The following is a 115,343-nucleotide window of genomic DNA, read 5'->3' as shown; positions in this document are numbered from 1 at the left end:
AGGCGGCGGCCGTTTTCGACAAACCGCTCGTATTGGGCGATATCTCCCGCCTCACCGATCTCGAAGGAATCGATCGCGACAATCTTCTCCTGGGCGCCGCAAATTCTCCTGAATAGAAAATAGGACCGCCCGTAGTAGACGCCGATCTCTGCCACCGCTCCCCCGAGACCTGCCGACGCCTGGCTCCGCAGCAGAGACAGAAAAACGAGTGCATCCGGCGGATCTATATAGCCTTCGATCGCCTGAAGATCATGAAAGATGAATTTCCGAAGCGGAGGATCCATTTGAAATGGCTTTCCAAGTCATCGTTGAATTCAATTCAAACAAATAGTCCTACTGTCGACGACAGAACAAGCATTTCTGACTTATATAGCAAAAATATCGTAGACACCTTTTGAGGAACGGTGAAACTCTCAAAACGAGAGACAGTATGTTCGGAGAATATTGCCGCGATTCCGCTGACGTGTCTTCGCAGGTGAGTCGTATGACTTGGGCACATTAAAAAATGGAAATTTGCTAATCGCGTTGGCGATAAGGTGGCACTAATGCGGGGAGGCTGCTGTTTCCTTCTTTTTATCGCCATCTCCTTCCCCTAATTCTTTTCCGTCAAATACAGAAATAGAAGGTGGTGCATGGCAGGTGAAACGATTCTGGTCGTCGGCGGAGCCGGATATATCGGCTCGCATACGTGTCTCGATCTCGCAAACAAGGGCTTCAAGCCGGTGGTTTTCGACAACTTCTCAAACGGACATCGCGAGTTCGTCAAATGGGGAGTAGCCGAAGAGGGGGATATCAGGGACCGCGCCCGACTGGACGAGGTCCTGGCGAAGCATAAGCCGTCGGCGATTCTCCACTTTGCGGCTCTGATCGAAGTCGGCGAATCGGTGAAAGAGCCGGTGGCATTCTATGAAAACAACGTCATCGGCACCCTGACACTGCTGGCAGCGGCACAAGACGCGGGGATCAAGGCATTCGTCTTTTCATCCACATGCGCGACATACGGCCTGCCTCAGAGCGTTCCGCTGGACGAAACACACAGGCAGGTCCCCATCAACCCCTACGGACGGACCAAATATATCGTCGAACAGGCGCTGTCCGACTACGACAGGTATACGGGTTTTCGCTCAGTCGTTCTGCGGTACTTCAACGCCGCAGGCGCGGATTTCGAGGGCCGGATCGGGGAGTGGCATAAGCCGGAAACCCACGCCATCCCACTCGCCATCGATGCCGCGCTCGGTCGACGCGAAGGTTTCAAGGTCTTCGGAAGCGACTACGAGACACGCGACGGAACGTGCGTGCGCGACTATATCCATGTCCTGGATCTCGCCGACGCCCATGTCCGCGCCGTCGAGTATCTGCTGAGAGGAGGGGACTCCGTCGCCCTCAATCTCGGAACGGGCACGGGCACGACAGTCAAAGAGCTGCTTTCGACCATCGAACAGGTGTCTTCAAAACCCTTCCCGGTCGAATATGTCGGTCGCCGCGAAGGTGATTCGCACACCCTCGTCGCGAACAACGACAAGGCACGCGAGATCCTTGGCTGGGTACCGCAGCACGACCTGTCGGCGATTATAAGCTCGGCGTGGAACTGGCACGCCAAATCCAACCAACATTGAACGGACATCTATGAGCGGCAAGCCGAATATTCTCCTGATCACCGCGGACCAATGGCGCGGTGATTGCCTTTCATCGATGGGTCATCCCTGCGTGAAGACGCCGAACGTCGATGCGCTCGCTGCGGAAGGCACGTTGTTTACCCGCCATTTTGCGGGTGCCGCCCCGTGCTCTCCGGCACGCGCAACGCTCTACACCGGCCTCTACCAGATGAACCACCGCGTCTGCCGCAACGGGTCGCCGTTGGATGCGCGTTTCGACAACCTTGCTCTGGCGGCAAGGCGGGCAGGCTATGAGCCGACGCTGTTTGGCTACACGGATACCGCCCCGGATCCACGCGGTCTCGATGCCCACGATCCGCATCTGACGACCTATGAGGGACTTCTCCCCGGCTTCACTGCACGGCAGCTGCTGCCGGAACATGAAAAGCAATGGTTGTCGTGGCTGCGCTCACGCGGGCACGAGAGTGCAACGAGCCGCGATATCCATGTTCCCGGAGGCGCGACGCCCGGAGAGATTTCGAGCGCACCGACTGCCTATTCCAAGGACGAAACCCAGACTGCGTTCCTCGCCGGCGAATTCATCCGCTGGCTCGGGGAGCAGGATAGCCCGTGGTTTGCGCACGTGTCCTTCCTGCGTCCGCATCCTCCGTTTTCGGCGCCGGCGCCGTACAACGACATGTTCGCCGCCGGCGATGGACCGGAGTTCGCACGGGCAGCCACGCCCGATGCCGAGGAACGGTCGCATCCCTATCTGTCTTATGCCATGCCGAGAGCCGGGCAGGGCAGTTTCATCTACGGAGCAACCGGCGCGGTCGGCGATTGGAACGCACAGGAAGTCGCCAAGATCCGGGCGATCTACTACGGCATGATCGCGGAAGTGGATGCTCAGTTGGGACGGATCTGGCAAGCCCTGAAGGACGCCGGCGCCTGGGAAAACACGATGGTCGTTTTCACGTCCGACCATGCCGAGATGGCAGGCGACCACTGGACGTTTGGCAAGGGCGGCTTCTTCGACGGCAGCTACCACATCCCGCTGGTTATTCGCGATCCCCGCTCGACAGCGATTGGAACGAAGATAGAGCATTTCACCAGCGCGGCCGATATCTTCCCAACGCTCTCCGATCGCCTCGGCATTGAGCCGACGAACGGCCTCGACGGCCAGTCCCTGCTTCCCTTCACCGACGGCATCAACGTCGAGAACTGGCGCGAAGCCGCCTTCTGGGAGTTCGACTTCCGCGACATCGAACATCAACAGGCGGAAAACCATTTAGGGCTGCGCTCAAGCGAATGCAACCTAGCGGTCATGCGCGACGAACAGTTCAAGTACGTGCATTTCACCGCCCTTCCGCCGCTGCTCTTCGATTTGCGCAAGGACCCGATGGAGCTCAACAATATCGCTGCAGATCCGGCCCATGCATCGACGCGCCTTGCCTACGCCGAGAAACTGTTGTCGCTACGCGCGCGTCATCTTGATCAAACGCTTGCCTATACCGAACTGACCGAAGGAGGGCCTGTCAGACGCCGGCCCTAGAAAATCAGGCGAAACGACCGAGGTAGTCCATCTTCCCGACGGACACGCCTTGATTGCGCAGGATCGCGTGAGCCATCGAGACATGGAAGTAGAAATTCGGCAACGCGAAGGTCGCCAGATATTCGTCGCCGCGGAATATCACCTTGTTGCCGCCCGGGGCGATGACAACTTCACGCGACTCCGTTCCATCGAGCGCGTCGGGCGCAATGGTCGCAAGGTAAGCCTCGGTCTTGGCCAGACGCCTGCGCAACTCGGGAATCGTCGTCTCGTTGTCCTCGAACTTCGGTGCATCGACACCTGTGAGACGCGAGATCGCAAGCTTTGCGCTGTCCGTCGCCCGTTGATATTGTCCGGAGAACGGAAGCATGTCCGGGCTCAGGCGCGCTGCGACCAGATCGGAAGGGGCCAAGCCCTTTTCGCCGGCAAACGTCTCGGCCTTGTCGAGATATCCGCCCAGCGTGGCCAAGCCGCGCTGGAACAGGGGAACGGTCAGGCGATACATCGAAATAGGCATAAGTCTCTCCATCGAAGGCGGCCGACCAGCCACCATTGTCGTGTGATCATATAGTCAGCTCCGATGTCGTTTTCATCCCGCCAACCGTCCATCTCAAAGAGAAAACTTTATTAGAAAAGGGGTGGCGTATTTCGCCAACTTTTCTATTCTGCGCTCTTGGTACGCCTGCCCGGGCAAACAGGAACATACATGCAATTCGTATTCGACGGCCACAATGACGTTCTTCTCCGGCTTTGGACACACGAGCAGCAAGGCGAGGATCCAGTCGCTGAGTTTTCCAACGGAATAGCTTCGGGCCACATCGATGGCCCTCGCGCCAAGGCGGGCGGGCTGGTGGGCGGGCTCTGCGCAATCTATGTGCCGTCGGGCGACCTCGTTTTCGCCGATCCCGATAAGAACGGCCATTACGTCACGCCATTTGCCGCTCCGCTCGAGCCCTTGCCTTCCTTGAAGGTCGCGACCGAGATGGCTGCCATCGCGCTGCGCCTGGATTGTGCAGGGGCCTGGCGTCTGTGCCGCACTGTCAAGGATATCAGGCAAGCCATGCATGACGGCGTGTTTGCCGCCGTGATGCATATGGAGGGATGCGAGGCGATCGGCGCCGATCTGGCCGCGCTCGAAGTTTTCTATGCCGCCGGTCTGCGATCCCTCGGCCCGGTCTGGAGCCGCCACAATATCTTTGGCCACGGCGTGCCGTTCGCCTTCCCCATGTCTCCGGACACGGCACCTGGGCTCACGGCAGCCGGCTTCGAACTTGTCCGGGAGTGCAACCGCCTCGGTATCATGATCGACCTCGCTCACATCACCGAGAAGGGCTTCTGGGATGTCGCGAAGACCACGGATCAGCCGCTCGTCGCCAGCCACTCCAACGCCCACGCGCTGACGCCGGTCGCTCGCAATTTGACAGACATGCAGCTGGACGCCGTCAAGGAAAGCCGCGGCCTCGTTGGTGTGAATTACGCCACTGCAATGCTGCGCCGGGATGGGCGCTCGGACGGCGATACGCCCATCAGCGATATGATCCGCCACATCGATTACTTGGTAGAGCGCATCGGCATCGATTGCGTGGCTCTCGGCTCGGATTTCGACGGAGCGACGATCCCAGACGAAATCGGGGATGCGGCCGGCAATCAGAGGCTGATTGCCGCACTCCAGCGTGCTGGATATGGGCCGCGCGATCTTGAAAAGCTGGCCAGCGGGAACTGGCTGCGAATCCTCGCTTCGGCGTGGAGGGAAGAGGACGTCTGACGTTGTGTTTTGCAGTCTAACTGAAAAAAAGGGGAATAAAATCGTGAGAATGAACAAGCTGAATTGCCGTTTCCGCCTGCTTTCCGCAGGTGCCGCGCTCTCCATCCTGATGATGGCCTCACCGGCCGCCTTCGCTGAGACGCCCAAGGACACCCTGGTCGAAGGCTTTGCAATCGACGACATCATCACGATGGATCCGGGGGAGGCGTTCGAGCTGTCGACCGCAGAAGTCACCAGCAACACCTATAGTCTTCTTGTTCGCCTCGACATGGACGATACCTCGAAGGTCAAGGGCGATCTCGCCGACAGCTGGACTGTGTCCGACGATGGCCTGACCTATACCTTCAAACTGAAGTCCGGTCTGAAGTTCGCCTCCGGCAACCCGATCACGGCAGAAGATGTGGCCTGGTCGTTCGAGCGTGCCGTCAAGCTCGACAAGAGCCCGGCCTTCATCATCACCCAGTTCGGGATCAACGGCGACAACGTTGCCGAAAAAGCCAAGGCAACCGACGAAAGCACTTTCGTCTTCACGGTCGACAAACCCTACGCACCGAGCTTCGTGTTGAACTGCCTCACCGCGACGGTTGCCTCGGTTGTCGACAAGAAGCTGGTTCTGGATCACGTCAAGCCGGTCACGCCCAGCGCCGACTACAAATACGACAATGATTTCGGCAACGAGTGGCTGAAGACGGGATATGCCGGTTCCGGCACCTTCAAGCTCCGCGAATGGCGCGCGAACGAAGTCGTCGTGCTGGAGCGCAACGACAACTATTACGGCGAGAAGGCCAAGCTCAATCGCGTCATCTATCGTTATATGAAGGAAAGTTCCGCCCAGCGTCTGGCGCTTGAATCCGGCGACATCGATATCGCCCGCAACCTCGAGCCGAACGATCTTGATGCGGTCGCGAAGAATGCCGATCTCGCCCAGGAAAGCGCGCCCAAGGGCACCGTCTACTACGTCAGCCTCAACTCGAAGAACGAGAACCTGAAAAAGCCGGAAGTCCAGGAAGCATTCAAGTATCTGGTCGATTATGATGCGATCGGCGCAACGCTCATCAAGGGCATCGGCGATATTCATCAGAGCTTCCTGCCGAAGGGCCAGCTCGGCGCTCTCAACGACAACCCGTACAAGCTGGATGTCGCCAAGGCCAAGGAACTCCTGGCGAAGGCCGGCCTCAAGGACGGCTTCTCCGTGACGATGGATGTTCGTAACACGCAGCCGGTTACCGGCATTGCGGAATCGATGCAGCAGTCGCTCGCTCAGGCAGGCGTCAAGATGGAGATTATTCCCGGCGACGGCAAGCAGACGCTCACGAAGTATCGTGCCCGCACCCACGACATGTACATCGGCCAGTGGGGCTCGGATTACTTCGACCCGAACTCCAATGCCGACACCTTTACGACGAACCCCGACAACTCGGACGCCGGCACCGTGAAGACCCTGGCATGGCGCAACACCTGGGAGGCCCCGGAACTCGACAAGGAGACGAAGGCCGCCTTGCTCGAGCGTGACGGCGCCAAGCGTGCAGCGATGTATGAGGATATCCAGAGGAAATTCCTCGCCAACAGCCCCTTCGTGGTCATCTTCCAGCAGACGGAAGTTGCCGGCTATCGGAAGGCTCTGAGTGGGTTCAAGCTGGGACCGAGCTTCGACACGAACTACGTCGGCCCGATCGGCAAGGAATGATCCGGCAGGATTGATCCATTGAGCATCGTCGAAACAAAGACGGAAGCACGGCCGAAACCCGGTCGTGCTCTTCCTTTTGCCAACGCGGTCGGGCGATTCCTTGTTGCCGCCGTGACCACGTATCTCGGCCTTCTGGCCGTGACATTCTTCATCGGCCGGGTTGTGCCGATCGATCCGGTTCTCGCCATCCTCGGCGACCGGGCGCCAGCCCACGTCGTCGAGCGCGTCCGCCGAGAACTCGGTTTCGACCTGCCGCTTTACCAGCAATTCTACATCTATCTCCGAAGCATCCTTTCCGGTGATTTTGGCACCTCGGTGCTGACCACCAACCCTGTGATGACCGATATCAGGCGCGTTTTCCCTGCAACGATCGAGCTTGCGACCCTCGGAACGATCATCGGTTCGGTTATCGGCGTGCCGCTCGGCGTCCTCGCCGCTGTCAAGCGCGGCAGCTTCGCTGATCAGATCGTGCGCGTCATCGGCCTCATCGGCTATTCCGTCCCCATTTTCTGGTTGGCGCTGATCTCGCTTGTCATCTTCTACGCCAAGCTGCGGTGGGTGGCCTTCCCGGGACGGATCGATATCGTCTTCGAATACACCTTTACGCCCATAACCGGGTTCTATCTCTTCGATAGCGCGGTGCAGGGGCAATGGGACGTATTCTATGACGTCTTCCGGCACATCATCTTGCCGGCATCGTTGCTCGGCTATTTCTCGCTTGCCTACATCAGCCGAATGACGCGCAGCTTCATGCTCAACGAGCTCAGCCAGGAATATGTCGTAGCCGCACGTGCCAAGGGCCTGTCGGAAACAAGAGTGATCTGGGGTCACGCGCTGCGCAATGCTGCAGTGCCGCTCGTGACGGTCATTGCGTTGTCCTATGCAGGCTTGCTGGAAGGCTCGGTTCTGACGGAAACGGTCTTCTCCTGGCCCGGCATCGGTCTCTACATCACCAATTCGCTGCAGAACGCAGACATGAACGCCGTGCTCGGTGGCACGATCGTGATCGGCACGGTCTTCATCGGCATCAATCTTCTGTCCGATCTTCTCTATCGGTCCCTCGATCCCAGGACGCGAAGCCGATGACCGCACCCGCCAAGCAAGCCCCGTCCTTGAGCCGCCGCGCATGGCTGCTCTCCGATCGACCGCAATCGCGTACGCAGGCCCGCCTCGGGCGCGCTTACGTCACCTGGCGCCAGTTCACCGCAAACCGCCTTGCAGTCCTCGGCCTTCTGATCATCGTCGCATTGCTTCTCATCGCGGCATTCGCGGATGTGCTCGCGACGCATTCTCCTGTCATCGGCGACCTCAAGAACGCTCGTCTGCTGCCGCCAGGCACTGACGGCTTCCTGCTTGGCACGGACGATCAGGGCCGCGACATCTATTCCCGGCTGATCTATGGCTCACGCCTCACGCTGATGGTGGTGGTGCTCGTTGCCGTCATTTCCGCACCGATCGGCCTGCTTGTCGGCACGGTATCGGGCTATGCGGGCGGTTGGGTCGATGCCGTCTTGATGCGCATAACGGATATTTTCCTCGCCTTCCCAAAGCTCGTGCTGGCGCTTGCCTTCGTGGCGGCACTTGGCCCGGGCATCCAGAACGCCATTATCGCAATCGCCATCACGTCCTGGCCGCCCTACGCGCGCATTGCACGTGCCGAAACCCTGACCGTCCGACGCTCCGACTACATCTCGGCGGTCAGACTGATGGGAGCCTCGCCGCTTCGCATCGTCGTCCGCCACGTGATGCCGCTCTGCATCTCCTCGCTGATCGTTCGCGTGACGCTCGACATGGCAGGCATCATTCTGACGGCGGCCGGCCTCGGTTTCCTCGGCCTCGGAGCACAGCCACCACTTCCCGAATGGGGTGCCATGATCGCCTCGGGGCGCCGCTTTATCCTCGATCAGTGGTGGGTTGCCGCCATGCCGGGTATCGCGATCCTGATCGTCAGCCTCGGCTTCAATCTGCTCGGCGACGGGCTGCGCGACGCGCTTGACCCGAAGGAGAGTGGGCAGTGACTTCTCTTCTCACCGTCAAAAACCTCAGGGTCAGCTACCCCACGCGCTCCGGCGTGATCGAAGCCGTGCGCGGCGTCTCCTTTACACTCGGCAAAGAGCGCCTCGGGATCGTCGGCGAATCCGGCTCTGGAAAATCCCAGACTGGCCGTGCGATCATGGGGCTCACATCTGGGCATGGCGTCGTGACGGCCGATACGCTCGAGTTCAACGGAATGGACCTCCTGACGGCATCGGCAAAGCAGCGGCGCCAACTGCGCGGCAAGCGTATCGCCATGGTCCTACAGGATCCGAAATACTCGCTCGATCCCGTTATGAGCATCGGTCGCCAGATCTGCGAAACGCTGCGCACGCATGAGAAAGTTGGCAAGGCCGAAGCCCGCGACCGGGCTATCGCGATGCTGGAGGCAGTACAGATCCGCGATCCGCAGCGCGTTTTCGATCTCTATCCGCACGAGGTTTCCGGCGGCATGGGGCAGCGAGCCATGATCGCAATGATGTTGATTGCCGATCCGGAGCTGCTGATCGCCGACGAGCCGACATCGGCGCTGGACGTCACGGTCCAGCTCGACGTTCTCCGCATCATGGACCGCCTGGTATCCGAGCGGGGTATGGGATTGATTTTCGTTTCGCACGACCTCCGCCTCGTCTCCTCCTTCTGCGACCGCGTCATCGTCATGTATGCCGGAAAGGTCGTGGAGGAACTCAAGGCCTCCGATCTCAAGAATGCACAACATCCTTATACACAGGGGCTCCTGAACTGCATGCCGCAGATTGGCGAAGACAGGCATCCGCTGCCCGTCATGGATCGAAAGCCGGAGTGGGCTCTATGAGCGCAGCTCTTTCCATCGACAACCTCAGTGTGGTCTACGACCATTTTTATGCTTTGAAAGACGTAAGTGTAGAGATCGGGACCGGAGAATCGTTCGGACTTGTCGGCGAATCCGGCTCAGGAAAATCGACGCTGTTGCGCGCGGTGGCCGGTCTCGCGCCGGTCAAGAGTGGGACTATCAGAATACACGGCGAGCCGCTGGTTGGTTCGCGACGAAGCAAGGATTTCTACCGGCACGTGCAGATGGTCTTTCAAGACCCATACGGTTCGCTGCACCCCCGACAGACGATCGATCGCCTGCTGCTTGAACCCCTGGCGATCCACAGCATCGGCGACAGCGAAACGCGCATCGCCCGCGCGCTGGACGAAGTTGGCCTCGGCAACGGCTTCCGTTTTCGCTATCCGCATCAGCTTTCTGGGGGGCAACGCCAGCGCGTCGCCATCGCCCGCGCCCTGATTGTCGAGCCGTCCATCCTTCTGCTCGATGAGCCGACGTCGGCGTTGGATGCGTCCGTGCAGGCCGAGGTGCTGAACCTGCTGGAAGACGTGCGACGCGATCGAAAGCTGACATTTGTAATGGTCAGCCACGATCTGGGCGTGATCACCCATATGTGCGAGCGGCTCGCCGTTATGCGCAATGGCGCCGTCGTGGAACGACTGACCGCGTCACAGCTCTCGCAAGCCGCCGTTTGTGAGGACTACACGAAAAATTTGATGATCGCGAGCAAGGGCTTCGTGAAAGCCTGAAAGCCTGTGTTTTCAAGTGATTGAAATCGCTGGCTCGCGACGCTGCGTTAATAATAACGGTCCGTTAAAACACGACCATTCGACTAGACTATTGACAGCTGCCTTCCTTCTGTCATGATCTCGTTAACGACTGTTAGTTTTCGTGATCATGGAGATGAGGCATGTTCTTTCTCGGCGGCATGACCATGGGATACCTCGCACCCCCGGCCAAGACCGAAAAGGCTGCGAACGAAACCTCCATACCGGCTGAACGCGACCGTCGGATGATTGAGGCACCCAATACGCCCCATCTGGAAAACGCTGTAGAGCGCTCCCTGATATGGGCCTGGCGCACCCTCTGCTAGCTCTGTCGGATCCGGACGGATTTTCTCATCCAGCAATATCCGTTGGAATTTTATCTCTACCAATCAGATAGACATTATAAGAAAATGCGCTCCGATAACGAGCGATAAAAAACACGGAGGCAGCACATGGCAGACTTGGGTATTTCGCATACTCATGTGAACCAGTACGGTTCCGAGCGCTCAAAGAAACCCGCGACAACGCGCAGCAAGGTTCACCTTGTATTGAATGCGGCACTCGTGACGGTGGCGTTTGCATTCCTGGCAGCTTTTGTCTGCGGGATTATAGGCTAAGGAGCCGACGACAGTCGGCCGCGCTACCAGCAGCCGCTTTATCGAATTGAAAATAACCTCGTTTCGCCCGCGGCGGAACCAATAGCGCGAACCATCGTTATTCCTGTCATAAAACGACCAGGGAGATGGAAATGCTCTATTATGCACTCGTATTTCTTGTTGTGGCGCTGATCGCAGGCGTTCTGGGATTTGGCGGCATTGCAGGAGCGTCGGCGTCAATTGCTCAGGTACTGTTCTTCTTGTTCCTGGTGCTGTTCGTCGTATCGCTTGTGGCGCGCTTTCTGCGCCGAGCCTGAAAGAGCTAGCATCGGCCAGATCCGGCGTCCGAAAGGCGCCGGATTTTTCATGTCGAAGCACCACACAGACGATTGTTGGCACTCGACCGGTCTCCTTCGGTGAAACCTCTTGACTTGAATTATTGCAATAGTGTCCAACTTTCCGAATTGGCTCTGCGGGGGGAGAAACACCACTCAGCCAAACCCTCTTGCGCAGCCGCTCGAAAGTTCGCGTCTAAATCGTTTCGTATTGTCTGTCGATTTGACGTCGCCAGCATGTACGGTCGCTCTTGATAAAGCGCGGCGCGTTCATGCGGCAGTCATATTTGGCAGTGCAAAAGGCAACCCCAATTACCATAACTTCGTTTGGATCCAGAACCGAACCCATGTCTATTTCAAGCACGTCTCCGAGCCCGTCCCGCGAGTCCGAAACGAAGCAGATCGATCATAACGATTCGATCCGTTCGGCCTACATGTCCATCGAAGACATCAAGGCGATGGGTGCATCAGTTGCCAGTGGCGGGGTGGCTTTGCTGCCGGCTTTTGCTCCTTTCGATTTTTTCGCGCGGCACAAGGAGAACGAAAAGGAGATCCTGCGTGTCTATCGAACGACCGCAGCGGACGTGGAATCCGGTGAGACAATCACGCCGGCCGCCGAATGGCTCCTCGACAACCACTATATTGTCGAGGAGGCGATTCAGGAAATCCGACGCGACTTCCCCACGCGCTTTTATCGCGAATTGCCAACGATCAAGGTTGACGGCACGCAGATTCCGCGAACGCTTGCACTCGCCTGGCTCTATGTCGCACACACGCACAGCACCATCTCGCAGGAAAGCCTGACGGCACTCGTCGAAGGCTTCCAGGAACACGAGACGCTGCGGATTGGCGAACTCTGGGCACTGCCGTCCCTGGTACGCTACGTGCTGGTCGAAAATCTTCGCCGCATCTCAATCCGCGTCGAACGCAGCCGCCGCATGCGACGCCGCGCCAATGAAGCCGCCGATGAACTTGTTCGGCTGACCGATCCGGCAAAGGCCGCCGAGTTTCTGAGAACCCTGGAGCCGCTTGCGGAAGACAACACCTTTTCGACGCAGTTCCTCTACCGGATGCGCGATGGATCGCAGGCCTCCAGCCTCGCCATCGCGTGGCTGGACGAGCGATTGGGGGCACTAGGTCGTGACACTGAAGAGACGACGATGGCCGAGCACAGCCGTCTGTCGTCCGGCAACGTCACGATGGGCAACATCATCCGCAGCCTTCGCGAGATCGACGATACGGAATGGGCGGTCTGGGTCGAGCAGGTTAGCCATGTCGACAGGCTGCTTTGGGAGCACTCCGACTACGGCATCCTCGATTCCGGCTCGCGCAACAAGTATCGCAAGCAGATCGAGAAACTCGCCAAGCGTTCGACGATGACCGAAATGGAAATCGCGCAGCTTGCCCTCGACATGACCGAAGAAGCACGGGCTTCCGGTGAGGAGCAGCCCCACGAACCCAACGTTGGGGGATTCCTCACGGGAATGCAGAGGCCGAAGCTTGAGGCACGGTCCAACTACAGCCCAACGTTGACCCAGCATTTCGTCCGCACAGTCCGCAAGTTCAACTGGCTGTCCATCGCGGTGCCGGTCCTTCTGCTGACCGTCCTTGCCATGTTTGTCGTCGGTCGCTTCATGGCGAACGCCGGCATGGGACCGGCGGAAATCATCCTGCTGCTGGTGATGTTCTCGCTGCCCGCATCCGAAGGCGCCACCGGACTATTCAATACGGTCCTGTCGTTCTTCGTCACGCCGGCACGGTTGGTTGGTTACGAATTCAAGGAAGGAATTCCGGAAGACGCCCGCACCCTGCTGGTCGTTCCCTGCCTGATTTCGAATCGCGATAGTGTCGATGAACTGGTCCGCAACCTCGAAGTCCACTATCTCGCAAACCCGCGCGGCGAAATCTACTTTGCGCTGCTCAGCGACTGGCCCGATAGCCAGGTGGAAGAGACGCCCGCCGACCTCGAGGTCCTGGACTACGCCCGCCGCGAAGTCGCAAACCTCTCGGCGCGCTATGCCTATGACGGCAAGACCCGCTTCTACCTTCTCCATCGCCGCCGGCTGTACAATCCAGCCGAAGGCGCGTGGATGGGCTGGGAGCGCAAGCGCGGCAAACTGCACGAATTGAACCTGCTGCTGCGTGGCGATCGAGACACGACCTATCTGCCGGGCGCAAACGTCGTCCCGGCCGATGTGCAGTATGTCATGACCCTCGATGCCGACACCCGCCTGATGCGCGATACCGTCACGAAACTTGTCGGAAAACTCTACCATCCGATCAACCGCCCGGTCATCAATTCGGAAAGCGGCCGCGTCGAAAGCGGCTACGGCGTATTGCAGCCACGCGTGACGCCGTCGCTGACGACCGGTAAGGATGCTTCCGTCTTCCAGCGCGTGTTTTCCATCAATCGCGGCCTCGATCCCTATGTCTTCACCGTATCCGACGTCTATCAGGATCTCGCCGGGGAGGGGACATTCACGGGGAAGGGCCTTTATCACGTCGATGCCTTCGAAACGTCTCTTAAGGGTCGCATCGACGAAAACTCGGTTCTCAGCCACGACCTTCTCGAAGGCTCCATGGCGCGCTGCGCGCTTGTCACGGATCTCGAGCTTGTCGAGGATTTTCCCACCCGCTACGAAGTCGAGACCTCGCGTCAGCATCGCTGGGCGCGCGGCGACTGGCAGCTTCTGCCCTACATGTTCAAGGCAAAGTACGGCGTCACAGCCCTTGGCCGCTGGAAGATGTTCGACAACCTGCGCCGGTCGCTGACGCCGATCGCCTGGTTTTTCGCCTCCGTTCTCGGCTGGTATTTCATGGACCCGCTCGGCGCCCTAATCTGGCAGATTCTGTTGATTTTCTGCCTGTTCGTCGCTCCGACCCTGTCGCTCATCAACGGCATCATTCCGCGCACCAGCGATATCGTGGCGCGCGCTCATCTCTACACCGTGTGGTCCGACATTCGCGCAGCCAACGCGCAAGTTGCTCTTAGGATCGTCTTTATCGCTGACTCCGCCTGCATGATGGCCGATGCGATCAGTCGTTCTCTCTATCGTCTCTTCGTCAGCCACAAGTTGATGCTGCAGTGGCGCACCGCTGCAAGCGTTCAGGCCGGCAGACAGGGCACGATAATGTCCTACTACAAGGCCATGTGGCATGCGCCCGTGTTGGCACTGCTGGCTCTCGGCTTTGCGGTGCTTTCCGGCGACAAGGCCTTCCTGGTTGGCATTCCCTTTACCATCCTGTGGATTCTCTCCCCGCTCGTCGCCTACTACGTCAGCCAATCGGCGGAGACGGAAGACCGGCTGGAAGTCGCCGAGTCCGTTTCGAACGAGCTCCGCAAGATCGCCCGCCGGACATGGCGCTATTTCGAGACGTTCACCACCGCCGAGCAGAACTTCCTGCCGCCGGATAACGTCCAGGAAACACCCCATGTCATCGTCGCGGCCCGTACCTCACCGACGAATATCGGCGTGTACCTGCTATCCGTAGTGTCCGGCCGACAGTTCGGCTGGTTCTCGTTCGAAGAGACCATCGAACGGCTGGAGCAGACGATCGCCACGATCGACAAGATGGAGAAATTCCGCGGCCATCTGTTCAACTGGTACCATACCGATACGCTACAGACTCTCGGACCGCGCTATGTATCTGCCGTCGACAGCGGCAATCTCGCCGGTCACCTGATCGCGATTTCGTCTGCCTGCCGCAACTGGGCGGAAGCACCTTCGGCGCACATGCAGGGCAACCTCGACGGCGTCGGCGACACTGCCGGCATTCTTGCTGAAGTGCTTGCCGAACTGCCCGACGATCGCAAGACCGTGCGCCCGCTGCGCCGCCGCCTGGAAGAGCGCATCATCGGCTTCCAGAACGCCCTGGCTGCGGTCAAGCGGGAGCACGAGTTCGCCTCGATCCGCATCATCAACCTCTCGGTTCTTGCTCGCGATATTCAGAAACTTGCGGCCAACCTCGATCACGAGGTGAAGTCGACGCTGAGTGGCGAAGTGACCCGCTGGGCGGAATCGTTGGTGAAGGTCTGCGAAGCCCACATCTCCGACAGCACGTTCGACCTCTCCAACATCGATCCTCTGCGTCCCCGACTGATCGCGCTTCGCGACAAGGCACGCGATCTCGCCTTCTCGATGGACTTCGGCTTCTTGTTCAGACCTGAGCGCCGCCTGCTGTCGATCGGCTATCGCGTGGAAAGCGGCGAACTCGATCAGGCCTGCTACGACCTTCTCGCCTCAGAATGCCGCCTCACGAGCCTTTTCGGCATCGCCAAGGGCGACCTGCCCACGGAACACTGGTATCGCCTCGGCCGCCAGGTCGTGCCGGTAGGCTCGCGCGGAGCGCTGGTGTCCTGGTCCGGATCGATGTTCGAATACCTGATGCCCCCTCTTGTCATGCAGGAGCGCGGCGGCGGCATCCTCAACCAGACCAACAACCTGGTCGTCGTGGAGCAGATGAACTACGCCCGCAAGCTGGGCATCCCGTGGGGTATCTCGGAAGCTGCGTTCAACGCTCGCGACCACAACCTAAACTATCAGTACACCAACTTCGGCGTTCCGACCCTCGGCCTCAAGCGCGGCCTAGGCCACAACGCCGTCATCGCGCCTTACGCATCGATCCTCGCGAGCCAGTACAATCCGCCGGCGGCAATTGAAAACCTTGAGCGCCTGCGCAAGCTCGGAGCGCTTGGCAAGTTCGGCTTCCACGATGCCGTCGACTTCACGCCGACGCGCGTGCCGGAAGGCAAGACCTGCGCGGTGGTGTACAACTACTATGCCCACCATCACGGCATGTCGATCGCCGCCGTCGCCAACGTCGCGTTCAACGGCCACCTGCGCGAACTCTTCCATTCCGATCCTGTGATCGAAGCGGCCGAGCTGCTGCTGCAGGAAAAAGCACCGCGCGACATCCCCGTCATGAGCGGCAAGCACGAGTCCGACACGCCCGCCAGCATTCAGGATGACCTCCTGCGGCCGGAGCTCCGCAAGATCTACGACCCGGCGTCGCGTGATCGCGAACTCGTGTTCCTGTCCAATGGACACTATTCGATGATGCTGACGGCAACCGGCGCCGGCTATTCGCGCTGGAACAGCCTCTCCGTTTCGCGCTGGAAGGCCGATCCCACCGAGGATCGCTGGGGAAACTTCATCTTCCTGCGCGATACGGCAACGAACGAATGGTGGTCGACGACGGCGGAGCCGAAGAACATCGAGGGCGAGCGTGTCAAGGTTCTCTTTGCGGATGAAAAAGCCGAGTTCACCAAAACCGTGGGCGATCTCACCAGCGAGGTCGAATGCATCGTCGCAACCGAGCACGATGCCGAAGGCCGCCGCCTCACGCTGCTCAACACCGGCACCGAAGACCGTTTTATCGAGGTGACCTCCTATCTGGAGCCGGTACTTGCATCCGATGATACCGACAACGCGCATCCCGCTTTCGCCCGCATGTTCGTGAAAACGGAAATCGGCAAGCGCGGCGACGTCATTCGCGTCGAGCGCAACAAGCGCGATCCGAACGAACCGAATATGGCAGTCGCCCACCTGATCGTGGACAACGCCGGCACCACACGTCATACGGAGTTCGAGACTGATCGGCGCAAGTTCCTCGGTCGCGGCCGCAGCCTTGCCAATGCCGCTGCTTTCGATGCCGGCGCCACGCTTTCCGGCACGGACGGATTCACCCTCGACCCGGTGCTGTCGCTTCGGCGCACCGTGCGTGTTCCCGCCGGCAAGAAGGTCAGCGTTATCTTCTGGACAATCGCTGCACCAAGCCGAAACGAGGTCGATAAGGCAGTTGAACGCTATCGTCACGCCGACGCATTCAACCACGAACTCGTCCAGGCCTGGACGCGTACGCAGGTTCAGATGCGCCATGTGGGCGTCACGTCGCAGCAAGCAGCGGCGTTCCAGCATCTCGGTCGCCACCTGGTCTACCCCGATATGTATCTGCGTGCGGACGGGGCGGCGGTGCAGGCCGGCATGCAATCCCAATCGTCTCTCTGGCCGCTGGCGATATCGGGCGACTTCCCGATCTTCACGCTGCGCATCAACGACGACATGGACCTCGACATTGCTCGCGAAGCACTGCTTGCGCAGGAATACCTGCGTTCGCGCGGCGTGACGGCGGATCTCGTCATCATGAACGAGCGGGCGTCCTCCTACGCACAGGACATGCAGCATGCAGTCGACCAGATGGCAGAGAACGTGCGCCGCCTGGGTCAGGCCGATGGCTTGCGCCAGCATATCTTCACGGTCCGCAAGGATTTGATGGAGGAGGCCACCTATCATGCCCTGATCGCCGCATCGCGCGCCACCTTCCACGCAAAGAACGGCAAGATCATCGATCAGATCAGCCGAGCAGCCGCGCTCTTTGCGCCCACGAAGGAAGAGCAATTAGAGCTGGAACATGCAGACAGCGCGAAGATCCGTGCCAAGCGCGTAGTCCCCGCCCCTGCTCCGACTGCCCCGACGCTAGTGATCGAGGAGGAGGGCGACCTCAACTTCTGGAACGGTATCGGCGGCTTCTCCGGCGACGGACGCGAGTATGTCGTGCGCATTCCGGGCGGTCATTGCACACCGCAGCCGTGGATCAACGTAATCTCGAACGAAAAATTCGGGTTTCACGTCTCCGCCGAAGGTGCAGGTTTCACCTGGAGCACGAATTCTCGCGATTATCAGCTGACGCCGTGGTCGAACGACGCCGTGATCAACCGTCCGGGCGAAGCGATCTACGTGGTCGATCGCGAGAGCGGCACCGTCATGGCGCCGTTCGCGGCCCTTTCTCGCCAAACCGATATCCGGTTTGAGGCGCGGCACGGCTTGGGCTATTCGGTCTTCTCGAGCGTCCAGAACGATGTGGCCCTCGAGCTGACGCAGACGGTCGACCGTGAACGGCCGGTGAAGCTGCAACGATTGCGGCTGCGCAACACCGGACCGAAGCCCCGCAAGCTTCGCCTGTACGGTTACCTCGAGTGGATTCTCGGCAACAATGCGCAGAAGACGGGCCCGTTCATCCTCTCGGAGTTCGACGACCAGACCGGTGCGCTGTTCGCCAGCAACAACTACAGCATTGACTACTCCGGTCGGGTCGCTTTCTTCGCGGCCAGCGAGACGCTGTCGAGCTTCACGGCAAGCCGCCGGGAGTTCATCGGCAAAACAGGCACGATCGCATCGCCGGTAGCCTTGAATGCGGCAGCCAAACTGTCCGGCACTACCGAGCTGGATGGCGACCCGGCGGCGGCGCTGGCGATCGATATCGAGATCGCGGCTGGCGAGGAACGCGACGTGTTCCTCTACCTCGGGGACACTGCGACGAAGGAAGAAGCGCGCGCGCTAATCGGGGATATCAGAAAGACCCCGTTCGACGACGTTGTGCAGGCAAACCGAACCTTCTGGCAGGGTTTCACCGGCAAGGTGCAAATTTCCACGCCGGATCAAGGTATGAACAACCTGATCAACACCTGGCTTCCCTATCAGAGCCTCGGTTGCCGCATCATGGCGCGCACCGCGTTCTATCAGGCAAGCGGCGCCTTTGGCTTCCGTGACCAGTTGCAGGACACGCTGGCCTTCGTCCTGCATGAGCCGTCGATTGCCCGCCTGCAGATCCTGAATGCCGCATCGCGCCAGTTCCGCGAGGGCGATGTTCAACACTGGTGGCTGCCCGGAACAGGTGCAGGCGTTCGTACACTGATCTCGGACGACGTTGTGTGGCTCGCCTATGCCGTACATCACTACTGCACGGTCACAGGCGACAAGAGCGTGCTGGACGAGCAACTGGCCTTCGTCGAAGGGCCGGCGCTTCTCGAGGGGCAACATGACTCGTTCTACCGGCCGGAAGTGTCGGAGGACAAGGTCAGTGTCTACGAACATGCCGCCATGGCGCTGGATCTGGCGATCGTACGCAAGGGTGCCAACGGTCTGCCGCTCTTCCTGGGCGGCGACTGGAACGACGGCATGAACCGTGTCGGAATCGGCGGCAAGGGCACCAGTGTCTGGCTCGGCTGGTTCCTCGCGGGCGCCCTGCGCTCGTTCACTGCCTACGCCGAGGAGCGCGGGGACACTGCCCGCGTCGAACGGTGGTCGAAACACCTCGGTGAATTGAAAGCGGCTCTCGAAACCGCGGCCTGGGACGGCTCTTATTATCGTCGAGGAACATTCGACGACGGCAGCCTGCTTGGCTCGAAGGAAAGCCTCGAATGCCAGATCGACTCGATTGCGCAGTCCTGGAGCGTCCTCTCCGGCGAGGGCGATCCCACCCACTCCGCAAAGGCGATGGACTCGGTGCTGGAGAAGCTCGTCGACCGGGAGGCGCGGATCATCCGGCTGTTCACGCCGCCGTTTGCCAACTCTGCCAAGGATCCGGGATACATCAGGGCCTATCCTCCCGGTGTTCGTGAAAACGGCGGCCAGTACACCCATGCCGCAACCTGGGTCGTCATGGCGCTTGCGGAGCTGAACCGTGGCGACGATGCGATGCGCTGCTTCGATCTGCTGAACCCGATCAGCCACGCCCGCGACCAGAAATCGGCGGAACGCTACCGGGTGGAGCCGTATATCATCGCCGCGGACGTCTATGGCGAGGGCGCGTTGACCGGCCGCGGCGGCTGGACCTGGTATACAGGGTCGGCCGGATGGCTCTACCGCGCAGCCGTTGAGGGCATCCTTGGCATTCGCCTGAAAAACGGACGCCTCCATGTCCGTCCGGCGCTTCCGGGCAGTTGGGAAGGGTTCTCGGCAGAGATCGAGCATACAGGTGCCAAATACCTCATTTCGGTCTCAAAATCGTCCCATCCCAGAGGTTACGATCTCACGATAAACGGACGCGAAGTCACCGATCCCGATGAGGGATATCCGGTCGGATAACAGCACTTTTCCACGCTAACCATCCGGCGATTCGTTGCGGCCAAAGGGGAAACCTTTTGGCCGTAACTGCGTTTGCAAATCGGAAGCAGGAGAAGTCAATGCCAGCAACGCCCGAGAAAACCTTCGGCGCCGGACGTAGTTTTGTGACCGCGGCGGCATCGAAGCGCGACACACGATTGGACGTCTTACGCGGACTGGCGTTGATCACGATCTTCATCAATCACGTACCAGGGCAGATATTCGAGAACTTGACGACCAAGAACTTCGGCTTCTCGGATGCGGCCGAGGCCTTCGTGCTGATCTCCGGTATCGCCGTGGGTCTCGCATACGGCTCGCGTTTTGAGCCCGGTCAATGGTTGCAAACCGCGAAGAAGGCATCAAAGCGCGCCTTCACCCTCTACCTTGCCCATATGATCACAACATTTATGACACTCGCCCTGTTCCTCACCGGCGCATGGGTCTTCCATAGACCGGGACTGTTGTGCGAGATCAACATTCTCGCGGTATTGACCAATCTGAAGGCCGGAATTCCCTCGCTGCTGCTTCTTGGGCACCAGATCGGCTACAACAATATTCTGCCGATGTATGGCGCGCTGATGCTGATGGTGCCGATCATTCTGTTCCTCAACGCGAGGAGCCCGCTTCTCGCCTTGACCGTGTCGGGTTCGGTGTGGCTGCTTGCAGGCGTCTTCGAAATTGCGCCTCACAACATGCTGATCGAGGGGTATTGGTTCCTCAACCCGCTGTCCTGGCAGTTTCTTTTCACGATCGGCATCGTGGGGATGACGCATGTGCGTCGTGGGGGAAGGCTGCCGCAACACCCCGCTCTCATGATACTGGCGACATCCTATGTCCTGCTCTCCTTCGTCTGGGTTGTTGGTCAGCTGTGGGAGTTCGGAGACACTCTCGCCTCGCTCGGTATGCCGCCCGTGCTGACAGGATTCGACAAGACATTTTTGTCGCTGCCGCGGCTGTTGCACGTCCTTTCGCTCACATACATCGTTCTCAACATCGGAGCACTCTCGCGACTGCTGCGGCGCCCGGCAGACCATCCCTTGGTCATCCTCGGCCGCCATTCGCTCAATATCTTCGTCGCGGGCACGATCCTGGCGATGATCGGCCAGGTTATGCTCTACATCAACAATCGCGATCAGATCGTCGGTCCGATCTTTGTTGTGCTGGGCATCGCCGTGCAGTTTGCATACGCCTATCACCTGGAGCGCAAGCGCAAACTCGGAATCCCCGGTCGGCGCCAGCTCGTGCCGGCTTCGATGCAGACGGTGCCCGTGCGCGTCGATCGCTCACGCGGCATGGACCGGAAATGAACTGGTGATGGGGGCATCGCACCGACCTATGTCGGTGGACGTCAAAAGCAAAAACCTTGACTCCTGTGGAAAACCTTTTATGAGCAGCGTTGGAAAAGGAATATCCATGGTTCGAGATGAACACGCCATTGCTGTACGCAATGACCGGGCACAGGGTGCCGGGATGGATATTGCCGTTCCGGTTTCTTCCAAAACCAAGGCCAAAACGACGACGAAAACCGTCTGACGTCTCTGGCCTGCCGCTCTCTCCCCGGCCTGGCTGGGGACAGGAAGCCGCGATCGCATCGCGCCTTCCCCCCTCACCGGACAAGAGGAGAGATGAGAAAGAGAGCTTGAGAAATGGGTTTTAAAGTTGCAGTTGCGGGAGCGACCGGAAATGTGGGCCGTGAAATGCTCAACATCCTCTCCGAACGCGGTTTCCCGGCAGATGAAGTCGTAGCGCTCGCCTCCGCACGCTCGCAGGGGACAGAGGTCTCCTTCGGCGACAAGACGCTGAAGGTCGTCAACCTCGAAAACTACGATTTTTCCGACACCGATATCTGCCTGATGTCGGCCGGGGGCGAGATTTCAAAGAAGTGGTCACCGAAGATCGGTGCGCAGGGTTGCGTCGTCATCGATAATTCTTCCGCATGGCGCTACGATCAGGACGTTCCTTTGATCGTGCCGGAAGTGAACCCCGACGCCATTACCCAGTTCTCCAAGCGCAACATCATTGCCAATCCGAATTGCTCGACGGCTCAGCTCGTCGTGGCGTTGAAGCCGCTGCACGACTTCGCCAAGATCAAGCGGGTTGTCGTCTCGACCTATCAGTCCGTTTCCGGCGCAGGCAAGGATGGCATGGACGAGCTCTTCAACCAGACGCGTGCGGTCTTCGTCGCCGATCCGATCGAAAACAAGAAGTTCACGAAGCGCATCGCCTTCAACGTCATCCCGCATATCGATAGCTTCATGGAAGATGGCTACACGAAGGAAGAATGGAAGGTTCTGGCGGAAACCAAGAAGATGCTGGACCCGAAGATCAAGGTCACCTGCACGGCCGTGCGCGTACCGGTCTTCATCGGTCATTCGGAATCGGTCAACATCGAGTTCGAGAACGAGATCACCGCAGACCAGGCACGCGATATCCTGCGCGAAGCACCCGGTTGCCTCGTCATCGACAAGCATGAGAACGGCGGCTATATCACGCCTTATGAATCCGCAGGCGAAGATGCGACCTTCATTTCGCGAATTCGCGAAGACGCAACGGTCGAGAACGGCCTCAACATTTGGGTTGTCTCGGACAACCTGCGCAAGGGTGCAGCACTCAATGCGATCCAGATCGCCGAGTTGCTCATCAATCGCGGCCTGTTGAAGCCGCGCAAGCAGGCTGCCTGAACCAATTCTTAACCATGGCTTGTTAAGCCCGCTTGCAAAGCGCTGGCTTATTCCGGGCGCGGGTTGCCAATTTGGCGTCCCGCGCTTGTCAAAAGGACAAGCGTGACAATATCGCCGATAACGGGTTTCAACCCGGTTCAAGGCTAGGTAGATCGGGATCGGGGTATCTCATGCGCATGACACGATATTTGCTGGCGGCAGCTGCGGCGGCTTCCATCCTTCACGCAGTCCCTGCAGCGGCTCAGGGAGCTCAATGCGGCAACACAGGTGCCGGCTTCGATGCCTGGGTCGATTCATTCAAGCAGCAGGCGGCGGCAAGTGGCGTAAGCAGTTCGGTGCTCGATCGCGCCTTTGCAAACGTCAGCTACAATCGGCCGACGATTGCCGCCGACCGCGGCCAGAAGAGCTTCAAGCTGTCTTTCGACGCGTTCATGCAGAAGCGCGGAGGTGCAGCCATTATCTCGCGCGGTAGGAATATGAAGCGTGCCAATGCCGCGCTTTTTGCCTCTATCGAACGCAAATACGGCGTTCCCGCCGGGCCACTGATCGCGATCTGGGGCATGGAAACGGGCTTTGGAAGCTACATGGGCAATCAGCATACGCTGTCGGCCGTATCGACGCTTGCCTATGACTGCCGCCGATCCGACTATTTCACCGATCAGCTATATGCCGCCCTGCAGCTGGTTTCGGAAGGCTACCTCAATCCGCAGGCACGCGGCGCTGCGCATGGCGAAATCGGCCAGACGCAGTTTCTGCCTCGCAACGTCGTTCGCTTTGGTGCCGACGGCGATGGCGACGGTCGCGTCGACATGGTTGGGTCGCGTGCCGATGCGCTTGCTTCTACCGCAAACTTTCTCAGGGGTCACGGTTGGCAGCCAGGCGCTGGCTACCAGCCCGGCGAGCCGAACTTTGCAGCCATTGCCGGCTGGAACGCCGCGACTGTTTACCAGCAGGCCATCGCCTATATCGGTCAGCAGATCGACGCAAACTGAAGCGGAAATCACCTACTCTGATAGCGCCGGCGGAAACGCCGGCGTTTTGCGTTGCCGAGAGCGTTTTTGCCCTGCTTAGATCTCCGGGCGAATGAAATCGCGCGTCTCGGCATCCATCACCCAGAGCTCGCCTGTCGATATATCGAACCATGAACCATGAAGGTGGATCTTGCCGGCGTCTTCCAGCGCCTTGATGTCGGGAAATGTCCTGAGATTGTCGATGGAGTTCCGGATTGAAACCCGCTCGAGGGCTGTCTGTCGCTCGGCCGGCGTCATGACATCGTTGCTCTGGATCTGTTCGGCGGCAGGTCTGACCAGCGACATCCAGCGGCCAATGAAATCTCCCGGCGAGAGCGGTTCGGCATTGGGATCGAGCGCGGCACGAATACCACCGCAGCGACCGTGTCCCATGACGACGATATCCGAGACCTTCAACACCTGAACGGCAAACTCCAGCGCCGCGGAGGTCGAATGGAAATGCCCATCCGGCTCATAAGGCGGCACCATATTGGCAACGTTTCGGATAACGAAGAGCTCGCCCGGCCCGGCATCGAAAATGAGTTCGGGCGCCGCACGCGAATCGGAACAGGCAATGACGAGAGTACCCGGACTCTGGCCGTTTTCTGCCAGCGTCCTGTATCGATCCCGGGCGTCGGCATAACGCCCGTTCATGAAGTTGCGATAACCGTCCAGAAGGGAATTTGGAAAACGCTGCATGATCTTCGATTACAGCGTGAGCCGCACAAGATCAACTATCGCACTGCAGAATGAATGGGCAACCAGGCTAGTTTCTGCGCCTTTGCGCCGGGTGCATAAGGCGTCGCATCTGCACCATCGCCATCGGCGTTGAGAGACTCGACGCATCGCTTGCCAGCGTCAATTCATCGCTGCCTCGTTTGACCGCCCGAACAAGCACCTCATAGACGCTGGCGGTGGAAAGCTGCAGCGCCTTTTCATCCTCCATGCCGGAGAGGAGGCGCGAGAGGAACAGCGCTGCCAGCAGGTCGCCAAGGCCATTCGGCGGATTGTCGATGACCCGATGTTCGGCAAGCAGCGCGTGTCTCCCGGACAGATAAAGATTGCCAGTGCCACCAGCCATCATCGGCACGGCAGACGTCACCAGCATCCGAGATGGACCGAGTGAGAGGGCTGCATCCATAATCGCGGTGTTGCTGTCCAAAGGCGCCCCGGCAAGCCACGATAGCTCATAGCGGTTCGGCGTCGCAAGCGATGCCAAAGGTATCAGATGATCGCGGATCGCCTCGGCAGTCGCCTCAGGAACGTAGAGGCCGCCGAGATCGCCCATGACGGGATCGCAGACATAGAAGAGTTCGGGATTCTGCCCCCGCAGCGCCGTCACCAAGCGGCTCACGGAACGCGCCTGTGCGGCATTGCCGAAATAACCCGAAAGAACGGCCTTCACTTCACCGATCCATGGCGCACGGATGAGATCGTCGATGGCGGCATCGAAATCGGCCTCGGCGAAAGTTAGGCGCGTCGAGCGGCCATGGCCCGGATGCCACGGCAACACAACAGTGGGCAGCGCCCAGACCTGATGCCCTAGCGTTTCCAGCGCAAACACGGCCGCACGGTTTCCGACCGACCCTCGCACCACATGGCTCGATATGACAATCACTGTCCCAGCTGCGTTTTGCGGCATGATGTTCCGATCCAATTGTATCTCGCGTTGATCATCCTTTTGCTGCTCGGCTGTCAACTGTTCTTCATGGGGACATGCGCAGAGTTCCAGCGAGAACGATCGGTCGTCAAGTTGGGACCAGGATTTTCAAATTCGATGCCAAAACGACTTAAAAACGCACGAAAACTACCTTCCGGGACCGTCTTTTAGCGATTTTTATGACGAATCTTCTGCTAACCTGCCGGAAAGCAAGCGAATGAGGGAACATCTGCAATGGCTGCTCGAAATAATCCGAGACGTGAAAAACAGATCGAAAGTGCGAGCAAGATTGCGGCGGCGACTGGTGAGAGCTACCTCGATCCCGAAATTCTGTTCGGACGCGCAAGCGGCGACGACTTGGAACTCTATTCAACTGAGATGCTTGCCCTTTCGGCTGTCCATTGCGCCAACGAGCTTGCCGCCTGGACGGGCAAGACGCCGCGCGTGAGCATAGAGACGGTGGCCAACGTCGAGCCGAGCGGCGTAGCCGTCTCGATCCTCTCCGTGACCGACCACAACATGCCGTTCCTCTACGAATCTGTCATGGGAGAGGTCACGAGCAGCTATCGCGACGTCTATATGGCAGTTCATCCCATCCTCGTGATGCCCGAAGGAAAGTCGCCTGAGCTCTACACGGCGGATTTGCCGAGCGAACCGGGAAACAGGGTCAGCCATATCCAGCTGCACCTGGCACCGCTGACAGCAGCGCAATCAGCCGACCTGATCAGGCGCGTTGACATCGTTCTTGAACAGGTTCGGCTGGCAGTTTCCGACTGGAGACCGATGCTCGAAAAGCTCGGCACGGCCATCGACGAGTTGTCCTCTCGCAATGCCGGCCGGCGAAAGGCAGAACGGGACGAGGCGATCGCCTTTCTGACCTGGCTTCGCGACGCCAATTTCACATTCCTTGGAATGCGCGAGTATGTCTACTCGGGCAAAAGTTCAGGCGCCAAGGTCGAGCGCGACAAAGGCGCCGGGCTCGGCATCCTCTCCAACCCGGATGTGCTGGTTCTCCGCACCGGCAAGGACGCCGTGACGACGACACCGGAAATCCTTGCGTTCCTCGATGGTCCCGAGTTCCTGATCGTCACCAAAGCCAACGTCAAGTCGGTAGTCCATCGTCGGGCCTATATGGATTACATCGGCGTGAAGCGCTTCGACGCTGATGGCAACGTGACCGGCGAGCTTCGTATCGTCGGTCTCTTTACCTCAACCGCCTATACCTCGTTGGCAAGCGACGTGCCTCTCCTTCGCTCGAAGATTGAGAAGGTCAAAGAGCACTTCGGCTTTGATCCAATGAGCCATTCTGGCCGCATGTTGGACAATACGCTGGAATCCTACCCCCGGGACGACCTGTTTCAGATCGATACGACGTTGCTCGCAAGCTTCGCCGAGCAGATCAACGATCTCACTGACAGGCCGCGGGTGCGGGTCCTTCCGCGCATCGATCACTTCGATCGGTTCGTATCCGTTATCGCTTACGTTCCGCGCGAAGAATACGACTCCATCGTGCGCGAGAAGATCGGCACCTATCTGAAGACCGTCTATGATGGCCGTGTGTCGGCATATTATCCGGCCTTTCCGGAAGGCAGCGTCGCACGCGTCCACTTCATCATCGGTCGGTCCGGAGGGAAGACACCGCGCGTGCCCCAGGCACGGCTCGAAGAGGCGATCCGCGCTATCACCGCCCGGTGGGACGACCGCTTTGAAGCGCTCGCCGGACCAAAGGCGCCGCGGATCACGGTCAGTCACGCCTTTCAGGACCTTTTCACGCCCGAGGAGACCTTTGGCGATCTCGACGACATTTCGGCCTGCGCCGCCGGGGAGAAGATCCGCATTGCCTTCTATACGCGCAGCAAGGACGATCAGCAGCTGCTCTGCCTCAAGATCTTTCATGCGGCCGACCAGCTTGCACTCTCCCGCCGCGTCCCGTTGCTGGAGAATCTCGGCTTCAACGTCATCAGCGAGGGGACCTTCGACATCGATGTGACGCTGGCGGACGGCTCCGAAAAGCTGGTCGTTCTGCACGACATGGAACTCGAGGCGCGGGGTGGCGCCACGGTCGATCTCGAACGCCACGCCGCTGCCCTGGAAGAAGGTTTCCTGTCCGCTTTCGGCGGTGTCATCGACAACGACAATTTCAATCGCCTGATCATTTCGGCGGGGCTGTCCGCGCGCGAGACAAGCGTTCTGCGCGCTTATGCCCGCTACCTCCGGCAGGCGGGAATCGCCTACTCGCAAGACTACATCGCCACCACTCTGGATAAATATCCGGGGATCGCTGCGATGATCTTCCGCCTGTTCCATGATGGACTGGATCCAAAACTGGCAGAAAAGGCCCGTATCAAGAAGGTCGCAGAGCTTCACGACAAGATCGAGACGGCTCTTTCGGATGTTCCAAGCCTTGACGATGACAAAATCCTGCGCCGATACGTCAACGTCGTTGATGCAACCCTGAGGACCAACTATTTCCAGCGAAACGCGGACGGCACACCAAAGGCGATGCTCGCCTTCAAGCTCGATCCGAACATGATCGACGGTCTTCCTGCCCCTCGGCCGTTTCGCGAGATGTTTGTCTATGGCGCGGAGGTAGAGGGTGTTCATCTGCGCTTCGGCAGGGTCGCGCGCGGCGGCCTGCGCTGGTCCGATCGTGCCGAAGACTACCGCACCGAGGTGCTCGGATTGGTCAAAGCCCAGCAGGTGAAGAATGCGGTGATCGTCCCGGTTGGCGCCAAAGGCGGCTTTTACCCGAAGAAGCTTCCCATCGGCGGCAATCGCGACGAGGTCTTCAATGCGGGCCGCGAAGCCTACAAGACCTATATCCGGACGCTCCTGTCGATCACCGACAACATCTCCGGCGCAGATATCGTGCCACCTGAAAATACCGTGCGTCACGACGGCGATGATCCCTATTTCGTCGTTGCGGCGGACAAGGGAACGGCCACCTTCTCGGATACGGCGAACGCGCTGGCGCAGGAAGCCGGCTTCTGGCTCGACGACGCTTTCGCGTCCGGCGGCTCGGCGGGATACGATCACAAGAAAATGGGCATCACTGCCCGCGGCGCGTGGGAGACGGTAAAGCGGCATTTCCGCGAGATGGACATCGATATCCAGACGACGCCCTTCGCCGTCGCAGGTGTCGGCGACATGTCAGGCGATGTTTTCGGCAATGGCATGCTGTTGTCCCCGGCAATCAGGCTCCTGGCAGCGTTCGATCACCGCGACATCTTCATCGATCCTGATCCGGACATCGCGAAAACGCTCGCAGAACGGCGGCGCCTCTTCAACCTCCCGCGCTCGAGTTGGCAGGATTTCGACAAGAGCGTCCTCTCGAAGGGTGCTATGATCATCTCGCGAGCCGTAAAGTCGGTGACCCTGACACCGGAGGCAGCGGCTGCAATCGGCATCGACAAGACCGTTGCGACACCCTTTGAAGTCATGACGGCGATCCTGAAGAGCCCAGTGGATCTGTTGTGGTTCGGGGGCATCGGCACCTATGTGAAGGCTCCCTCCGAGACTGACGCCGACGTCGGAGACCGCGCCAACGATCCGATACGCATCAGCGCGGATGACGTTCGCGCCAAGGTGATCGGCGAGGGCGCAAACCTCGGCGTGACCCAAAGAGGCAGGATCGCCTATGGCTTGAAAGGAGGGCGCTGTAACTCGGACGCGATCGACAATTCCGCCGGCGTGAATACGTCGGACGTGGAGGTGAACATCAAGATCGCGCTTGCGGCTGCCATGCATGGCGGCCGTTTGACTCGGGCGAAACGTGATCAGCTCCTGTCTTCGATGACCGACGAGGTGGCTGCGCTTGTCTTGCGCAACAACTACCTGCAGTCCCTGGCAATATCGCTCACGGAACGCAAGGGAACGAGAAACGGTCTGGAACTCGCCCGGTTTATGAATGTTCTTGAAACCAGCAAGCAGCTCAATCGCAAGGTCGAGATGCTGCCCGACGACACCACGATGGCCGAGCGCTATGCCGCGAACAGGCCGTTGACGCGACCTGAGATCGGCGTGCTTCTCTCCTACGCCAAGATCGTTCTCTTCGATGCTTTGGTCGCAAGCGACTTGCCTGACGACCCGTATTTCGCGACAACGCTCTCGCAGTATTTCCCTGCAAGGATGCGCAAGACAAACGCGTCCGACATCACGGGACACCGGCTGAAACGCGAAATTGTTGCCACCGTCCTGGCCAACGAAGCGATCAACCGCGGCGGGCCGGGCTTTACCGTCAGCATGATGGACGCAACTGCCGCGTCTGCACCGGAAGTCGTTCGGGCCGCGATCATCGCCCGCGACGGCTTTGACCTCGGGCGGCTCTGGGCGGAAACCGACGCGCTGGATGGCAAGATTTCCGGGCAGATGCAAAACCGGATCTATGAGGAACTCAGCCATATATTCACCGTTCTGACCCGGCTTCTGCTGAAGATGCAGATGGCGAAGGGCGACATCGCCGAAACCATTGAGCGGTTGCGTATTGCTCTCAGGAAGCTCCAGCCGATATTTGCCAGCCAGGCGGTGCCGGAACTCGAAGCGCGACAGAGCGAGTATCGCAACGCGGGTGTGCCTGAGAAGCTTGCGGCTGAAATCTCGCATCTGCTCGGCTTTGCTTTGGTGCCTGAAATCATGCAGATCGCCGAGCGCACCGGCGAACCGCTGGTTCGCGCCGCCGAGAGCTACTTCGCTGTCAGCCAGACGTTCCGCGTCGGCAGGCTTCTTGCGGCCGGGGGCCGTATTGTCACCTCCGACCACTACGAGAGCCTCGCGCTGGCGCGCAGCCTCGATCAGATCGCCAGCGCGCGGCGCGATATCGTCACGTCCGCACTGTCCAACCACGGACGGGAGAAACTGCCCGTTCAGGCGTGGCATGGAAACGACAGGATACGAATCAACCGCATTGCCGAAGAGCTATCCGGCCTGAGCGACAGCGGCGATCCGAACCTCGCTCGGATAACCGTTGCAGCCGGGTTGCTGACCGATCTTGCACGAGACGGGACGAGGTGAGACAGTCCGCTCCGAAATCAGGAGCGGACAGGTGAATCGCATCGACTGGACGGGAACTCAGCCCGCAAGGGCCTCGCGCAAGGGCATCTGGGGCTGGATGCTCTTCGATTGGGCGGCCCAACCGTTTTTCACGGTGGTCACCACCTTCATCTTCGGTCCGTACTTCGTGTCACGGCTGACGGAGGATCCGGTTTCTGCCCAGACCATGTGGAGCAACGTGGCGACGATCTCCTCGGTGATCATCGCCATCCTGTCTCCGATTCTCGGTTCGATCGCCGACCAGTCAGGGAGAAGAAAGCCTTGGATCGGCTTCTTCGCCGTGATCAAGATCGCGAGCCTTTTCGGCCTCTGGTTTGCGGCACCGGGTTCCCCCGTGATCTACCCGATGATCTTCATGATTCTGGCGTCGATCGCCGCAGAGTTTTCGATCGTCTTCAACGACTCCATGATGCCGCGTCTCGTCAGCAGGGAGGAAGTCGGAAAGCTGTCGAACACCGCCTGGGGCCTCGGCTATCTCGGCGGGATGATCGTGCTGATCGCCGTCGTGGCGCTGCTTGCCGCCAGCCCGGAAACCGGAAGAACGATTCTGGGGCTCAAGCCCCTGTTTGGCTTGGATCCGCATACCGGCGAAGACGCCCGGATCACCGGACCGATCTCCGCAGTCTGGTATCTCGTCTTCATCCTTCCGATGTTCTTCTTCACACCCGATGCGAAGCGCGGCCTGCCGTTTGCGGCTGCGGTTCGCTCCGGCCTCAGCGAAGTCGGAAAGACCCTCGCAGAGCTGAAGACACGTCGCGCGATTCTCCGTTTTCTTGTGGCCCGGATGATCTATCAGGACGGCGTCAACGGTCTGCTGATCCTTGGGGGAGCGTTTGCGGCGGCGATGTTCGGTTGGGCCACGATCGAAATCGGCTTATATGGCATCATCCTCAACGTCGTCGCGATTTTCGGCTGCCTGATTGCCAGTCGCGTGGACGCGCGCATTGGCTCTAAAACGACGGTTGTCATCAGCCTCACAATGCTGCTGATTGCGACGGCCGGCATCGTTTCGACAGGACCGGGCTATACGTTCTTCGGTTTATTGGAACTGCCATCTGCCGACACCGGCGGTCTGTTCGGAACCGCGGCGGAGAAAGCCTACATTGCATATGGGCTGCTGATCGGCCTCGCCTTTGGACCTGTCCAGGCTTCCTCGCGATCCTATCTGGCAAGGAGCGTCAGCCCCGGCGAAGCGGGCCGCTATTTCGGTATCTACGCCCTGTCCGGCCGTGCCACGAGCTTCATGGCAACGCTTTTCTTTTCGGTCGTCACGCACATGACCGGCTCGTCGCGCCTCGGCATGGCAACGCTTGTGCTGTTCCTCGCCGGCGGACTTATTGTGTTGATCCGTACGCCCTATCCAGCGGACAGGGCGTAGCGGCATTCATTTAGTGGCGGAAATGGCGCATGCCGGTGAAGACCATCGCGACGTTGTGTTCGTTGGCGGCGTCGATCACCTCCTGATCGCGCATCGAGCCCCCCGGCTGGATGACGGAGGTTGCGCCCGCCGCGATCATCGACAGTAGGCCGTCCGCAAACGGGAGAAAGGCCTCGGAAGCGACGGCCGAACCGCGCGTCAGCGGTACCGCGAGACCGAGCGCTCTTGCGGCTTCCTCAGCCTTCAGACCGGCGATACGGGCGGAGTCGACACGGCTCATCTGTCCTGCGCCGATACCCGCCGTCTGGCCGTCCTTGGCGTAGACCACCGCGTTAGACTTGACATGCTTGGCTACCTTGAAGGCAAATTTCATGTCTTCGAGCTCCTGCGCCGTCGGCGTACGCTTGGTAACGACCTTGAGTTCCAGGTCCTCGACCATGCCGTTGTCGCGGCTCTGAACGAGCAGGCCGCCGGACACCGTCTTTGCCGTCAGTCCGGGGGACCTTGGATCTGGAAGGGCGCCAGCAGTCAGCAAGCGGAGATTCGCCTTGCGCGCAACGATCGCCTTCGCCTCGTCGGTCACATCGGGAGCGATGATGACTTCGGTAAAGAGCTTGATGATCTCTTCCGCCGTTTCCGCGTCAAGCGTTTGATTGAGAGCGATGATCCCGCCATAAGCCGAGACGGAATCGCATGCGAGAGCGCGCTTGTAAGCGTCGAGAAGGCTCGACCCGGTCGCGACGCCACAGGGATTGGCGTGCTTGATGATCGCGCAGGCCGCCGACTTCTCCGGCAAGAACTCGGCGACGAGCTCATAGGCCGCGTCGGTATCGTTGATATTGTTGTAGGAGAGCTGCTTGCCCTGGAGAAGCGCCGCCGTCGAAACGCCGGGACGCTGTTCGCCGGTCACGTAGAAAGCGGCCTTCTGGTGAGGATTTTCGCCGTAGCGCATTTCTTCCTTTAGAGCGCCGCCGATCACGCGGTGGCGCGGCGTGTCGATCGCGAGGGCATCTGCAAACCAGTTCGAGATCATCGTGTCGTAGGCGGCAGTACGAGCAAAAGCTCTCGCAGCCAGCATTTGACGGAAAGCATAGGCAGTCTGGCCCGCATCCGATGAGAGCTGCGCAAGCAATTCGGGATAATCTGCCGGATCGGTGAGGATCGCGACGTAGGCGTGGTTTTTCGCGGATGCGCGGATCATCGCCGGGCCGCCGATGTCGATATTCTCGACCGTCGTCGGGTAGTCGCCGCCGGCCGCGCGCACGTCCTCGAAGGGATAGAGATTGATGACGACGAGATCGATGCCCTCGATGCCATGTGCTTTCATCGCTTCCTGGTGTTCGGCATCGTCGCGGATCGCCAGCAGACCACCGTGTACCTTGGGATGCAGGGTCTTGACGCGACCATCCATGATCTCCGGAAAGCCTGTGACATCTGAAACATCGGTAACGGAAAGCCCTGCCGCGGCGATCGCCTTGTGCGTGCCGCCGGTCGACAGTAGTCGAACGCCCTTTTCGGCAAGCGCCCGCGCGAGGTCGACGATTCCGGTTTTGTCAGACACCGACAACAAGGCGGTCTTCACTTTAACCTTGTCTGGGGCGGGAATTTTCTTGGAAACAACGGCCATGAGGCTTCTCCGTTCGGGCTTCGGAAGGCATCCGGCGAGGTGCACGGAATATGGCGCCGCGTTAGCACAGCTTTTCGCCGGCGGAAACAGCCACTAGCTCCTGCGGGACAAAAACCAGCGTATTTCCGGGCGTTCCGGGTAGGAGAAGCTGATTTCCATCTGATCCGAACCACAGATCCCTGAGGCATCGGCGAAGAAGACATCCTCCGAAATCTGGACGGTATTCCCAGGCGAGGAAAACAGCCAGCTTTCACCATCAGGTGCCGTCATCAGCACCGACTCGCGGTCCATCTGCTTCAGGTTGATCGATGGATGGGCATGAAACCGGGCGACGGCTTGCAACTCCCCATCGCTCTTGCGCTCTTCGGAGACAACAAGGCGGTCGCAGCCGGTCATGATCGAGCCGGTCGCGTTCAACGTCAGCTCGCGCTCATGCAGCGCGCCAAAAGCCCTGAGATAGCCGTCATGGCTAGCCCTGATGACGTCCCTGCCGTCGTCTGCCAACGCGCGGTCGACATTTACTGTTTTCACCGCCTCGACAATGATGTGGGACACGAAGTCCGACGTCGAAAAACGGCTCGACGAGGTGTCGTTCAGCGTCACGGTCGAATGGGCGGCGGTTGTGCGGGCAATCTCGACATAGCGTGAGCCGGCAAACTTCGGCGAACCGGAATTGACGATGAACCGGTGCCGCCCGGATGACATCTCAAATGACAGGCAGCCCGCATGCGCTGTTCGCGACAGCGCACCCGAGGGAGGCAGTCCCGTATCGGCGATGACGACCGTTCGCCCCGCAGCAAGTCTCTGATAGCGCGAATGAGGCATCGCCTTGAATGGATCGCCCGCAGTTTCGTCATACCGGAGCAATGAGATTAGCTCAGTCGCGAGCGTCGACGTGGCGCCGTTGAACAAGGCAAGGTCGCCATCCTGGTGCCTGAAAAAGCGCAAGGCGGGATACATGCGATCGATGCCGGAAATCAGCTTTTGCGGCAGGTCGTGACCGAGGTTGATATAGGTTTGTCTCAGCGGAAGCAGATCCAGCAGTAGCTCGAGCCCTACCCTTGGATTGCGGGATATGTGGCCGCCATCGGGAAGAATCTGGCTATCGAACTCCTGGTCGAGCGCCTCGGCCGCCTTTCGAAGCGCGCTTGCGCGCGCCGGCATCGCAATCGAAGCCATGGCGAGCGCGACGCGCAGCCGGAAGCGTGTTTCACCGGGAGGAGCATACTTCGCCATGCGACGCAGGAAACGCACCTGAAATGCGAGCGAGCGCAGGAAGCGGCGATAGAATCCGCGATCGGCATTCTGCAGGACGACAGGGGAGTGGGAAAGCCAGGCGATCACGCGCTGAGCGGTAACATCTATCTCCCACGCGATGCCCTCGATTCGTCCGCCGTGAATGGAAAGCCAACTGTTGACGATAGCGCGTGCAACGTTCGAATGAAAATCGCTCTTCTTGGCGCGCATGTGGCGCAACCAGCCGAAGCTATGAAGCCTCAACGCGAACGAACGAGACGGAAGGCTGAACGTGAACGGCGATTTGCCGCCGGTCTCGAGCATACGCCCGGCAAGCGGAAACCGACCGGTGAGGATTTCCTCGGCGACATGCGGATCGACGACCCGCAGATCGGTCGGCGCCACGATCAGCCGCTCGGGAGCGTTGACGGTATGGCGAAACAACCGCAGGCGCAGAAGTGCTGCGCGACGAAGCATGCGCCGCCAAGCCTCCCGCAGGTAAAGACCTGAAAAACGTCCGGACCACATGTCTATCGTCTATTGACCCATATCGTTAGGATTGGATGAACAAGCCCGGAAACGGCAGACACCGTCTATGAATTTGTGACGAATGCTCAACTATGCCAGTTGCGTTTGCATCAGGCAACACGGCGAAGCATCGCTGCGTAGAAACCGTCAAGTCCCGGCGCAAAGCCGGCGGGCACTGCCAGCATATCGGGTGTCGTGCGGAATTCGCCGAACGATGTGATCGCCTCCTCGAGCCCCGGCCAACGCGTCGGATCGATCGCGATTCGCTCTATGGCCGGCGTATCCGCAAGCACGCGAGCGACGACCTCTTCTCCCTCGCTCGGATCAAGCGAGCAGTTCGAAAAGACGATCGTGCCGCCCGCCTTCAACAGTGTCAGGGCGTGCCGCAGAAGACGTTCCTGCAGAGCAGCAAGTCTTGCGATATCGTCCGGCCCCTTGGTCCAGAGCACATCTGGGTGCCGACGCGTGGTCCCCGTCGAGGAGCAGGGCGCGTCGAGAAGAATTGCGTCGAACAGCTCATCGGGAACGTATTGCGTCAGGTCCGCGGCAATGGTTTCCGCCTTCAGCCCCAATCGATCGAGATTGGATCGCAGCCGCCTGATGCGGTTTTCCGATTGCTCCACGGCCGTGACCGCACCGCCCGCGAGAATAAGCTGAGCCGTCTTGCCTCCTGGGGCTGCACAGAGATCTGCAACGCGCTTACCCGTCAGGTCGCCGAAAAGCTGCGCAGGAATGCTGGCTGCCGCATCCTGCACCCACCAGGCGCCCTCGTTGAATCCTTCGAGCGACGGGATACCTCCTCCGAAGGCCGCCAGACGAATGCCGTGGGTCGGCAGGACCAACCCGTTGAGCTTTTCAGCCCAGGCCAGTGCATCCGATTTGACGCTGAGATCGATAGCAGCCGGCTGAAGCTGCGAATTCGAAATCGCCCGGGCGGCATCGCTGCCGTAGGCGCGTTCCAGCCGATCGAGAAACCATGCAGGCATGGCCGGGATGCTGTCGATATGCCGGAGGATGTTTTCCTTTTCCCGGCCAAGGCGACGCAGAACGGCATTCACCAGCTTGGCAAAACGGCGGCTGCGCGGATCATGATTTGCCTGCTCGACGGCGATATCGACTGCAGCGTGATCCGGGACGTCGAGATAGAGGATCTGGGCTGCCGCGACGGCAAGAACGTGTTGAAGGGCACGGGCGCCTTCCGGCAGGGGAGAGTCGAGCAACCCACCGATCGCAGCTTCGATTCGCGGCAAATGGCGAAGCGTCGCATTCAGGATTGCGCGGACAAGCGCCCTGTCGTCTTCCTGCAGCGCCTTGTATGCCGGATTGCCGTGCTCATGGTCGAGAGCCCCGTCAAGCGGAAGCTTGCGATCGACGACGGCTGCCAGAATCTTCGTCGCCGCCGCGCGAGCCTGGAAACCGGGTTTTGCTGCGCCCGCATCCGCGTGAGAAACGACAGACGTTTGTCTGCGCAATGGCTTCTTCTTGCCGTCAGAATTCAAGACCAGGGACCTTTTGGCGGTTGCGAACCACCGCGGCTAAGGCCGGCATCCGGAACAGAGCGCGATTTGCGCATCGGATTAGCAGCAGGAGGCGCCGGCGTCGAGGCATTCGTAGCGCCATGGGCCATTTCTTGAAGCGCCGCAATCCGGTTTTCCGTGTTGGGATGGGTCGAAAACAGATTGTCCATCCCCGCACCGGTCAAAGGATTGATGATGAACATATGGGCAGTCGCCGGATTGCGCTCCGCATCGTAGTTCGGAATCTCGGAAGCGCCGCGGGCGATCTTGCCGAGCGCGGAGGCAAGCCAAAGCGGATTGCCGCAGATTTCCGCGCCGCGCCGATCGGCGGAATATTCACGGGTGCGGCTGATCGCCATTTGCACCAGCATGGCCGCCAAAGGAGCAACGATCATCGCCAGCAGGACACCGACGAATCCCAGCGGGTTGTTGTTATTCTCCCGATGTCCCCCGAAAAAGAAGGCGAAATTGCCCAACATCGAAATCGCGCCCGCAAGCGTCGCGGTGATGGTCATCGTCAGGGTGTCGCGATTCTGCACGTGTGCGAGTTCGTGCGCCATGACGCCGGCGACTTCCTCCGGTGAGAGCGCGCTCAACAGGCCCGTCGAGGCTGCAACGGCAGCGTTTTGTGGATTGCGGCCGGTCGCGAAAGCATTCGGTTGCGGGCTGTCGTAAAGATAGACCTTTGGCATGGGCAGGCCGGCATTGCGGGCAAGGTCGCGTATAATCGCAAAGAACTCAGGCGCATTCCGCTCGTCGATCTCCTGGGCGCGATAAGCCGAAAGGACCATCCGGTCTGAATTCCAGTACGAAAAGAAATTCATACCTGCGGCCACCAGGAACGCAATCATCATTCCTCCGCGGCCACCGATCATAAAGCCGACGACCATGAACAGCGCGGTCATGAAGGCAAGCAACATGGCAGTACGAACAAGGTTCATCGGTGTCTCCATCATCCGCCGAAGCGCAGTTCGCAGAGGGAAGGGTTTCAATCGTTGCGCCGGCGCACTATGATTTGGTTACTCGCCAGCTATTTTCAATATTTCCAGGCAAAAGCGCGTGATGCAAGAAGCGGACAACGACAACACGGAAATCCCGACCACCGAAGGCTCCGAACCGCCGCGCAAATGGCTGTCGCCGGCTGCCAAGCGCGCGCTAGCTGAAGCGGAAGAGCGCCGGCGCACCCAACGACCTGCCGACATGCCGATGGAAATAGGAGGCCGAGGCGGTGCTGACCCCGCTCGCTTCGGCGATTGGGAGATCAACGGTCGAGCCATCGACTTCTGATCAAATACCTTGGCCCGGGATTCGACGGAAGGAATCCGGCTCAGTATATAATCGCGTGGCCTTCCGGCAGAGTGAATTTAAGCCGCTCCGGTTGCCCGGAGCGGCTATCAGGATCAGGCGGCGGTTGCCTTGTTCTGGCGGTTGGCGATCAGGTCATCCACGACGGCAGGATCGGCCAGTGTCGATATGTCCCCGAGCGCTCCGAAATCATCCTCGGCGATCTTGCGCAGGATGCGGCGCATGATCTTGCCCGACCGCGTTTTCGGCAGGCCGGGCGCGAACTGGATCTTGTCGGGTGCGGCGATGGGGCCGATTTCGGCACGCACATGCTTGACCAGCTGCTGCCGTAGTTCGTCGGAACCCTCGTTGCCTGCCATCAGCGTGACATAGCAATAGATGCCCTGCCCCTTGATGGCGTGCGGATAGCCGACCACCGCAGCCTCCGAAACCAGATGATGCGAAACAAGTGCCGACTCCACTTCTGCCGTGCCGAGACGATGGCCGGAGACATTGAGCACGTCATCGACGCGTCCGGTAATCCAGTAATACCCATCCTCGTCGCGGCGGCAGCCGTCGCCGGTGAAATACTTGCCTTTGTAGGTGGAGAAGTACGTCTGGATGAAGCGCTCGTGATCGCCGTACACCGTCCGCATCTGGCCCGGCCAGCTGTCGGAGATGCACAGGTTCCCGTCCGCAGCACCCTCCAGCACTTTGCCTTCGCTGTCGACCAGTTCCGGCTTTACGCCGAAGAACGGCACCGTCGCCGAACCTGGTTTGAGATCGGTCGCACCCGGTAGCGGCGTAATCATGTGACCGCCGGTTTCCGTCTGCCACCAGGTATCGATGACCGGGCAACGCTTGTCGCCGACGACATTGTGGTACCACTCCCAGGCTTCCGGATTGATCGGCTCCCCGACGGTGCCTAGCACGCGGAGCGAAGAACGGGAGGAGCGGGTAACAAAATGGTCCCCGGCGCCCATCAGTGAGCGGATTGCCGTTGGCGCGGTGTAGAAAATATTGACCTTGTGCTTGTCGATGATCTCCCAGAAGCGGCCCTGATCCGGGAAGTTCGGCACGCCCTCGAACATCAACGTGGTCGCGCAGTTCGCCAGCGGGCCATAGACGATGTAGGAATGACCGGTCACCCAGCCAACGTCCGCCGTGCACCAGTAGATATCGCCTGGATGATAGTCGAAGACGTACTCGTGCGTCATCGAGGCATAGACGAGATAGCCAGCCGTCGTATGCAGAACACCCTTAGGCTTACCGGTCGAACCCGAGGTATAGAGGATAAAGAGTGGATCTTCGGCTTTCATCTTGACCGGCGGGCATTCGGCCTTCACCGTTGCAATCTCTTGATGGTGCCAAAGGTCGCGGCCCGGCGCCCAACCGATTTTGCCACCGGTACGGCGAACAACCAGCACCTTTTCAACGATGACATGCTGGCGCGCAGCAATATGGATCGCGGTATCCGTGCTCTCCTTCAGCGGTACCGGCTTGCCGCCGCGAACACCTTCGTCGCAGGTAATGACGAATGTGGATTCGCAATCGACGATACGGCCAGCCAGTGCTTCCGGCGAGAAACCGCCGAAGACGACCGAATGCACGGCGCCGATGCGGGAGCAGGCGAGCATCGCGTAGGCAGCTTCCGGAATCATCGGCATATAGATGGTAACGCGGTCGCCTTTCTTGACGCCGTGCTTCTTGAGCACGTTCGCCATGCGGCAGACATGCTCATAAAGTTCGTTGTATGTCACCTTCTTGTCGACATAGGGATTGTCCCCCTCGAAGATGATCGCAACCTGATTGCCATTCGTCTTCAGATGCCGGTCGATGCAATTGTAGGAGACGTTCGTCTGCCCGTCTTCGAACCACTTGATGGACACCTTGCCCGTAAAGGAGGTGTTCTTGACCTTCGTGTAGGGCTTGAACCAGTCGATCCGCTTGCCGTGCTTGCCCCAGAACTTGTCGGGGTTCTCGACGCTTTCCTCGTACCACTTCTCGTACTTGGCCTTATCGATAAGCGCATGGCTTTTAACCGGCTTTTGAACCGGGTAGATCTTCTGCGACATGAATTCCTCCTCACTCAGGCACTAGGTGTCAGCGACGCTGCTGCAGCCCACTTCAAGGCATTCATAGCAGTTCGCGTTTCTCCGGCAATTAGACAAAGGTCATTTCGTGCGGGGAGAATTGCAATTATGCATCACTGCGGTTATATAGCGGCATATTTCCCGGACATAGTGGTGACAACCCACGGACCGCGACACCGGCGCGGACGACAGAAGGACTATATCCATGGCTCAACAACTGCTCATGCCGAAGGCGACCGCTATCTGGCTCGTCGATAACACAGCTCTGTCTTTCGACCAGATCGCTCAGTTTTGCAGACTGCATCCGCTCGAAGTGAAAGCCATCGCCGATGGCGAGGCTGCACAGGGCATCAAGGGTCTTGATCCGATTTCCACCGGCCAGCTTTCGCGCGACGAAATCGCCCGTGCCGAGAAAAATCCGGCCCACAAGCTCAAGCTTTCGGAACCCAAGGTGCGCGTGCCCGAGTCCAAGCGCCGCGGCCCGCGTTATACGCCGGTCTCCAAGCGGCAGGACCGCCCGAACGCCATCCTGTGGCTGGTGCGCAATCATCCGGAACTGAAGGATGCTCAGATTTCGCGCCTTGTTGGCACGACGAAATCGACGATCGAACAGATTCGCGAACGTACCCACTGGAACGCCGCCAACCTCACGCCGATGGATCCGGTCACATTGGGTCTCTGCAGCCAGATCGACCTAGATATGGAAGTCGAAAAGGCAGCAAAGGGCCGCCCGCTTCCGACCGCCGCCGAACTGGGTGCGACCCTGCAGTCCGCGCAGGAGACCGAACGTCTCGTACCGAACTACGAGCGCGAAGAGGAAAAGGAAATTGATGCCGATGCCGTCTTCGCAAAGCTCAAGTCGCTGAAATCCTCGCCGAAAGACGAAGACGACGACCAGTACTGAGGCGCTGCGTCGAGACAGACGAAGCCCCGCTTTTGCGGGGCTTTTTTGCGCCTCACATGGGCAATATCCCGAACCCTCTGCCACGCAGCGCTGCTGCTATTTCCTCCAGAATCGCGGGATCGTCGATCGTTGCCGGCATCTTCCAAGGCACGCCGTCGGCGATCTTCTGCATCGTACCACGCAGGATCTTGCCCGATCGGGTCTTCGGTAGCCGTTCGACCGTGATTGCGATTTTAAATGCCGCCACCGGCCCGATCTGCTCGCGAATCAGGGACACGACTTCGGATTCGATTGCCGATGTTTCCCGTGAAACACTTCTCTTCAGCACGAGAAAGCCGCACGGCACCTGGCCCTTGAGAGAATCCGCAATCCCTACCACAGCGCACTCTGCGACATCGGGATGCATGGCACACACTTCTTCCATCGCTCCGGTCGAGAGCCGGTGTCCGGCGCAATTGATGATGTCGTCGGTCCTCGACATGATGAAGAGGTAGCCGTCGCCATTGATGTAACCGGCATCCGCCGTTTTGTAGTAGCCTGGAAACTCGTCAAGATAGGCAGAACGAAAACGTTCGTCTGCGTTCCAGAGTGTCGGCAGGCAGCCGGGAGGAAGCGGAAGCTTGACGACGACATTGCCGAGCGTACCAGTCGTCACCGGGTGGCCGGCGTCGTCCAGAATCTCGATGTCGTATCCGGGCATCGGCACTGACGGCGAGCCATGCTTGACCGGTAATGTCTCAATCCCCAAAGGATTCGACGCGACTGGCCACCCGGTTTCCGTCTGCCACCAATGGTCGATGGCCGGAACGCCAAGCATGTTCTCCGCCCACTTCAACGTCTCCGGATCTGCACGCTCACCCGCCAGGAACAATGCGCGAAAGTGAGGCATCGGAAATGCACGGATGAACTGCCCATCGCTGTCTTCCCGCCGGATGGCTCGGAAGGCAGTTGGCGCCGTGAACAGCACCCTCACCTTGTGCTCCGAGACGATACGCCAGAAAGCGCCGGCGTCCGGTGTGCCCACCGGCCCCTCAAAAATGAGCGTCGTCACGCCGGCAAGCAGCGGGGCGTAAACGATGTAGGAATGGCCGACGACCCAACCTATGTCGGAGGCTGCCCAGAAAACCTCGCCGGGCTTCATGCCGTAGATATTCGTCATGGACCAGTTCAGCGCGACCATGTGACCGCCGTTGTCACGCACGACACCTTTCGGCTGGCCGGTGGTCCCCGATGTATAGAGAATGTACAAGGGATCCGTCGCATTGACGGAAACACACGCGATCTCGAGCCCGCGGTTACGACCGACCGCAACCTCGAAATCCTGGTCCCGATCAGGTGTTAGGTCTGCAACGAGCTGCGGCCTTTGTAGGACAAGGCAGTGTTCCGGCTTGGTCTTGGCGATCGCGATGGCCTGGTCGACAAGCGGTTTGTAGGCAATCACCCTGCCGGGTTCCAGGCCGCAGCTCGCGGTGATGATTAGTTTCGCACCCGAATCGTCGATGCGTGCAGCGAGTTCGCTCGCGGCGAAACCACCGAACACAACAGAATGCACTGCGCCAATGCGGGCACATGCCAGCATCGAAAAAATTGCCTCCGGAACCATCGGCATATAGAGAATGACCCGGTCGCCTTTGGCAATTCCTTGGGCCCTCAGCGTTGCGGCAATAGCCTTAACTTCGCCCAGCGCATCGTCATAGGTGAAGGACTGCTTGGCTCCACTGACAGGACTGTCGAAGATAATCGCCGTTTCGCCGCCGCGTCCGCGGTGAACATGCCGGTCCAGGCAGTTGTAGCATGTATTGGTCTCGCCGCCGACGAACCAACGCCCATATGGACCATTCCCTTCCGAGAAGACGTGTTCAGGACTCTTGAACCAATCAATTTCCGCCGCCGGTCCGCGCCAGAAATTTACGGGATCTCTCTTCCACTCGGCATAGAGCTGCTGATAGCGCCCCCGCATGTGCTCCTCCCCAGGACATCGCAAGTTACCTTACTAGTCTATGGGAGTAAGGCTGGGAGAGAAAGCCCGATCAAAGCAGCGTATCAGCGCGTGCCGAAGATCGCGGAGCCAACGCGGACGCTGGTCGCACCGAAGGCGACCGCGATCTCATAGTCGCCCGACATGCCCATCGACAGTTTGTCGAGACCGCATGTCCTTGCGAGCTTCTCCAGCAGCGCAAAATGCGGCCCCGGATTTTCGTCTGCCGGAGGAATGCACATCAGCCCTTCAATGCCAAGACCAAGCTCGCTTCGGCAGAACGCGACAAAAGCCGGTGTCTCATCGGGAGCAATCCCCGCCTTCTGTGGCTCAAGACCCGTATTCACCTGAACATAGAGGCGCGGTGCCTTCCCCTGGTGCTTCATTTCCGTTGCAAGAGCGCGCGCAATCTTTTCGCGATCGACCGTTTCGATCACGTCGAACAGAGCGACGGCTTCCGCGGCTTTGTTTGATTGCAGCGGCCCAATAAGATGAAGCTCGACGTCGTTGGTTTCCGCCTTCAGCTCAGGCCATTTTCCCTGGCTCTCCTGAACTCGATTTTCACCGAACACGCGTTGTCCCGCCGCGATCGCCAGGCGGATGGCATCACCATCGAACGTCTTCGAAACGGCAATGAGACATACAGCCCCGCCAGCTCGACCTGACTCGCGTTCCGCCATCGCGATGCGCGACCGCACGTCGTCCAGTCGCTCTTGAAGTTCCATCGTTGTGCCTCAGCAGATCATCGGGAAGAATGACAATGCACTAAACGCCCGCTTTGTGCTTGCCAAGGCCCACAGCTTCGAAATTATCGTCTGGGAGCGGGGATCGGGCTCTTACAGCGGCAGCAAAACTTGACGCTACGGTGGTTTCATGGTGAAGGTCAGCACCAACCCTCCCATGATTTTCCGGAATGCGAATACGATGGCTACCGAACGTTATAACCCGCGCGATGCCGAGCCCCGCTGGCAGCAGAAATGGAACGAAGAGAAGGTCTTCGAGACCGATAACGGCGATCCGCGCGAGAAATACTACGTGCTCGAGATGTTCCCGTATCCTTCCGGCCGTATCCATATGGGGCACGTGCGCAACTATGCGATGGGTGACGTCGTTGCCCGCTATAAGCGCGCGCGCGGCTACAATGTGCTCCATCCGATGGGATGGGATGCATTCGGAATGCCGGCTGAAAATGCCGCCATGGAACGTGGCGTGCATCCGGCATCCTGGACGTACCAGAACATCGCATCGATGAAGGCACAATTGAAGGCGATGGGCCTGTCATTGGATTGGAGCCGGGAATTCGCAACCTGCGACGTCGCCTATTACCAGCACCAGCAGCATCTGTTTGTCGACTTTCTCCAGAAGGGCCTCGTCTATCGCAAGCAATCCAAGGTGAACTGGGACCCCGTCGATAATACCGTTCTCGCCAACGAGCAGGTCATCGACGGTCGCGGCTGGCGCTCCGGCGCGCTGGTCGAGCAGCGGGAGCTGACGCAGTGGTTCTTCAAGATCACCGATTTCAGCCAGGATCTTCTCGACGCATTGGACACTCTCGACCAATGGCCCGAGAAGGTTCGTTTGATGCAGAAGAACTGGATCGGCCGCTCCGAGGGCATGACGATCCGCTGGGAACTCGTCGACGAGACGGCTCCGGCCGGCGAAACCGAAGTCACCGTCTATACCACACGACCCGATACGCTGTTCGGTGCGTCGTTCCTGGCAATCTCGGCCGACCATCCGCTCGCGAAGGAGGCATCCGCCAAGAATCCGGCTATCGATGCATTCTGTGACGAGTGCCGCCGTGCCGGCACCTCTCTTGCGGCACTGGAAACGGCAGAAAAGAAGGGCATCGACACCGGTATCCGCGTCAGGCATCCGCTCGATTCCTCCTGGGAACTGCCGGTTTATGTCGCGAATTTCGTCCTGATGGACTATGGAACGGGCGCGATCTTCGGCTGCCCTTCGGGCGATCAGCGCGACCTCGATTTTGCGCGCAAGTATGGGCTGCCGGTCGTTCCCGTCGTTATGCCTGCGGATGGCGACGCTGCTACGTTCGACGTCGGCGATATCGCCTACGACGGCGATGGCGTGATGATCAATTCGCGCTTCCTCGATGGGAGGAGCACCGGGGAGGCTTTCGATATCGTTGCCGATCGCCTCTCTTCGGCCTCCCTCGGCAACACGCCGCAGGGAGAGCGCAAGGTCAATTTCCGCCTGCGCGACTGGGGCATTTCCCGCCAACGCTACTGGGGCTGCCCTATTCCGGTCATTCATTGCGACGATTGCGGCGTGGTGCCGGTTCCGAAGAAAGACCTCCCGGTAACGCTCCCAGAGGACGTTACGTTCGACCAACCCGGTAACCCGCTCGATCGCCATCCGACCTGGCGTCACGTGGCATGCCCCACATGTGGCAAGGACGCCCGCCGGGAAACGGATACGATGGACACGTTCGTCGATTCCAGCTGGTACTTCACCCGCTTCACCGCCCCATGGGAGAGCAATCCCACGGATCCGAAAGCGGCCAATCGGTGGTTGCCGGTCGATCAGTACATCGGCGGCATCGAGCATGCGATTCTTCATCTCCTCTACTCCCGCTTCTTCACGCGTGCGATGCGCGAGACCGGGCATGTGGATGTGAAGGAACCGTTCAAGGGACTGTTCACGCAGGGTATGGTCGTGCACGAGACCTACAGCCGGGGAGCGGGTATGACCCGTGAGTGGGTGGCGCCTGCCGACATCCGCATAGAAGAATCTGACGGAAAGCGTAGCGCGTACCTGCTGTCCAACGGTGACGAAGTATCGATCGGCTCGATCGAGAAGATGTCGAAATCGAAAAAGAACGTTGTCGACCCTGATGACATTATCGCCTCGTACGGCGCTGATACCGCGCGCTTCTTTGTTCTCTCCGACTCTCCCCCCGAACGCGACGTCATCTGGTCGGAAGCAGGTGTCGAAGGCGCTCACCGCTTCACGCAGCGCCTATGGCGCCTGCTGTCAGAGGCGGCCGAAGGGCTGAAGGGCGTAGATGCGACCCCGGCTAAGGATGGCGACGGAGCGGCGATTTCACAGATTGCCCACAAGACCTTGAAGGCAGTTCAGAACGACTACGACAGGCTTTGGTTCAACAAGGCCGTCGCACGTATCTACGAACTTGTAAACGCGCTGGCCGGGCCGCTCACCAGGATTGCTGCGGGTGAGGGTAACACTGTTTACCGCTCTGCGGTGCTGGACGCTGCGGAAATCCTGGTGCAGCTGGTTGCGCCGATGACGCCGCATCTGGCGGAGGAGTGCTGGGTCGTTCTCGGAAACACCGAACTACTCGCCCGGAAATCCTGGCCGCTCTATGACGAGACCTTGGTCATGGAAAACGAGGTCGTGCTGCCAGTACAGATCAACGGTAAAAAGCGGGCAGAATTGACAATTTCCCGCGACGCAGATCAAAGTGCGGTCAGCGAAGGCGCGCTCGCTCTGGAAGAGGTCAAGAGGGTGCTGGACGGTCAGGCGCCCAAGAAGATCATCGTGGTTCCGCAAAGGATTGTGAACATTGTCGTTTAATATCGCTTCCAAGCTTGCTCGCGGCACGGCTATCGCCGCGATGCTCGCAACCACGGTTTTTCTCGCGTCCTGCCAAGTGCGCCCGCTTTATTCCGAAGGGTCCGGCGTTTCGGAGAAGCTCGCGTCCGTCAGTTTCGCGGAGGCAACGACACGCATCGAGCTGGAGGTTCGAAATCGACTGATATTCCTCGCTTCCCGCGGTGCGGGTGAGCCGGATAAAGCCGACTATAAGGTCGAATTCAATGCCAGCTCCAGCGTCATCGACACACTCCTCGTCGCCTCATCGGACACCTCGCGGGCCGGTCGAGCGACTGTCAGCGTAGACTATACGTTGAAGTCGACCAAAGATGGCCATGTGATCAAGGCAGGAAATCAGTCAGCTACGGCCCTGGTCGATTTTCCGAACCAGGAGTTTGCGAAACTCCGTGCCATTCGCGATGCTGAGGATCGTGCAGCACGTCAGGCCGCCGAGTTCGTGGCAGCCGATATTGCAGCGGCGCTCGGCCGCTAGGGAGCGGATGCGTGGCAGAAATCAAATCGCATGAATTCGATGGTTTCCTCGAAAGATCTGCCCGCAACTATCGCATCTTTGTCATTTATGGCCCCGACAGGGGACTGGTATCGGAGCGAGCCGGTCTGATCGCTTCAAAAACCGGCGTATCTCTCAGCGACCCATTCTCCCTGATCAAGCTCGATATTGCCGATCTCCAGAAGGACCAAGGTCGACTTCTCGACGAAGCGGGATCGATGGGCCTCTTCGGCGGCGAAAAATTGATATGGATCAGAGGCGCGGCCAATGAAAAGTACCTTGTCGACTCACTCCAGCTTCTGTCTGCCAAGACGTTGCAAGACACCTTCCTCATCATTGAAGCCGGCGATCTGAAAAAGGGTTCGCTTCTCCGGAAAACCGCTGAGGCCGCCCGCGGCATTGCTACAGTGCCATGCTATCCGGACGACACACGCGCGCTCAATGCTCTTGTCGATGCGGAACTCGCGGCCGCCGGCTTGCGGATCGCGCCCGCAGCGCGTGCAGCTCTTGTCGAGCTCATCGGCGGCGACCGAATTGCCTCCCGGAACGAATTGAAGAAGCTTGCGCTCTACTGCCGCGGACTTGACGTGATCGAGGAACGCCATGTCGCGGAAATCATCGGCGACGCGAGTGCGATATCTGTCGACGACGCGGTGGATGCAATACTGAGCGGCAACACCGGCAACTTTCTTCATGCGATGCAGAAGATCACAGCGTCGAAGACGGCCATCTTTCTCGTCATCCAGGCCTGTCTCAAACAGTTCCAACTCATCGACGCGATGAAGGCCGAGATGGAGGAAAAGCGTATACCAGCGACGCAGGTCATGCAGACGTTGGGCCGGCATCTCCATTTCAGGCGAAAGCCCATCATCGAACAAGCCCTGCGGGTTTGGTCTACCGAGGCAATAGCACGTGAAACAAACCGGTTGCAGTCGGCGATCCTGCAGACACGCCGGCGCCCCTCATTGGAAGATACGATAGCGATCCAAACCTTGCTTTCGACGACATTGCAATCCGGCCGCCGATAGAAATCCTACCGTCTTTCTAGGAGACGGCAGATTTCTTCAAGTTGTTCCAATGACTTATAAGAAATCCGGATCTGGCCGCCGGTTGTTTTGTGACTGATGGTCACGTCGAGCCCCAGCGTATCCGATAGCGTCCGCTCGAGAGCAACCGTATCGGAATCCTTCTGGTCACGCTGGCGCGCCCCGAGCTTCGGTTCTGATTGAGCCTTTATGTCATTCTGCGCCAACCGTTCTGCATCCCGAACGGACATCCCCTTGGACACAATCGTGCGCGCAAGGGTGGCAGGATCCGAGGTCGGCACAAGCGCTCGCGCGTGTCCCGCGGACAGGCTGCCGGCTGCAAGCAGGTCTCGAACGGGCTCCGGCAACTTCAGAAGGCGGAGTGAATTCGCCACATGGCTCCGGCTCTTGCCGATAATCTCGCCTAGGTCGTTCTGCGTATATCCGTATTCGGCAATCAGTTGTTCGTAGCCAAGCGCCTCTTCCAGCGCATTGAGATCCGAGCGCTGGACATTCTCGACGATAGCAATCTCGAGCGCGGTCTTGTCGTCCACATCCCGGACGATGACCGGAATCTCGACCAACCCCGCGAGCTGCGCCGCCCTCCAACGTCGTTCGCCGGCTATGATTTCATACTGTCCCACCGCAAGCGTCCGCACCACGACCGGCTGCACGATGCCGTGCTGACGGATGGAACTTGCCAGATCGTGCAACTCGGCATCATCAAAGGATCGACGTGGATTGCGCGGATTGCGGGCGATAAACTCGATAGGGATAAGCCTGTCAGCGCTGACGGGACGGCTATCGGAATCAACCGGCAACGGTTGGTCCATCTCGCCAATCAAGGCTGCGAGGCCGCGCCCAAGTCTTCTTTTCGAGAGATCGTCATTCATCGCCAAATCCAATACTTCCAAATCTACGCTTAGGCCGCCACTCGCTGGCGTTCGCGCTGTATCACCTCAGAGGCGAGCTGCAGATAGGCCTGGCTCCCCGCACATTTCAGATCGTAGAGGATCGCCGGTTTCCCGTATGACGGCGCCTCGGAGACCCTGACATTGCGGGGTATCAACGTATGATACACCTTCTCCCCCAGATGCGTTCGAACATCGTTAACGACCTGTTGCGCCAGATTGTTTCTGGCGTCGAACATCGTCAAAACGATGCCTTGAATATCCAACCCTGGATTAACGCTCCGGCGCACCTGGTCGACCGTTTCAAGAAGTTGGCTCAGACCTTCTAGAGCAAAAAACTCGCACTGCAGCGGCACGAGAACCGAATGTGCCGCAGCCATCGCATTCATCGTGAGGAGATTGAACGAAGGAGGGCAATCGACAAGGATGTAGGAGAAGCGAAACGCATCCTCTTGAGCCAGGGCTTTCTTAAGCTTGAAGACCCGATCCGCTTGATGTGCGATCTCCATCTCGATCCCCAGTAGGTCCATCGTTGACGGGACGATAAAGAGATTGGGGACCGCGGTCTCCTGGACGACATCCAGTATGCCTCGATCACCGACTAGCAAATCATAAGACGACAGCTTGCGGTGCTTGCGCTCGATCCCGAGCCCGGTACTAGCATTTCCCTGCGGATCTAGATCGACAATTAGCACTCGTTCACCAATGGCAGCCAAGGCAGTCGCGAGATTGATCGCTGTCGTTGTCTTACCAACGCCGCCCTTTTGATTTGCAATGGTAATAATTCGATTTCGTGCACCAACCATTGTCGCAATACCGATCTGTTAAACCAAACGCTGGAGGTTGAAGATCTCCAGCACGACCGAGTCTGTCTCGACAGCGCTTCTATGTTCTAACAGATCGAAATTCCAGCGACTACGCGCTTTATCGATTTCGAAACGATAATCCCGGCCTTTGTGAAAGTACGCGCGTAGATTTTCGTTCCGAAGCACCCAGGGTTCGACGAAATTGAATAGCATCTCCAACTCCGCCAAGGCACGGGCCGAGACGAAATCGACTGTCTCTATGGCAGCCGGTGCATCCTCAATGCGAACCGGATGCACAGAACCGCGAGCGTTCGTTTCTCTCAAGGCCGTGCGCAGAAAAGCAGCCTTCTTGTGATTGCTCTCGACGAGGTGAACCCATCCAGCTTGCGATTCAGCAAGAAGGATGGCCGTGATCACGCCGGGGAAGCCACCACCGCTCCCGAGGTCGATCCAATTCCCAGGCGCCGGCTGAAGCTGAAATATCTGGGCACTGTCGGCGACATGCCGCCGCCAAGCGTCCGCGACCGTAGAAGGCGCGGTGAGATTGATCGTCTTCGCCCACTTCTGAAAAAGGGAGACAAACTGTTCGAGGCGCTCCTGTGTTTCACGTGAAACACGCCGGCCGTTCAAATCCATGTGAGGACTCTCAAATCGTGTATTGCAACATGGAATTACGCTGCGACCTCAGCCCGCCTTAGGTGAACCAGAAGCAGTGAAATTGCCGCAGGAGTCATGCCGTCGACCTTGGAGGCCTGGGCGACGTCGTAAGGTCGCATTGTACTCAGCTTGTGCTTGAGCTCGTTTGAAAGGCCAGCCAGCCGATCGAAATCGAAATCAGCAGGAATCGTCCGATCCTCGTCACGCTTGATGTGGGCAACATCGGCCTGCTGACGCTGCATATACACCGCATAATTAGCCTCAATCTCCAGGGCTTCCGAGACACCCCCGCCAATCGTCCCTAGCTCCGGCCAAATCCTCTTGAGATCATCAAGCGCGAAATCTGGATAGGACAAGAGATCGTAGGCTGTCCGGCGGTGGCCATCGAGGTTGAGTTTCAATCCCGACTTTCGCGCCTCGGTGGGCGTTATCGTCAACGACGAGAGCAACGCACGGCCTGCGTCAAGCGCCTGTTTATATCGGTGGAACCGCTCGGAACGCTGAGCCGAAGCGAGGCCAATCGTCATTGCCAGGGGCGTTAGCCTGACATCGGCATTGTCGGCGCGAAGCGATAGCCGATACTCTGCTCGAGACGTAAACATTCGATATGGCTCGGCGACCCCCCGTGACGTCAGATCATCGATCATCACCCCGATATAAGATTCTGTGCGGCTGAAACGAACGGCTTCATTGCCGCCAGTGCGGCGCGCCGCATTGATGCCTGCAACCAGACCCTGAGCTGCCGCTTCCTCATAGCCGGTCGTGCCGTTGATTTGCCCTGCGAGAAACAACCCCTGCAGCTTCTTCACTTCCAAGGACGGATTCAATTCTCGGGGGTCGACGTGATCATACTCGATCGCGTAGCCCGGATGCAGAATCTGAACATGCTCCAGACCAGGAATTGTATGGATGAACGCTTCCTGTATGTCAGCGGGCAAAGAGGTTGATATGCCGTTTGGATAGACTGTATCGTCGTCCAGGCCCTCAGGCTCCAGGAAGACCTGGTGTCCGTCGCGTTCGCCAAACTTGACGAGCTTGTCTTCAATCGACGGGCAATACCGCGGTCCCACGCCCTCGATCTGACCGGAATACATCGCCGATAGCTTAATATTCTCAACGATGATTCGATGGGTCGCATCGGTCGTTCGAGTCACGCCGCATTCGATTTGCGGATTGGAAATCCTGTCGGTCATGAAAGAAAAGGGGACCGGTGATTCATCGGCGCCTTGTCGTCCAACGCTGGCCCAGTCGACCGTCTTTCCGTTTAATCGGGCAGGAGTGCCTGTCTTGAGACGCCCAAGCTTCAGACCAAGACCAAGCAAGGTCTGCGACAGGCCGACAGACGGCTCTTCCCCAGTGCGTCCGGCGGGCAACTTCTTGTCGCCAATATGGATGAGGCCGCGCAGGAATGTTCCGGTGGTCAGAACCACTGAACCACAAGGTAGAATCCGGCTATCTTTCATGACAACAGCCGCAACTCGGTTGTCTACGACAGACAGATCGAACGCATCACCTTCAATAATTGTTAGATTTGGGATCGCTTCGATCTCGGCGCGCATCGCAAGCCGATAGAGCTTACGGTCGGCCTGGGTCCTAGGTCCACGCACAGCGGGGCCCTTTTTGCGATTGAGCATGCGAAATTGGATCCCGCCGGCATCAGTGACGCGACCCATCAAACCATCGAGCGCGTCAATCTCGCGAACGAGATGTCCCTTTCCAAGACCGCCGATGGCTGGATTGCACGACATCACACCTATCGTGTCTTTCCGATGCGTAACCAAGGCAGTGTTTGCCCCCAGACGCGCCGCTGCCGCCGCCGCTTCGCAGCCCGCGTGTCCGCCACCAATCACGATGACATCGAACCGAGATGTGTTCATTCCAAGCTCCTGAGATCGGATGGTGATGAGTGAAGTGACATAGGGAGTCAAGGTGTTTCACGTGAAACTGCCAAATTGTGATGGCTCGCTGTTTCACGTGAATCATTTGCCGATGCAGAACTCGCCGAATATCACGTCAAGCAGGTTCTCGACATCGACGCGGCCAGTCACCCTGCCAAGAGCATCGGCAGCCACTCGTAGTTCCTCGGCCCTCACGTCCAGCCCATGATCGACACCTGTCAATGCGGATCGGACCGCGTCAAGACACAACGAAAGCGAATCGGTATGGCGCGCTCTGGTGGGAATTGCCATTGATTGCGGATTTACCTTGGCCCTCAACTGGCCGGAGATCAGCGCTCTGAGTTCGTCGAGGCCGGTGCCGGTCTCTGTCGACACCGTAAGAACGTACTCCCTGGCGCTCTTCCGCGGCAGATCTGACTTTGTGCCGATGCACAGTGCCCCAGCAGGCACTGTCGCGGCTTCCGGTTGGTATGACGTGTCCTCCAAGTATAGAACCAGATCCGCTTCGCCGATAGCAATTCTGGCACGTCGGATACCCTCGCGTTCGACGAACTCATTGGTCTCCCGGAGGCCAGCAGTGTCGAACAACTTTACCAGGAAGCCGTCGATGTTGAGATCGGTGCTCAGCACGTCACGCGTCGTACCGGCAAACTCCGTTACGATTGCCACGTCACGACGCACCAGCGCATTCATCAGGCTCGACTTTCCCGCATTAGGTTCACCGGCAATAACGATCTTGAAACCGTCGCGGATGATCTCGCCCTGTGCGCTCTGCCCGAGATGCGCTTCTATTTCCTCGGCCAAGCGGCTCATGTCGGCCCAGACCTGGTCAGAGACAGATCCGGGCACATCGTCCTCGTCGGGAAAATCAAGTTCAGCCTCGATTAAAGCACGACCGCGCGTCAATCGCTCAGCCCAAGAGGAATAGATGGCCGAAAGACCACCGGAGCTATGCTCAACCGCCAGCCGTCTTTGCATCTCGGTCTCGGCCGCAATGAGGTCAGCAAGCCCTTCAATCTCGACCAAGTCGAGCTTGCCATTCTCGAACGCCCTACGGGAGAACTCGCCTGCCATAGCTTGGCGGAGATCCGGAAACGAGCCAAGCTCAGCATACAAGGCCTCAACGACAGCACGGCCGCCGTGGAGATGGAGTTCCAGGACATCCTCACCGGTAAAGGAATGAGGCGCCGGAAAGAAGAGGACCAAGGCACTGTCGAGAATTAGACCGTTACGAGTCCGAATCGGTCGAAGATGAGCATGTCTGGGAGTGAGGACGTCGCCAATCATTCTGTTCGCAACGTCGCGCACCGCCGGGCCGCTCAATCGGACCACCGCGACGCCGGCCGGTACTGCTCCACTGGAAAGCGCATAGATCGTATGGTTATGATCAAACATTGAGAATACCATATGGTTGGTTCGTGCCCGAATCGATCGAGGTAGCAGCGAAAGCAGTATCGCCACACCAACCCCGACGCCCGATCGTCGCTAAGCTTCAGGTCTGGAAAAGCAAAAGCCGGCCACAGCGTTGACCGGCTTTCGTCGTCGGAATCCGGCTAATGTATCAGGTGTTCATCGACTCGAAGAAATCCGGATTGCTCTTCGTCTGCTTCAGTTTATCGATGAGGAATTCGATTGCATCGGTCGTGCCCATCGGTGCCAGGATACGGCGCAGGACGAAAATCTTCTGCAGATCCTGTCGCGGAACCAGGAGATCTTCCTTGCGCGTTCCGGACTTAAGGATATCCATCGCCGGGAAGATGCGCTTGTCGGCGACCTTACGGTCGAGAACGATTTCCGAGTTGCCGGTTCCCTTGAATTCTTCGAAGATAACTTCGTCCATTCGGCTGCCGGTGTCGATCAATGCCGTCGCGATAATCGTCAGGGAACCGCCTTCCTCGATGTTGCGGGCGGCACCAAAGAAGCGCTTCGGGCGCTGCAACGCATTCGCGTCGACGCCGCCGGTCAGGACCTTGCCGGACGAAGGGACAACCGTGTTGTAGGCGCGGCCAAGACGCGTGATCGAGTCGAGAAGAATAACCACGTCTCTCCCATGCTCGACGAGGCGCTTGGCTTTTTCGATCACGATTTCAGCAACCTGGACGTGGCGAACGGCGGGCTCATCAAAGGTCGACGAGACCACTTCGCCTCGAACGGAACGCTGCATGTCCGTGACTTCCTCGGGACGCTCGTCGATCAGGAGGACGATGAGATAGCATTCTGGATGGTTGGCGGTGATCGAATGCGCGATATTCTGCAGCAGTACCGTCTTGCCGGTACGCGGAGGAGCCACGATCAGGCCACGTTGCCCCTTGCCAAGCGGCGCGACGAGATCAATCACGCGGGGCGACAGATCCTTGGTCGTCGGGACATCCAGCTCCATCTTGAAGCGTTCGTTCGGGTAGAGCGGCGTCAGATTGTCGAAGTGGACCTTGTGCCGAATTTTCTCGGGATCGTCGAAATTGATCGTGTTGACCTTCAGCAGCGCAAAGTAGCGTTCACCTTCCTTCGGACCCCGGATTGGGCCTTCGACGGTATCACCCGTCTTCAGCGAAAAGCGACGAATCTGCGAAGGGGAAATATAGATATCGTCCGGGCCGGGAAGGTAATTAGCATTCGCAGAGCGAAGAAAACCGAAACCATCCTGAAGCACTTCAACGACGCCTTCGCCGATAATTTCGACATCCTGGCTGGCAAGCACCTTCAAAATCGCAAACATCAGCTCCTGCTTGCGCATCGTGCTCGCATTCTCGACTTCGAGCGATTCGGCGAACGCCAGCAGATCCGTCGGGGATTTACTCTTAAGTTCCTGAAGCTTCATTTCAGCCATGAAGTGACCAATACTCTATATTTTTGAGGGAAAAGGCGATGTCGGGGCAGTAACCGGTCCTGCGAGAGAATCCGCAGACGATCGAACTTTACATACATGCCACAAGGATGAGGTGCAGCGAAAATAGCGAGTAAGGCCCGGCGCCGCAAGAGGGCTGCTTAAAATGAAGTGAATTTAACCTTGCACCCCGGCCGCATCAGAATGGCTTCACGACAACGAGGATGACGATTGCGATCATCAGGACCGTCGGCGCCTCGTTCATGAACCGCCAGTAACGCGCCGAGTGCCGATTTTCGTCGCGTCCAAACGCTCTTGCCGCGCGGCTGAAGAAGACGTGCACGGCGGTCATAAGCACGACAAGCCCGATCTTCGCATGCAGCCAGCCGCCCTGAAACCCATAGACCGACCATGCGAGGTAAAGGCCGAAGATCCAAGTCAGCATCATCGCCGGATTCATGATGACCTTGAGAAGTCGGCGCTCCATCACCTTGAACGTTTCCGACTGGATCGACCCCGGTTCAGCGTCGGTATGGTAGATGAACAGCCGCGGCATGTAGAACAGCCCTGCCATCCAGGAGATAACCGCGATGATATGAAGCGCCTTGATCCACAGGTAGAGCGTGTCCGGATTCCAGGCAAAAAGACCAGCTGCCAGTAGGCCAAAGCCGACGATCGCAAGAAATGCACGTCGGCGCGCATAGGCTCCGGGCTTTTGGTCAATCTGCCGTTCCATCTTTAGGATCTCCAGCCGCGAACGCGTTCGACCAGGAGCCGTACGTTTTCCGGATCGGCCTGCGGCGTAATCCCGTGCCCGAGATTGAAAATCAAGGGCCCATTGCCGAGCCGCTGAAGAATGTCGTCGATACCGTCCTCAAGGGCGACACCACCCGCAACCACGCGCATCGGATCGAGGTTCCCCTGGACAGGCCCGTCCTTCTGCAACTCGGCGGCAAAGTCAAGGGGTACGGACCAATCGAGACCTATCGCGTCCGCGTCCGTCTTTTTCCGGTAGTCTTTCAGGAGATACCCAGCGCCCTTCGCAAAGGCGATAATGCGAGCATTCGGCCGGCGCTTGCGAATGGCCCCTATCATTCGAGCGACGGGCTTCACGGCGAAGGCCGCAAACTCGCGTTCGCCAAGCACACCCGCCCAGGAATCGAAGATCTGCACCGCATCGGCACCGGCATCGATCTGCGCCACCAGATAGTCGGCCGATATATCCGCAAGCAACATCAACAGCGCTTCGAACGCCTTCGGATACTTGTAGGCGAAAAGACGGGCGGGGGCCTGGTCCGGGGTGCCACGTCCGGCGATCATATAGGTCGCAACGGTCCAGGGAGCACCGCAGAAGCCCAGCAGCGTGGTCTCCGCTGGCAGTTCCCGCCGCAGCCGCTGAACCGTCTCCAGCACCGGTCCAAGGTGCTCCAGGACCCTATCGGTATCAAGCATGCCGATCCCATCCGCATCGATCGGATCCATCTCGGGCCCATGGCCTTCCGTGAAACGCACGTTCCGCTTCAAGGCATCCGGTATGACGAGAATGTCGGAGAACAAGATCGCTGCATCAAAGCCATACCGCCGAATGGGCTGCAGGGTTACCTCGACAGCGTAATCGGGTGTGTAGCAGAGATCGAGAAAACTGCCGGCCTTGGCCCGCGTCTGTCGATACTCGGGAAGATACCGCCCGGCCTGTCTCATCAACCAGATGGGCGGAGGTGCGACTGTCTCACCTTCTAAAACACGCATTATCGTTCGACGCGTATCGCTCAAGCGCTTCTTCCCTTAAAAATATAAAAGATATCTAGAAGGTTTCTATTTCTTAGAGTCGGTGACTATCAAGGATTAAAATCCATCCACGCCCGACGCCATTTGTCACGCCTGGGCCGGTCGTGCCGGATAAAAAGAAACTGTTTCATCGGGGAATCGTGGACAAAGCGAAAAGAGCAAATGATTTCATCGATATGCAGCCGAGCCTATTGGCACGCCGTTTGTGGAAAACCTGTGGGCATTGTCCGGCATGAGAGCCGCTATCCACAGAAGCCACAGCCTCGTGCGGATGCGATCCCAAAAACTCGAAATGTGGAAAACCAGGCACGTTTTCCCTTGCCTTACCCACCGCCGGTCTCGTAGCTCTCCGTCATCCAGTGTTTTCAACAGGCAGCGGAAAATAACGTGGAGAACAGGACGAACTTCTTCCATCTGCATCTGATTTCTGACTCAACGGGCGAGACTCTGATCTCCGCCGGTCGCGCGGCCTCGGCACAATTCAAGTCCGCGCAATCCATCGAACATGTCTATCCCCTTATTCGAAATCGAAAGCAGCTCCTGAGCGTGCTGCAGGCGATCGACAGCGAACCTGGCATCGTTCTCTACACGATTGTCGATCGGGAACTCGCGACGCTCATCAACGAGCGCTGTACCCAGATGGGCGTCGCGTCGGTCAATGTGCTGGAGCCCGTGATCAATGCATTCCAGATCTATCTGGGCGCGCCATCGCGTCGCCGGGTCGGCGCACAGCATGTCATGAATGCCGGCTACTTCGCGCGCATCGAGGCCCTAAATTTCACGATGGACCACGACGACGGTCAGATGCCCGACGACTACAACGACGCCGATGTCGTCATCATCGGCATCAGCCGCACATCGAAGACTCCGACGAGCATCTACCTGGCCAACCGTGGCATCAAGACGGCAAACATTCCGGTCGTTTACGGCGTCCCGCTTCCCGACAGTCTGTTCACGGCAACGAAACCGCTGATCGTATGCCTGATCGCCACGACCGACCGGATTTCGCAGGTGCGTGAAAACCGGGTTCTCGGCGCCACGCCCGGTTTTGATCGTGGAGACTATACTGATCGGGCAGCAATATCGGAGGAACTCAAGTATGCGCGGTCTCTCTGTGCGCGCCACAATTGGCCGTTGATCGACGTCACCAGGCGTTCCATCGAGGAGACGGCGGCGGCGATCGTTGCTCTCCGCCCGAAGCTGCGCTAAGCGCTGCAGCATCTTTCGTGCCGAGGCCAAACATGAACCCCAAGCTCATTCTCGCATCCTCCAGCCCGTTTCGTCGCATGCTGATGCAAAATGCCGGTCTCTCCTTCGAGGCCCATCCCGCCAAGGTCGACGAGCGGTTGATCGAAGCACCGCTGGAGCGGGAGGGTGCCACACCCGATGCTGTCGCACTTGTCCTTGCCAAGGCGAAAGCCAGGGACGTGAGCGACCGCTTCACCGACGCGTTGGTCATCGGTTCAGACCAAACCATGTCGCTCTCGGAGCAGACCTTTCACAAACCCCGGAACATGGACGATGCCGCGAACCACCTTGCGCAGCTTTCTGGAAGGACTCATCGGCTGAACAGTGCCGTCGCACTCGCCTACAACGGCGACATAATCTGGGAACATGTGTCGCACGCCGAGCTGACGATGCGTACGCTCACCGTCGACTTTATCGAGCGCCATCTCAAGCGCGTCGGAGAGCGAGCACTGAGCAGTGTCGGCGCCTATCAGCTTGAGGGGGAAGGGCTGCAGTTGTTTTCGAAAATCGATGGCGATTATTTCACTATACTGGGACTGCCCATGCTGCCGCTTTTGGCTAAATTGAGAGAACTCGGTGCGATCGATGGATGATTCACGTGAAACATTTGCGCCGACGGCCTTCGTCACGGGCTTTCCCGTCAAGCATTCCCGCTCCCCTCTCATCCACTGCTACTGGCTGAGGACGCTCGGTTTGCGCGGAACCTACCGGCCTCACGAGGTGAAGCCGGACGATTTTCCGGCTTTCATTCAAGCATTGAAGGCGGGTGAATCCGGCTTCGTCGGCGGAAACGTCACGATTCCTCACAAAGAGATGGCGTTCGGGCTTGCGGATCAACCGGACGAATTGTCGGAAGAACTCGGCGCTTCGAACACGCTCTGGATGGAGGGTGGCAGGCTCAAGGCGACGAATACCGACGGGCGAGGGTTCACAGCAAATCTCGACGAACGCCACCCCGGCTGGGACAAGGCGCGTTCCGCGGTTATCCTCGGAGCGGGCGGCGCCAGCCGCGCGGTCGTCCAGGCGGTGCGGGACCGCGGGTTCAAGGAAATCCATCTGGTCAATCGAACGATCGGTCGGGCAAGGGAATTGGCCGATCGCTTCGGCGCGGCAGTCCAGGCTCATCCTATGGGCGAGCTCACCGACGTCATGAAAGACGCCGGTCTTTTCGTTAACACCACGTCGCTCGGCATGGACGGGGAGGAAGCCCCACGCATCGACTTCTCTCCATTGTTGCCGAACGCGGTTGTGACCGATATCGTATATGTTCCGTTGAAGACGCCGATTTTGGCGCAGGCGGAAGAACAGGGCTTTGCAACGGTCGACGGTCTTGGCATGCTTCTGCACCAGGCGGTGCCAGGCTTCGAGAAATGGTTTGGACAACGACCCGTCGTTACCCAGGATCTTCGTTCATTGATCGTCGCCGATATGGAACACCATTGATGCTGCGCATCGGACTCACCGGCTCCATCGGAATGGGCAAGTCGACGATGGCAAAGCTGTTTGCCGAAGCGGGCCTCCCTGTGAACGACGCCGATGCAGTGGTTCACGACCTCTATTCGGGTGAGGCAGCACCGTTGGTCGATGCCGTCTTTCCTGGAACCTTGAAAGATGGCGCGGTGGATCGACGCGAACTTGCCCGACAGCTCGCCTTGAGATCCGACGGTTTCAAGCAGCTTGAATCGATCGTCCACCCACTCGTCCGACAGCGTGAGGCCGAATTCATCGAGCGCGAACGCGCGAAGGGTACGATGATGGTCATCCTCGACATTCCGCTGCTTTTCGAAAGCGGCGCGGAAAAAAGGGTGGACGCGATCGTCGTAGCAAGCTGCGATCCACAGATTCAGCGGCAGCGGGTGCTTGCGCGACCGAACATGACGGAAGAAAAATTCAACATGATTCTCGCGCGTCAGACACCGGATGCCGAAAAGCGCGCGCGGGCCGATTATGTGATTGATACCGGACATAGCATCGACGCGGCGAGGCAGCGTGTCGCTGAGATCGTGTCGGACCTGAAGCGGCGACTTGCCGGCGGAGAATTCCTGAATGCGTGAAATCATCTTCGATACGGAAACCACAGGCCTGGACAACCGCATCGATCGCATCATCGAGATCGGGGGCATCGAGCTTTTCAACCACTTCCCGACCGGCAGGACGCTGCATATCTATATCAGCCCGGGTGACCAGAAGGTTCATCCGGACGCACTGGCGGTGCACGGCATAACCGATGAATTTTTGAAGGATAAGCGCCCGTTCGCTGACGTCGCGCAGGAGATTCTGGAATTCTTCGGCGACGGCAAGTGGATCGCCCACAATGCCACGTTCGATATGGGTTTCATCAATTCCGAGCTCGCCCGCATCGGCCTGCCGTCAATTCTGCCCGAGCGCGTGACCGATACGCTATCGCTGGCGCGGCGCAAGAATCCGATGGGACCGAATTCGCTCGATGCTCTCTGCCGCCGCTATGGGATCGACAATTCTCACCGCACGAAACACGGTGCGCTGCTCGACTCCGAATTGCTTGCCGAAGTCTATATCGAGATGATCGGTGGCCGTCAGACTGCTCTTGGTCTCGGAACCTCTCAGAACAACGGTGCCTCACGGCAGAATAACGAAGCTCTGGATATCGTGTTGGTGGCGCTCGAACGGCCGCGCCCGCTGGCGCCACGTCTCAGCGAGTTGGAAGAACAGGCGCACGATGCACTGATCTCCAAACTCGGCCAAAAAGGGATCTGGGCAAAATACGATCGCCCAAACTAGAAATGCCCGGGACGTATGACCCGGGCATCTCATTGTATTCGAGAAGAACTGATCAGTTCGTTTGAACCTTGGCGCGGGCCTGCTCCTCGGCGACGCGCTGCGCGAACATCTGCGAGAAGTCGATCGGATCGATCATCAGCGGCGGGAAGCCGCCATTGCGTGTGACATCGGCGATGATCTGGCGCGCGAACGGGAAGAGCATGCGCGGGCACTCTATGAAGAGAACCGGAAGCATGTGCTCCTGCGGGAAACCCGCGATCCGGAAGACGCCACCGTAAACCAGTTCGGCCTGGAACACCGTTTTGTCGCCATCCTTGGCTTCGGCGGTGAGCGACAGAACGACATCGAAATCCGTGTCGGACAGCGGATTGGCGTTGACGTTGACGTTTATATTGATGGCCGGAGCCTTGTCGCGGGCTTGCAGAGAACGCGGGGCACCCGGATTTTCGAAGGAGAGATCCTTCGTGTACTGCGCAAGGATAGTAAGGCTTGGGCTTGTCGCACCGTTGTTGTTGTCTTCGCTGGCCATTGGCTTTTCCTCGAGGAATTTGGATCGTGCCGCATCTATCATTTCGCAGATGTCGTTACAACCCTGGGCCACGTGGCCCATATGGGCCAGAGAACGCGTTCGACGCGTCATTCACCCAAGTGTTTTCCCGCACCCAAGTGTTTTCCGGACCACGGAGACTGAGTGCCGGCGTCGCGCCGGTAATCGTCTTCATCGAGGTCGACGACGTTGGAGCCGGTACCGCCGGAGGCAGGTCGCGCCGACGCCCTGGTGTTCCCAACGACCACAAAGCGGCTGCTGACGTATCGCCATGCAAGATCGCGCACAGCAGGAATGAAGATAAGCAGGGCGATGATGTCGGTTATGAAGCCCGGAATGATCAGCAACAGCGAGGCAATGACCAACATGGCGGGACGCAGAAGTTCGCGACCGGGCAATGCGCCGGATTGGCCGTCTGCGGACATGCGACGCAGGATGCCGATGCCCTGCCGTCGGAGCAGCATCAATCCGACGATGAAGCTCAGCATCACAAGCGCGAGCGTCGCCCAGAGCCCGATCGCCTTGCCGACGAGTACAAACCCGGCGATCTCGGCGAGAGGCATCAGCAACAGGAAGCCAGGCAGCATTGTGAGACGCATTGTATCTTTCCGGTGTTGACCGGACTCCGTTAACATGGGCCGCTTTCACTGACCCATTTGAATCATCTGTCTATGCAGACTATATGGGTATACAAATCAGGGAAGTTAAAGGCGGTTGCGGCGGGATATGGGTTCAAACGACTTCATCACATTGTTTTTTCTCGTGGCGGCGGTGCTGATTTTTCTTCAGCTTCGCAGCGTGCTTGGTCGTCGAACGGGGAATGAGAAGCCCCCGCGCGATCTTTATACGCCGCGCGATGCCGCTGGTCCAGAAACGCCGGATGCCGGCAAGGTGGTTACGCTGCCGCGGCGCGATGTTGCAGTCGAGGAAGAAGATCGCTTCGCGGCTATCGATGCCTTTGCTCCCGCCGGCACGCCTTTGAACAATTCGCTTCGCGAGATGAACAAGGCGGATGCCTCGTTCAATCCGAAGGAGTTCGTCAACGGCGCGCGTATGGCCTACGAGATGATCGTGATGGCGTTTGCCGACGGCGATCGCAAGACGCTCAAGAACCTGCTGTCGCGCGAAGTCTACGATGGCTTCGATGCTGCAATCGCAGATCGCGAGGCCAAGGGCGAGAAGGTCAAGTCAACCTTCGTCGGCATCGAGAAGGCGGAAATCAAGAATGTTGAGGTAAAGGGCAGCGAAGCGCAGATCACCGTGCGCATTCTCAGCCAGCTGATCTCGGCGACCTACGACAAGGACGACAAGCTGGTCGACGGGGACGCAGAAAATGTGGCGGAGGTCAACGATCTCTGGACATTTGCCCGCGATACGCGCTCCCGCGATCCGAACTGGAAACTCGTGGCTACCGAATCGGAACATGAGTGACGATACCCTGGGCTTTGCCCTTCAAGCGATAAGCTTCGATGAGTTGGAAGGCTGGACGGATGAGAATCCCTCCGGCCTTTTTGAAACGATGGAGGCTTGCCGATGCCATCTCGAAAACGCAAAGCCCTACAGGACGGGATCACTCGGGCTGAGCACCGATGATCTTCATGACATGCTGACGGCCGCCCGCGACTTCAGTCCGGTGTCTGCCTCTAGCGCACGCGCATTCTTCGAGACGCATTGTCGACCGTTCCGTATCCGTCGTACCGACGGAAATCCGGGTTTCGTTACCGCATTCTATGAGCCGGAAATTGCAGTTGCGGCGACGCCTGACCAGGAATACCGCTTTCCCTTCTACCGCCGTCCCAAGGATCTGATCGATCTGGACGACGCCAATCGTCCTCAGTCGCTCGATCCGAGTTATGTTTTCGGCCTGCAGAGAACCGAGGGGATCGGCCATTATCCCGACCGCCGGGATATCGATCGGGGCGCGCTGAACGGCCGAGGACTGGAGATCGCGTGGGCGAAATCCAAGGTCGATGTCTTCTTCGTCCATGTGCAGGGTGCGGCCCGGTTGCGCTACAGGGACGGCCGATTGGGTCGCATTACCTATGCCGCCAAGGCCGGGCATCCGTTTTCGGCGATCGGCAAGCTGCTGATCGATCGAGGCGAGATCGATCGTGCCGATATCTCGATGCAGTCCATTCGGCGTTGGTTGGACGCACATCCGGATCGCGTCGATGAGGTGTTGTGGCACAACAGGTCCTACATCTTCTTTCGTGAAGTACCTTTCGGCGACGCCCGTGCCGGGCCGGTCGCCGCGGCGAAAGTGCCGCTGATGGCGGGTCGCTCACTCGCGGTCGATCGCATGATCCATACCTTCGGCTTTCCCTTCTTCATTCGCTCCGAAAATCTCGTTCATCTCGATGGAGGAAAGCCGTTCCAACGGCTGATGCTGGCGCTGGACACCGGCTCGGCGATCGTCGGTCCCGCGCGCGGCGATATATTCACCGGCTCGGGTGACGAGGCCGGCGAGTTGGCGGGCACGGTGCGCCATGATGCCGATTTCGTCATTCTGGTCCCAATCAAAGCCGCAGCGAGGTTCGCTTGATGGCCAAGGACCGGAAGCTCAGCACCGACGAGCGAATTCTTTGGGGCAAGGTGGCACGCAGCACGCGGCCTATGCCTGGGAAGCAGGATGCGCTGAGCGAACTCGACATGTTTCTGATCGAAGCCGAAAGCGTCGCCGGCGGAGTTGAAAAAGAAAATGACGTCATCAAGCGGGACGAGGACGGCGGGCTGCAGGTGCGCGCCCCAGCCCCCAAAATGCCTTCCGGTACGCACCATCCCTTCGAGCGCCCGGTCAAACGCAAGATCGCCAAGGGTCGGCTCGCACTTGAGGCCCGCATTGACCTGCATGGACTCGTCCAGAGCGAAGCCCATATCATGCTGCTGGAATTTTTGCTCCGCGCCCATGAGCGCGGCATGCGGCACGTTCTCGTCATAACGGGGAAGGGCAGCTCGCTGGGGAGCGAGGGAGCGCTGAAACGCGCCGTCCCCCTGTGGTTCTCGAAGTCGGAATTTCGCTATCTCATCTCGTCCTACGAGACGGCCGCGCAGCACCATGGCGGGGAGGGAGCCTTGTATATCCGGCTCTCGCGCCGGCCCGGCGACAAGTCATGACACCGTTCGGCGAAGCCATCCGCCGGCTAAGGCAGCGAAAGGGTGTGTCGCAAAAAGACATGGCGGCCGCACTCCACGTCTCTCCCGCCTACCTCTCGGCGCTTGAGCACGGCAAACGGGGACTGCCGACCTTCGATCTGCTTCAGCGCATTGCCGGCTACTTCAACATCATCTGGGACGAGGCGGAGGAATTGTTCCTTCTCGCGCGCTTTTCCGACCCGCGGATTGTCATCGATACGTCGGGCTTGGCCGCCGAATACACCACCTTTGCCAACCGTCTGGCGGGGTGCATCCGGGATCTGGACGAGACCACTTTGGCAAAACTCTCCGAGGTTCTGGAAAACGCCGACAAAGCGGACGGAAAACGGTCATAATCCCCTGTTTTATGCTCTCGCAGAGGGCGGCGGCATTGGGAACTCTGACTAAAAATCCTATATTCTGAGGTGAATATAGCCGGTGATTCGCAAGGCTCGCCATGGCTCTGACAACAGGGAAATTCTCGACAATATGACCGATACACCCGCGACGGAAAACGGCGTTAGTACCGAATATGGCGCAGACTCCATCAAGGTTCTGAAAGGCCTCGATGCCGTGCGTAAACGCCCGGGCATGTATATCGGCGATACCGACGATGGCTCCGGCCTTCATCACATGGTCTACGAAGTGGTCGACAACGCCATCGACGAAGCACTCGCCGGCCACGCCGATATCGTTACCGTCACGCTGAACCCGGATGGTTCGGTAACGGTGACTGACAACGGCCGCGGCATTCCCACCGATATTCATACCGGCGAAGGCGTTTCGGCAGCCGAAGTGATCATGACCCAGCTCCATGCCGGCGGTAAGTTCGACCAGAACTCCTACAAAGTATCGGGCGGTCTGCACGGCGTCGGCGTTTCGGTCGTCAATGCGCTGTCCGTCTGGCTGAAGCTCAAAATCCGGCGTCAGGGCAAGATCCATGAGATGAGCTTTACCCACGGCGTGGCGGATGCACCTCTGAAGGTGATCGGCGATTCCGGGGGAGAAACCGGCACGGAAGTGAGCTTCATGCCAAGCTCCGGCACCTTCACGATGATTGAGTTCGACTTCGGAACGCTGGAGCATCGCTTGCGCGAACTCGCCTTCCTGAACTCGGGTGTGCGGATCGTGTTGACCGACAAGAGGCATTCGGACGTAAGACAGGAAGAGCTGCTCTACGACGGCGGGTTGGAAGCCTTTGTGTCCTACCTCGATCGTGCCAAGAAGCCGCTTGTCGACAAGCCCGTCGCCATCCACGGAGAGAAGGACGGCATCACCGTCGAGGTGGCGATGTGGTGGAACGACAGCTATCACGAGAATGTGCTGTGCTTCACCAACAACATTCCTCAGCGCGACGGGGGCACGCATATGGCGGGCTTCCGCGCGGCCCTGACGCGCCAGATCACCTCCTATGCGGATACCTCGGGGATTACCAAGAGGGAAAAAGTCTCGCTGACCGGCGACGACTGCCGCGAAGGCCTGACGGCCGTGCTTTCCGTTAAGGTGCCTGATCCGAAGTTCTCCTCGCAGACGAAGGACAAGCTGGTTTCTTCCGAGGTTCGCCCGGTCGTGGAAAATCTCGTCAGCGAGGCGCTCAGCACCTGGCTGGAAGAACATCCGACCGAAGCCAAGGTATTGGTGGGCAAGGTGGTCGAAGCTGCCGCTGCCCGCGAAGCCGCGCGCAAGGCGCGCGAGCTGACACGCCGGAAGGGCGCTCTCGACATCGCTTCGCTTCCGGGCAAGCTCGCCGACTGCTCGGAGCGCGACCCGTCCAAGTCCGAAGTCTTCCTCGTCGAGGGCGATTCGGCGGGCGGTTCGGCCAAGCAGGGGCGTTCGCGCGAAAACCAGGCGATTCTGCCGCTGCGCGGCAAAATCCTCAACGTCGAGCGCGCGCGCTTCGATAAGATGCTGTCGAGCCAGGAAATCGGCACGCTGATCACGGCCCTCGGTACGGGCATCGGCAAAGACGAGTTCAATGCCGATAAGCTGCGCTACCACAAGATTATCATCATGACGGACGCCGATGTCGACGGCGCCCACATTCGCACGCTGCTGCTGACGTTCTTCTTCCGGCAGATGCCCGAACTGATCGAGCGCGGCCACCTCTATATCGCCCAGCCGCCGCTCTACAAGGTGTCGCGCGGCAAATCGATCCAGTACCTGAAGGACGAAAAAGCGCTTGAAGAGTATCTGATCAGCCAGGGTCTCGATGACGCTGCGCTGACGCTCGGCACGGGTGAAGTGCGCGTCGGCCAGGATCTGCGTGAGGTGATTGTCGACGCATTGCGACTTCGTGCGCTCCTCGACAATCTGCATTCTCGCTACAATCGTTCCGCTGTCGAGCAGGCGGCAATTGCCGGTGCTTTGAATGCCGAAGCCATCAGCGATCGTACGCGCGCCGAACAATTGGTCGGCGAAGTCGCAAGGCGTTTGGATATCATCGCGGAGGAAACGGAACGCGGCTGGGAAGGTAGCCTGACAAGCGAGGGCGGTCTTCGCCTTGAGCGCATGGTTCGAGGCGTCAAGGAAGTTGTGGTGCTCGACATGGCCCTGATCGGATCCCAGGATGCTCGCCTTATCGATCAACTGTCATTGCGCCTGAAGGAAATCTATCAGACGCCGCCGTCGTTGACCCGGCGTGAGGGCGCACTGGAAATCTCTGGAGCCAGGGCGCTTCTCGATGCGATCTTTGCAAGTGGCCGCAAGGGCTTGACGATGCAGCGGTACAAGGGCCTCGGCGAGATGAACGCCGAACAGCTTTGGGAAACGACGCTCGATCCGAACGTCAGGTCGCTGTTGCAGGTAAAGGTTCCGGATGCCACGGATGCCGATGGCTTGTTCGCGCGCCTTATGGGCGATGAAGTCGAGCCGCGGCGTGAGTTCATTCAGGACAATGCACTGAATGTTGCGAACCTTGACATTTGAAGCATCACGCATTCCCGGATCCCCGCAGGCCGAAGACCTTGCGGGAATCTGGACGCTGAAAGCCTAGTTGGCGATAAATTTGCCTTTAAAGGCGACGTCGGACAGTGGCTTGCGCTGGCTCGGAAACTCACGTTCCCGGTAGCGCTCGGGAAGGACGCTCTTGTCCGCCAGGCGGCCGACCGCGACACCGGCTTCGACACGATATCCCTCGGGTATGGCGAAGGTCTCCCGGATTTGATCGTGCTTGATCCCACCCATGCCATGCGCGTAGAAGCCGGAGAGCTTGGCCTGCATGGCAAGATGTCCCCAGGCCGCTCCAGCGTCGAACGAATGCGTATAGCTCTTGCGCCCTTCGGAAAAGTCGCCGTTGAAATCCCGCGAGACCACGAAGATCAGGGCAGAGGCGTTCTTTGCCCACTCCTGGTTGGATTCGACCAGCAGGCCCACGAATTTGTCCCAGTCGGCAGCCCCCTGGAGCGCGTAGATGAAGCGCCAGGGCTGCTGGTTTGACGCTGAAGGCGCCCAGTGGGCGGCGTCCAGTATTGTCAGCAAGTCTGATTCCGAGATTACTTCGCCTGTGAAGGCGCGAGGTGACCAGCGATCCAGAAATATCGGATCGATCGAGAATTGGGATTCGCGGCTGTTGCTCTTTGTCATGGGTCTTCCGGGGTGTTGGGGATTCCAGGTGATGTCGAGGTCTTCGCGAAATGCGAAACGCTTCAGATGATACGCAACGACCAGACACCTGATTGCGCATGTCGTGTGTACGGTGCGGGTGGAATGGGCATGGCACACCTTCTCTGCGTCATAGTCTTAGGCTTCAATAGACGCGGTTGGCAAGCCAGTGCGTGACAGGGTTGAATTCCGGCTTGACGGGACGGCCGGTCCTTTTTGCGGAGCAAGGTTCGTTTTCTGAAAACCAGTACCGCTTGTGCCAAAAGCCGTAATGACACCCCTGAATATTTCGTTCATAGGTGACAAAAAGTGCAACCAGGCTGAGGAGAAAATTCGATGAAGCTCATGCGTATTGGGGAGCCGGGCCGCGAAAAGCCGGCCTTGCTCGATCAAGCCGGCAAGATCCGCGATCTGTCGGCCCATTTGTCCGATATCGGCGGTGAGGCGATTTCTCCGGAGGGACTTGCAAGGATCCAGGCGCTGGATCCGGGTAGCTTGCCGGAACTCGCACCGAGCCGCATCGGCGCTTGTGTTGCTGGAACGGGCAAGTTCATCTGCATCGGCCTCAATTTTTCTGACCACGCTGCCGAAACGGGCGCAACCGTACCGCCGGAGCCCGTGATCTTCATGAAGGCCACCTCGGCCATCGTGGGGCCGAACGACGATGTTCTGATTCCGCGCGGCTCTGAAAAGACAGACTGGGAAGTGGAACTCGGCGTCGTCATCGGCAAGACGGCGAAATATGTCAGCGAGGCGGACGCGCTCGACTACGTCGCCGGATATTGCGTCTCCCACGACGTATCCGAGCGGGCGTTCCAGACCGAGCGGTCCGGACAGTGGACCAAGGGCAAGTCATGCGACACATTTGGCCCGATCGGCCCGTGGCTGGTCACGAAGGATGAGATCGACGATCCCCAGAACCTTGGCATGTGGCTTAAGGTCAACGGCGAGACCATGCAGAACGGCTCGTCGAGGACAATGGTCTATGGCGTGGCCTTCGTCGTTTCCTATCTCAGCCAGTTTATGTCGCTCCATCCGGGAGATGTCATCTCAACGGGGACGCCTCCGGGGGTCGGTATGGGAATGACGCCGCAGCGTTTTCTCAAGGCCGGCGATGTCGTCGAACTCGGTATCGAAGGCCTCGGCAGCCAGAAGCAGACATTTCTGGCCGATCGCTAGGATCTTTTTGCCGAACGTTAAGCAATAAAGGCGCACGCTAATGCCGGGGATCACATCCCCGGCATTTCTTTTTGCGCCGCAAATGGCCATGTTGCCGCGCAACAAAAACCTGTTAGTCTGCGTTGAGATGCTAGCACGTCGTTGGAAAGATGCCGGGACTTCAATCGGCTCAGCTTCCAGATCAGAGAAAGGTGGCGCATCTCATGTTTTATCAACTTTATGAATTGAACCATGCTGCAATGGCACCCTACCGGGCCATCGCTGATATTATGCGCTTGGCCTATGCGAACCCGCTCAATCCAATATCGCAGACACCCTGGGGCCGCACGATGGCCGCTAGTCTGGAGATGTTCGAACGGACGACGCGCCGCTACGGAAAGCCGTCCTTCGGTTTGAACGAGACCGTCATCGGTGATAGAAAGATTGCCGTGCGGGAAGAGGTCGTTTGGTCTCGGCCATTCTGCAATCTGCTGCATTTTGCCCGCGGCGTTCCAGGCGGTCATGGGTCCGATCCTCGAATTCTGATCGTTGCGCCGATGTCCGGTCACTATGCGACGCTCCTGCGAGGCACCGTCGAGGCGCTTCTGCCGAGTGCCGACATCTACATCACCGACTGGATCGACGCCCGAATGGTGCCGATGACCGAAGGCACCTTCGATTTCGATGATTATGTTGATTACATCATCGAAATGCTGCACTTCCTCGGACCCGACACGCATGTCGTCGCCGTCTGTCAGCCCTCCGTGCCTGTTCTGGCAGCCGCCGCAGTTATGGAAGCGGCCAATGATCCGCTGTCGCCGGCATCGATGACCTTGATGGGCGGACCGATCGATACGCGCATCAATCCCACCGCCGTCAACCAGCTTGCCAAGGACAAGCCGCTGCAATGGTTCGCCGATAACGTTATCATGAACGTGCCGTGGCCACAGCCGGGCTTCATGCGCCCCGTCTATCCCGGCTTCCTGCAACTTTCCGGTTTCATGTCGATGAACCTCGACAGGCACGTCATCGCGCATAAAGAGTTTTTCATGCATCTGGTGAAGAACGACGGTGAGCCGGCCGAAAAGCACCGCGATTTTTACGATGAGTATCTCGCCGTTATGGATCTCACGGCCGAATTCTATCTGCAGACCGTGGACCAGGTATTCATCAAGCATTCCCTTCCCAAGGGCGAACTCATGCATCGTGGCAACCGCGTCGATCCGGCTGCCATCCGCAATGTCGCGCTGCTGACGGTCGAGGGTGAGAATGACGATATCTCCGGTGTCGGTCAGACGAAGGCGGCGCAGACGATCTGCGTGAATATCCCCGAGACCATGCGCATGCACTACCTTCAGCCCGACGTCGGACACTACGGCGTTTTCAACGGCTCGCGGTTCCGTCGTGAAATTGCTCCCCGCATCGTCAACTTCGTGCAGGAGCACGCCCGCTCCGGAAAACCTCCTGTCAAGCGGGTCATAAAGGGCGGGAAGTCGGTCTGATCTAGGGCGTTCTGAATTATTGATTGCACTTCAAGGCCTTGTCCGATTTGACTGTGGACCGCCTTGAAGCCGCTCGGCGCGGTAACCACATCGATTTGCAGCGTTCGGCATTCCGCCGGCGCGGAAATGCGAGGATACCCGCACGATGAACCAGTCAGCATTGCTTCGCCCGGATTGGACTCCGGCTACCATTGCCCTGATGATCCTCGGCTTCGTGGTTTTCTGGCCTCTCGGTCTAGCCATGCTCGCCTACATCATTTTCGGGGAGCGTTTGCGCGGCTTCAAGCGCGACGCCAACGCCGCCGCCGATGGATTCTTCGCCGGCTGCCGACGTTCCAATGGTCGATATCGCCCTCATTTCAACACCGGCAATGTCGCGTTCGACGATTGGCGCAAGGCCGAGCTTGATCGGCTCGAGGAAGAACGGCGCAGGCTCAATGAGATGCGCGAAGAATTCGATACCTACGTCCGCGAACTTCGCCGCGCCAAGGATCAGGAAGAGTTTGATCGCTTCATGCGCGATCGCAAGAATGCCAAGCGCGACGACAATGGCCCGGTGGCCGAATACCAGACGCCGTGAGGTTCTTGACAAGGAAGAAACAACGCCGGCATCGCTGATGCCGGCTTTTCATTGCCGGAGTTCGCGCGAATCATATAGAAAATGCCCATGTTCCCGCTTTTGTCCAAGCCACGCCGCAGCCTCCGGAAGCCGGCTCCGCCCGAGACGCGGACGCTTGACGTTGCTGGCCGGCCGATGCCGCTCACCATCAAGCAGCACGAACGCGCAACCCGCATCACGCTACGCATCGAACCCGGCGGGCGGGCGCTGAAGATGACGATACCAAGCGGGCTGGCGCAGAGGGAAGTGAATGCGTTCCTCGAACGACATCAGGGCTGGCTCCTGACCAAGCTTGCGAAATTCTCGACCGATGCGGGTCTGCGCGAGGGCGGTACGGTCCTCTTTCGCGGAGTTTCGCATAGAATCCATCACACAGGCAGCCTGCGCGGTCTGACCGAGGCCACGGTCATCGACGGCAAGCCCGTCCTCAAGGTCAGTGGCATGCCGGAACATCTAGGCCGCCGCGTTGCAGCATTTCTCAAGAAGGAAGCCCGCGCCGATCTCGAGAGATTGGCCAGATTTCATGCCCGCGCCATCAATGCATCCATCAATTCGATCTCGATGAAGGATACGCGCAGCCGTTGGGGTTCGTGCTCCTCGGAAGGAAACCTGAGTTTTTCCTGGCGTATCGTCATGGCGCCGCCGTCCGTCGTCGACTACCTGGCGGCCCATGAGGTCGCGCATCTCAGGGAAATGAACCATGGGCCGCGCTTCTGGGCGCTATGCGAGACGCTTTGCCCAGACATGCAGGAGGCAAAGGCATGGCTGAAACGGCACGGCAGTCTACTGCACGCCATCGATTTCGAGTAAGCAAGAGACGCTCAAAATTAAGTCTCCATTGCAAATTGGCTCGACTCCAAGCGCTTTTCGTGTCACTTCGCTGCCATGAAACCGGATATCAAAATCTGCGGCCTGAAGACGGCAGAAGCGATTGATCGCGCGCTGAAACGCGGAGCGACCCATATCGGATTCATCTTCTTCGAAAAGAGCCCGCGTTACATCGAGCCAGATATCGCCGGCAGATTGGCCGAGCCGGCGCGCGGTAAGGCCAAGATTGTCGCCGTTGTCGTCAATCCGACCAACGACGACCTCGATGAAATCGTGGCGCTGCTCAAGCCGGATGTCCTGCAGCTTCATGGCGAGGAAAGTCCCGAGCGTGTTTTGACCATAAAAGCGGTCTACGGTCTGCCTGTCATCAAGGCGCTTTCCGTTCGCACCGCCGATGATCTGAAGCGCGTGGAAGCATATGTCGGCATCGCCGATCGTTTCCTCTTCGACGCCAAGCCCCCGAAGGGATCCGAGTTGCCGGGTGGCAACGGCGTTTCGTTCGATTGGAGCCTGCTCACTTGGCTTGACGGCAATGTGGATTACATGCTTTCCGGTGGCTTGAACAAAGGCAACATTGCCGAGGCGCTCGCCGTCACCAGGGCACCGGGGATCGACGCGTCCTCGGGTGTCGAAAGCGCCCCCGGCGTGAAGAGCGTCGCGATGATCGATGAGTTTTTCGATGCGGTCGAACAGGCTTGCCAGCCCGAGCCGGCCACAGGGAGTTGAAATTGAACGAGACGCCAAAACCGAATTCCTTCCGTTCAGGCCCCGATGAGGATGGCCGTTTCGGGATCTACGGCGGCCGCTTCGTGGCGGAAACGTTGATGCCCCTTATCCTGGAGCTTCAGGCTGAATGGGACAACGCAAAAGGCGATCCTGAATTCCAGGCGCAATTGAAGCATCTCGGCACCCACTATATCGGTCGCCCGAGCCCGCTCTATTTCGCCGAACGCCTGACGGCGGAACTTGGCGGCGCGAAAATCTACTTTAAGCGCGAAGAATTGAACCACACCGGTTCGCACAAGATCAACAACTGCATCGGCCAGATCCTGCTTGCCAAGCGTATGGGCAAGACCCGTATCATCGCCGAAACCGGCGCTGGCCAGCATGGCGTCGCGTCCGCAACGGTTGCCGCTCGCTTTGGCCTTCCCTGCGTTGTCTATATGGGCGCCACCGACGTCGAGCGCCAGGCGCCGAACGTATTCCGCATGAAGCTCCTGGGTGCCGAAGTGAAGCCTGTCACGGCTGGCCACGGGACCCTCAAGGATGCGATGAACGAGGCGCTGCGCGACTGGGTCACGAACGTCGACGACACCTACTATCTGATCGGCACGGCCGCCGGCCCGCACCCCTATCCGGAAATGGTTCGTGATTTCCAGGCGGTCATCGGCACGGAAGCCAAACAGCAGATGCTCGAAGCCGAAGGCCGTCTGCCTGATCTGGTGATAGCTGCCGTCGGCGGCGGTTCGAACGCAATCGGCATTTTCCATCCGTTCCTCGACGACGCGAGCGTCAAGATCGTCGGCGTCGAAGCTGGCGGCAAGGGGCTCCAGGGCGACGAGCATTGCGCTTCGATCACCGCCGGTTCACCGGGCGTTCTGCACGGCAACCGCACCTATCTGCTGCAGGATGAAGACGGTCAGATCAAGGAAGGTCACTCGATTTCGGCCGGCCTCGACTATCCCGGCATCGGTCCCGAGCATTCGTATCTCAACGATATAGGCCGCGTTGAGTATGTGCCGATCATGGACCACGAGGCGCTTGATGCCTTCCAGATGCTGACGCGTCTCGAAGGCATCATTCCGGCACTGGAACCGTCGCATGCGCTGGCCGAAGTCATCAAGCGCGCGCCCACGATGGGCAAGGACGAGATCATCTTGATGAACCTCTCGGGTCGAGGCGACAAGGATATCTTCACCGTCGGTAAGATTCTGGGAATGGGTGTGTAAGTCATGACCGCACGTATGGATAAACGTTTTGCCGATCTGAAGGCCGAAGGGCGCCCGGCATTGGTCACCTATTTCATGGGTGGCGATCCCGACTATGATACCTCGCTCGGCATCATGAAGGCGTTGCCGGAAGCTGGTTCCGACATTATCGAACTCGGCATGCCATTCTCCGATCCCATGGCCGACGGCCCGGCGATCCAGATGGCGGGACAGCGCGCGCTGAAAGCTGGGCAGACCCTCAAGAAGACGCTGCAGCTTGCTGCAGAGTTTCGCAAGTCGGACGACGGGACACCGATCGTGATGATGGGATACTACAATCCGATCTATATCTACGGCGTCGAGACGTTTCTGGACGATGCGCTCGCCTCCGGCATCGACGGCCTGATCGTGGTCGATCTTCCACCCGAGATGGATGACGAGCTGTGCATTCCGGCAATCCGCAAAGGCATCAACTTCATTCGGCTGGCAACGCCAACGACCGACGAAAAGCGTCTTCCGACGGTTCTCAAGAACACGTCCGGGTTCGTTTACTACGTCTCCATGAACGGCATTACCGGTTCTGCACTTCCGGATCCGTCGTTGGTCTCGGGTGCCGTCAAGCGCATCAAGCAGCATACCAACCTGCCCGTCTGCGTCGGTTTCGGCGTCAAGACGGCCGATCATGCAAAGGTCATCGGCAGCTCAGCAGATGGTGTCGTGGTCGGCACGGCGATCGTCAACCAAGTGGCGACAAGCCTTACCAAGGACGGGAAGGCCACTGCCGATACCGTTCAGGCGGTCGCCACGCTCGTTCGCGGGCTGTCATCGGGAACACGTTCGGCGCGCCTTGTTGCTGCCGAATAGTTTTCCCACATTGGCAAGTGTAAATCAGGAGTTTTCGACTTGAACTGGATCACCAACTACGTTCGCCCCCGCATCAATTCTATGCTGGGCCGCCGCGAAGTGCCGGAGAACCTCTGGATCAAGTGCCCGGAAACGGGCGAGATGGTCTTCCATAAGGATCTGGAGGACAATAAGTGGGTCATTCCGGCTTCCGGCTATCACATGAAGATGCCGGCCAAGGCCCGGCTTGCTGACCTCTTCGACGACGGCGCGTATGAATCGCTGCCGCAGCCAAAGGTCGCGCAGGACCCGCTGAAATTCCGCGATTCCAAGAAATATACCGATCGTCTGCGTGACAGCCGCATCAAGACCGATCAGGAAGACACGATCGTCGCCGGCGTCGGCAAGGTCCAGGGCCTGAAGCTCGTTGCCGTCGTGCACGAATTCAATTTCATGGGTGGTTCGCTTGGTCTCGCGGCCGGCGAAGCAATCGTGAAGGCGTTCGAGCGTGCGATCGCCGAAAAATGCCCGCTTGTGATGTTTCCGGCCTCCGGCGGCGCCCGTATGCAGGAAGGCATCCTGTCGCTGATGCAGTTGCCGCGCACGACCGTTGCCGTCGATATGCTGAAGGAATCCGGGCAGCCCTACATCGTCGTGCTGACCAATCCGACCACCGGCGGCGTGACGGCTTCCTATGCGATGCTGGGCGACCTGCACCTTGCCGAACCGGGCGCCGAGATCTGCTTCGCCGGGAAACGCGTCATCGAGCAGACGATTCGCGAAAAACTGCCGGAAGGTTTCCAGACCTCGGAGTACCTGCTGGAACACGGCATGGTCGACATGGTCATCAAGCGCCACGATATCCCGGATACGCTGGCGCGCGTGCTCAAGATTCTGACGAAGAAGCCGGCTGCGGCTCTGTCCAAGGAAAGCAGCGGCGCACTTGCGATTGCCGCAAGCGCCTGATCGAACCTCTCACAGGCGGTTGAGCGATGATACCCAGGGGCCAAACCGCAGTGAGCGAAGCAGCACAGGAAATCGACAAGCTCATGGGATTGCATCCCAAGGGATTCGATCTGTCGCTTGACCGCATTACTCGCCTTCTCGGCGTGCTCGGCGATCCGCAGAAGAAACTGCCGCCCGTCATTCACGTGGCAGGCACCAATGGCAAGGGTTCGGTTACCGCCTTCTGCCGTGCGCTGCTTGAGGCAGGCGGCTATAGCGCGCATGTCCATACGTCTCCGCATCTGGTCAATTGGCACGAACGATATCGTATCGGCGTCAAGGGCGGGCGCGGTGCGCTTGTAGACGATGCTGCCTTTGCCGAGGCGGTCCGACGGGTGGCGGCCGCCAACGACGGACAGAAGATTACCGTCTTCGAGATACTGACCGCTGTCACGTTCATCCTGTTTTCCGAACATCCGGCCGATGCTGCCATCATCGAAGTCGGTCTCGGTGGCCGCTTCGACGCCACGAACGTGATTTCCGATCCGGCAGTGTCCGTCATCATGCCGATCTCGCTCGATCACCAGCCCTACCTTGGCGACCGGGTCGAACTCATTGCCGCCGAAAAGGCCGGCATCATGAAGCGGGGTTGCCCTGTCGTCGTCGGCAAGCAGGAGTATGACGCCGCACTTGACGTTCTGATGCTGACCGCCGAACGGCTGAATTGCCCGACGGCCGCCTTTGGCCAGGACTACATGGCGCATGAGGAATACGGACGCCTCGTCTATCAGGACGAGTTCGGCCTCGCCGATCTGCCGCTGCCCCGGCTTCCCGGGCGGCACCAGTATGCCAACGCTGCCGCGGCGATCCGCGCGGTAAAGGCCGCGGGTTTTGTCGTGACCGAAGCGATGATGGAAAAGGCGATGACATCCGTCGAGTGGCCCGGGCGCCTGCAGAGGTTGAGCGATGGCCACCTGATGGCGAGCGCGCCGGCAGGCGCCGAGATCTGGGTCGACGGCGGCCATAATCCAGGCGCAGGCGAAGTCATTGCCGAAGCCATGGCGAATTTCGAGGAGAGGCAATCCAGGCCCCTCTTCCTCGTCATCGGCATGATCAACACCAAGGATCCAATCGGCTACTTCAAGGCTTTCAAGGGTCTGGTGGAAAAGGTCTATTGCGTCCCGATCCGGGGCAGTGAGGCAATGATCGACCCTGTAATCCTCTCGAATGCCGCTTATGATGCAGGCCTGATAGCCGAACCGATGTCGACCGTCGGCGAGGCGCTGGAAGCGATCAATGCCAGTGCGCCGGAGCAGGCGCATCCACCGCGTATCCTCATTGGGGGATCGCTCTATCTTGTCGGCGATGTCCTCGCCGACAATGGAACACCCCCGAAATGAAAAAAGCCCGGTCATGCCGGGCTTTTCTCATATATGTCGGATGCTTGATTAAGCGGCGCTCGAAATCCAGCTCGAAAGAGCGGTCTTCGGGGCAGCGCCAACCTTGATGTCAGCAACTTCGCCGGCCTTGAACATCGCCAGGGTCGGGATCGACCGGACACCGAATTGAGCGGCAAGTTCCGGGTTCTCGTCGATGTTGAGCTTGGCGACCTTCACCTTGCCTGCAAACTCGATGGCGAGCTCTTCTAGGCTCGGAGCAATCATCTTGCAGGGACCGCACCATTCAGCCCAGAAATCGACGACGACGGGTTCTGCGGATTCCAGAACTTCCGCCTGGAAGTTGTTGATATCGACTTTCACGGTAGCCATAGGCTGCTCCTTTACCGATTTCCTGTTGAACCACATGTGAGGGTGCGGTGTCGGAATTTCAATGTCCGGTATTTCACTTTGTCTCGAGCTGTGCAAGCGCCGATGCCAGCGCTGCTGGTGCCAGCGTGTGGACGGAGCCGTTCTCGGTGTAGACCAGCACGCAGTCGACGCGCTTGCCGGGATAAAGGGGCGACAGGATGTCGCGGTAGATCGCCAGCTGTGCCCGGTGTGCAAACGGAATGCCTTCCGCGGTTTGCGGTGGCACGCGGTTGGTCTTGTAGTCGAGAATCACGACTCGATCCGGAAGAACCGCCAGACGGTCGACGCGCCCGGACACAGCATATTCCCGCCCCGCGAGAGACAGCGTCCCCATGATCGACACCTCTGCCTGCGCATGAGTCGCGAAAACCTCTTCCAGTTCCGGTTCGGCCAATAGTTTCAGGACCGAATCGACCAGTTTCCGCCGTTCGGATGCCGGCCAGAAACGTACGGCACGCTCGGTATAGCGCACGGCTGCCTCGGCGCGCTCGCCGAGGGCGATCTCCGGCAGCATCTGCATCATGCGGTGAAGCAGCCGCCCTTTTTGCAGGGAGCGGTCCGCTTTTCCGCTGTTTCCGAACAGGGGCGATACCACCAAAAGATCGTCTGCTTCCTCATCGATGATCGTTCCTGCACCGGACGGGCTGAGCGGGCGCGGAAGGTGCCGTTGCGGCGGCAATGGCTTGCCGAGGTCGAAGGGCAAGACATCCCGGGTAGCAGCCGGTTCGGCGGATTGGTGGTGTTCGAAATGGCGATCGATACGCGGCACTCGCCACCTGATTCCGCTCCAGGTTCCGTCCGGTCCGGAAAAAGTCGCGGCCGCAACATGGGGATGGCTGTCGGTCATCGCAGCCGAAATCATCGCGTGCCAAGTATCGGTATTGGCGCGAACGCCGCGATAGCCGCAAACCACCAGACGGTCGGCGGCGCGCGTCATCGCCACGTAGAGCAGGCGGCGGTACTCCTCTTCCGCCAGCAACTGGATGCGCGTCGCGTCCGCCTGGGTCAGCGAATTGCCGAGATCGCCGAGCGGCACCCAAACGGGCATCGGTGGTTCGTCTTTCCGTTGCTCCAGCAACCGGAGCTTCGGCATGTGGGTGTGTGTGAACGCCTTGGAGCCGCCATCGACCAGAAAGACGATCGGCGCTTCCAAGCCTTTCGAGGCATGGACCGTCATGATCCGGACTTCGTTTCGGCCCTTGTCCTGCTCGCGTTTGACTTCCGGCGCTTCCAGCTCCAGCGTCGAAATGAAGGATTGCAGTCCAGGCAGCTCCGAGTTCTCGTGATCGAGCGTGAACGTCAGGAACTCGTCAAGAATATCGCTGACCTCCGTGCCGAGGCGAGCGAGAAACTGCCGACGCCCGCCATGGCTGCCGAGCAACCGCGCATAGAAGTCGTGGACGGGGAGCACTCTCTGCTCCTCAAGAAACAGCGTCAGCCGACCAACCGCAGCCCCCAGCCGCGGGTTGCCGTCGGCGGCGAATTTCTGCATATGCGTCCAGACGCTCTCGCCTTCGCCGCGAAGAGCTGCGACGGTGAAGATGTCGTCTTCAGTCAGATCCAGAAGCGGGCTCTTCATCAACGCCGCGAGCGAAAGATCGTCCTCCGGCAGGAGCAGGAAGCGCCCGAGAGCCACGAGATCCTGAACGGCAATATGGCTCGTCAGGCGCAAACGGTCGGCGCCGGCGACGGGAATATTGTCGCGCCGCTTCAGCGCCCGCGTCAGCGCGTTGACGAATGCGTCACGCTTGCGCACGAGAACGAGAATGTCCCCTGCCTCGATCAGCCGTTCCTTGCCTTTCTCGACTATTGTTTCTTTGCCGACGAGATCGCCGATCGCGTATGCGATCCGCCGCGCGAGGATGGCGGCCGGCGCACTTTCCGGTGTCGCGTCGAAGGGTGCCGTCCAGTCTTCGTCCTTTATCGTCACGTCTGGCGCAATCATCTCCCAGAGATCGACGGCGCCGGGATGACCGATGCGGTTGGAACGGTGGACCACAGGCTCGCCGCCGGCACTCAGACCTCGGGCGTTACCGGCCGGCGTAAAGATATGGTCGACCGCCGCAAGCACATCCGAGGTGGATCGGAACGACAGCGGCAGCCGGACGGTGGAAAAAGCGAGGCCGCTTTGCGAAACGCGCTGCCGCGTGCGCTGGCTTTCCTCCGAGAAGCGTTCTGGACGAGCGCCCTGGAACGAATAGATGGACTGTTTTTCGTCGCCGACCGCAAACAGCGTCCGAACGACGTTCCGGGCGCTTTCGCCCGAGAAGAAATCCTGGGCGAGCGACTGGATTACGCTCCATTGGATGGGACTGGTATCTTGCGCCTCGTCGACAAGGATATGGTCGATGCCCTGATCGAGCTTGTAGTGGATCCACGGGCCGACGTCGCTCTTGTTCAGCAGGTCGGCTGTGCGGGTGATCAGGTCTTCGAAGTCGAGCTGGCTCCGCTGCTTTTTGAGATCGTCGTAGTCACGGTTCAGCCGGTCGGCGAGGATCAGCGCCGCGCGCGTCGCGTCGTACATCCGTACAATCTTCAGCCGGTCCCGGCACGAAACGATATGATCCCGCGCCGCTGTCACCGCGTCCGCCAGTTCCGGAGCCTCGCTGAGCATTGCCTTGACGAAAAACTGCGAATCCGACTTGGGTTCGCCCTTGGCGGTCAGAAATGCCCTTTCAAGCAGCGGGATACGGCGCGTCGCATCCTGTTCTTGCACCACCGTCCGCAGCGCTGCCGCGATATCCTGCGCCTTGGCGCCGCCCTTCCGGTCTGCAAGCTCGAGATAGCGATCAAGGGCGCTGCCGGCGAGGCCGGGCAAGGGCCAGTATTCGTCCGCAATACCCATCTCCGTGTCATTGCTGGAAAGGCCGAGTTTTGCCCGGATCGCTTTGTCGAGGCCGCCCTGCTGCTCTGCGGCGACGGTGAACTTGCGGATCGGGTTGCGATTGGCAACGATCTCTTCCAGCAGCGTTTCCAGCCCGGATTCGTCGCCAAGATTGAGAACGTAGGAGAACGCCTCCGCGAGCGCGGGATCCTCGTCCGGTGTCGTCGCAGTCAATAGTGAACGCCGTGCATCCTCCAGCAACGTCGCAGCAGCGCGGTCGTCCAAAACCGAAAAATGTCCGGCAACATTGGCCTCCAGCGGAAACTGATGCAGCAGCGCTTCGCAGAAGGCGTGGATCGTCTGGATCTTCAACCCACCGGGCGTCTCCAGCGCCTTGGCAAAAAGCCGGCGGGCTTCGGCAAGCTTGAGAGCGTCCGGAACCTTACCTTCGATCTGCGAGATACGCTGACTGAGGTCGTCGTCCGACAGGACGGCCCACTCCGCCAACCGCTCGAACACGCGGTTCGACATCTCGGAGGCGGCGGCTTTCGTATAGGTCAGGCAAAGAATCGCCGACGGGCGTGCGCCAGCAAGGAGAAGCCGGATCACGCGTTGCGTCAGAACATGGGTCTTGCCCGAGCCGGCATTCGCCGACACCCAGGCTGAACGCTGCGGGTCGGAAGCGATCGATTGCTGGATCGTCGTCCAGCTCGTCCAGGCGATCGGATCGTCGCCCTCGGGCAGTGTCGTATCGTCATTCATCGTCGCTGGCCTCGTCGCTCTCGGCAGTCGACCATTCGGAAACGCGTGCCAGGTGATCGTAGTCGCCGCCGAAATCGAACTGCTGCGCCGGAACGAGCCGCGAGGTGAAGCCCCGCTCACCCGATTGCAGCAGTGAAACGAATTTCACGAGCTGATCGATCGAGTCCGTCGCCAGATCCATGGCCGACTTCGCCTTGTCGCTTCGGGTGGAAAACTCGTTGTTGACGGTATCGACCTGGAAGCGGCTTCCGGGCCGGAGCCGCACGTAGAGAAGGTCCTGCGGCACGAGGCTCCCCACCTCACGAAAGGCGCCGGCCTTCAGTGCTGCCGCCTCGAGCGCCAGCTGCGGATCGAGAAGGGCGCGAGCCTGGGCCGGCGTGGGATTGAATCCGGTCTTGTAGTCGATGATGTCGGCGGCATTCGGGCCCATCAGGTCGATCCGGTCGGCGACACCGCTGAGGCGGATATCGATCTGTTCCAGTTCGACGCCGCCGCGCACTTCGGTCAGCGTCCGCTGAATGCCGGGGCGCCGTTCCGCCTCCCAACGGAGGAACGCGCGCGCAACCTCCCGGAAACGCGGTCGCCAGACGGCATCGATATGTGGCGGCAACCTCTGCAGGTCGAAGAGTTCGGTGAGGATATGCTCCATTGCAGCCGTTGCATCCGGCGTGCCGGCGATATGACCTTCGCGTACGAAGCGATCGATGATCGTGTGATAGAGCGTTCCCCGCTCGGCCACGCCGGGATCGCGGTTGAACGGATCCACGGAATCCAGCCGCAGGACGCGGCGCGCATAGATCGCATAGGGATCGCGCCGCAATCGGCCGACCTCGCTGAAGGAATAGGTCTTCGGCTGCATGTCTCGCGGGGGCGTAGGGCTTGGGCGCTGCGCTGGCGCCTGTCGGTCGCCCCGGTCGATGAGGTTTGCCCAGTGCACGAAATGATCACCGCGGCCCGTGAGTTCGGCCTTGAATGCCTTGCCGCCGAACGCGAGCAGACGCTGCAGCCAGCGCGATGCCACCGTCGGGGTTGCGCCTTGCCTGAGTGCCCGCGCGTAGACGAGATGGCGTGTCCCGTTGGCCATTTCGAAGTCGTGCGCCAGCTGGCCGATCCGCCGCTCCGGTGGTTCGAGCCCGATTTCCGTCTTCATGGTTCGCGAAACGAACGGATTATTGGCGGTTTTTCCGGGCCACGAGCCCTCGTTCAGCCCGCCGAGGACGAGTGTATCGACGCTCTGCAAGCGGGCTTCCAAGGTCCCGAAAATGAAGAGCCGTGGATGGCTGAGCGCACGCGGCTTGACTGCCTGACCGGCCGAAAGCGCTGCCGTGATGTCGATCCACTGTGGACCGTCGGCTTCGATCTGCCCTTCGGTCTCCATGACCTCGCCTAGGAGCTTCGCAAGCGTATCGCCGGCTTCGCCGGACCAAAGGCCGGACAGGCTTCCGCGCTCGTCGCGGGCCACGGCCTCCAGGGTTCGCCCGGTACGCTCCGCCCAGTCGGCCAGTGTGAAGGCCGTCGCAGGACCGCGCTCGTCCGGCATGCGGCGGCCGAGGGTTGCGGCAAGCGGCTCGGTTGCTTCTCCGACCCGGCGCGCAAGATCGCGAGCTTTGGCGGCAGCTTCTGGTGCAAGGGACTTGCGCCAATTGGGTGTATGTCGGTCGAGTGCTTGTTCGGAAAGCTGGCGGTCGAGTAGCGGTTCCAGCGTGCTGATGTCGACTTCCGCGACGCCGCCGCGAAGGGCCAGAAGCTCAAGTGCTGCAACAGCCTCGCGAAGCGCATCGCGCTCCAGCCCGAACCGCGCCAGCGGATGCTTGAGAAGGCCAACGATTGCCACGGGATCTCCCGGTCGCAACGTCGCCTCCAATAGGAGCTGCAACAGTGTCCCTTGCGGTGTTGCAGAAAGCGGCGTACCGGCCGAGTCGTCGGCCAGGATGTCGAAGCGCGAGAGTTCCGCCATCACCCGGCGGGCAAGATTGCGGTCCGGTGTGATGAGGGCTGCGCGGCTTTCGCCGTCCATGCCCGGCCTTTCCAGCGCCATGCGAAGCGCGATCGCGATGGCCGTCGCTTCTTCGCGCTCGTTTGCGGCCTCGATCAGCGAGACATCGGCGAAGGCGGAAGAAATGGCGGTATCCGGCAACGCGCTCTTCCAAAGCCCCCAATCGCTCGTCGCTTCTGCAGGTGAGAGCGCATGCGAAAGAATATCGGCGCGCTGCTGCAGATGTGCCGGGGCACCGGCCAGGGAAACGACGTCGTTGCGGTCCAGCTTCAGGCGCTTGAGAAGCTGCGCAAGACCATATTGTGAGTGGCTCCTGCTGGCGGGGTCGGCGGGCTGTCCGGCCCTTTCGGGCGTGACCATCCGCCAATGCTCCGCCGGCATCCCCATGTCCAGGCCCGGAAGAACGATGACGCCTTCGGGAAGGTTTGCGACCGCCGCAATCAGATCCGCCGTCGCGGGAACTGAGCCGGTCGAACCGGCAATGATGATCGGGCCAGCCGGCGGTGTTGCCGCAATCCGGTTTGCTTCGGCGCGCAAGATGGCGTTCCTGTGCCGTGCCGGCGAGGATTTTCCAAGTTCGGCCAATCTTTCGGGCCAGAATGCGCTTGCGATCTGCAGAAATTCCGCTGTGAGCTGCCACCACAATGCGTGATCTTTGGCATCGAGCCGCGCGATGTCGCTCCAATCCCGGTCTTCAGTCTCGATCGAGTCGATCAGTTCGGCAAGGTTGCGGGCAAGCCAGATCGCGTCTGCAGGGCTCGCGGGCGCCACGAGAGGGGAATCGGAGTGAATGCTGCGCACGATCTCCGGCAGCTTGTTTCGCCAGGCAAGAATCAGCCGCGCAAGCTCCAGAAGCCGGGCCGTATTGGAGAGAGGTTGCGCCAGGTCGAGTGTCGCCGGAAGCGCCTCTTCGAAATATCCGCTGTCGTCGTCCGTTTCGCCAAGCGGGCGGATGATGGGCAGAATGGCGGATCGTCCGCCGAGCAGATCCACGAATTCCGAGCGGAGCACACGCGCAGCTCGCCGGGTGGGAAGGTAGATGGTGATCTTGGAAAGCGAGAGCGGATCGGAGGGATCATGCCGGAAGAGAGGCGTCAGACGCCCGTCGCAAAGCGTCTCGGCAAGCGTCGCCAGGAACGGCAGTCCGGCCGGTATCGTCAAAACCCGTGGCTGGTGCCGCTCGGCCATGGCTTAAGCGAACGTCCGGTATCGCCGGATCGTTTCCTCCGCCTCATCAATTGCCTCAGGCGTCCCGACCGTGAGCCAATGTCCTTCGAGCATCATGCCGTAGAGCCGCCCGCGGGCAATCGCCTTGTCGAAATAGAGGTTCAGGTTGAATGCATCGTCGGGCGCATCGTCGAAGAATGAGGTGTTCATCGCGATCGCACCGGCGTAGACGACGGGATCGGGTCCCTGGTCGCGATACCGGCTGAGCTTGCCGTCGGCGGCGAGGTTGAAATCGTTCTTGCCGTTGTGGCCGGTCGTGTCTTCAAGTTTCACGCACAACATAGCCATGTCCATCCGTCTTGGATCGAAGAATCCGGCTAAGCGGCGGAGGTTGCTCGGTCGATCGGTCGGCTCGCCGATCCAGAAGAGGTCGGCGTTCGTGACGAAGACATTACCACGATCCAGCAGCTTCAGACCCTTTGCCAAGCCGCCGCCGTTGTTCATCAGCCGGTCGCGCTCGTCGGAAACGATGAGCTCGAGGTTGGCGTAGCACTCGAGGTGTGCCAGCATCTGTTCAGCAAGATAATGGACGTTCACCACCGCCTTCTCGACACCGGCCTCGACAAGCGAATCCAGCGCGTAGTCGATCATCGGCTTGCCGTCGATCTTCACCAGCGGCTTCGGGATCGTATCGGTGATCGGGCGCATACGGGTGCCGAGGCCGGCAGCCAGCACCATGGCTTGCTTAATCGTCATGTCATCCGGAACTTATGATTCGCTCGCCACTATACCAGCTCTTACGCACCAGTCGCGCAAGGGGGCAAGCGATTCATGCTGCAGGGCGACGTCGAGATAGGCGAGCGTGCGCGGCATATGCTTCATATAACCGGGCTTGCCATCACGTTGCATCAGCCGCACCCAGAGGCCGGCGAGTTTGCAATTACGCTGCGCCGACATGATGGCCCAGCTCTTGAGGAACAGCGCCTCGTCAAAGCCGCCTTGAGCCCGCCGCAACGAAAGATAGTCGTCCATGAGTTGACGAAACAGCGCCGGCACGATGGTAACGCGTGCATCCTGCACGATTGAGGCGAGATCGTAGGCCGTGGGGCCGATCATCGCATCCTGGAAATCGATCAATCCGACACGCTTGATACCGATTTCGTTGGCACGCCAGATAATGTTCGGCGAATGGAAATCGCGCAGAAGCAGGTTCTTCTCCGCTGCACCGAGTTCGTCGATCAGCCGATCCCAGATCGCCAGATACTCGTCGCGCTCGGCATCGCTCGCCGGTGCGCCGGCGCGTTTCCAGGGGAGGTGCCAGTCCAGAACGAGGCGTACCTCCATCTTCATCGCGGCACGGTCGAAATCAGGGATGTGGTGGACGTGCGTCTCGGTGACGCGGACATCCTGTGGCATCGCCAGCGAATGCAGCTGTGCCAGGCACGCGACACTCGCCCTGTAACGCTCGGCAATCGGCGCGCCGTCGCCGTCAAGGACGCCATCGGAGCCGAGATCCTCCAGAAGCAGGATGCCCTGTTCGTAGTCGACCTTGAGGATCGCCGGCGTCGCAAATCCTTCCTGGTGCAGCGCATTGGCGATGGCCACGAAGGGGTAGGCGTTTTCCGCAAGATGCGCGACCTTCGGATAGGGTTTGCCGTCGAAAACCGGCGGCCCTTCTGCAAGCGGGGGCCAATCCATCAGGATCCGGCGAACGCCGTCGGCGGGATAGACCGCTTCATAGGCGCGAAGGGAGGCGTCGCCTGTCAGAAAACGGCGCCTGGCACCTGCAAGACCGGCGTCGTCTATAAACGCGCGAATTGCCAGCACGCGGCGAATACGAGCCTGCTGCTTTTCGGGGGCCGCGATTGTGACGCGCCGTCCTGCGCTTTCGTGCTCCAGCCTCAGGGTGATCCTGTGGGCCGGCAGTTCTCCCTCTGCCATCTCAGGCCATTCGACCAGGCATATGCCGTCCTGCAGGGCCTCGTCGAAACCAAGTTCGGTCAATTCTGCCGCATCTCCGAGGCGGTAAAGATCGAAATGGGAGACCGGAATACGCAAATCGTAGGATTGTACCAGCGTGAAGGTGGGGCTCGGCACTTCCAGCTCGGCGTCATCGGCCAGCGCCCGCAGGAGAGCCCTGGCGAGGGCCGACTTTCCTGCGCCCAGATCGCCGGACAGCGCCAGGCAGTCGCCTGCGTTGAGGGCCAGCGCCATATCCTCGCCAAAACGGATCGTCGCCGCCTCATCGTCAAGGTAGAGGGAGATGGCAGTGCCCGTCGTCATTCGGCTGCGGCGATGGAGGACGGCATGTCGGCAGATGGAATGCGGCAGACGACCGTTGTTCCCTTGCCGGGTTGGCTGTCGATTGAAACCTGCCCGTTATGCAGATTGACGAAGCTGTCGACAATCGAGAGCCCGAGGCCCGCCCCGCCGCGCTTCCCGCTCTTAGCGCTGGTTGCGAAGCGATCGAAGACATTGCTGATCGTCTCCTGCGAAATACCCGGGCCGCGATCGCTGACGGAGAAGACGAAATCCGTTCCATCACGATCGCATTGCAGCGAAATTGCGGCGCCCTCGGGCGAGAAGTTTGCCGCATTCGACAGCAGTTTGACCAGAATCTGCTTCAGACGCTGGGGGTCCGCAACGATCGATCCGAGCCGCGCCGGTGCGGTGATTTCTAGCGAAACGCCGCTCTCCTGCAGGCGATCGGCGATCTGTATGGAGACGTCGTCGAGGAGGTCGCCAAGTTCGATTTCCGAGTAATTGAGCCGCATGATGCCGGCATCGACCGTCGCCAGGTCGAGGATATCGTTCACCAGGGTCAGGAGCACCGACGATGAGGTCGAGATATGATCGATATATTCGGACTGGCGTTCGTTGAGTTCGCCCAGTCCGGGCGTACGCAGGAGATCGGTGAAGCCGATGATGTTGGTGAGCGGCGAGCGCAGTTCGTAGGAGACATGCTGGACGAAATCGTTCTTCAGCTCATCGGCCTTGCGCAGGGCGTCGTTCTTTTCTGTCAGCGCACGTTCGGCCCTTACGCTGTCTGTCATGTTGACGAAGGTCAACATGGTCTGGGCGTTCGGCAGCGGGATGACCGCAAAGTCGAGCACCAGACCGGAGAACAGCTCGAGCGTTCCCTGACTGGAGCGACGTTCGTCGTCGAAGCTGGTGATCAATTCGGCAAACGTCTTCCAGCCATCTGGACGGTCATAGGAGGGGGCGCAGGCTTCGCCGAGCGCACGAATATGAGTGCCGGGCTTTGCTTCGGCTTCGGTAATGCCCCACAACGCCCGGAAGGCCGGGTTCGAAAGCCGAATACGGCCGTCTGGCCCGAACACGGCAACGCCTTCGGAGAGATGGTCGATGGTCTCTCCCTGAACCTTGAGCAGCGTGTTGTAGCGTGTCTCGAGGTCGACCTGTTCCGTCAGATTTTCAAAGACCCAGGTCGCGCCGCCCTGTGGATGGGCGGTCGCGAAGACCCGCAGCGTCTGTCCGTTCGGCAGGTGCCAGAGATCCGATTGGGTGTCGAGCGCGCGGTAGACCGAAAGAGCGGTATCCTTCCAGGATTTCCAGTTCAGCTGGTCCGGCAGCTTCTTGGCGGCGCGCAGGCGTTCCAGCAGCTCGGCATTGTCCGGCCGGCTTTCGAGGAACGCGATATCGAGCTGCCAGAGCGAGACGAAGGCCTGGTTATAAAATTGAAGGCGGCGATCGCCGTCGAAGATCGCAACGGGTGTCGCCAGATGGTCGAGCGTCTCGGCGTGGCTTTTCAGGGTCCGCTCGAGCTCGGCTCGCACAGCCTCGATGCCGGTGACGTCGACGGCAATGCCCGCCGAACCGCTAGGAACCTTCACGTCGACAACGTCGAAGAAAGTGCGGTTGCCTTGGACGACGGTCGAGATCTTGTCGTGGAACGGCGATTCCGGTGTCGCCGTCGCCCGAATGCGTTCGCGGGCGATGGTCGTCAGCAGCTCGCGACCTTCATTGATGGCCTCGCCCGGCGATACGGCGTCCACTGCATCCCCATAGGCGTGGTTGACCCACGTCAACCGTCCGTCGGTGTCGCGCTGCCATGCAGGCAGGTCGATGGAATCGAGGAGGCCCTGGAAAGCCGAAATCGAGGCAAGCAGCCGGTCGCGTTCGATCTTCAGTTCGGCAAGTTCGGCGCGGAGATTGTTGAGTGCGACGAAACGGACGAACGCGCGGCCGCCGGACACGCGCCCCTGCGCCTCCAGAATTTCGTCCCGGTGCGTCTCGATCACCATGTCGAAACTGTGGGCCGATTCGCGCAGGCGATCGATCGCCCGCTCCAGTTCGGATGCCGAGCGCGGCCTGAGCCACAGCCCGAAAGCAAGGAATTCGTTGTCCTGGGGAGCGCCTGTTTCCGGCGGCAGCTGGCCGAGCAATTCCGGGCGCTCCTCGCCGTCCCATATCACGATACGCCGGTTCTTATCGGCGATCAGGGCTTCGTATTGCGAAATGCGCTGCTGTGCGTCGGAAAGCGCGGAGCGCATGCCGCGGCTTTCGGTTTCGAGGTTTCCGCGCTGGCGTACCACCCAAAGGGTCGACAGAAGTGCCGCCGAAATGACGCCGATCACGACGGAAAGACCGACGACCTGCGAGGATGTGAAAAGATGCGCGGAAGCTGCGGCTTCGGATTCCACCTGCGCGAAAACCGGCCGCGCCAGCGACGCAATGGCCGTACCGGCAGCAAAGGTCACGGCGATGCGAGCCAACACCCCCAGTTTCTGCGTCGAAGCCGTGGGCGCTCCGATGGATTTCCTGTCGCCTGAGAGCAACGGGCAGGGGGCAGCGCGAACACCATCCTCTGCCTGTTCAATCAGGCTGTGCATCGTTTCCGACATGCCCGGTATGTCTCCGTCCTTTAATGTGCCGCATCACGACAAGACATCCCATTTTCGAAGCAAACGGACGCGTCCGTGGCAACGAATCGAGTGTTAAAACAATACTTCGGAAGGGATTCGGCGGGAAGGCATATGTCAAAAAATAAGGGTGCGGCATTTGTCAATGCCGCACCCTCTAGATGTTGTGGATATCGGTTGCCTGATCAATATCTGTAGTGGTCAGCCTTGAACGGACCCTGCGGCGTGACTCCGATATAGGCGGCCTGCTCTTCGGAAAGCTGCGTCAGTTTCACGCCGAGCTTGTCGAGATGCAGGCGCGCAACCTTCTCGTCGAGGTGTTTCGGCAGGATGTAGACTTGGTTCTGGTATTGGCCGGGCTTGGTGAAAAGCTCGATCTGCGCCAGCGTCTGGTTCGTGAACGAAGCCGACATGACGAAGGACGGGTGACCGGTCGCATTGCCGAGGTTCAGCAGGCGGCCTTCGGAAAGAAGGATGATACGATTGCCCTTCGGGAATTCGATCAGGTCGACCTGCGGCTTGACGTTGGTCCACTTCAGGTTACGAAGCGCGGCGACTTCGATCTCGTTGTCGAAGTGACCGATGTTGCCGACGATCGCCATGTCCTTCATCGCGCGCATGTGGTCGATGCGGATGACGTCCTTGTTGCCGGTCGTGGTGATGAAGATATCCGCCGATGAGACAACGTCTTCCAGCAGAACGACTTCATAGCCGTCCATCGCAGCCTGCAGGGCGCAAATCGGATCGGCTTCCGTAACCTTGACGCGGGCGCCGGCGCCGGAAAGCGAAGCGGCAGAACCCTTGCCGACATCGCCGTAGCCGCAGACGACGGCAACCTTGCCGGCCATCATGACGTCTGTGCCGCGGCGGATGCCGTCAACCAGAGATTCCTTGCAGCCGTACTTGTTGTCGAACTTCGACTTGGTGACGGAATCGTTGACGTTGATCGCTGGGAAAGGCAGCAGGCCCTTCTGGCTGAGCTGGTACAGGCGGTTCACGCCGGTGGTGGTTTCTTCAGTCACGCCCTTGATGGCATCGCGCTGCTTGGTGAACCAGCCCGGCGAGGCGGCGAGGCGCTTCTTGATCTGCGCGAAAAGGATTTCTTCCTCTTCCGAATGTGGGTTGGAGAGGACGTCCTCTCCGGCTTCGGCGCGGGCGCCGAGCAGGATGTACATCGTCGCGTCGCCGCCGTCGTCGAGAATCATATTGGAGACGCCACCGTCGGCCCACTGGAAGATCTTGTCGGTATAGACCCAGTAATCCTCAAGCGACTCGCCCTTGATCGCGAAGACCGGAACGCCGGAAGCGGCGATTGCAGCGGCGGCATGGTCTTGCGTCGAGAAGATGTTGCACGAGGCCCAGCGGACTTCGGCACCGAGAGCGACCAGTGTCTCGATGAGGACGGCCGTCTGAATCGTCATGTGCAGCGAGCCGGTGATGCGCGCACCCTTGAGCGGCTTTGCTTCGCCGAATTCGGCGCGGCAGGACATCAGGCCCGGCATTTCAGTCTCGGCTATCGTGATTTCCTTGCGGCCGAAATCCGCAAGACCGATATCGGCGACGACATAATCTTTTTCAGTGCTCATTGGGTTCTCCAGGCTGAAAGGCGTCTCAGAAAGGCGAAGGCGCGAAAAATGTCGCACCGCGAAACGTCCGCGTGCAAACGCGGCTATGCCCGCCGTTTAGCAGGCTTCTATGACGAAGGCAATAATGATATAAAGAAGTCTTTATATGTTTATATGATCCGCTCGGGAATCACATCTCTTCGCCGAACTTGTTCTGGATCAGCTCATCGAGCGCTTCGAGCGCCTGCGTGGCTTGATTGCCGCTGGCGGAGATGAGGACGCTCGAGCCAGGGCTCGCGGCCAGCATCATCAACCCCATGATCGAGTTGCCGCCGACAGTCATGCCATCCTTAGACACGGTGATTGCCGCATCGAACGTCTCGACCGTCTGCACGAATTTTGCCGAAGCACGTGCATGCAGTCCGCGCTTGTTGATGATGAGAATTTCCCGGGAGAGCGAGGAGGTCATGAGAGGTGGCTCGTTATTTGCCGCTGAGAACGCGACTGGCGACGTTGATGTACTTTCGGCCGGCCTCGGACGCTTCGACGAGCGCCTTCTCCATGTTGTTTTCGCCGCGCACGCCTGCAAGCTTGATGAGCATCGGCAGGTTCATGCCGGCAATGACCTCGGTATGACCGCTGCTCATCACCGAGATCGCGAGATTGGAGGGCGTGCCACCGAACATATCGGTCAAGATAACCACGCCATGACCATCGTCCGCACTTGCCACCGCTTCGAGAATATCCTGCCGCCTCTGATCCATGTCGTCCTCAGGACCGATACAGACCGTTTCGATGAATTTCTGAGGACCGACAACGTGTTCGACCGCATGACGAAACTCTTCAGCCAGCTTGCCATGCGTGACAAGCACAAGTCCGATCATGATACTACTGCTCCTAGTGGCGTATGCAAACGGTGGATCGAATATCGCAATGCAGCAATCTCGTCCACCGTGGGGGCACATCTTGGCGATGAAAAGCCGAAGTGCAAGACAAAAATACGACTTTTTGGCCGCGATTTGCCGATTTCGCAGGCACTATCGTCCAATATCGGGCACCTTCGCCATTAATACAGCCAGCGGCAGCGGTGTGTTGGCCAGCAACCGAATGGCCGGCAGATCGACGTGGTCGGCAATCGTAACGCGTTCGCCGTCGGGCGGGAGGCGATCCGGGCCTGACGCGTCACCGGGAAGGATTGCGTAGTGCATCGGGGCTTCGGCGACGTGCGGTACCCGAACGATCCCGGTGCCGCGCAACTCGATCAGCCCCGCGATCGAAGGCGGGCACACCGCAACCACGGCACCGTTCCTTTGCGAAATGAGAACCTGATCGTCTGCGACCAGCATGGAGGCTATGCCCAGGCGATTGCCTTCGCTGATGCATGCAAATGCAAGCATCGACTTTCCCCATCCCGAGGGGCCCAGGAACAGCAGCCCGGTCTTGCCGATTACGATGGCGGTCGCATGAATATTTGGAGCGCCGGCCGTCATGCTAGGGAATCGGCGGGCAGGGCAAGAGTGAACCGAGCACCCGCGACCTTTTCGGTCTCCGGATCAACGATGTTTTCCGCCCGAAGCGAGCCGCCGTGCGCTTCCGCGATCTGGCGGCTGATCGACAGTCCGAGACCGGAATTCTGGCCAAAGCCCTCGGCTTCGGGGCGGTCGGTGTAGAAACGCTCGAAGATGCGATCGATGTTCTCTGCCTGAATGCCCGGACCGTTGTCTTCGACATAAACGATGCAGCGCGAGCGCGTCCGCACCAGCCTCACGGTGATTTTGCCGTCCTGATCGGAGACGAAGGAGCGGGCGTTCTCGATCAGATTGGTGATGATCTGGCCGATGCGCAGGTCGTGGCCCTTGACGACGAAACGCGTCTTGACGCCCGGCTTGCGCTCGATGGCGAACTCGATCTGCACTTCCTTCTTGCGGCTGCGGATCTGTCTCGAAATCTCGACGAGATCGCGCAGCAGCACTTCGAGATCCACCGAGCCCGCATCGACGCGGGCGAGTTCCGCGTCGAGACGTGAGGCGTCGGAGATGTCGCTGATCAGGCGGTCGAGGCGTCGAACGTCGTGCTGGATCACGTCCATGAGGCGTTTCTTGGAATCGTCCGACTTGGCAAGCGGCAGCGTTTCGACGGCACTCCGCAGCGAGGTCAGCGGGTTCTTCAGCTCGTGGCTGACATCCGCCGCAAAACTCTCGATTGCGTCGATCCGGTCGTAGAGGGCAGTCGTCATCTCGCGAAGCGCGATGGACAGGTTGCCGATCTCGTCCTGTCGGGCCGAAAAATCCGGAATCTCTTCTCGTTCCTTCGCCCCGCGGCGCACGCGGATCGCGGCGGCCGAAAGACGGCGCAGGGGATTGGCGATCGTCGAGGAAAGCACCAGCGAAAGGAGCACGTTGACCAATGTGGCAACACCGAAGACCCGCATGATGGCGAGACGCTCGGCATGGACGATATTGTCGATATCGCCTGCCTGCGTCGACAACAGCAAAACGCCGAGCACTGCCCGGAAACGCTGGATCGGAACCGCCACCGAAACGATCAGCTCGCCTTTTTCGGTCGTTCGCACGACGGCGCCGCGCACGCCGGTCAGCGCGTTCATGACTTCGGGATAGATCGAACCGTCGCCGCCCGGCGCTTCCTTGTAGAGCGGCAGGTTGCCCGGTTGCAGCACTTTGTTGAAGATCGTGGCGAACCATTCGCCCCAGGTTTGCTCCTCGTCCTCGACGGGCGGAAGATCGAACCGCAGGACCTGGCCCCGCGAATAAAGGTGACGCGAATCGAGCAGCAAGTTTGCGTCGGCGTCGAAGATGCGAGCGCGGGTCCTGGTCGGCGAGATCAGCCGACGAAGCACCGGCGCGACCTTCTCCGGATCGATCGGGAATTCGAGGTCCTCGTCGTTCGGAACGGGCGTGATGCTTTGGCCGGCCTGCAGTTCAAGCAGCTTTTCGGGATCGATCGTAATGGAGTTGGTATCGACGGACGCCGAGGCGGAGACCGCGCCGGCAATGATCTCGCCTTGCGTCAGCAGGCTCTCGACACGAGCGTCGATCAGCCCCTCGCGAAACTGGTTCAGGTAAAGAATACCGCCGACTAGGACGACCAGCGCAGCAAGATTGAAGAACAGGATACGGCGCGTGAGGCTGGAAAACACGGCATTGCCGAAAATGCGGCGGATGATCGTAAAGGGATGGGACCAACGCCGTCCCCTGACGCGGCGGCCGCTTAAGCCCTCCACGTCATCGAGATCCCTTTCCTGCACCAACTGTGCCAACGACATGCCCTTTCGGAGAGCGGACCGCTTGCGCGGCCGTCAGCTCTCGGCAATTCCACGTGCCGCGCCGCTCGGGCGTCAGGCTGCTTCGCGGAAGCGGTATCCCACTCCGTAGAGCGTTTCAATCATATCAAAGTCGTTATCGACCATCTTGAACTTCTTGCGAAGGCGCTTGATGTGGCTGTCGATTGTACGATCGTCGACATAGACCTGCTCATCATAGGCCGCATCCATCAGTGCGTCGCGGCTTTTGACGACACCCGGGCGCTGCGCCAGGGAGTGCAGGATCAGGAATTCCGTGACCGTCAGCGTGACGGGCTCGCCCTTCCAGGTGCAGGTGTGCCGCTCCTGGTCCATCACCAGTTGGCCGCGCTCCAGCGAGCGGGCAAGCTGGGCAGCGCCCGGCTTCGGCGCAGCGCCGCCAGCGGCGGCCGTCGCCTCGCGGCTCGAGGCGCGGCGCAGAACGGCGCGGACGCGCTCGACCAGAAGCCTTTGCGAGAAAGGCTTGGTGATGAAGTCGTCGGCTCCCATCTTCAAACCGAAAAGCTCATCGATTTCCTCGTCCTTGGAGGTCAGGAAAATCACCGGCATGTCGGATTTCTGGCGCAGGCGCCGCAGAAGTTCCATCCCGTCCATGCGTGGCATCTTGATATCGAAGATGGCCAGCTGCGGTGGGCGGGCGAGAAGACCGTCAAGCGCCGATGCACCGTCCGTGTATGTTTCGACCTTATATCCTTCCGCCTCAAGTGCAATCGACACTGAGGTGAGGATGTTGCGGTCGTCGTCAACGAGCGCGATTGTCGCCATGGTGTTCGTCTCCGTCATCTATGCGCGTCTCCAAGGAATATAAGACTTGTCCCCCAGGCGGCCTTTCTGAACCGGATGCGCTTATGGGGATAAAGGTGGAACAAATTGTGGCAAAGATAAAGGGGAGGATTGTTGCAAAGTTTTGATGACAACCTATAGCTGTGCGACAAAGTGATCCGGTCCCCAATGATTCAAACGATTTAAAATAATCGCAATCAATTTAAATCGATTAAATAATTGATATTATTACATTTTATCGATTTTCTCCTATTGCGTTTTAAAAATCATGCCCGTACGGTCGCGCTCAGTTCTTAATGGCACTGAGCCTCAAGGGAAAGGGAAACACCATGGAGTTGTTCGGAGTCCACAACCCGGCGGTAGAGCTGGCGACGACAGGTTTGGCCGGCGCAAAGAGCGTCCGCTATAACTTTACCGCCGCTTCTCTCTATGAAGAATCGATTCGCCGGGGTGAGGCCGAACTCACCGCCCATGGGGCGCTGCGGGCTCTGACGGGCCAGCACACCGGCCGGTCGCCGCGGGACAAGTTCGTCGTCCGCGATGCAAATACCGAAGGTCGGATCTGGTGGGACAACAACAAGCCGATGTCGCCGGAGCATTTTGCACTGCTGAAGCAGGATATGCTGGCGCACGCGGCCGGAAAGGAACTGTTCGTGCAGGACCTGATCGGCGGCGCGGACGCGGGCAATGCCTTGCCCACCCGCGTCGTGACGGAGCTCGCCTGGCATTCGCTGTTCATCCGCAATCTGTTGATCCGTCCGGACCGTTCGGCACTCGAATCCTTCGTTCCCAAGCTGACGATCATCGACCTGCCGAGCTTCAAGGCTGATCCGGCACGCTATGGCTGCCGCACGGAAACCGTGATCGCCTGCGACCTGACGAACGGCGAGGTCCTGATCGCCGGAACGTCCTACGCAGGCGAGATGAAGAAGTCGGTCTTCACCGTGCTTAACTACCTTCTGCCCGCCAAGGGCGTCATGCCGATGCACTGCTCGGCGAATGTCGGCCCGGATGGCGATGCGGCTGTCTTCTTCGGGCTTTCGGGCACCGGCAAGACAACGCTGTCGGCTGATCCGGCGCGCACCCTGATCGGCGACGACGAGCATGGCTGGGGCGAAGACGGCATCTTCAATTTCGAAGGGGGCTGCTACGCCAAGACGATCCGTCTGTCGGCGGAAGCAGAGCCTGAAATCTACGCCACCACCCAGCGCTTCGGAACGGTTCTCGAGAACGTCGTCCTGAACGACCTGCGCGAACCTGATTTCAATGATGGGTCGCTGACGGAAAATACCCGGTGCGCATATCCCCTGGAATTCATTCCTAATGCATCTGAAACCGGCTTGGCGGGCCACCCCAAGACGATCATCATGCTGACGGCCGACGCCTTCGGTGTCATGCCGCCGATCGCCAAGCTGACGCCGGATCAGGCGATGTACCACTTCCTGTCGGGCTACACCGCCAAGGTCGCAGGAACGGAAAAGGGCGTGAACGAGCCGGAAGCGACGTTTTCGACCTGCTTCGGCGCTCCGTTCATGCCGCGCCACCCCTCGGAATACGGCAACTTGCTGAAGGATCTCATCGGCCGCCACGGCGTGGAATGCTGGCTGGTCAACACCGGATGGACGGGTGGTGCTTATGGCACGGGCAAACGCATGCCGATCAAGGCAACGCGGGCCCTTCTTGCCGCGGCGCTCTCCGGAGAGCTGGGCAGGGCCGAGTTCCGCCCGGATCCGAATTTCGGCTTCGCCGTCCCCATCGCGGTCCAGGGCGTCGAACGCGGGATTCTCGATCCGCGGTCCACATGGCAGGATGCGGCCGCCTACGACGCGCAGGCCGCAAAGCTCGTCGCCATGTTCATCGAGAACTTCGCCAAGTTCGAAGATCACGTCGATGGCGGGGTGCGCGATGCGGCCCCGGGTTTTCGGATTGCCGCTGAGTAGCACAGCAAAGCATTGATGATTCACGTGAAACCCCGGCGTCGGTTCGCCGGGTTTTTGCGTGTTTTCAAGCCGCCGACAATGTGAGATAGAGATCGCATGGCCAGCGACCCGCTCTATATCGACGATCGCATCACCATCGCCGGATGGGAACTGACGGAACAGTTCGTTCTGGCGGGTGGTCCCGGCGGGCAGAACGTCAACAAGGTGTCCACCGCCGTTCAGCTGTTCTTCAACGTTGCGAACTCACCTGCGCTCAACGAACGGGTCAAGGCCAACGCCATAAAGCTTGCCGGAAGGCGTCTCTCCAAGGAAGGCGTGCTGATGATCGAGGCAAGCCGTTTCCGCAGCCAGGATCGCAATCGCGAGGATGCGCGCGAACGGCTGAAGGAAATGATTCTCGAGGCAGCAAAACCGCCGCCACCACCCCGCAGGAAGACAAAGCCGACGAAAGGCTCTGTCGAACGGCGGCTTAAAGCGAAGTCCGGCCGATCCGAGGTCAAGAAGATGCGTGGGCGTCCGCCGGGCGGAGAGTAAGATGCCGCAGTTGCCCAACGGCGTTCGCCATCGCCCCGAATATCTCAACCGCGCACGTCAGGAGGCCCTGGTCGCCGCGATCCGCGCAGTCGTAGCCGATGCGCCGCTCTTCGTGCCTGTCATGCCGGGAACCGGCAAACCGATGTCGGTGCGAATGACGAATTGTGGACCTCTGGGTTGGGTCACGGACAAGCAGCGCGGCTATCGCTATCAGGAGATCCACCCGATCACGGGCAAGCCGTGGCCGGGTATCCCGACAGAGTTGCTGGAGATCTGGGACGATGTGTCCGGTTATCGAAAGCCGCCGCAGGCTTGCCTCGTCAATTTCTATTCGGATGAGGCACGCATGGGGCTGCATCAGGACAAGGACGAACAGGATCTGGAAGCGCCGGTCGTTTCCATTTCGCTCGGCAACGCCTGCCTTTTCCGTGTCGGCGGAGTGAGTCGCGAAGGGCGGACGCTGTCCTTCAAACTGTCGAGCGGCGACGTCGTTGTTCTCGGAGGCGAGGGGAGGCTGTGTTTCCACGGCGTCGACCGTATTTATCCGGCAACCTCGACCCTGCTGAAAAACGGCGGCCGCATCAACCTGACGCTCCGCCGTGTCACACCTTAAAGCTTTCTGAGTGCGACTTGCTCGGTCAGATGATTCTGGCCCTTGCGAAGGATGAGATCGGCGCGCGGGCGCGTCGGGAGGATGTTTTCGCGCAGGTTCTTAAGGTTGATGTTCTCCCACAGCCCTTCGGCGATCGAAAGCGCTTCGTCTTCGCTGATCGACGCATAGCGGTGAAAGAACGAATTCGGATCACGAAAGGCGGTCTCGCGCAACCGCATGAACCGTGTGACGTACCAGTTGTGAATCCGGCTTTCTTCCGCGTCGATATAGATCGAGAAGTCGAAAAAATCGGACACCATCGGCACGATCTTGCCGCCGGCGGGCAGATCGCGCGATTGCAACACGTTGATACCCTCGAAGATCAGAATATCGGGCCGGTCGATGATCGTGTATTCGTTCGGCAACACGTCATAGACCAGATGCGAGTAGGACGGCGCCTTGACGTTCGGCTGCCCGGCCTTGATCGCGGCCAGAAAGCGCAGAATTGCGCCCGTATCGTAGCTTTCGGGAAAACCCTTGCGCTGCATCAGGTTTTCCCGTTGCAGAACGGTGTTGGGGTAGAGAAAGCCATCCGTCGTCACCAGGTCCACCTTCGGGCTGGAGGGCCAGCGCCGCAGCAGTTCCTTCAGAATGCGGGCAGTCGTCGACTTGCCGACGGCCACCGAGCCGGCGATTCCGATGACGAAGGGCGTCTTGGCGACATTGGAGAGGCTGAGGAACCGATTGCGCTGCTCGAAAAGCAACTGCGACGATTCCACATGCGCGGACAGAAGCCGCGACAACGACAGATAGATCCGTCGTACTTCGTCGAGGTCGATAGGATCGCCCATGGAGCGCAGCCGCTTGACTTCGTCCAGCGTCAGCGTCAGCGGTGTATCCGCGCGGAAATGAGCCCACTCTTCCGACGAAAAGAAATGATAGGGCGAATAGTCGTTCGCCTGGAAATGGTCGAGCGCCTCAGGTGCGCCTTGAATTTGCTTCGCAATGCTCATGGATCTTGCCGACCGGCCTTTTCCTTGATGCCGGATTGCCCGGTCCGGCGTTCGAGTTCATCCATGACACTCTGCAACGGAATGCCCGCGATCTTCAATACGACCAACAGATGATAGAGGACGTCGGCCGCCTCGTAGGTGAGATTGTCGCGGTCGTCGACGACGGCGGCCATCACGGCCTCGATCGCTTCCTCGCCGAGCTTCTTTGCCGCTTTCGCTTGCCCGGCCGCGACAAGCTTCGCCGTCCAGGACTCCGTCGCAGGTGCCTTTGAGCGCTCTTCGACGATCTTTTCGAGATCGAAAAGGGTAAATTGTGTCATTGCCTAGCCTTCAGCTCAGTCGAGACGCATCGCGATGCCGTGCGAAGCCATATAGCGCTTGGCCTCGCCGACGGAATAGGTACCGAAGTGGAAGATCGAGGCGGCGAGAACGGCGGTTGCGTGCCCCTGTTTGACGCCGGCCACCAGATCGTCGAGATCCCCGACGCCGCCGGAAGCGATCACCGGCACGCGAACCGCATCGGCAATCGCCCGCGTCAGCTCGAGATCGTAGCCGACTTTGGTTCCGTCGCGGTCCATCGAGGTGACCAGCAGCTCGCCGGCCCCGCGCTCGACCATTTTCGCGGCGAAATCCACGGCGTCGATGCCGGTCGCATTGCGGCCGCCGTGGGTGTAGATCTCCCAGGCGCTGATGTTGTCGCCGCCGACCGTCCGCGTCAGCCGGCGCTTGGCGTCGATCGAAACGACGATGCACTGGTCGCCGAACTTATCCGCCGCTTCCGCCACGAAATCCGGATTGTTGACCGCGGCCGAATTGATCGAAACCTTGTCGGCGCCGCAAAGCAGCAGCTTGCGGATGTCGCCAAGCGTGCGCACGCCGCCGCCGACCGTCACAGGCATGAAGCACTGCTCCGCGGTGCGCGCCACGACATCGAAGATCGTTTCGCGATTGTCCGAGGATGCGGTGATGTCGAGGAAGCAGAGTTCGTCGGCGCCCGCCGCATCGTAGGCCTTTGCTGCTTCCACGGGATCGCCGGCATCGACCAGGTTGACGAAGTTGACGCCCTTGACGACGCGGCCGTCCTTGACGTCGAGGCAGGGAATGACACGCGCCTTGAGGGTCATTGCACAATCTCCTTTGCCCGCGCCGCCTTGATCAGCGCCAGGGCTTCGCGGGGATCTATGCGGCCGTCATAGAGCGCGCGACCGGAGATCGCACCCTCGAGCTTGCTTGCATCGGGCTCCAGCATCCGCCTGACGTCGTCGATTGAGGCGAGGCCGCCGGATGCGATGACCGGCATGGAAACGGCGTCGGCAAGTTCCAGCGTCGAATCCCAGTTGATGCCGGTCAGAATGCCGTCGCGGTCGATGTCGGTGTAGATGATCGCGGCGACACCGGCGCCCTCGAATTTTCTGGCCAGTTCGACAATCCCGAGCTCCGAAGCCTCGGCCCATCCCTCGACGGCAACCTTGCCGCCCTTGGCATCGATGCCGACTGCGACGCGGCCCGGAAATGTTCTGCAGGCTTCGATCACCAGCGCCGGATTGCGGACGGCGACGGTACCGAGGATGACGCGCGCCAATCCGCGCGACAGCCAGCTCTCGATGTGATCGAGCGTGCGGATGCCTCCGCCCAGCTGAACCGGGTTCTTCGTCGCCTTCAGGATCGCGTCGACGGCAGCGCCGTTGACGCTCTCGCCCGCAAAGGCGCCGTTCAGGTCAACGACATGCAGCCATTCGAAGCCCTGGTCCTCGAAAGCCTTGGCCTGCGCAGCGGGGTCCGGATTGTAAACGGTGGCCTGCTCCATGTCGCCAAGCTTGAGGCGAACGCACTGGCCGTCCTTGAGGTCGATGGCAGGAAATAGGATCATTCTGTTCAGTCCTTGCAATCGCGCGAGCTCAGGGCTTCCAGCGCAGGAAATTGGCAATCAGGGCGAGGCCGAGCTTCTGGCTCTTTTCCGGATGGAACTGGGCTCCCGCCATGTTGTCGCGGCCGACAAAGGCGGTGATCGGTCCACCGTAGCCGGCGGTCGCAATCACATCGTCGTCATTCGCCGCGGCAAGATGGTAGGAATGCACGAAATAGGCATGCAGTCCGTCAGGCCCGGTGGGAATCCCGTCAAAAAGCGGGTGGGGAGTATGAAGGTCGAGCGTATTCCAGCCGATCTGCGGAATTTTCAAACTGGGGTCGTCAGGCGTCATCCTGACGACATCGCCGGGGATCCAGCCGAAACCGTCTGTCACGGTCTTCTCGAGGCCGCGGGACGACATCAGCTGCATGCCGACGCAGATGCCGAGGAACGGCCGAGCCTTCGTCTCGACCGCCTCGACGAGCGCCTCGCCCATGCCGGCAACGGCCCCGAGTCCACGGCGGCAATCCGCATAGGCGCCGACGCCGGGAAGCACGACGCGGTCGGCGGCGGCCACGTGCTCCGCCTTGTCGGTGAGATCAATGACCGCATCGATGCCGGCTTCACGGGCCGCGCGCTCGAAGGCCTTCGTTGCCGACCGCAGATTGCCTGAACCGTAGTCGATTATTGCGACGCGCATCAGCGTCCTCCATCCAAACCAAAGAGACCGAGCGAGGTGGCGTTGCCGCGGCTCGCATCGGCATGGGAGGCGCTGTCCCATTGCGGCGAGGGAACGCGGCTTTCGGCAGGCATATCGGTCTGAACGCCCGAAAAATAGATCTCTTCCGCGACCCGCAGGGAATCGGCCGAGACCAGCGCGTCCTCCTTCCAGCCTTTTGAAGCCAGGCTGCGGATGCGGAAATTCTGTCCTTCGAGGGAAACGAGCAGGCTCGTGCCGAAGGCGACGGCAGCGCCGATCGGCCAGAGCCCGGGACGGTCCATCAGGGCGCCGCCGAGGCTTTGCAGCAGGAAGGCGGCGATTGCATGCAGCCAGAGCCGATGGGCGGCAAGCCAGATCCACGGAAACAGGAAGCCGAGCACGGTGAAGCCGTCGCGGATGATCTGCGTCTTCTCGTGGGCGACATCTGCTCCGTCGGGAGCAGTGAGAACCAGATAGCTGGAAGTCATATCGTCAAGCTCCCTGAAGGGGCTCAGACGAGCGTGCCCTTGGTCGAGGGAACACGGCCCGCCTGTCTCGGATCGATCTCTGTCGCCATGCGTAACGCGCGAGCAACGGCCTTGAAGCATGTCTCTGCTATATGGTGGTTGTTGGCACCATAGTGGTTGAGGACATGCAAGGTAATGCCGGCGTTCTGCGCAAGCGCCTGGAAGAATTCCCGAACGAGTTCGGTGTCGAACGTGCCGATCTTCGGCGCGCTGAAAGCGACGTTCCACACCAGGAAGGGGCGACCGGACAGATCGACAGCAGCCTTTGTCATCGTCTCGTCCATGGCCAGATCGATCGATGCGTAGCGCGTGATGCCACGGCGGTCGCCGAGTGCCATGGCGATGGCCTGGCCGATGGCGATGCCCGTGTCTTCAACAGTGTGGTGATCGTCGATGTGCAGGTCGCCCTTGGTCTCGATCTCCATGTCGATCAGCGAATGGCGCGAGAGCTGGTCAAGCATATGGTCGAAGAAGCCGACGCCGGTGGAAATCTTCGCTTTTCCGACACCGTCGAGATTGACGGAAACGGATACCGAAGTTTCGTTCGTCTTGCGGGACACTGCGCCCGTGCGGCTTGTTGCTGTTTCGACCATATGGCTGCTCCATCGGGAAATACGGGCGTTCCTTATCAGGCGGGCCTGGAAATATCCAGAAGCGCGGCCGCAGAAATCGAAGCCATTTGCAATCCGCTTCCGCCAACTTACATAGGTCTCAACACGGCCGGCGATCGGCCCGGTGCAACGGCCCGCCAGGTGGGCGAAGGTGTATTGATGACAACGATTATTACAGTTCGAAAGGGCGGCAAGGTCATTATGGCGGGCGACGGCCAGGTGAGCCTCGGCCAGACGGTGATGAAGGGCAATGCCCGCAAGGTTCGCCGCATCGGCAAGGGCGAAGTCATTGCCGGTTTCGCGGGTGCGACCGCCGACGCGTTCACCCTTCTGGAGCGGCTTGAAAAGAAGCTCGAGCAATATCCCGGACAGTTGATGAGGGCAGCCGTCGAGCTCGCCAAGGACTGGCGCACCGACAAGTACCTGCGCAATCTTGAGGCCATGATGCTGGTTGCGGACAAATCCATAACCCTGGCGATCACCGGCAACGGCGATGTTCTGGAACCCGAGCATGGCGCCATCGCAATTGGCTCCGGCGGCAATTATGCGTTTGCAGCCGCCCGCGCCCTGATGGACACCGACAAGTCCGCGGAGGAAGTCGCCCGTCGCGCACTCGATATCGCCGCTGACATTTGTGTCTATACCAACCACAATATCGTGGTCGAAACGCTGGATGCGGACGCCTGATCCTCTCCGACAGATTTCATCCTTGATGGGACATAAAAGATGACGACATTTTCCCCCCGCGAGATCGTCTCCGAGCTCGACCGCTACATCATCGGCCAGCATGAGGCCAAGCGCGCCGTGGCGATCGCCTTGCGCAACCGCTGGCGCCGTCAGCAGCTCGAGCCCGATCTGCGCGACGAGGTCATGCCCAAGAATATCCTGATGATCGGCCCGACCGGCGTCGGCAAGACGGAAATCTCCCGTCGACTTGCCAAGCTGGCCGGCGCGCCATTCATCAAGGTGGAAGCGACGAAATTCACCGAAGTCGGCTACGTCGGCCGCGATGTCGAGCAGATCATCCGCGATCTTGTCGAAGTCGGCATCGGCCTGGCGCGCGAAAAGAAGCGGTCCGAAGTGCAGGCGAAAGCCCATATGAGTGCCGAGGAACGCGTCCTCGATGCGCTTGTGGGATCCACTGCGTCGCCGGCCACCCGTGACAGTTTCCGCAAGAAGCTGCGCACCGGCGAAATGGACGACAAGGAGATCGATATCGAAGTGGCCGACACCAACACGGGCATGGGCGGCTTCGACATTCCAGGCATGCAAGGTGGCAATGTCGGCGTCCTCAATTTGTCGGAAATGTTCGGAAAGGCGATGGGCGGCCGTACCAAGAAGGTCCGCACGACGGTCAAGGCGTCCTATGCCGAGCTGATTCGGGACGAGTCCGACAAGCTGATCGACAACGAGGTCATCCAGCGCGAAGCGGTCCGCGCGGTCGAGAACGACGGCATCGTCTTCCTCGACGAGATCGACAAGATCGCCGCCCGCGATGGCGGCATGGGTGCGGGTGTCTCTCGCGAAGGCGTGCAGCGCGATCTCCTGCCGCTCGTCGAAGGCACGACGGTGTCCACCAAATACGGACCAGTGAAGACCGATCACGTTCTCTTCATCGCTTCGGGCGCCTTCCATGTCTCCAAGCCTTCGGACCTCCTGCCCGAACTGCAGGGCCGCCTGCCGATCCGCGTCGAACTGCGGCCGCTGACCAAGGAAGACTTCCGCCGCATCCTGACGGAAACCGAGGCAAGCCTCATTCGCCAGTATCGGGCGCTGATGGAAACGGAGGGCCTGAACCTCGACTTCACGGACGACGCCATCGACGCACTTGCCGATGTCGCCGTTCATTTGAACTCGTCGGTCGAAAACATCGGTGCCCGCCGCCTGCAGACGGTGATGGAGCGCGTGCTGGACGAAATCTCCTTCAACGCCCCGGATCGCGGCGGCACTGCAGTGACGATCGACGCGGCCTACGTTCGGCAGCATGTCGGCGATCTCGCCCAGAACACGGATCTGTCGCGCTTCATACTGTAATGTCGGCGGCGGCGGCCGCTGTCGCTGCCGGGACAATGCCGGACTTTTGACTGTCGGGGCACTCGACAACGGGCCTTTTACTTTTTAGTGAAAGGCCCGCTTTGTTATTTCGCGCCAGCATTATTCGGCCAAGATTGTGGTCCAGTCAGCGCGCTTCGTGACCAATGCCAGGAATGATGGGAACGCTGATCGTGCGACGCCTTCTGACAAGCCTTCTGATTGCTGCTGCCGTGCTGACCGCGGCGCCTGCGTTTGCCGTCGAAGTCGTGCCGCCGGGCAACCGTCATGTCGAGCAGCCTGATATCCCGGGCGCGTCCGTTCGCCGGACAAAGGGCACCAAGACATCCTTCGATCGCAAGTACGACAAGGTCCACGAGCTTCTTGCCACCGACCATGAGCTGATGGGGAAGATCAAGAAGGTGTCCGCCGCTTACGGCATTGATCCGATCCACGTTGTCGGCGCCATCGTCGGGGAGCACACCTACAATGTCGACGCCTACGACCGACTGCAGTCATACTATGTCAAAGCCGCGTCCTATGCGGGCGAGAGCTTCCGCTTTGCTTATGGCGGCGAGGACGTCGATGATTTCATCAAGCGGCCACAGTTTGCCGAATGCAGCGGCAAGGGCGATTCCTACGCCCTATGGAGCTGCCGCGAGGATGTCTGGGAAAGCGATTTCCGCGGCAAGACCGTCGATGGCAAGAGCTTCCCGGACAATCGCTTCAGCGCCGTGTTCTTCCAGCCCTTCTACGCGGGCCAGACCTTCGGGCTCGGCCAGATCAATCCGCTGACGGCGCTTATGCTCTCCGATCTCGTCACCAAGGTCTCCGGCTACGACAAGCTGAACGAAAAGGATGCTGGCGGCGTCTACCGGGCGATCATGCAGCCTGACATCTCGCTTGCCTTCGTTGCGGCCTCGATCCGCAAGTCGATCGACGACTACAGGCAGATCGCCGGAATGGATATCTCGAAGAATCCCGGCCTGACGGCGACGCTCTACAATGTCGGAAATTCGCGTCAGCGCGCCTCTGCGCTTGCCGCCAAGAACCGCGCATCGGGTCAGGCAGTCTTGCCGGAAGAGAATTACTATGGCTGGCTGGTCAACGACAAGCTGGACGAGCTCGAGCGCCTGCTCTAGTTCTAGCCTTGCCGGGAGGGCGACAATCTTCCGCGAAAGGCCAAATTCTGATGGACATGCGTCCAGACCCCTTTGTTCCGCCCGCACCGATGCCCCGCACGGTGCCGCCAGGCCGACTGGAAATTATCCGCACCATTCTGCGCAATCCGCTGGAGCTGTGGGGCGAGCCATCGTACACGCTGCCCTGGATCAAGACGCGGTTCTTCCGGGAAAGGACGCTTATCGTCAACGATCCCGGACTGATCAAGCACGTTCTCGTCGACAATGCCGCAAACTACCGGATGTCGGACATTCGCCAGCTCGTCCTGCGTCCGATCCTGCGCGACGGGTTGCTGACCGCCGAAGGGGAGGTGTGGAAGCGGTCGCGCAAGGCGGTTGCTCCGGTCTTCACGCCGCGTCACGCAAACGGTTTCGCCGGCCAGATGCTCCGCCAATCAGAGGACTACGCGCAGAAGTACGAAACCGCAGGCGGTGAAGGCCAGATCTTTGAAATAGCCAGCGACATGACCGAGCTGACCTTCGTGATCCTCGCCGACACGTTGTTCTCCGGCGAAATCATCACGACGTCGAACAGTTTTGCCGACGATGTGAACGCGCTGCTGCACCGCATGGGCCGCGTCGATCCGATGGACCTGCTGCGCGCACCGTCCTGGGTGCCGCGCATAACCCGCATCGGCGGCCAGAAGGTCCTCGACAAATTCCGTTCCATCGTGCGCCAGACAATGGATGCGCGTCTGGCGCGGATGAACGTCGACCGGGCGTCGACGCCCGACGATTTTCTGACCCTGTTGTTGGAACAGGCCACGGGCGGCGGCCTCTCCAACGAGGAAATCGAAGACAATATCCTGACCTTCATCGGCGCCGGCCACGAGACGACGGCACGCGCGCTTGCCTGGACGCTCTATTGCGTGGCCAACACGCCTCATTTCCGTGATGCGATGGAAGATGAGATCGGCCGGGTAATGGCGACGGGTGCAGAGCCGGTTCGATGGCTCGATCTGATGCCATACACCCGCGCCGCCTTCGAGGAGGCGCTGCGGCTCTATCCGCCCGCTCCCTCGATCAACCGCGCCGCGATCGCCCCCGATAAATGGACCGATGCCAAGGGTGAGATTGTCGACATCGAAGCCGGCGTCACCGTCCTCATCATGCCGTGGACTTTGCATCGCCACGAACTCTACTGGGACAAGCCCCGCGCCTTCATGCCGGAACGCTTCCTGCCGGAAAATCGCGGCAAAATCGGCCGCTTCCAGTTCCTGCCTTTCGGCGCCGGCCCACGCGTTTGCATCGGGGCGACCTTCGCGCTCCAGGAAGCGGTCATCGCGCTCGCGGTGCTGATGAAAGGTTTCCGTTTCGATATGACGGACCAAACTAAGCCTTGGCCGGTCCAAAAGCTGACGACGCAGCCGCAGAACGGCTTGCCGATGCGTGTCACGCGTCGCACATCGCTTTGAATGGCATAAATCTTTCGAACTATTGCACAATTGACTATCAATGAAAGCCGGGCAAAGTGGCAGCATGCGAAAGCCGCCATTGTCCGAGGAGATAATCCATGAGCCGCATCGTTAAAAACGGTCTTGCGATCGAAGCAGTCCTTCACGCGTTCCTGGTCAACGAAGCGCTCCCCGGGCTGCAGGTCGATGCGGAAACGTTTTTCGCCGATTTTTCGTCGATCGTTCATGACCTTGCTCCGAAGAATCGAGAGTTGTTGGCAAAGCGCGATGCGCTGCAGCTCCGCATCGACGACTGGTATCGCCAGCACGGCGCGCCTACCGACGTGGAAGCCTATCAGGCCTTCCTGCGGGAAATCGGCTATCTCCTGCCGGAAGGCTCGGACTTTCAGGTTTCGACGACGAATGTCGACCCGGAAATCGCCTCGATCGCCGGCCCGCAGCTGGTTGTCCCCGTCATGAATGCCCGCTACGCGCTCAATGCCGCCAATGCACGCTGGGGTTCGCTCTACGACGCTCTCTATGGAACGGACGCGATCCCGGACACCGACGGTGCGGAGAAAGGCAAGGGCTACAATCCGAAGCGCGGCGAGAAGGTTATCGCCTGGGTTCGCGATTTTCTCGATGCGGCCGTTCCGCTGGCTGAGTGGAGTTGGAAGGATGTTGCCGGTTTTGCGGTCGAGGACGGCGTTCTAACCATCCCATCGACCGACGGCGAACATCTTTCCCTGAGGGATCAGGCGCATTTTGCCGGCTATCGAGGCGAAGCGTCCGCGCCGACGAATGTGCTCCTGAAGAACAACGGCATCCATATCGACATCGTGATCGATGCCTCGACCGCCATCGGCAAGAGCGATCCGGCGCACATTTCCGATGTCTGGCTCGAATCGGCGATCACGACCATCATGGACTGCGAGGATTCCATCGCCGCCGTCGACGCAGAGGACAAGACGATCGTCTATCGCAACTGGCTGGGCCTGATGAAGGGCGATCTCCAGGAAGAAGTTGCCAAGGGCGGTTCGGCGTTTATTCGCAAGCTTGATCCGGATATCGAATACATAGGCCCTGACGGTGTTGCTTTCGAGGTGCATCGCCGCTCGCTGATGCTGATCCGCAACGTCGGCCACCTGATGACCAACCCCGCCATTCTTGATCGCGACGGAAACGAAGTGCCCGAGGGGATCATGGATGCCATGATCACCGGCCTGATTGCGCTCTATGATGTCGGCCCGGGCGGAAGGCGGAAGAACTCTCGCGCGGGCTCGGTCTATGTCGTCAAGCCGAAGATGCACGGCCCGGAAGAGGTCGCCTTCGCCGTCGAGATCTTCTCTCGCGTCGAGGACGCGCTCGGCATGGCACGCAATACCATCAAGATGGGCATCATGGACGAGGAGCGCCGAACGACCGTCAACCTCAAGGAATGCATACGGGCTGCCCGCGAGCGGGTCGTCTTCATCAATACGGGCTTCCTCGATCGCACCGGCGATGAAATCCATACCTCGATGGAAGCGGGGCCGATGATCCGCAAGGGCGACATGAAGCAGGCGCCCTGGATCGCCGCCTACGAGAACTGGAACGTCGATATCGGACTCGAATGCGGCCTTTCCGGTCACGCGCAGATCGGCAAGGGCATGTGGGCCATGCCGGATCTGATGGCCGCGATGCTGGAACAGAAGATCGCGCATCCCAAAGCCGGGGCGAACACAGCATGGGTGCCGTCGCCGACGGCCGCGACGCTGCACGCCACGCACTATCACCGCGTCAACGTCGCGCGCGTCCAGCAAGGGTTGAAGGATCGCGCCCGCGCCAAGCTCGGCGACATCCTGTCGGTGCCGGTTGCGGTGCGGCCGAACTGGACGCCGGAAGAGATCCAGCGCGAACTCGACAACAACGCGCAGGGTATCCTCGGCTATGTCGTTCGCTGGGTCGACCAGGGCGTCGGCTGCTCCAAGGTGCCTGACATCAACAATGTCGGGCTCATGGAGGACCGGGCAACGCTGCGTATCTCGGCGCAGCACATGGCAAACTGGCTCCATCACAAGGTGGTGACCGAAGTCGAGATCGTCGAGACGATGAAGCGGATGGCAGCGGTGGTGGATCGGCAGAATGCCACGGATCCCGCCTATGTGTCGATGGCTGCCGATTTCGACGGCTCGATTGCCTTCCAGGCCGCCCTCGATCTGGTCCTGAAGGGCAGGCAGCAGCCGAACGGCTACACCGAGCCGGTCCTGCATCGCAGGCGCCTGGAGCTCAAGGCGAAGCAGGACGCCCGGTCGTAAGCTGCTCGCATGTAAAAGGCCGCCGAGACGCAGGTTCCGGCGGCCTTTCTTATACCGAACGTCAGGTCCAGTTTACTGGATGACGATGACCTTCGAGCTAGCCTTGCCCGGACGGACGCGGCTGTAGAGGTCGATAACGTCCTGGTTGATCAGACGGATGCAGCCAGACGAAGCAGCGGTGCCGATCGATGCCCATTCCGGCGTGCCGTGCAGACGAAAGAGCGTGTCCTGGCCCTTTTCGTTGAACAGGTACATGGCGCGCGCGCCGAGAGGGTTGGATAGACCGGGGCCCATGCCGTCCTCGACGTACTTGGCGATTTCGGGACGGCGGACAGCCATTTCCTTCGGCGGATGCCAGTTCGGCCATTCCTGCTTCCAGGCGACGTAGGCGGTGCCCGCCCATGCAAAGCCCTGCTTTCCAACCCCGATGCCGTAACGCATGGCCTTGCCGCCGGGCATGATGTAATAGAGGAAGCGCTCGCGGGTGTTGACGATGATCGTGCCCGGGCGTTCCGTGGTTTCATAGGAGACAATCTGGCGACGGAACTGCGGCTTGACCTTCTGGATAGGGATCGCAGGCAGCGAGTATCCCGCATCCGTGGTGACGCCGTAGGCGTCGTCGAAGATCTGTGCGGTCTGGACAGTCGGCCCCGGTGCGGCACTCGTGTCTGCGACAGAGGCGCTTTCGGTAGTCGTGGAGCAACCGGCCAGAGCGAGCGTCGCCATCAGGCCGAATACAGGAATTGCATTGCGGATGCGCATGGATGTCTCTTAGGAATGGGGCAAGGGAGGATCGTTCTTTTGAACCATCTTTGAATATGGTTTATTTTCGATTAACTTTGCCATTGCAAGCTGTTGCAGTGCGGCAAAACGAATACGCAACGGCAAAGTAGAACCGCATGGTTTTTTTGCAACAACACGCACGCTACATCCACGGTTATCCATGACGATTTTGAGTCTTTATAATAACAATCCGTTAATAGATGGCCGGCAATCGGACAGAGCCATGCTCGTTCGCCGCGGGACTCAGATTCTACTTCATGAAATGCGTCACGCTGTGCTCCCGGAGTTGTCTCTGGCGAGCGGACGGCGGGCGGATCTCATCACGATGTCCGAGAAGGGAGAGATCTGGATCATCGAGATCAAGACCTCGGTCGAAGACTTCAAGGTGGATCGCAAATGGCCCGAATATCGGCTGCACTGCGATCGGTTTTTCTTCGCGACGCACAAAGACGTGCCGCTCGATATCTTCCCCGAGGAGTGCGGCCTGTTTCTGTCGGACGGCTACGGCGCGCATATGATCCGCGAAGCGCCGGAACACCGCCTGGCGCCCGCCACCCGCAAATCGGTAACGCTCAATTTCTCGCGCGCAGCCGCGCAGCGCCTGCTGCTGGCAGAGTGGGCAAGCGGCAAGCCGTTCGACGTCGACGAAATCTGATCCTACTTGGGCGCGCGCTTGGCGAGAATGCGCTGCAGCGTCCGCCGATGCATGTTGAGACGCCGCGCCGTCTCCGACACATTGCGCTCGCAGATTTCATAGACGCGCTGGATGTGTTCCCACCGCACGCGGTCGGCCGACATCGGATTCTCGGGGAGTTCCGCCTTCTCGCCGGCGCGCTGCGTCAGCGCAGCATATACATCGTCGGCATCGGCGGGCTTGGCCAGATAGTCGACTGCCCCGAGCTTGACAGCCGTTACAGCCGTCGCGATGTTTCCATAGCCGGTTAAAACGATAATGCGGGTATCGTCGCGACGCTGCCGGATTGCTTCGATGACATCAAGGCCATTGCCGTCCCCAAGGCGCAGGTCGACGACGGCGTATTTCGGCGGGTTGCTCTTGGACTTGGCGACGCCTTCGGCAACCGATTCGGCTGTTTCGACGTGAAAGCCGCGCGTTTCCATCGCGCGCGCCAGGCGTCTGAGGAACGGACCGTCGTCATCGACGATCAACAGGCTCGCATCCGGACCGATATGGTCCTCGGTGGCTGAAGAAGTGTCGTGGTTCTGCTCGTTCATCTCAGTCGATCCTGATGCTGTCCGCATGACATAAGTCAAATGCACTGATCTTTTATTAGGCCGATACAGTCATTTTGTCGAATGCGCATCGATCAGCATGCGCGGCCATTCGACACGGACTCGCGCACCGGCGCTCTCCGGCGCACGGTTCTCGAAGATCAGAGACGCCCCGGAACGCTCGAGCAGCGTCTTGGCGATAAACAGGCCCAGCCCGAGTCCGCCCGCACGATCCTCCCGCTGCCGCTTCGTCACATAGGGTTCGCCGATCCGGGTCAGAATGTCGGACGAATATCCCTCGCCGTCGTCCTCGACGATAATGCAAACCGTGCGCTGGTCGTGCTCGACCGTTACCGTCACCTTCTCCCGGGCATAATCGACGGCGTTCTCGATGAGGTTGCCGAGGCCATACATGATGCCGGCATTGCGATCCGTCACCGGTTCGCCTTTGCGCGGACCTGTCTCGATCAGTTCGAGCTTGATCCCGAATTCGCGATGCGGCGCGACGATCTCCTCCATCATCGAGGACAAGGGCAGGCGCCGCAGATGTGCTTCTCCTTCCGCCGAAAGCGTCGCCAGCCGCCGCAGGATATCGCGGCAGCGCTCGCTCTGGCTCCGCAGCAACTGAACGTCCTCGCGAAAACGGTCGTCGTCCTTCAGCTCGCGCTCCATCTCCTTGGCAACGATGCTGATGGTGGCGAGCGGCGTTCCGAGTTCGTGCGCGGCGGCGGCCGCAAGCCCGTCCAGTTGCGACAGGTGCTTCTCCCGCTGCAGCACCAGTTCGGTGGCGGCCAGCGCGTCGGCCAGCTGGCTTGCCTCCATCGAGACCCGGTAGGCGTAGAAGGCGGCAAAGGTCATCGTCGACGCGATCGAACACCAGACGCCGAACTGCATGACGGTGTGGACATTGACCTCCACGCCACCGAACCAGGGAAGCGGGAATGGCGAGAAAGCGAGAATGGTGATGCAGATCATCGCCACCAGAATCAACGCTGTGCTGTAGCGGATCGGCTGCGACGCAAAGGAAATGATGACGGGAACGCACACGAGCGCAGCGAACGGATTGGCAAGGCCGCCGGTGATGAAGAGCAGGGCACAGAGCTGCAGCAGGTCGAAACCGAGCAACGCAAAGGCGGTGCCGGGGTCGATCCGATGCGTCGGCGGGTAGCGGATCATCAGGTAGAAGTTGACAGCGGCAAGCGCCGCGATCAGCAAGATGCTGGCGATCAGCGGCAGCGGAAACCGGAGCCAGAAGGCGACGATGAAGACCGTAACCGCCTGGCCGCCGACCGCGAGCCACCTCAGTCGCACGAGCGTCTGAAGCCTCAGGCGACGGCTATTGTGTCTGTCCTCCTCCGGCATGCTCTCGATGTGATCGACCATGGCTGTCCCTTGTAGCGGTTTGCGGCTCATGTACCACGCGGCTTCGCCCGTGTCGTCGGCAGGGCGTCGTCCGGGCGTTCCGGCCACGGGTGTCGCGGATAGCGCCCGCGCATGTCGGCGCGCACATCCTTCCAGGAGCCGGCCCAGAAGCCCGGCAGATCGCGTGTCGTCTGGATCGGCCGGTGTGCAGGAGAAGTAAGCTCGAGAAGCAGCGGCAGGCGACCGCCGCCGATCGTTGGATGCTGCTTCAATCCGAACAGCTCCTGCACCCGGATTGTCAGCGTCGGTTCCTCCGCGTCGTACTGGATGGGGTGGCGCTGCCCGGTCGGTGCTTCGAAATGGGTGGGCGCGAGCCGCGCCAGGTCGCGTTGCAGCTCATGCGGCACGAGCGCCATAAGACCGTTCGAAAGGCCGCTCGCCGAAACTTCGGAAAGGCCGCGTGCATCGCCCTGGTAGGGTATGAACCAGTCGTTCATACGGGCAAGCAGCGCATCGTCGCTCATATCGGGCCAGGGCTCGCCGATGCCACGATGAAGAAAGCCTATGCGGTCGCGAAGCTGCCTTGCTTCCTTGGAGAAAGGCAGCTGATCGAGGCCGAGTTCGCGCACGCCGTCGGCCAGCGCCTTCGTCGCATCTACACCGGAAGGGCGGGGAAGGGGCGTCTCGTCGAAGACGATGGCCCCGAGCCGGGTCGCCCGCCGCGCCCTGACCTGCCGGCTCTGTCGGTCGAAGAACGTCTGGTCGTCCGTTCTGATCTCGCCCGGCAGCTCGGCATCGATGTCGGCCCGCGAGACGTCGGCTGCGGCAAGGATGCGTGCCTGCGCCGCCCGCCCTGTGAGGTCGGCGATCACCAGCATCTGGCTGCCGGAAAGTCTTTCGGTCTCCGGCAGTTCGGCGCCGCGTCCGTTCGCCATCACGAAGCGCCCTCTGCCGCCGCGCTGCAGGGCGATCCGATCGGGAAAGGCATGAAGCAGGAGCCGGCCGGCCATGCTCGGCTCCGCCGCCTTGCAAAAGTCCAGCCCCTTTGCCAGTCTGCCCGCAAGCTGGCGCGCGGCATCCGCTCGGTCGCCGCGTTCCGATTTGAACCGCCGCATCCGCTCCTCCAGGTCGACGCTCGTGCCGCCCAACCCCTGTTCGGTCAGCAGCACCGCGAGTATCGCTGCGTCCCTCGCATGCCCCGTCTCGCCCGATGAAATGACCATCGCGGCAAGCCGAGGCGGCAATGCCAGCTCGCGCATGATCTTGCCGCGCGCATTGAGCGTCCCGTCGGCATCGAGGGCGCCTAGCTGGCGCAGGAGCGCCCGCGCTTCTGCAAGCGTCGTCGCGGGCGGTTGATCGACAAAGGCGAGCGAGCGCGGATCCTGAACGCCCCAATGCGCAAGGTCGAGGACGAGGCCGGACAGGTCGGTCGACAGGATCTGCGGTGGCGTGAATGCCGGCAGCGCCGCCGTCTGCCCCTGGTGCCACAGGCGAACGGCGATGCCGGGCTCCGTTCTGCCTGCGCGCCCGGCCCGCTGGTCCGCCGAGGCGCGGGAAACGCGCACCGTCTCCAGGCGGGTGATACCGGTCGAGGCTTCGAACACCGGCAGCCGCTGCAGGCCGCTGTCGATGACGATCCGCACGCCGTCGATCGTGATGGAGGTCTCGGCGATCGACGTTGCCAGTACGATCTTGCGGGTCCCGGGCAGGGCGGCGCGGATGGCGGCGTCCTGTTCCTTCTGGCTGAGATTGCCGTAGAGCGGCGCAATCAGCGTCCGGTCGTCGAAGCGCCCCTGCAATCGTTCCGCCGTTCGGCCGATTTCCGCCTGCCCGGGGAGAAAGGCGAGGATCGAGCCGCTCTCCGTCCGATGCGCCTCGACGATTGCCCGTGTCACGGCGTCTTCGATGCGCTCGCCCGCCGGCCTGTCCTGATAGCGGACGTCGATCGGAAAGCTTCGCCCGAGACTTTCGATCACCGGCGGCTGATCCAGCAGGGTTGCGATGCGCCCGACGTCGAGCGTCGCCGACATCACCAGGATCCTGAGGTCGTCGCGCAGCGCAGATTTGACGTCGAGCGCCAGCGCAAGTCCGAAATCCGCGTCCAGCGACCGTTCGTGGAA

95 protein-coding genes (2 of these 95 only partly in view) are annotated in these 115,343 nt (G+C 59.9%); 50 read left to right on the top strand and 45 right to left on the bottom strand.

Annotation, left to right across the window (positions count from 1 at the left end; genetic code table 11):
- Positions 1-284, bottom strand: partial view of a class I SAM-dependent methyltransferase gene (locus ASC97_RS21020; protein ID WP_057470292.1) — the 5' portion only. It extends 496 nt beyond the left edge of the window; 284 of the gene's 780 nt are visible here — the first part of the coding sequence; its start codon is at positions 282-284; the stop codon falls past the left edge of the window.
- 348 nt (positions 285-632) lie between these two features.
- Between ASC97_RS21020 and galE the strand changes: the two genes are divergently transcribed.
- Complete coding sequence (gene galE, locus ASC97_RS21015) at positions 633-1,616, top strand: UDP-glucose 4-epimerase GalE (RefSeq protein WP_057470291.1); 984 nt, start codon at positions 633-635, stop codon at positions 1,614-1,616.
- A gap of 10 nt (positions 1,617-1,626) precedes the next feature.
- A complete protein-coding gene (locus tag ASC97_RS21010; protein ID WP_057470290.1) occupies positions 1,627-3,147 on the top strand; it encodes an alkaline phosphatase family protein in 1,521 nt (506 codons plus the stop codon).
- A gap of 4 nt (positions 3,148-3,151) precedes the next feature.
- Here ASC97_RS21010 and ASC97_RS21005 read toward each other — a convergent pair whose 3' ends face one another.
- Complete coding sequence (locus ASC97_RS21005; protein ID WP_057470289.1) at positions 3,152-3,661, bottom strand: DUF1993 domain-containing protein; 510 nt, start codon at positions 3,659-3,661, stop codon at positions 3,152-3,154.
- A gap of 189 nt (positions 3,662-3,850) precedes the next feature.
- Between ASC97_RS21005 and ASC97_RS21000 the strand changes: the two genes are divergently transcribed.
- From ASC97_RS21000 to ASC97_RS20945, 13 genes are all read left to right on the top strand, one after another.
- Entirely contained in the window at positions 3,851-4,909 is a 1,059-nt protein-coding gene (locus ASC97_RS21000; RefSeq protein WP_057470288.1) for a dipeptidase, read from the top strand.
- A 49-nt stretch (positions 4,910-4,958) separates the two neighbouring features.
- Entirely contained in the window at positions 4,959-6,596 is a 1,638-nt protein-coding gene (locus ASC97_RS20995) for an ABC transporter substrate-binding protein (protein ID WP_443216765.1), read from the top strand.
- Between the two features lie 18 nt (positions 6,597-6,614).
- Positions 6,615-7,682 carry an ABC transporter permease gene (locus ASC97_RS20990; protein WP_057470286.1) on the top strand — a complete coding sequence of 356 codons (1,068 nt, stop codon included), beginning with the start codon at positions 6,615-6,617 and terminating at the stop codon, positions 7,680-7,682.
- On the top strand, positions 7,679-8,614 hold the full coding sequence (locus ASC97_RS20985; RefSeq protein ID WP_057470285.1) for an ABC transporter permease: 936 nt from the start codon (positions 7,679-7,681) through the stop codon (positions 8,612-8,614). Before ASC97_RS20990 ends, ASC97_RS20985 begins: the two co-directional genes overlap by 4 nt.
- Positions 8,611-9,444, top strand: a complete 834-nt coding sequence (locus tag ASC97_RS20980) for an ABC transporter ATP-binding protein (protein ID WP_057470284.1) — start codon at positions 8,611-8,613, stop codon at positions 9,442-9,444. Before ASC97_RS20985 ends, ASC97_RS20980 begins: the two co-directional genes overlap by 4 nt.
- Positions 9,441-10,190 carry an ABC transporter ATP-binding protein gene (locus ASC97_RS20975; RefSeq protein WP_057470283.1) on the top strand — a complete coding sequence of 250 codons (750 nt, stop codon included), beginning with the start codon at positions 9,441-9,443 and terminating at the stop codon, positions 10,188-10,190. The genes ASC97_RS20980 and ASC97_RS20975 overlap by 4 nt, the downstream gene beginning before the upstream one ends.
- Positions 10,191-10,351: 161 nt before the next feature.
- Positions 10,352-10,534 carry a hypothetical protein gene (locus tag ASC97_RS20970; protein WP_057470282.1) on the top strand — a complete coding sequence of 61 codons (183 nt, stop codon included), beginning with the start codon at positions 10,352-10,354 and terminating at the stop codon, positions 10,532-10,534.
- Between the two features lie 422 nt (positions 10,535-10,956).
- On the top strand, positions 10,957-11,121 hold the full coding sequence (locus ASC97_RS33205; protein WP_082530092.1) for a DUF1328 domain-containing protein: 165 nt from the start codon (positions 10,957-10,959) through the stop codon (positions 11,119-11,121).
- A gap of 365 nt (positions 11,122-11,486) precedes the next feature.
- Positions 11,487-20,006 (top strand): GH36-type glycosyl hydrolase domain-containing protein, encoded by an 8,520-nt coding sequence (locus tag ASC97_RS20965; protein WP_057470281.1) that lies wholly within the window; start codon positions 11,487-11,489, stop codon positions 20,004-20,006.
- Between the two features lie 98 nt (positions 20,007-20,104).
- The gene (locus tag ASC97_RS20960) at positions 20,105-21,331 is read left to right on the top strand and encodes an OpgC family protein (RefSeq protein WP_057470280.1); all 1,227 of its coding nucleotides are present in this window, start codon (positions 20,105-20,107) and stop codon (positions 21,329-21,331) included.
- A gap of 28 nt (positions 21,332-21,359) precedes the next feature.
- Positions 21,360-21,557, top strand: a complete 198-nt coding sequence (locus tag ASC97_RS20955) for a hypothetical protein (protein WP_200959514.1) — start codon at positions 21,360-21,362, stop codon at positions 21,555-21,557.
- Positions 21,558-21,670: 113 nt separating this feature from the next.
- Positions 21,671-22,705, top strand: coding sequence for an aspartate-semialdehyde dehydrogenase (locus tag ASC97_RS20950; RefSeq protein ID WP_057470278.1), 1,035 nt, complete (start codon positions 21,671-21,673; stop codon positions 22,703-22,705).
- A 170-nt stretch (positions 22,706-22,875) separates the two neighbouring features.
- Complete coding sequence (locus tag ASC97_RS20945; RefSeq protein ID WP_057470277.1) at positions 22,876-23,697, top strand: lytic murein transglycosylase; 822 nt, start codon at positions 22,876-22,878, stop codon at positions 23,695-23,697.
- A 75-nt stretch (positions 23,698-23,772) separates the two neighbouring features.
- Here ASC97_RS20945 and ASC97_RS20940 read toward each other — a convergent pair whose 3' ends face one another.
- Positions 23,773-24,414 carry a carbonic anhydrase gene (locus tag ASC97_RS20940; RefSeq protein ID WP_057470276.1) on the bottom strand — a complete coding sequence of 214 codons (642 nt, stop codon included), beginning with the start codon at positions 24,412-24,414 and terminating at the stop codon, positions 23,773-23,775.
- A gap of 67 nt (positions 24,415-24,481) precedes the next feature.
- Positions 24,482-25,357, bottom strand: a complete 876-nt coding sequence (gene pdxY / locus ASC97_RS20935; protein ID WP_057470476.1) for a pyridoxal kinase PdxY — start codon at positions 25,355-25,357, stop codon at positions 24,482-24,484.
- A gap of 252 nt (positions 25,358-25,609) precedes the next feature.
- Between pdxY and ASC97_RS20930 the strand changes: the two genes are divergently transcribed.
- Together ASC97_RS20930 and ASC97_RS20925 are read left to right on the top strand one after the other, a co-directional pair.
- A complete protein-coding gene (locus tag ASC97_RS20930; RefSeq protein ID WP_057470275.1) occupies positions 25,610-30,385 on the top strand; it encodes an NAD-glutamate dehydrogenase in 4,776 nt (1,591 codons plus the stop codon).
- Between the two features lie 31 nt (positions 30,386-30,416).
- Positions 30,417-31,802, top strand: coding sequence for an MFS transporter (locus ASC97_RS20925; RefSeq protein WP_057470274.1), 1,386 nt, complete (start codon positions 30,417-30,419; stop codon positions 31,800-31,802).
- A 10-nt stretch (positions 31,803-31,812) separates the two neighbouring features.
- Here ASC97_RS20925 and purH read toward each other — a convergent pair whose 3' ends face one another.
- From purH to htpX, 4 genes are all read right to left on the bottom strand, one after another.
- Positions 31,813-33,429 (bottom strand): bifunctional phosphoribosylaminoimidazolecarboxamide formyltransferase/IMP cyclohydrolase, encoded by a 1,617-nt coding sequence (gene purH / locus ASC97_RS20920; protein ID WP_057470273.1) that lies wholly within the window; start codon positions 33,427-33,429, stop codon positions 31,813-31,815.
- A 93-nt stretch (positions 33,430-33,522) separates the two neighbouring features.
- Positions 33,523-35,193 (bottom strand): heparinase II/III family protein, encoded by a 1,671-nt coding sequence (locus tag ASC97_RS20915; protein ID WP_057470272.1) that lies wholly within the window; start codon positions 35,191-35,193, stop codon positions 33,523-33,525.
- 110 nt (positions 35,194-35,303) lie between these two features.
- Positions 35,304-36,698, bottom strand: a complete 1,395-nt coding sequence (locus tag ASC97_RS20910) for an RsmB/NOP family class I SAM-dependent RNA methyltransferase (RefSeq protein WP_113000625.1) — start codon at positions 36,696-36,698, stop codon at positions 35,304-35,306.
- Complete coding sequence (gene htpX, locus ASC97_RS20905; protein ID WP_057470270.1) at positions 36,689-37,651, bottom strand: zinc metalloprotease HtpX; 963 nt, start codon at positions 37,649-37,651, stop codon at positions 36,689-36,691. Before htpX ends, ASC97_RS20910 begins: the two co-directional genes overlap by 10 nt.
- A 121-nt stretch (positions 37,652-37,772) precedes the next feature.
- Here htpX and ASC97_RS20900 point away from each other — a divergent pair, with 121 nt between their 5' ends.
- Positions 37,773-37,997 (top strand): DUF1674 domain-containing protein, encoded by a 225-nt coding sequence (locus ASC97_RS20900; RefSeq protein WP_057470269.1) that lies wholly within the window; start codon positions 37,773-37,775, stop codon positions 37,995-37,997.
- Between the two features lie 113 nt (positions 37,998-38,110).
- Here ASC97_RS20900 and acs read toward each other — a convergent pair whose 3' ends face one another.
- A complete protein-coding gene (gene acs, locus ASC97_RS20895; protein WP_057470268.1) occupies positions 38,111-40,069 on the bottom strand; it encodes an acetate--CoA ligase in 1,959 nt (652 codons plus the stop codon).
- A 223-nt stretch (positions 40,070-40,292) separates the two neighbouring features.
- Here acs and ASC97_RS20890 point away from each other — a divergent pair, with 223 nt between their 5' ends.
- Positions 40,293-40,991 (top strand): DUF1013 domain-containing protein, encoded by a 699-nt coding sequence (locus ASC97_RS20890; protein ID WP_057470267.1) that lies wholly within the window; start codon positions 40,293-40,295, stop codon positions 40,989-40,991.
- Positions 40,992-41,043: 52 nt separating this feature from the next.
- On the opposite strand, the gene ASC97_RS20885 is transcribed toward ASC97_RS20890, so the two are convergent.
- Positions 41,044-42,951 (bottom strand): propionyl-CoA synthetase, encoded by a 1,908-nt coding sequence (locus ASC97_RS20885; protein WP_057470266.1) that lies wholly within the window; start codon positions 42,949-42,951, stop codon positions 41,044-41,046.
- A gap of 83 nt (positions 42,952-43,034) precedes the next feature.
- A complete protein-coding gene (locus ASC97_RS20880) occupies positions 43,035-43,694 on the bottom strand; it encodes a YggS family pyridoxal phosphate-dependent enzyme (RefSeq protein ID WP_057470265.1) in 660 nt (219 codons plus the stop codon).
- 199 nt (positions 43,695-43,893) lie between these two features.
- Between ASC97_RS20880 and leuS the strand changes: the two genes are divergently transcribed.
- The 3 genes from leuS to holA are packed head-to-tail and all read left to right on the top strand — an operon-like array spanning position 43,894 to position 48,081.
- Positions 43,894-46,524, top strand: coding sequence for a leucine--tRNA ligase (gene leuS, locus ASC97_RS20875; RefSeq protein WP_057470475.1), 2,631 nt, complete (start codon positions 43,894-43,896; stop codon positions 46,522-46,524).
- The gene (gene lptE, locus ASC97_RS20870) at positions 46,514-47,035 is read left to right on the top strand and encodes an LPS assembly lipoprotein LptE (protein ID WP_057470264.1); all 522 of its coding nucleotides are present in this window, start codon (positions 46,514-46,516) and stop codon (positions 47,033-47,035) included. The genes leuS and lptE overlap by 11 nt, the downstream gene beginning before the upstream one ends.
- 11 nt (positions 47,036-47,046) lie before the next feature.
- Positions 47,047-48,081, top strand: a complete 1,035-nt coding sequence (holA, locus tag ASC97_RS20865; RefSeq protein WP_057470263.1) for a DNA polymerase III subunit delta — start codon at positions 47,047-47,049, stop codon at positions 48,079-48,081.
- Positions 48,082-48,086: 5 nt separating this feature from the next.
- Here holA and ASC97_RS20860 read toward each other — a convergent pair whose 3' ends face one another.
- The 8 genes from ASC97_RS20860 to hemE form a co-directional block, all read right to left on the bottom strand.
- Positions 48,087-48,971: a ParB/RepB/Spo0J family partition protein gene (locus tag ASC97_RS20860; RefSeq protein WP_057470262.1), complete on the bottom strand. Its 885-nt coding sequence runs from the start codon at positions 48,969-48,971 to the stop codon at positions 48,087-48,089.
- Between the two features lie 29 nt (positions 48,972-49,000).
- A complete protein-coding gene (locus tag ASC97_RS20855) occupies positions 49,001-49,795 on the bottom strand; it encodes a ParA family protein (protein WP_057470261.1) in 795 nt (264 codons plus the stop codon).
- An 18-nt stretch (positions 49,796-49,813) separates the two neighbouring features.
- Entirely contained in the window at positions 49,814-50,431 is a 618-nt protein-coding gene (gene rsmG / locus ASC97_RS20850; protein ID WP_057470260.1) for a 16S rRNA (guanine(527)-N(7))-methyltransferase RsmG, read from the bottom strand.
- Positions 50,432-50,466: 35 nt separating this feature from the next.
- Positions 50,467-52,329: a tRNA uridine-5-carboxymethylaminomethyl(34) synthesis enzyme MnmG gene (gene mnmG, locus ASC97_RS20845; protein WP_057470259.1), complete on the bottom strand. Its 1,863-nt coding sequence runs from the start codon at positions 52,327-52,329 to the stop codon at positions 50,467-50,469.
- Positions 52,330-52,431: 102 nt separating this feature from the next.
- The gene (mnmE, locus tag ASC97_RS20840; RefSeq protein ID WP_057470474.1) at positions 52,432-53,745 is read right to left on the bottom strand and encodes a tRNA uridine-5-carboxymethylaminomethyl(34) synthesis GTPase MnmE; all 1,314 of its coding nucleotides are present in this window, start codon (positions 53,743-53,745) and stop codon (positions 52,432-52,434) included.
- A gap of 166 nt (positions 53,746-53,911) precedes the next feature.
- A complete protein-coding gene (gene rho / locus ASC97_RS20835; RefSeq protein WP_113000628.1) occupies positions 53,912-55,177 on the bottom strand; it encodes a transcription termination factor Rho in 1,266 nt (421 codons plus the stop codon).
- Positions 55,178-55,373: 196 nt separating this feature from the next.
- Positions 55,374-55,910, bottom strand: a complete 537-nt coding sequence (gene hemJ / locus ASC97_RS20830; RefSeq protein WP_057470258.1) for a protoporphyrinogen oxidase HemJ — start codon at positions 55,908-55,910, stop codon at positions 55,374-55,376.
- A gap of 2 nt (positions 55,911-55,912) precedes the next feature.
- Positions 55,913-56,947, bottom strand: a complete 1,035-nt coding sequence (hemE, locus tag ASC97_RS20825) for a uroporphyrinogen decarboxylase (protein ID WP_057470257.1) — start codon at positions 56,945-56,947, stop codon at positions 55,913-55,915.
- 402 nt (positions 56,948-57,349) lie between these two features.
- On the opposite strand from hemE, the gene ASC97_RS20820 reads away from it, so the two are divergent.
- The 5 genes from ASC97_RS20820 to dnaQ are packed head-to-tail and all read left to right on the top strand — an operon-like array spanning position 57,350 to position 60,970.
- Positions 57,350-58,171 carry a pyruvate, water dikinase regulatory protein gene (locus ASC97_RS20820; RefSeq protein WP_057470256.1) on the top strand — a complete coding sequence of 274 codons (822 nt, stop codon included), beginning with the start codon at positions 57,350-57,352 and terminating at the stop codon, positions 58,169-58,171.
- A 32-nt stretch (positions 58,172-58,203) separates the two neighbouring features.
- Positions 58,204-58,803 carry a Maf-like protein gene (locus ASC97_RS20815; protein ID WP_057470255.1) on the top strand — a complete coding sequence of 200 codons (600 nt, stop codon included), beginning with the start codon at positions 58,204-58,206 and terminating at the stop codon, positions 58,801-58,803.
- Positions 58,796-59,653 (top strand): shikimate dehydrogenase, encoded by an 858-nt coding sequence (locus ASC97_RS20810; protein WP_057470254.1) that lies wholly within the window; start codon positions 58,796-58,798, stop codon positions 59,651-59,653. Before ASC97_RS20815 ends, ASC97_RS20810 begins: the two co-directional genes overlap by 8 nt.
- Positions 59,653-60,264: a dephospho-CoA kinase gene (coaE, locus tag ASC97_RS20805; RefSeq protein WP_057470253.1), complete on the top strand. Its 612-nt coding sequence runs from the start codon at positions 59,653-59,655 to the stop codon at positions 60,262-60,264. Before ASC97_RS20810 ends, coaE begins: the two co-directional genes overlap by 1 nt.
- Complete coding sequence (dnaQ, locus tag ASC97_RS20800) at positions 60,257-60,970, top strand: DNA polymerase III subunit epsilon (RefSeq protein WP_057470252.1); 714 nt, start codon at positions 60,257-60,259, stop codon at positions 60,968-60,970. The genes coaE and dnaQ overlap by 8 nt, the downstream gene beginning before the upstream one ends.
- 52 nt (positions 60,971-61,022) lie before the next feature.
- Here dnaQ and secB read toward each other — a convergent pair whose 3' ends face one another.
- Both secB and ASC97_RS20790 read right to left on the bottom strand, forming a co-directional pair.
- Positions 61,023-61,499 (bottom strand): protein-export chaperone SecB, encoded by a 477-nt coding sequence (secB, locus tag ASC97_RS20795; RefSeq protein ID WP_037064586.1) that lies wholly within the window; start codon positions 61,497-61,499, stop codon positions 61,023-61,025.
- Between the two features lie 107 nt (positions 61,500-61,606).
- Positions 61,607-62,116, bottom strand: coding sequence for an FxsA family protein (locus tag ASC97_RS20790; RefSeq protein WP_057470251.1), 510 nt, complete (start codon positions 62,114-62,116; stop codon positions 61,607-61,609).
- 127 nt (positions 62,117-62,243) lie between these two features.
- Between ASC97_RS20790 and ASC97_RS20785 the strand changes: the two genes are divergently transcribed.
- The 5 genes from ASC97_RS20785 (at position 62,244) to gyrB (ending at position 67,574) form a co-directional block, all read left to right on the top strand.
- Positions 62,244-62,948 carry a Tim44/TimA family putative adaptor protein gene (locus ASC97_RS20785; RefSeq protein ID WP_057470250.1) on the top strand — a complete coding sequence of 235 codons (705 nt, stop codon included), beginning with the start codon at positions 62,244-62,246 and terminating at the stop codon, positions 62,946-62,948.
- Positions 62,941-64,059 carry a murein transglycosylase A gene (gene mltA, locus ASC97_RS20780; protein ID WP_057470249.1) on the top strand — a complete coding sequence of 373 codons (1,119 nt, stop codon included), beginning with the start codon at positions 62,941-62,943 and terminating at the stop codon, positions 64,057-64,059. Before ASC97_RS20785 ends, mltA begins: the two co-directional genes overlap by 8 nt.
- Positions 64,059-64,631, top strand: a complete 573-nt coding sequence (locus tag ASC97_RS20775) for a Smr/MutS family protein (RefSeq protein WP_057470248.1) — start codon at positions 64,059-64,061, stop codon at positions 64,629-64,631. Before mltA ends, ASC97_RS20775 begins: the two co-directional genes overlap by 1 nt.
- Positions 64,628-65,005: a helix-turn-helix domain-containing protein gene (locus ASC97_RS20770; RefSeq protein WP_057470247.1), complete on the top strand. Its 378-nt coding sequence runs from the start codon at positions 64,628-64,630 to the stop codon at positions 65,003-65,005. Before ASC97_RS20775 ends, ASC97_RS20770 begins: the two co-directional genes overlap by 4 nt.
- A gap of 133 nt (positions 65,006-65,138) precedes the next feature.
- Entirely contained in the window at positions 65,139-67,574 is a 2,436-nt protein-coding gene (gyrB, locus tag ASC97_RS20765; protein WP_057470472.1) for a DNA topoisomerase (ATP-hydrolyzing) subunit B, read from the top strand.
- 63 nt (positions 67,575-67,637) lie between these two features.
- Here gyrB and ASC97_RS20760 read toward each other — a convergent pair whose 3' ends face one another.
- The gene (locus ASC97_RS20760; RefSeq protein WP_057470246.1) at positions 67,638-68,231 is read right to left on the bottom strand and encodes a nitroreductase family protein; all 594 of its coding nucleotides are present in this window, start codon (positions 68,229-68,231) and stop codon (positions 67,638-67,640) included.
- A gap of 354 nt (positions 68,232-68,585) precedes the next feature.
- Here ASC97_RS20760 and ASC97_RS20755 point away from each other — a divergent pair, with 354 nt between their 5' ends.
- The 9 genes from ASC97_RS20755 to ASC97_RS20715 all read left to right on the top strand — a co-directional run bounded on the left by ASC97_RS20755 (position 68,586) and on the right by ASC97_RS20715 (position 77,472).
- Complete coding sequence (locus tag ASC97_RS20755) at positions 68,586-69,428, top strand: fumarylacetoacetate hydrolase family protein (protein ID WP_057470245.1); 843 nt, start codon at positions 68,586-68,588, stop codon at positions 69,426-69,428.
- A gap of 203 nt (positions 69,429-69,631) precedes the next feature.
- Positions 69,632-70,909, top strand: coding sequence for a polyhydroxyalkanoate depolymerase (locus ASC97_RS20750; protein ID WP_057470471.1), 1,278 nt, complete (start codon positions 69,632-69,634; stop codon positions 70,907-70,909).
- Positions 70,910-71,054: 145 nt separating this feature from the next.
- The gene (locus ASC97_RS20745) at positions 71,055-71,489 is read left to right on the top strand and encodes a DUF2852 domain-containing protein (protein ID WP_057470244.1); all 435 of its coding nucleotides are present in this window, start codon (positions 71,055-71,057) and stop codon (positions 71,487-71,489) included.
- 87 nt (positions 71,490-71,576) lie between these two features.
- Positions 71,577-72,338, top strand: a complete 762-nt coding sequence (locus tag ASC97_RS20740; RefSeq protein ID WP_057470243.1) for a M48 family metallopeptidase — start codon at positions 71,577-71,579, stop codon at positions 72,336-72,338.
- Positions 72,339-72,413: 75 nt separating this feature from the next.
- A complete protein-coding gene (locus tag ASC97_RS20735) occupies positions 72,414-73,082 on the top strand; it encodes a phosphoribosylanthranilate isomerase (protein ID WP_057470242.1) in 669 nt (222 codons plus the stop codon).
- A gap of 2 nt (positions 73,083-73,084) precedes the next feature.
- Entirely contained in the window at positions 73,085-74,305 is a 1,221-nt protein-coding gene (trpB, locus tag ASC97_RS20730; protein WP_057470241.1) for a tryptophan synthase subunit beta, read from the top strand.
- A gap of 3 nt (positions 74,306-74,308) precedes the next feature.
- Complete coding sequence (gene trpA / locus ASC97_RS20725; RefSeq protein WP_057470240.1) at positions 74,309-75,148, top strand: tryptophan synthase subunit alpha; 840 nt, start codon at positions 74,309-74,311, stop codon at positions 75,146-75,148.
- Positions 75,149-75,187: 39 nt separating this feature from the next.
- Entirely contained in the window at positions 75,188-76,093 is a 906-nt protein-coding gene (gene accD, locus ASC97_RS20720) for an acetyl-CoA carboxylase, carboxyltransferase subunit beta (protein WP_057470239.1), read from the top strand.
- 26 nt (positions 76,094-76,119) lie between these two features.
- Positions 76,120-77,472, top strand: coding sequence for a bifunctional folylpolyglutamate synthase/dihydrofolate synthase (locus ASC97_RS20715; RefSeq protein WP_057470238.1), 1,353 nt, complete (start codon positions 76,120-76,122; stop codon positions 77,470-77,472).
- 48 nt (positions 77,473-77,520) lie between these two features.
- Here ASC97_RS20715 and trxA read toward each other — a convergent pair whose 3' ends face one another.
- From trxA to ASC97_RS20655, 12 genes are all read right to left on the bottom strand, one after another.
- On the bottom strand, positions 77,521-77,841 hold the full coding sequence (trxA, locus tag ASC97_RS20710; protein ID WP_057470237.1) for a thioredoxin: 321 nt from the start codon (positions 77,839-77,841) through the stop codon (positions 77,521-77,523).
- 73 nt (positions 77,842-77,914) lie between these two features.
- On the bottom strand, positions 77,915-81,466 hold the full coding sequence (addA, locus tag ASC97_RS20705; RefSeq protein ID WP_057470236.1) for a double-strand break repair helicase AddA: 3,552 nt from the start codon (positions 81,464-81,466) through the stop codon (positions 77,915-77,917).
- Complete coding sequence (gene addB, locus ASC97_RS20700) at positions 81,459-84,650, bottom strand: double-strand break repair protein AddB (RefSeq protein ID WP_057470235.1); 3,192 nt, start codon at positions 84,648-84,650, stop codon at positions 81,459-81,461. Before addB ends, addA begins: the two co-directional genes overlap by 8 nt.
- A 3-nt stretch (positions 84,651-84,653) precedes the next feature.
- Positions 84,654-85,385, bottom strand: a complete 732-nt coding sequence (locus ASC97_RS20695; RefSeq protein ID WP_057470234.1) for a nucleotidyltransferase family protein — start codon at positions 85,383-85,385, stop codon at positions 84,654-84,656.
- A 12-nt stretch (positions 85,386-85,397) separates the two neighbouring features.
- Positions 85,398-86,912, bottom strand: a complete 1,515-nt coding sequence (gene tsaE, locus ASC97_RS20690; protein WP_057470233.1) for a tRNA (adenosine(37)-N6)-threonylcarbamoyltransferase complex ATPase subunit type 1 TsaE — start codon at positions 86,910-86,912, stop codon at positions 85,398-85,400.
- On the bottom strand, positions 86,909-89,494 hold the full coding sequence (locus tag ASC97_RS20685) for a sensor histidine kinase (protein ID WP_057470232.1): 2,586 nt from the start codon (positions 89,492-89,494) through the stop codon (positions 86,909-86,911). Before ASC97_RS20685 ends, tsaE begins: the two co-directional genes overlap by 4 nt.
- A 203-nt stretch (positions 89,495-89,697) precedes the next feature.
- Positions 89,698-91,098: an adenosylhomocysteinase gene (ahcY, locus tag ASC97_RS20680; protein WP_057470231.1), complete on the bottom strand. Its 1,401-nt coding sequence runs from the start codon at positions 91,096-91,098 to the stop codon at positions 89,698-89,700.
- A 169-nt stretch (positions 91,099-91,267) separates the two neighbouring features.
- Positions 91,268-91,546 carry an HPr family phosphocarrier protein gene (locus ASC97_RS20675; RefSeq protein WP_057470230.1) on the bottom strand — a complete coding sequence of 93 codons (279 nt, stop codon included), beginning with the start codon at positions 91,544-91,546 and terminating at the stop codon, positions 91,268-91,270.
- Positions 91,547-91,559: 13 nt separating this feature from the next.
- Positions 91,560-91,961 (bottom strand): PTS sugar transporter subunit IIA, encoded by a 402-nt coding sequence (locus ASC97_RS20670; RefSeq protein ID WP_037064533.1) that lies wholly within the window; start codon positions 91,959-91,961, stop codon positions 91,560-91,562.
- Positions 91,962-92,114: 153 nt separating this feature from the next.
- A complete protein-coding gene (locus ASC97_RS20665) occupies positions 92,115-92,567 on the bottom strand; it encodes an HPr kinase/phosphorylase (RefSeq protein WP_057470229.1) in 453 nt (150 codons plus the stop codon).
- Entirely contained in the window at positions 92,564-94,354 is a 1,791-nt protein-coding gene (locus tag ASC97_RS20660) for a sensor histidine kinase (RefSeq protein WP_057470470.1), read from the bottom strand. Before ASC97_RS20660 ends, ASC97_RS20665 begins: the two co-directional genes overlap by 4 nt.
- Before the next feature lie 78 nt (positions 94,355-94,432).
- Complete coding sequence (locus ASC97_RS20655; protein WP_200959519.1) at positions 94,433-95,161, bottom strand: response regulator transcription factor; 729 nt, start codon at positions 95,159-95,161, stop codon at positions 94,433-94,435.
- Between the two features lie 347 nt (positions 95,162-95,508).
- Between ASC97_RS20655 and ASC97_RS20650 the strand changes: the two genes are divergently transcribed.
- The 3 genes from ASC97_RS20650 to ASC97_RS20640 all read left to right on the top strand — a co-directional run bounded on the left by ASC97_RS20650 (position 95,509) and on the right by ASC97_RS20640 (position 98,266).
- Complete coding sequence (locus ASC97_RS20650) at positions 95,509-97,119, top strand: phosphoenolpyruvate carboxykinase (RefSeq protein WP_057470227.1); 1,611 nt, start codon at positions 95,509-95,511, stop codon at positions 97,117-97,119.
- A 96-nt stretch (positions 97,120-97,215) separates the two neighbouring features.
- Positions 97,216-97,653: an alternative ribosome rescue aminoacyl-tRNA hydrolase ArfB gene (gene arfB / locus ASC97_RS20645; RefSeq protein ID WP_057470226.1), complete on the top strand. Its 438-nt coding sequence runs from the start codon at positions 97,216-97,218 to the stop codon at positions 97,651-97,653.
- Position 97,654: 1 nt separating this feature from the next.
- Positions 97,655-98,266: an alpha-ketoglutarate-dependent dioxygenase AlkB family protein gene (locus ASC97_RS20640; protein WP_057470225.1), complete on the top strand. Its 612-nt coding sequence runs from the start codon at positions 97,655-97,657 to the stop codon at positions 98,264-98,266.
- On the opposite strand, the gene coaA is transcribed toward ASC97_RS20640, so the two are convergent.
- The 7 genes from coaA to hisB are packed head-to-tail and all read right to left on the bottom strand — an operon-like array spanning position 98,263 to position 102,927.
- Positions 98,263-99,258 (bottom strand): type I pantothenate kinase, encoded by a 996-nt coding sequence (coaA, locus tag ASC97_RS20635; RefSeq protein WP_057470224.1) that lies wholly within the window; start codon positions 99,256-99,258, stop codon positions 98,263-98,265. The two genes, ASC97_RS20640 and coaA, sit on opposite strands and share 4 nt — an antisense overlap.
- The gene (locus ASC97_RS20630; protein WP_057470223.1) at positions 99,255-99,578 is read right to left on the bottom strand and encodes a phosphoribosyl-ATP diphosphatase; all 324 of its coding nucleotides are present in this window, start codon (positions 99,576-99,578) and stop codon (positions 99,255-99,257) included. Before ASC97_RS20630 ends, coaA begins: the two co-directional genes overlap by 4 nt.
- Before the next feature lie 15 nt (positions 99,579-99,593).
- Positions 99,594-100,382 carry an imidazole glycerol phosphate synthase subunit HisF gene (hisF, locus tag ASC97_RS20625; protein ID WP_057470222.1) on the bottom strand — a complete coding sequence of 263 codons (789 nt, stop codon included), beginning with the start codon at positions 100,380-100,382 and terminating at the stop codon, positions 99,594-99,596.
- Complete coding sequence (gene hisA, locus ASC97_RS20620; protein ID WP_057470221.1) at positions 100,379-101,128, bottom strand: 1-(5-phosphoribosyl)-5-[(5-phosphoribosylamino)methylideneamino]imidazole-4-carboxamide isomerase; 750 nt, start codon at positions 101,126-101,128, stop codon at positions 100,379-100,381. Before hisA ends, hisF begins: the two co-directional genes overlap by 4 nt.
- Positions 101,129-101,156: 28 nt before the next feature.
- Positions 101,157-101,807 carry an imidazole glycerol phosphate synthase subunit HisH gene (hisH, locus tag ASC97_RS20615; RefSeq protein ID WP_057470220.1) on the bottom strand — a complete coding sequence of 217 codons (651 nt, stop codon included), beginning with the start codon at positions 101,805-101,807 and terminating at the stop codon, positions 101,157-101,159.
- Positions 101,807-102,295: a DUF2628 domain-containing protein gene (locus tag ASC97_RS20610; protein ID WP_057470219.1), complete on the bottom strand. Its 489-nt coding sequence runs from the start codon at positions 102,293-102,295 to the stop codon at positions 101,807-101,809. Before ASC97_RS20610 ends, hisH begins: the two co-directional genes overlap by 1 nt.
- Positions 102,296-102,318: 23 nt before the next feature.
- Complete coding sequence (hisB, locus tag ASC97_RS20605; protein ID WP_057470218.1) at positions 102,319-102,927, bottom strand: imidazoleglycerol-phosphate dehydratase HisB; 609 nt, start codon at positions 102,925-102,927, stop codon at positions 102,319-102,321.
- A gap of 177 nt (positions 102,928-103,104) precedes the next feature.
- On the opposite strand from hisB, the gene hslV reads away from it, so the two are divergent.
- From hslV to ASC97_RS20580, 5 genes are all read left to right on the top strand, one after another.
- Entirely contained in the window at positions 103,105-103,632 is a 528-nt protein-coding gene (hslV, locus tag ASC97_RS20600) for an ATP-dependent protease subunit HslV (protein WP_057470469.1), read from the top strand.
- Between the two features lie 39 nt (positions 103,633-103,671).
- Positions 103,672-104,979 carry an ATP-dependent protease ATPase subunit HslU gene (hslU, locus tag ASC97_RS20595; protein ID WP_057470217.1) on the top strand — a complete coding sequence of 436 codons (1,308 nt, stop codon included), beginning with the start codon at positions 103,672-103,674 and terminating at the stop codon, positions 104,977-104,979.
- A 191-nt stretch (positions 104,980-105,170) separates the two neighbouring features.
- Positions 105,171-106,118 (top strand): DUF1402 family protein, encoded by a 948-nt coding sequence (locus ASC97_RS20590; protein WP_057470468.1) that lies wholly within the window; start codon positions 105,171-105,173, stop codon positions 106,116-106,118.
- A gap of 50 nt (positions 106,119-106,168) precedes the next feature.
- Positions 106,169-107,572, top strand: a complete 1,404-nt coding sequence (locus ASC97_RS20585) for a cytochrome P450 (protein WP_057470216.1) — start codon at positions 106,169-106,171, stop codon at positions 107,570-107,572.
- Positions 107,573-107,670: 98 nt separating this feature from the next.
- Positions 107,671-109,848: a malate synthase G gene (locus ASC97_RS20580; protein ID WP_057470215.1), complete on the top strand. Its 2,178-nt coding sequence runs from the start codon at positions 107,671-107,673 to the stop codon at positions 109,846-109,848.
- A 72-nt stretch (positions 109,849-109,920) separates the two neighbouring features.
- Here the strand turns inward: ASC97_RS20580 and ASC97_RS20575 are convergent, their stop codons facing one another.
- Complete coding sequence (locus ASC97_RS20575) at positions 109,921-110,610, bottom strand: L,D-transpeptidase (RefSeq protein ID WP_057470214.1); 690 nt, start codon at positions 110,608-110,610, stop codon at positions 109,921-109,923.
- Positions 110,611-110,791: 181 nt separating this feature from the next.
- Between ASC97_RS20575 and ASC97_RS20570 the strand changes: the two genes are divergently transcribed.
- Positions 110,792-111,286: an MmcB family DNA repair protein gene (locus ASC97_RS20570; protein WP_057470213.1), complete on the top strand. Its 495-nt coding sequence runs from the start codon at positions 110,792-110,794 to the stop codon at positions 111,284-111,286.
- 2 nt (positions 111,287-111,288) lie between these two features.
- Here ASC97_RS20570 and ASC97_RS20565 read toward each other — a convergent pair whose 3' ends face one another.
- From ASC97_RS20565 to hrpB, 3 genes are all read right to left on the bottom strand, one after another.
- Entirely contained in the window at positions 111,289-111,864 is a 576-nt protein-coding gene (locus tag ASC97_RS20565) for an ActR/PrrA/RegA family redox response regulator transcription factor (protein WP_057470212.1), read from the bottom strand.
- Between the two features lie 69 nt (positions 111,865-111,933).
- Positions 111,934-113,244, bottom strand: coding sequence for an ActS/PrrB/RegB family redox-sensitive histidine kinase (locus ASC97_RS20560; RefSeq protein WP_057470211.1), 1,311 nt, complete (start codon positions 113,242-113,244; stop codon positions 111,934-111,936).
- A 26-nt stretch (positions 113,245-113,270) separates the two neighbouring features.
- A protein-coding gene (hrpB, locus tag ASC97_RS20555) for an ATP-dependent helicase HrpB (protein WP_057470210.1) crosses the window boundary here: on the bottom strand, positions 113,271-115,343 show its 3' portion. It continues 384 nt past the right edge of the window; only the last 2,073 of its 2,457 coding nucleotides appear in the window; the start codon falls outside the window, past its right edge; its stop codon occupies positions 113,271-113,273.

Origin of the sequence: Rhizobium sp. Root1203 (assembly GCF_001424945.1) — a bacterium.
GTDB lineage: Bacteria > Pseudomonadota > Alphaproteobacteria > Rhizobiales > Rhizobiaceae > Rhizobium.
The sequence above is the reverse complement of the archived record's forward strand: the minus strand, read 5'-3'. Positions and strand labels throughout refer to the sequence as shown.

Excerpts from the sequence above, each read along its gene's own strand:
- galE (WP_057470291.1), top strand. The coding sequence starts at position 633 with ATGGCAGGTGAAACGATTCTGGTCGTCGGCGGAGCCGGATATATCGGC.
- ASC97_RS21010 (WP_057470290.1), top strand. The coding sequence starts at position 1,627 with ATGAGCGGCAAGCCGAATATTCTCCTGATCACCGCGGACCAATGGCGC.
- ASC97_RS21005 (WP_057470289.1), bottom strand. The coding sequence starts at position 3,661 with ATGCCTATTTCGATGTATCGCCTGACCGTTCCCCTGTTCCAGCGCGGC.
- ASC97_RS21000 (WP_057470288.1), top strand. The coding sequence starts at position 3,851 with ATGCAATTCGTATTCGACGGCCACAATGACGTTCTTCTCCGGCTTTGG.
- ASC97_RS20995 (WP_443216765.1), top strand. The coding sequence starts at position 4,959 with ATGAACAAGCTGAATTGCCGTTTCCGCCTGCTTTCCGCAGGTGCCGCG.
- ASC97_RS20985 (WP_057470285.1), top strand. The coding sequence starts at position 7,679 with ATGACCGCACCCGCCAAGCAAGCCCCGTCCTTGAGCCGCCGCGCATGG.
- ASC97_RS20975 (WP_057470283.1), top strand. The coding sequence starts at position 9,441 with ATGAGCGCAGCTCTTTCCATCGACAACCTCAGTGTGGTCTACGACCAT.
- ASC97_RS20970 (WP_057470282.1), top strand. The coding sequence starts at position 10,352 with ATGTTCTTTCTCGGCGGCATGACCATGGGATACCTCGCACCCCCGGCC.
- ASC97_RS33205 (WP_082530092.1), top strand. The coding sequence starts at position 10,957 with ATGCTCTATTATGCACTCGTATTTCTTGTTGTGGCGCTGATCGCAGGC.
- ASC97_RS20965 (WP_057470281.1), top strand. The coding sequence starts at position 11,487 with ATGTCTATTTCAAGCACGTCTCCGAGCCCGTCCCGCGAGTCCGAAACG.
- ASC97_RS20960 (WP_057470280.1), top strand. The coding sequence starts at position 20,105 with ATGCCAGCAACGCCCGAGAAAACCTTCGGCGCCGGACGTAGTTTTGTG.
- ASC97_RS20955 (WP_200959514.1), top strand. The coding sequence starts at position 21,360 with ATGTCGGTGGACGTCAAAAGCAAAAACCTTGACTCCTGTGGAAAACCT.
- ASC97_RS20950 (WP_057470278.1), top strand. The coding sequence starts at position 21,671 with ATGGGTTTTAAAGTTGCAGTTGCGGGAGCGACCGGAAATGTGGGCCGT.
- ASC97_RS20945 (WP_057470277.1), top strand. The coding sequence starts at position 22,876 with ATGCGCATGACACGATATTTGCTGGCGGCAGCTGCGGCGGCTTCCATC.
- ASC97_RS20940 (WP_057470276.1), bottom strand. The coding sequence starts at position 24,414 with ATGCAGCGTTTTCCAAATTCCCTTCTGGACGGTTATCGCAACTTCATG.
- pdxY (WP_057470476.1), bottom strand. The coding sequence starts at position 25,357 with ATGCCGCAAAACGCAGCTGGGACAGTGATTGTCATATCGAGCCATGTG.
- ASC97_RS20930 (WP_057470275.1), top strand. The coding sequence starts at position 25,610 with ATGGCTGCTCGAAATAATCCGAGACGTGAAAAACAGATCGAAAGTGCG.
- purH (WP_057470273.1), bottom strand. The coding sequence starts at position 33,429 with ATGGCCGTTGTTTCCAAGAAAATTCCCGCCCCAGACAAGGTTAAAGTG.
- ASC97_RS20915 (WP_057470272.1), bottom strand. The coding sequence starts at position 35,193 with ATGTGGTCCGGACGTTTTTCAGGTCTTTACCTGCGGGAGGCTTGGCGG.
- htpX (WP_057470270.1), bottom strand. The coding sequence starts at position 37,651 with ATGAACCTTGTTCGTACTGCCATGTTGCTTGCCTTCATGACCGCGCTG.
- ASC97_RS20900 (WP_057470269.1), top strand. The coding sequence starts at position 37,773 with ATGCAAGAAGCGGACAACGACAACACGGAAATCCCGACCACCGAAGGC.
- acs (WP_057470268.1), bottom strand. The coding sequence starts at position 40,069 with ATGTCGCAGAAGATCTACCCGGTTCAAAAGCCGGTTAAAAGCCATGCG.
- ASC97_RS20890 (WP_057470267.1), top strand. The coding sequence starts at position 40,293 with ATGGCTCAACAACTGCTCATGCCGAAGGCGACCGCTATCTGGCTCGTC.
- ASC97_RS20885 (WP_057470266.1), bottom strand. The coding sequence starts at position 42,951 with ATGCGGGGGCGCTATCAGCAGCTCTATGCCGAGTGGAAGAGAGATCCC.
- ASC97_RS20880 (WP_057470265.1), bottom strand. The coding sequence starts at position 43,694 with ATGGAACTTCAAGAGCGACTGGACGACGTGCGGTCGCGCATCGCGATG.
- leuS (WP_057470475.1), top strand. The coding sequence starts at position 43,894 with ATGGCTACCGAACGTTATAACCCGCGCGATGCCGAGCCCCGCTGGCAG.
- ASC97_RS20860 (WP_057470262.1), bottom strand. The coding sequence starts at position 48,971 with ATGAATGACGATCTCTCGAAAAGAAGACTTGGGCGCGGCCTCGCAGCC.
- ASC97_RS20855 (WP_057470261.1), bottom strand. The coding sequence starts at position 49,795 with ATGGTTGGTGCACGAAATCGAATTATTACCATTGCAAATCAAAAGGGC.
- rsmG (WP_057470260.1), bottom strand. The coding sequence starts at position 50,431 with ATGGATTTGAACGGCCGGCGTGTTTCACGTGAAACACAGGAGCGCCTC.
- mnmG (WP_057470259.1), bottom strand. The coding sequence starts at position 52,329 with ATGAACACATCTCGGTTCGATGTCATCGTGATTGGTGGCGGACACGCG.
- mnmE (WP_057470474.1), bottom strand. The coding sequence starts at position 53,745 with ATGTTTGATCATAACCATACGATCTATGCGCTTTCCAGTGGAGCAGTA.
- rho (WP_113000628.1), bottom strand. The coding sequence starts at position 55,177 with ATGGCTGAAATGAAGCTTCAGGAACTTAAGAGTAAATCCCCGACGGAT.
- hemJ (WP_057470258.1), bottom strand. The coding sequence starts at position 55,910 with ATGGAACGGCAGATTGACCAAAAGCCCGGAGCCTATGCGCGCCGACGT.
- ASC97_RS20815 (WP_057470255.1), top strand. The coding sequence starts at position 58,204 with ATGAACCCCAAGCTCATTCTCGCATCCTCCAGCCCGTTTCGTCGCATG.
- ASC97_RS20810 (WP_057470254.1), top strand. The coding sequence starts at position 58,796 with ATGGATGATTCACGTGAAACATTTGCGCCGACGGCCTTCGTCACGGGC.
- coaE (WP_057470253.1), top strand. The coding sequence starts at position 59,653 with ATGCTGCGCATCGGACTCACCGGCTCCATCGGAATGGGCAAGTCGACG.
- dnaQ (WP_057470252.1), top strand. The coding sequence starts at position 60,257 with ATGCGTGAAATCATCTTCGATACGGAAACCACAGGCCTGGACAACCGC.
- secB (WP_037064586.1), bottom strand. The coding sequence starts at position 61,499 with ATGGCCAGCGAAGACAACAACAACGGTGCGACAAGCCCAAGCCTTACT.
- ASC97_RS20790 (WP_057470251.1), bottom strand. The coding sequence starts at position 62,116 with ATGCGTCTCACAATGCTGCCTGGCTTCCTGTTGCTGATGCCTCTCGCC.
- ASC97_RS20785 (WP_057470250.1), top strand. The coding sequence starts at position 62,244 with ATGGGTTCAAACGACTTCATCACATTGTTTTTTCTCGTGGCGGCGGTG.
- mltA (WP_057470249.1), top strand. The coding sequence starts at position 62,941 with ATGAGTGACGATACCCTGGGCTTTGCCCTTCAAGCGATAAGCTTCGAT.
- ASC97_RS20775 (WP_057470248.1), top strand. The coding sequence starts at position 64,059 with ATGGCCAAGGACCGGAAGCTCAGCACCGACGAGCGAATTCTTTGGGGC.
- ASC97_RS20770 (WP_057470247.1), top strand. The coding sequence starts at position 64,628 with ATGACACCGTTCGGCGAAGCCATCCGCCGGCTAAGGCAGCGAAAGGGT.
- gyrB (WP_057470472.1), top strand. The coding sequence starts at position 65,139 with ATGACCGATACACCCGCGACGGAAAACGGCGTTAGTACCGAATATGGC.
- ASC97_RS20760 (WP_057470246.1), bottom strand. The coding sequence starts at position 68,231 with ATGACAAAGAGCAACAGCCGCGAATCCCAATTCTCGATCGATCCGATA.
- ASC97_RS20755 (WP_057470245.1), top strand. The coding sequence starts at position 68,586 with ATGAAGCTCATGCGTATTGGGGAGCCGGGCCGCGAAAAGCCGGCCTTG.
- ASC97_RS20750 (WP_057470471.1), top strand. The coding sequence starts at position 69,632 with ATGTTTTATCAACTTTATGAATTGAACCATGCTGCAATGGCACCCTAC.
- ASC97_RS20745 (WP_057470244.1), top strand. The coding sequence starts at position 71,055 with ATGAACCAGTCAGCATTGCTTCGCCCGGATTGGACTCCGGCTACCATT.
- ASC97_RS20740 (WP_057470243.1), top strand. The coding sequence starts at position 71,577 with ATGTTCCCGCTTTTGTCCAAGCCACGCCGCAGCCTCCGGAAGCCGGCT.
- ASC97_RS20735 (WP_057470242.1), top strand. The coding sequence starts at position 72,414 with ATGAAACCGGATATCAAAATCTGCGGCCTGAAGACGGCAGAAGCGATT.
- trpA (WP_057470240.1), top strand. The coding sequence starts at position 74,309 with ATGACCGCACGTATGGATAAACGTTTTGCCGATCTGAAGGCCGAAGGG.
- ASC97_RS20715 (WP_057470238.1), top strand. The coding sequence starts at position 76,120 with ATGATACCCAGGGGCCAAACCGCAGTGAGCGAAGCAGCACAGGAAATC.
- trxA (WP_057470237.1), bottom strand. The coding sequence starts at position 77,841 with ATGGCTACCGTGAAAGTCGATATCAACAACTTCCAGGCGGAAGTTCTG.
- addA (WP_057470236.1), bottom strand. The coding sequence starts at position 81,466 with ATGAATGACGATACGACACTGCCCGAGGGCGACGATCCGATCGCCTGG.
- addB (WP_057470235.1), bottom strand. The coding sequence starts at position 84,650 with ATGGCCGAGCGGCACCAGCCACGGGTTTTGACGATACCGGCCGGACTG.
- ASC97_RS20695 (WP_057470234.1), bottom strand. The coding sequence starts at position 85,385 with ATGACGATTAAGCAAGCCATGGTGCTGGCTGCCGGCCTCGGCACCCGT.
- tsaE (WP_057470233.1), bottom strand. The coding sequence starts at position 86,912 with ATGACGACGGGCACTGCCATCTCCCTCTACCTTGACGATGAGGCGGCG.
- ASC97_RS20685 (WP_057470232.1), bottom strand. The coding sequence starts at position 89,494 with ATGTCGGAAACGATGCACAGCCTGATTGAACAGGCAGAGGATGGTGTT.
- ahcY (WP_057470231.1), bottom strand. The coding sequence starts at position 91,098 with ATGAGCACTGAAAAAGATTATGTCGTCGCCGATATCGGTCTTGCGGAT.
- ASC97_RS20675 (WP_057470230.1), bottom strand. The coding sequence starts at position 91,546 with ATGACCTCCTCGCTCTCCCGGGAAATTCTCATCATCAACAAGCGCGGA.
- ASC97_RS20670 (WP_037064533.1), bottom strand. The coding sequence starts at position 91,961 with ATGATCGGACTTGTGCTTGTCACGCATGGCAAGCTGGCTGAAGAGTTT.
- ASC97_RS20665 (WP_057470229.1), bottom strand. The coding sequence starts at position 92,567 with ATGACGGCCGGCGCTCCAAATATTCATGCGACCGCCATCGTAATCGGC.
- ASC97_RS20655 (WP_200959519.1), bottom strand. The coding sequence starts at position 95,161 with ATGGCGACAATCGCGCTCGTTGACGACGACCGCAACATCCTCACCTCA.
- ASC97_RS20650 (WP_057470227.1), top strand. The coding sequence starts at position 95,509 with ATGGAGTTGTTCGGAGTCCACAACCCGGCGGTAGAGCTGGCGACGACA.
- arfB (WP_057470226.1), top strand. The coding sequence starts at position 97,216 with ATGGCCAGCGACCCGCTCTATATCGACGATCGCATCACCATCGCCGGA.
- ASC97_RS20640 (WP_057470225.1), top strand. The coding sequence starts at position 97,655 with ATGCCGCAGTTGCCCAACGGCGTTCGCCATCGCCCCGAATATCTCAAC.
- coaA (WP_057470224.1), bottom strand. The coding sequence starts at position 99,258 with ATGAGCATTGCGAAGCAAATTCAAGGCGCACCTGAGGCGCTCGACCAT.
- ASC97_RS20630 (WP_057470223.1), bottom strand. The coding sequence starts at position 99,578 with ATGACACAATTTACCCTTTTCGATCTCGAAAAGATCGTCGAAGAGCGC.
- hisF (WP_057470222.1), bottom strand. The coding sequence starts at position 100,382 with ATGACCCTCAAGGCGCGTGTCATTCCCTGCCTCGACGTCAAGGACGGC.
- hisA (WP_057470221.1), bottom strand. The coding sequence starts at position 101,128 with ATGATCCTATTTCCTGCCATCGACCTCAAGGACGGCCAGTGCGTTCGC.
- hisH (WP_057470220.1), bottom strand. The coding sequence starts at position 101,807 with ATGCGCGTCGCAATAATCGACTACGGTTCAGGCAATCTGCGGTCGGCA.
- ASC97_RS20610 (WP_057470219.1), bottom strand. The coding sequence starts at position 102,295 with ATGACTTCCAGCTATCTGGTTCTCACTGCTCCCGACGGAGCAGATGTC.
- hisB (WP_057470218.1), bottom strand. The coding sequence starts at position 102,927 with ATGGTCGAAACAGCAACAAGCCGCACGGGCGCAGTGTCCCGCAAGACG.
- hslV (WP_057470469.1), top strand. The coding sequence starts at position 103,105 with ATGACAACGATTATTACAGTTCGAAAGGGCGGCAAGGTCATTATGGCG.
- hslU (WP_057470217.1), top strand. The coding sequence starts at position 103,672 with ATGACGACATTTTCCCCCCGCGAGATCGTCTCCGAGCTCGACCGCTAC.
- ASC97_RS20585 (WP_057470216.1), top strand. The coding sequence starts at position 106,169 with ATGGACATGCGTCCAGACCCCTTTGTTCCGCCCGCACCGATGCCCCGC.
- ASC97_RS20580 (WP_057470215.1), top strand. The coding sequence starts at position 107,671 with ATGAGCCGCATCGTTAAAAACGGTCTTGCGATCGAAGCAGTCCTTCAC.
- ASC97_RS20575 (WP_057470214.1), bottom strand. The coding sequence starts at position 110,610 with ATGCGCATCCGCAATGCAATTCCTGTATTCGGCCTGATGGCGACGCTC.
- ASC97_RS20570 (WP_057470213.1), top strand. The coding sequence starts at position 110,792 with ATGACGATTTTGAGTCTTTATAATAACAATCCGTTAATAGATGGCCGG.
- ASC97_RS20565 (WP_057470212.1), bottom strand. The coding sequence starts at position 111,864 with ATGAACGAGCAGAACCACGACACTTCTTCAGCCACCGAGGACCATATC.
- ASC97_RS20560 (WP_057470211.1), bottom strand. The coding sequence starts at position 113,244 with ATGGTCGATCACATCGAGAGCATGCCGGAGGAGGACAGACACAATAGC.